The 115,000-nt window shown below is 74.4% G+C and carries 102 protein-coding genes and 1 pseudogene; 68 read left to right on the forward strand and 35 right to left on the reverse strand.

Going from position 1 to position 115,000, the window contains the following annotated elements; all coding sequences use genetic code 11:
- Positions 1 to 77 precede the first annotated feature (77 nt).
- From ACN267_RS01585 to ACN267_RS01630, 10 genes are all read left to right on the forward strand, one after another.
- Positions 78 to 1,385 carry an efflux RND transporter periplasmic adaptor subunit gene (locus ACN267_RS01585; protein WP_281895448.1) on the forward strand — a complete coding sequence of 436 codons (1,308 nt, stop codon included), beginning with the start codon at positions 78 to 80 and terminating at the stop codon, positions 1,383 to 1,385.
- Between the two features lie 97 nt (positions 1,386 to 1,482).
- Positions 1,483 to 2,208, forward strand: a complete 726-nt coding sequence (locus tag ACN267_RS01590; protein WP_421490367.1) for a response regulator transcription factor — start codon at positions 1,483 to 1,485, stop codon at positions 2,206 to 2,208.
- A 14-nt stretch (positions 2,209 to 2,222) separates the two neighbouring features.
- Positions 2,223 to 3,797 (forward strand): ATP-binding protein, encoded by a 1,575-nt coding sequence (locus tag ACN267_RS01595; protein ID WP_421487751.1) that lies wholly within the window; start codon positions 2,223 to 2,225, stop codon positions 3,795 to 3,797.
- Positions 3,798 to 3,843: 46 nt separating this feature from the next.
- On the forward strand, positions 3,844 to 5,070 hold the full coding sequence (locus tag ACN267_RS01600; RefSeq protein ID WP_421487752.1) for an efflux RND transporter periplasmic adaptor subunit: 1,227 nt from the start codon (positions 3,844 to 3,846) through the stop codon (positions 5,068 to 5,070).
- On the forward strand, positions 5,070 to 5,804 hold the full coding sequence (locus ACN267_RS01605; protein ID WP_239485523.1) for an ABC transporter ATP-binding protein: 735 nt from the start codon (positions 5,070 to 5,072) through the stop codon (positions 5,802 to 5,804). Before ACN267_RS01600 ends, ACN267_RS01605 begins: the two co-directional genes overlap by 1 nt.
- A complete protein-coding gene (locus tag ACN267_RS01610) occupies positions 5,801 to 6,994 on the forward strand; it encodes an ABC transporter permease (protein WP_421487753.1) in 1,194 nt (397 codons plus the stop codon). The genes ACN267_RS01605 and ACN267_RS01610 overlap by 4 nt, the downstream gene beginning before the upstream one ends.
- 21 nt (positions 6,995 to 7,015) lie before the next feature.
- Positions 7,016 to 7,582 carry a hypothetical protein gene (locus ACN267_RS01615; RefSeq protein WP_204959333.1) on the forward strand — a complete coding sequence of 189 codons (567 nt, stop codon included), beginning with the start codon at positions 7,016 to 7,018 and terminating at the stop codon, positions 7,580 to 7,582.
- Positions 7,583 to 7,791: 209 nt separating this feature from the next.
- Positions 7,792 to 8,001 (forward strand): hypothetical protein, encoded by a 210-nt coding sequence (locus ACN267_RS01620; protein ID WP_204959332.1) that lies wholly within the window; start codon positions 7,792 to 7,794, stop codon positions 7,999 to 8,001.
- Positions 8,002 to 8,107: 106 nt separating this feature from the next.
- Positions 8,108 to 9,367, forward strand: coding sequence for a M48 family metallopeptidase (locus tag ACN267_RS01625; RefSeq protein WP_204959331.1), 1,260 nt, complete (start codon positions 8,108 to 8,110; stop codon positions 9,365 to 9,367).
- Entirely contained in the window at positions 9,364 to 10,503 is a 1,140-nt protein-coding gene (locus ACN267_RS01630) for a glycosyltransferase family 4 protein (RefSeq protein WP_281895464.1), read from the forward strand. Before ACN267_RS01625 ends, ACN267_RS01630 begins: the two co-directional genes overlap by 4 nt.
- Before the next feature lie 24 nt (positions 10,504 to 10,527).
- Here ACN267_RS01630 and ACN267_RS01635 read toward each other — a convergent pair whose 3' ends face one another.
- The 5 genes from ACN267_RS01635 to ACN267_RS01655 all read right to left on the reverse strand — a co-directional run bounded on the left by ACN267_RS01635 (position 10,528) and on the right by ACN267_RS01655 (position 17,478).
- On the reverse strand, positions 10,528 to 12,288 hold the full coding sequence (locus tag ACN267_RS01635) for a putative bifunctional diguanylate cyclase/phosphodiesterase (protein WP_421487754.1): 1,761 nt from the start codon (positions 12,286 to 12,288) through the stop codon (positions 10,528 to 10,530).
- Positions 12,281 to 13,090, reverse strand: coding sequence for an SAM-dependent methyltransferase (locus ACN267_RS01640; RefSeq protein WP_204959328.1), 810 nt, complete (start codon positions 13,088 to 13,090; stop codon positions 12,281 to 12,283). Before ACN267_RS01640 ends, ACN267_RS01635 begins: the two co-directional genes overlap by 8 nt.
- A gap of 206 nt (positions 13,091 to 13,296) precedes the next feature.
- A complete protein-coding gene (locus ACN267_RS01645) occupies positions 13,297 to 13,965 on the reverse strand; it encodes a response regulator transcription factor (RefSeq protein WP_007072219.1) in 669 nt (222 codons plus the stop codon).
- 7 nt (positions 13,966 to 13,972) lie between these two features.
- Entirely contained in the window at positions 13,973 to 15,664 is a 1,692-nt protein-coding gene (locus ACN267_RS01650) for a GAF domain-containing sensor histidine kinase (RefSeq protein ID WP_421487755.1), read from the reverse strand.
- 14 nt (positions 15,665 to 15,678) lie between these two features.
- Positions 15,679 to 17,478, reverse strand: coding sequence for an AMP-dependent synthetase/ligase (locus tag ACN267_RS01655; RefSeq protein ID WP_204959326.1), 1,800 nt, complete (start codon positions 17,476 to 17,478; stop codon positions 15,679 to 15,681).
- Positions 17,479 to 17,646: 168 nt separating this feature from the next.
- Here ACN267_RS01655 and ACN267_RS01660 point away from each other — a divergent pair, with 168 nt between their 5' ends.
- The 6 genes from ACN267_RS01660 to ACN267_RS01685 all read left to right on the forward strand — a co-directional run bounded on the left by ACN267_RS01660 (position 17,647) and on the right by ACN267_RS01685 (position 23,067).
- Positions 17,647 to 18,099 (forward strand): SRPBCC family protein, encoded by a 453-nt coding sequence (locus ACN267_RS01660; RefSeq protein WP_204959325.1) that lies wholly within the window; start codon positions 17,647 to 17,649, stop codon positions 18,097 to 18,099.
- Positions 18,100 to 18,136: 37 nt separating this feature from the next.
- Positions 18,137 to 18,811: a hypothetical protein gene (locus ACN267_RS01665; RefSeq protein ID WP_421487756.1), complete on the forward strand. Its 675-nt coding sequence runs from the start codon at positions 18,137 to 18,139 to the stop codon at positions 18,809 to 18,811.
- A gap of 73 nt (positions 18,812 to 18,884) precedes the next feature.
- Entirely contained in the window at positions 18,885 to 19,832 is a 948-nt protein-coding gene (locus ACN267_RS01670; protein ID WP_204927818.1) for an ROK family glucokinase, read from the forward strand.
- A gap of 161 nt (positions 19,833 to 19,993) precedes the next feature.
- Positions 19,994 to 20,680 (forward strand): endonuclease/exonuclease/phosphatase family protein, encoded by a 687-nt coding sequence (locus tag ACN267_RS01675; protein WP_421490368.1) that lies wholly within the window; start codon positions 19,994 to 19,996, stop codon positions 20,678 to 20,680.
- Between the two features lie 156 nt (positions 20,681 to 20,836).
- Complete coding sequence (locus tag ACN267_RS01680) at positions 20,837 to 22,243, forward strand: flavin-containing monooxygenase (protein WP_421487757.1); 1,407 nt, start codon at positions 20,837 to 20,839, stop codon at positions 22,241 to 22,243.
- 29 nt (positions 22,244 to 22,272) lie between these two features.
- Positions 22,273 to 23,067 carry an alpha/beta hydrolase gene (locus ACN267_RS01685; protein WP_421490369.1) on the forward strand — a complete coding sequence of 265 codons (795 nt, stop codon included), beginning with the start codon at positions 22,273 to 22,275 and terminating at the stop codon, positions 23,065 to 23,067.
- A gap of 61 nt (positions 23,068 to 23,128) precedes the next feature.
- Here ACN267_RS01685 and ACN267_RS01690 read toward each other — a convergent pair whose 3' ends face one another.
- The 3 genes from ACN267_RS01690 to ACN267_RS01700 all read right to left on the reverse strand — a co-directional run bounded on the left by ACN267_RS01690 (position 23,129) and on the right by ACN267_RS01700 (position 29,706).
- Positions 23,129 to 24,547: an alpha,alpha-trehalose-phosphate synthase (UDP-forming) gene (locus ACN267_RS01690; protein ID WP_204959322.1), complete on the reverse strand. Its 1,419-nt coding sequence runs from the start codon at positions 24,545 to 24,547 to the stop codon at positions 23,129 to 23,131.
- Between the two features lie 189 nt (positions 24,548 to 24,736).
- Entirely contained in the window at positions 24,737 to 25,582 is an 846-nt protein-coding gene (locus ACN267_RS01695; protein WP_421487758.1) for a DUF308 domain-containing protein, read from the reverse strand.
- A 614-nt stretch (positions 25,583 to 26,196) separates the two neighbouring features.
- Positions 26,197 to 29,706: an ATP-binding protein gene (locus ACN267_RS01700; RefSeq protein ID WP_421490370.1), complete on the reverse strand. Its 3,510-nt coding sequence runs from the start codon at positions 29,704 to 29,706 to the stop codon at positions 26,197 to 26,199.
- 114 nt (positions 29,707 to 29,820) lie between these two features.
- Here ACN267_RS01700 and ACN267_RS01705 point away from each other — a divergent pair, with 114 nt between their 5' ends.
- Positions 29,821 to 30,081 carry a hypothetical protein gene (locus tag ACN267_RS01705; protein WP_204959320.1) on the forward strand — a complete coding sequence of 87 codons (261 nt, stop codon included), beginning with the start codon at positions 29,821 to 29,823 and terminating at the stop codon, positions 30,079 to 30,081.
- A gap of 95 nt (positions 30,082 to 30,176) precedes the next feature.
- Here the strand turns inward: ACN267_RS01705 and ACN267_RS01710 are convergent, their stop codons facing one another.
- Positions 30,177 to 30,869 carry a Crp/Fnr family transcriptional regulator gene (locus tag ACN267_RS01710; protein ID WP_204959319.1) on the reverse strand — a complete coding sequence of 231 codons (693 nt, stop codon included), beginning with the start codon at positions 30,867 to 30,869 and terminating at the stop codon, positions 30,177 to 30,179.
- A 286-nt stretch (positions 30,870 to 31,155) separates the two neighbouring features.
- Here ACN267_RS01710 and ACN267_RS01715 point away from each other — a divergent pair, with 286 nt between their 5' ends.
- From ACN267_RS01715 to ACN267_RS01735, 5 genes are all read left to right on the forward strand, one after another.
- Positions 31,156 to 31,659: a polyadenylate-specific 3'-exoribonuclease AS gene (locus ACN267_RS01715; protein WP_421487759.1), complete on the forward strand. Its 504-nt coding sequence runs from the start codon at positions 31,156 to 31,158 to the stop codon at positions 31,657 to 31,659.
- Between the two features lie 154 nt (positions 31,660 to 31,813).
- Entirely contained in the window at positions 31,814 to 32,317 is a 504-nt protein-coding gene (locus ACN267_RS01720; protein ID WP_145921026.1) for a pyridoxamine 5'-phosphate oxidase family protein, read from the forward strand.
- A 178-nt stretch (positions 32,318 to 32,495) separates the two neighbouring features.
- Positions 32,496 to 33,524, forward strand: a complete 1,029-nt coding sequence (locus ACN267_RS01725) for a 6-phosphofructokinase (RefSeq protein WP_067313555.1) — start codon at positions 32,496 to 32,498, stop codon at positions 33,522 to 33,524.
- A 78-nt stretch (positions 33,525 to 33,602) separates the two neighbouring features.
- Positions 33,603 to 34,421, forward strand: a complete 819-nt coding sequence (gene proC, locus ACN267_RS01730; protein ID WP_281895489.1) for a pyrroline-5-carboxylate reductase — start codon at positions 33,603 to 33,605, stop codon at positions 34,419 to 34,421.
- Positions 34,422 to 34,431: 10 nt separating this feature from the next.
- Positions 34,432 to 35,349 carry an aminoglycoside phosphotransferase family protein gene (locus tag ACN267_RS01735; RefSeq protein ID WP_204959316.1) on the forward strand — a complete coding sequence of 306 codons (918 nt, stop codon included), beginning with the start codon at positions 34,432 to 34,434 and terminating at the stop codon, positions 35,347 to 35,349.
- A 151-nt stretch (positions 35,350 to 35,500) separates the two neighbouring features.
- Here ACN267_RS01735 and ACN267_RS01740 read toward each other — a convergent pair whose 3' ends face one another.
- Positions 35,501 to 36,364, reverse strand: coding sequence for an exonuclease domain-containing protein (locus tag ACN267_RS01740; RefSeq protein ID WP_421487760.1), 864 nt, complete (start codon positions 36,362 to 36,364; stop codon positions 35,501 to 35,503).
- A 347-nt stretch (positions 36,365 to 36,711) separates the two neighbouring features.
- Between ACN267_RS01740 and ACN267_RS01745 the strand changes: the two genes are divergently transcribed.
- Positions 36,712 to 37,065: a DUF2203 domain-containing protein gene (locus tag ACN267_RS01745; protein ID WP_204959314.1), complete on the forward strand. Its 354-nt coding sequence runs from the start codon at positions 36,712 to 36,714 to the stop codon at positions 37,063 to 37,065.
- A 244-nt stretch (positions 37,066 to 37,309) separates the two neighbouring features.
- Here the strand turns inward: ACN267_RS01745 and ACN267_RS01750 are convergent, their stop codons facing one another.
- From ACN267_RS01750 to ACN267_RS01760, 3 genes are read right to left on the reverse strand one after another with little or no spacing between them, the layout of a single operon-like run.
- Positions 37,310 to 38,257, reverse strand: a complete 948-nt coding sequence (locus tag ACN267_RS01750; protein ID WP_421487761.1) for a threonine ammonia-lyase — start codon at positions 38,255 to 38,257, stop codon at positions 37,310 to 37,312.
- Positions 38,258 to 38,301: 44 nt separating this feature from the next.
- Entirely contained in the window at positions 38,302 to 39,009 is a 708-nt protein-coding gene (locus tag ACN267_RS01755) for a class F sortase (protein ID WP_421487762.1), read from the reverse strand.
- Entirely contained in the window at positions 39,006 to 39,869 is an 864-nt protein-coding gene (locus ACN267_RS01760) for a DUF4397 domain-containing protein (protein ID WP_421487763.1), read from the reverse strand. The genes ACN267_RS01755 and ACN267_RS01760 overlap by 4 nt, the downstream gene beginning before the upstream one ends.
- Before the next feature lie 147 nt (positions 39,870 to 40,016).
- Here ACN267_RS01760 and ACN267_RS01765 point away from each other — a divergent pair, with 147 nt between their 5' ends.
- From ACN267_RS01765 to ACN267_RS01775, 3 genes are all read left to right on the forward strand, one after another.
- Positions 40,017 to 40,511: a GNAT family N-acetyltransferase gene (locus ACN267_RS01765; protein WP_307821261.1), complete on the forward strand. Its 495-nt coding sequence runs from the start codon at positions 40,017 to 40,019 to the stop codon at positions 40,509 to 40,511.
- A 3-nt stretch (positions 40,512 to 40,514) separates the two neighbouring features.
- Positions 40,515 to 41,063 carry a GNAT family N-acetyltransferase gene (locus tag ACN267_RS01770; protein ID WP_204959311.1) on the forward strand — a complete coding sequence of 183 codons (549 nt, stop codon included), beginning with the start codon at positions 40,515 to 40,517 and terminating at the stop codon, positions 41,061 to 41,063.
- A gap of 148 nt (positions 41,064 to 41,211) precedes the next feature.
- Entirely contained in the window at positions 41,212 to 42,015 is an 804-nt protein-coding gene (locus ACN267_RS01775) for an SGNH/GDSL hydrolase family protein (RefSeq protein WP_204959310.1), read from the forward strand.
- Between the two features lie 1,080 nt (positions 42,016 to 43,095).
- Here ACN267_RS01775 and ACN267_RS01780 read toward each other — a convergent pair.
- On the reverse strand, positions 43,096 to 43,584 hold the full coding sequence (locus ACN267_RS01780) for a glutathione peroxidase (RefSeq protein ID WP_281895524.1): 489 nt from the start codon (positions 43,582 to 43,584) through the stop codon (positions 43,096 to 43,098).
- Positions 43,585 to 43,788: 204 nt separating this feature from the next.
- On the opposite strand from ACN267_RS01780, the gene ACN267_RS01785 reads away from it, so the two are divergent.
- From ACN267_RS01785 to ACN267_RS01800, 4 genes are all read left to right on the forward strand, one after another.
- Positions 43,789 to 45,411, forward strand: coding sequence for a glycosyl hydrolase family 18 protein (locus tag ACN267_RS01785; protein WP_421487764.1), 1,623 nt, complete (start codon positions 43,789 to 43,791; stop codon positions 45,409 to 45,411).
- A 206-nt stretch (positions 45,412 to 45,617) separates the two neighbouring features.
- Entirely contained in the window at positions 45,618 to 46,094 is a 477-nt protein-coding gene (locus ACN267_RS01790) for a hypothetical protein (protein WP_421487765.1), read from the forward strand.
- Between the two features lie 67 nt (positions 46,095 to 46,161).
- Positions 46,162 to 47,568 (forward strand): class II 3-deoxy-7-phosphoheptulonate synthase, encoded by a 1,407-nt coding sequence (locus tag ACN267_RS01795; protein ID WP_204959306.1) that lies wholly within the window; start codon positions 46,162 to 46,164, stop codon positions 47,566 to 47,568.
- A 22-nt stretch (positions 47,569 to 47,590) separates the two neighbouring features.
- Positions 47,591 to 48,610: a threonine aldolase family protein gene (locus ACN267_RS01800; RefSeq protein ID WP_204959636.1), complete on the forward strand. Its 1,020-nt coding sequence runs from the start codon at positions 47,591 to 47,593 to the stop codon at positions 48,608 to 48,610.
- A 183-nt stretch (positions 48,611 to 48,793) separates the two neighbouring features.
- On the opposite strand, the gene ACN267_RS01805 is transcribed toward ACN267_RS01800, so the two are convergent.
- Together ACN267_RS01805 and pknB are read right to left on the reverse strand one after the other, a co-directional pair.
- Positions 48,794 to 49,654 carry a deoxyribonuclease IV gene (locus ACN267_RS01805; protein WP_281895529.1) on the reverse strand — a complete coding sequence of 287 codons (861 nt, stop codon included), beginning with the start codon at positions 49,652 to 49,654 and terminating at the stop codon, positions 48,794 to 48,796.
- Complete coding sequence (gene pknB, locus ACN267_RS01810) at positions 49,651 to 51,636, reverse strand: Stk1 family PASTA domain-containing Ser/Thr kinase (protein ID WP_421487766.1); 1,986 nt, start codon at positions 51,634 to 51,636, stop codon at positions 49,651 to 49,653. Before pknB ends, ACN267_RS01805 begins: the two co-directional genes overlap by 4 nt.
- A gap of 144 nt (positions 51,637 to 51,780) precedes the next feature.
- Between pknB and ACN267_RS01815 the strand changes: the two genes are divergently transcribed.
- Entirely contained in the window at positions 51,781 to 52,170 is a 390-nt protein-coding gene (locus ACN267_RS01815; RefSeq protein ID WP_281895534.1) for an Rv2175c family DNA-binding protein, read from the forward strand.
- Between the two features lie 252 nt (positions 52,171 to 52,422).
- Here the strand turns inward: ACN267_RS01815 and ACN267_RS01820 are convergent, their stop codons facing one another.
- Together ACN267_RS01820 and ACN267_RS01825 are read right to left on the reverse strand one after the other, a co-directional pair.
- Positions 52,423 to 53,505: a polyprenyl synthetase family protein gene (locus ACN267_RS01820; RefSeq protein ID WP_204959302.1), complete on the reverse strand. Its 1,083-nt coding sequence runs from the start codon at positions 53,503 to 53,505 to the stop codon at positions 52,423 to 52,425.
- Between the two features lie 53 nt (positions 53,506 to 53,558).
- A complete protein-coding gene (locus tag ACN267_RS01825) occupies positions 53,559 to 53,954 on the reverse strand; it encodes a helix-turn-helix domain-containing protein (RefSeq protein WP_421487767.1) in 396 nt (131 codons plus the stop codon).
- Between the two features lie 237 nt (positions 53,955 to 54,191).
- On the opposite strand from ACN267_RS01825, the gene metF reads away from it, so the two are divergent.
- Together metF and ACN267_RS01835 are read left to right on the forward strand one after the other, a co-directional pair.
- Positions 54,192 to 55,109, forward strand: a complete 918-nt coding sequence (metF, locus tag ACN267_RS01830) for a methylenetetrahydrofolate reductase [NAD(P)H] (protein WP_088643011.1) — start codon at positions 54,192 to 54,194, stop codon at positions 55,107 to 55,109.
- Between the two features lie 44 nt (positions 55,110 to 55,153).
- On the forward strand, positions 55,154 to 55,843 hold the full coding sequence (locus tag ACN267_RS01835) for a CDP-alcohol phosphatidyltransferase family protein (protein WP_204959300.1): 690 nt from the start codon (positions 55,154 to 55,156) through the stop codon (positions 55,841 to 55,843).
- Positions 55,844 to 55,879: 36 nt separating this feature from the next.
- Here the strand turns inward: ACN267_RS01835 and ACN267_RS01840 are convergent, their stop codons facing one another.
- From ACN267_RS01840 to ACN267_RS01880, 9 genes are all read right to left on the reverse strand, one after another.
- Positions 55,880 to 57,367, reverse strand: coding sequence for a phytoene desaturase family protein (locus ACN267_RS01840; protein ID WP_421487768.1), 1,488 nt, complete (start codon positions 57,365 to 57,367; stop codon positions 55,880 to 55,882).
- A gap of 10 nt (positions 57,368 to 57,377) precedes the next feature.
- A complete protein-coding gene (locus ACN267_RS01845) occupies positions 57,378 to 58,490 on the reverse strand; it encodes a glycosyltransferase (protein ID WP_421490371.1) in 1,113 nt (370 codons plus the stop codon).
- A gap of 103 nt (positions 58,491 to 58,593) precedes the next feature.
- Positions 58,594 to 59,445 (reverse strand): carotenoid biosynthesis protein, encoded by an 852-nt coding sequence (locus ACN267_RS01850; protein ID WP_421487769.1) that lies wholly within the window; start codon positions 59,443 to 59,445, stop codon positions 58,594 to 58,596.
- Complete coding sequence (locus ACN267_RS01855) at positions 59,442 to 60,011, reverse strand: GNAT family N-acetyltransferase (protein ID WP_204959297.1); 570 nt, start codon at positions 60,009 to 60,011, stop codon at positions 59,442 to 59,444. Before ACN267_RS01855 ends, ACN267_RS01850 begins: the two co-directional genes overlap by 4 nt.
- A 10-nt stretch (positions 60,012 to 60,021) precedes the next feature.
- Positions 60,022 to 60,741 carry a monooxygenase gene (locus ACN267_RS01860; protein ID WP_421487770.1) on the reverse strand — a complete coding sequence of 240 codons (720 nt, stop codon included), beginning with the start codon at positions 60,739 to 60,741 and terminating at the stop codon, positions 60,022 to 60,024.
- Positions 60,738 to 61,226, reverse strand: a complete 489-nt coding sequence (locus ACN267_RS01865; protein WP_421487771.1) for a YbaK/EbsC family protein — start codon at positions 61,224 to 61,226, stop codon at positions 60,738 to 60,740. Before ACN267_RS01865 ends, ACN267_RS01860 begins: the two co-directional genes overlap by 4 nt.
- Before the next feature lie 58 nt (positions 61,227 to 61,284).
- Positions 61,285 to 62,109 (reverse strand): FAD:protein FMN transferase, encoded by an 825-nt coding sequence (locus ACN267_RS01870; RefSeq protein WP_204959294.1) that lies wholly within the window; start codon positions 62,107 to 62,109, stop codon positions 61,285 to 61,287.
- Entirely contained in the window at positions 62,106 to 62,606 is a 501-nt protein-coding gene (locus ACN267_RS01875; protein ID WP_281895557.1) for an FMN-binding protein, read from the reverse strand. The genes ACN267_RS01870 and ACN267_RS01875 overlap by 4 nt, the downstream gene beginning before the upstream one ends.
- Positions 62,607 to 62,625: 19 nt before the next feature.
- The gene (locus ACN267_RS01880; RefSeq protein WP_421487772.1) at positions 62,626 to 64,023 is read right to left on the reverse strand and encodes a ferric reductase-like transmembrane domain-containing protein; all 1,398 of its coding nucleotides are present in this window, start codon (positions 64,021 to 64,023) and stop codon (positions 62,626 to 62,628) included.
- Positions 64,024 to 64,525: 502 nt separating this feature from the next.
- Here ACN267_RS01880 and ACN267_RS01885 point away from each other — a divergent pair.
- From ACN267_RS01885 to ACN267_RS01925, 9 genes and pseudogenes are all read left to right on the forward strand, one after another.
- Positions 64,526 to 64,975, forward strand: coding sequence for an SAV_6107 family HEPN domain-containing protein (locus tag ACN267_RS01885; RefSeq protein WP_421487773.1), 450 nt, complete (start codon positions 64,526 to 64,528; stop codon positions 64,973 to 64,975).
- Positions 64,976 to 65,109: 134 nt separating this feature from the next.
- Positions 65,110 to 65,856 carry a hypothetical protein gene (locus tag ACN267_RS01890; protein ID WP_421487774.1) on the forward strand — a complete coding sequence of 249 codons (747 nt, stop codon included), beginning with the start codon at positions 65,110 to 65,112 and terminating at the stop codon, positions 65,854 to 65,856.
- A pseudogene (locus ACN267_RS01895) lies at positions 65,853 to 67,589 on the forward strand (DNA polymerase Y family protein). Before ACN267_RS01890 ends, ACN267_RS01895 begins: the two are co-directional and overlap by 4 nt.
- A gap of 192 nt (positions 67,590 to 67,781) precedes the next feature.
- Entirely contained in the window at positions 67,782 to 71,192 is a 3,411-nt protein-coding gene (locus ACN267_RS01900) for an error-prone DNA polymerase (protein ID WP_281895569.1), read from the forward strand.
- A 98-nt stretch (positions 71,193 to 71,290) separates the two neighbouring features.
- Positions 71,291 to 71,464, forward strand: a complete 174-nt coding sequence (locus tag ACN267_RS01905; protein WP_232378670.1) for a hypothetical protein — start codon at positions 71,291 to 71,293, stop codon at positions 71,462 to 71,464.
- A 40-nt stretch (positions 71,465 to 71,504) separates the two neighbouring features.
- Positions 71,505 to 72,275, forward strand: a complete 771-nt coding sequence (locus tag ACN267_RS01910; RefSeq protein WP_204959287.1) for a methyltransferase domain-containing protein — start codon at positions 71,505 to 71,507, stop codon at positions 72,273 to 72,275.
- Entirely contained in the window at positions 72,272 to 73,459 is a 1,188-nt protein-coding gene (locus ACN267_RS01915; RefSeq protein WP_281895573.1) for an alkaline phosphatase family protein, read from the forward strand. The genes ACN267_RS01910 and ACN267_RS01915 overlap by 4 nt, the downstream gene beginning before the upstream one ends.
- A 61-nt stretch (positions 73,460 to 73,520) precedes the next feature.
- Entirely contained in the window at positions 73,521 to 74,780 is a 1,260-nt protein-coding gene (locus ACN267_RS01920; protein WP_204959285.1) for a DNA polymerase IV, read from the forward strand.
- A 115-nt stretch (positions 74,781 to 74,895) separates the two neighbouring features.
- Entirely contained in the window at positions 74,896 to 75,291 is a 396-nt protein-coding gene (locus ACN267_RS01925) for a DUF3040 domain-containing protein (RefSeq protein ID WP_088643026.1), read from the forward strand.
- A 230-nt stretch (positions 75,292 to 75,521) separates the two neighbouring features.
- Here ACN267_RS01925 and ACN267_RS01930 read toward each other — a convergent pair whose 3' ends face one another.
- The 3 genes from ACN267_RS01930 to ACN267_RS01940 all read right to left on the reverse strand — a co-directional run bounded on the left by ACN267_RS01930 (position 75,522) and on the right by ACN267_RS01940 (position 80,433).
- Positions 75,522 to 77,990 (reverse strand): transglutaminase TgpA family protein, encoded by a 2,469-nt coding sequence (locus ACN267_RS01930; protein ID WP_421487775.1) that lies wholly within the window; start codon positions 77,988 to 77,990, stop codon positions 75,522 to 75,524.
- 84 nt (positions 77,991 to 78,074) lie between these two features.
- A complete protein-coding gene (locus ACN267_RS01935; RefSeq protein WP_204959283.1) occupies positions 78,075 to 79,373 on the reverse strand; it encodes a DUF58 domain-containing protein in 1,299 nt (432 codons plus the stop codon).
- Between the two features lies 1 nt (position 79,374).
- A complete protein-coding gene (locus ACN267_RS01940; protein ID WP_088643029.1) occupies positions 79,375 to 80,433 on the reverse strand; it encodes an AAA family ATPase in 1,059 nt (352 codons plus the stop codon).
- A 440-nt stretch (positions 80,434 to 80,873) separates the two neighbouring features.
- On the opposite strand from ACN267_RS01940, the gene leuS reads away from it, so the two are divergent.
- A complete protein-coding gene (leuS, locus tag ACN267_RS01945; RefSeq protein ID WP_421487776.1) occupies positions 80,874 to 83,738 on the forward strand; it encodes a leucine--tRNA ligase in 2,865 nt (954 codons plus the stop codon).
- Between the two features lie 93 nt (positions 83,739 to 83,831).
- Here leuS and ACN267_RS01950 read toward each other — a convergent pair whose 3' ends face one another.
- Positions 83,832 to 84,674: a hypothetical protein gene (locus ACN267_RS01950; RefSeq protein WP_421487777.1), complete on the reverse strand. Its 843-nt coding sequence runs from the start codon at positions 84,672 to 84,674 to the stop codon at positions 83,832 to 83,834.
- Complete coding sequence (locus ACN267_RS01955) at positions 84,671 to 85,582, reverse strand: ABC transporter ATP-binding protein (RefSeq protein ID WP_421487778.1); 912 nt, start codon at positions 85,580 to 85,582, stop codon at positions 84,671 to 84,673. Before ACN267_RS01955 ends, ACN267_RS01950 begins: the two co-directional genes overlap by 4 nt.
- Before the next feature lie 132 nt (positions 85,583 to 85,714).
- Between ACN267_RS01955 and ACN267_RS01960 the strand changes: the two genes are divergently transcribed.
- Together ACN267_RS01960 and ACN267_RS01965 are read left to right on the forward strand one after the other, a co-directional pair.
- Positions 85,715 to 86,935 (forward strand): sensor histidine kinase, encoded by a 1,221-nt coding sequence (locus ACN267_RS01960; RefSeq protein WP_421487779.1) that lies wholly within the window; start codon positions 85,715 to 85,717, stop codon positions 86,933 to 86,935.
- Positions 86,932 to 87,618, forward strand: a complete 687-nt coding sequence (locus ACN267_RS01965; protein ID WP_421487780.1) for a response regulator — start codon at positions 86,932 to 86,934, stop codon at positions 87,616 to 87,618. The genes ACN267_RS01960 and ACN267_RS01965 overlap by 4 nt, the downstream gene beginning before the upstream one ends.
- 71 nt (positions 87,619 to 87,689) lie before the next feature.
- Here the strand turns inward: ACN267_RS01965 and ACN267_RS01970 are convergent, their stop codons facing one another.
- The 3 genes from ACN267_RS01970 to ACN267_RS01980 are packed head-to-tail and all read right to left on the reverse strand — an operon-like array spanning position 87,690 to position 90,349.
- Positions 87,690 to 88,373 (reverse strand): TVP38/TMEM64 family protein, encoded by a 684-nt coding sequence (locus tag ACN267_RS01970; RefSeq protein WP_421487781.1) that lies wholly within the window; start codon positions 88,371 to 88,373, stop codon positions 87,690 to 87,692.
- Positions 88,374 to 88,389: 16 nt separating this feature from the next.
- Positions 88,390 to 89,112 (reverse strand): type 1 glutamine amidotransferase, encoded by a 723-nt coding sequence (locus ACN267_RS01975; protein WP_145920988.1) that lies wholly within the window; start codon positions 89,110 to 89,112, stop codon positions 88,390 to 88,392.
- A complete protein-coding gene (locus ACN267_RS01980) occupies positions 89,102 to 90,349 on the reverse strand; it encodes a MurT ligase domain-containing protein (protein WP_421490372.1) in 1,248 nt (415 codons plus the stop codon). Before ACN267_RS01980 ends, ACN267_RS01975 begins: the two co-directional genes overlap by 11 nt.
- A 354-nt stretch (positions 90,350 to 90,703) precedes the next feature.
- Here ACN267_RS01980 and mraZ point away from each other — a divergent pair, with 354 nt between their 5' ends.
- The 23 genes from mraZ to ACN267_RS02095 all read left to right on the forward strand — a co-directional run bounded on the left by mraZ (position 90,704) and on the right by ACN267_RS02095 (position 114,738).
- The gene (mraZ, locus tag ACN267_RS01985) at positions 90,704 to 91,135 is read left to right on the forward strand and encodes a division/cell wall cluster transcriptional repressor MraZ (RefSeq protein WP_088643033.1); all 432 of its coding nucleotides are present in this window, start codon (positions 90,704 to 90,706) and stop codon (positions 91,133 to 91,135) included.
- 208 nt (positions 91,136 to 91,343) lie between these two features.
- Positions 91,344 to 92,453, forward strand: a complete 1,110-nt coding sequence (gene rsmH / locus ACN267_RS01990) for a 16S rRNA (cytosine(1402)-N(4))-methyltransferase RsmH (protein WP_421487782.1) — start codon at positions 91,344 to 91,346, stop codon at positions 92,451 to 92,453.
- Positions 92,450 to 93,049 carry a hypothetical protein gene (locus ACN267_RS01995; RefSeq protein WP_204959278.1) on the forward strand — a complete coding sequence of 200 codons (600 nt, stop codon included), beginning with the start codon at positions 92,450 to 92,452 and terminating at the stop codon, positions 93,047 to 93,049. Before rsmH ends, ACN267_RS01995 begins: the two co-directional genes overlap by 4 nt.
- Positions 93,050 to 93,423: 374 nt before the next feature.
- Entirely contained in the window at positions 93,424 to 95,418 is a 1,995-nt protein-coding gene (locus ACN267_RS02000; protein WP_421490373.1) for a peptidoglycan D,D-transpeptidase FtsI family protein, read from the forward strand.
- 52 nt (positions 95,419 to 95,470) lie between these two features.
- A complete protein-coding gene (locus tag ACN267_RS02005; RefSeq protein WP_421487783.1) occupies positions 95,471 to 97,033 on the forward strand; it encodes a UDP-N-acetylmuramoyl-L-alanyl-D-glutamate--2,6-diaminopimelate ligase in 1,563 nt (520 codons plus the stop codon).
- On the forward strand, positions 97,030 to 98,442 hold the full coding sequence (locus tag ACN267_RS02010) for a UDP-N-acetylmuramoyl-tripeptide--D-alanyl-D-alanine ligase (RefSeq protein WP_421487784.1): 1,413 nt from the start codon (positions 97,030 to 97,032) through the stop codon (positions 98,440 to 98,442). Before ACN267_RS02005 ends, ACN267_RS02010 begins: the two co-directional genes overlap by 4 nt.
- Complete coding sequence (mraY, locus tag ACN267_RS02015; protein WP_204959274.1) at positions 98,439 to 99,575, forward strand: phospho-N-acetylmuramoyl-pentapeptide-transferase; 1,137 nt, start codon at positions 98,439 to 98,441, stop codon at positions 99,573 to 99,575. Before ACN267_RS02010 ends, mraY begins: the two co-directional genes overlap by 4 nt.
- A gap of 241 nt (positions 99,576 to 99,816) precedes the next feature.
- Positions 99,817 to 101,223 (forward strand): FtsW/RodA/SpoVE family cell cycle protein, encoded by a 1,407-nt coding sequence (locus tag ACN267_RS02020; RefSeq protein ID WP_204959632.1) that lies wholly within the window; start codon positions 99,817 to 99,819, stop codon positions 101,221 to 101,223.
- A complete protein-coding gene (gene murG, locus ACN267_RS02025) occupies positions 101,223 to 102,329 on the forward strand; it encodes an undecaprenyldiphospho-muramoylpentapeptide beta-N-acetylglucosaminyltransferase (RefSeq protein ID WP_204959273.1) in 1,107 nt (368 codons plus the stop codon). Before ACN267_RS02020 ends, murG begins: the two co-directional genes overlap by 1 nt.
- 31 nt (positions 102,330 to 102,360) lie before the next feature.
- Positions 102,361 to 103,833 carry a UDP-N-acetylmuramate--L-alanine ligase gene (gene murC / locus ACN267_RS02030; protein ID WP_204959272.1) on the forward strand — a complete coding sequence of 491 codons (1,473 nt, stop codon included), beginning with the start codon at positions 102,361 to 102,363 and terminating at the stop codon, positions 103,831 to 103,833.
- The gene (locus ACN267_RS02035; protein ID WP_204959271.1) at positions 103,830 to 104,654 is read left to right on the forward strand and encodes a cell division protein FtsQ/DivIB; all 825 of its coding nucleotides are present in this window, start codon (positions 103,830 to 103,832) and stop codon (positions 104,652 to 104,654) included. The genes murC and ACN267_RS02035 overlap by 4 nt, the downstream gene beginning before the upstream one ends.
- A gap of 240 nt (positions 104,655 to 104,894) precedes the next feature.
- The gene (gene ftsZ / locus ACN267_RS02040; protein ID WP_204959270.1) at positions 104,895 to 106,010 is read left to right on the forward strand and encodes a cell division protein FtsZ; all 1,116 of its coding nucleotides are present in this window, start codon (positions 104,895 to 104,897) and stop codon (positions 106,008 to 106,010) included.
- Between the two features lie 88 nt (positions 106,011 to 106,098).
- The gene (locus tag ACN267_RS02045) at positions 106,099 to 106,845 is read left to right on the forward strand and encodes a YggS family pyridoxal phosphate-dependent enzyme (RefSeq protein ID WP_204959269.1); all 747 of its coding nucleotides are present in this window, start codon (positions 106,099 to 106,101) and stop codon (positions 106,843 to 106,845) included.
- Between the two features lie 190 nt (positions 106,846 to 107,035).
- On the forward strand, positions 107,036 to 107,734 hold the full coding sequence (locus tag ACN267_RS02050) for a cell division protein SepF (RefSeq protein WP_204959268.1): 699 nt from the start codon (positions 107,036 to 107,038) through the stop codon (positions 107,732 to 107,734).
- 28 nt (positions 107,735 to 107,762) lie between these two features.
- A complete protein-coding gene (locus tag ACN267_RS02055) occupies positions 107,763 to 108,068 on the forward strand; it encodes a YggT family protein (RefSeq protein WP_088643046.1) in 306 nt (101 codons plus the stop codon).
- Positions 108,069 to 108,111: 43 nt separating this feature from the next.
- Complete coding sequence (locus ACN267_RS02060) at positions 108,112 to 108,912, forward strand: DivIVA domain-containing protein (protein ID WP_204959267.1); 801 nt, start codon at positions 108,112 to 108,114, stop codon at positions 108,910 to 108,912.
- 70 nt (positions 108,913 to 108,982) lie between these two features.
- Positions 108,983 to 109,807: a hypothetical protein gene (locus tag ACN267_RS02065; protein ID WP_204959266.1), complete on the forward strand. Its 825-nt coding sequence runs from the start codon at positions 108,983 to 108,985 to the stop codon at positions 109,805 to 109,807.
- 11 nt (positions 109,808 to 109,818) lie between these two features.
- Positions 109,819 to 110,124, forward strand: coding sequence for a DUF167 domain-containing protein (locus ACN267_RS02070; protein WP_204959265.1), 306 nt, complete (start codon positions 109,819 to 109,821; stop codon positions 110,122 to 110,124).
- Positions 110,125 to 110,146: 22 nt separating this feature from the next.
- A complete protein-coding gene (locus ACN267_RS02075) occupies positions 110,147 to 111,649 on the forward strand; it encodes a potassium/proton antiporter (protein WP_204959264.1) in 1,503 nt (500 codons plus the stop codon).
- A gap of 223 nt (positions 111,650 to 111,872) precedes the next feature.
- Positions 111,873 to 112,304 (forward strand): TraR/DksA family transcriptional regulator, encoded by a 432-nt coding sequence (locus tag ACN267_RS02080; RefSeq protein WP_204959263.1) that lies wholly within the window; start codon positions 111,873 to 111,875, stop codon positions 112,302 to 112,304.
- A 66-nt stretch (positions 112,305 to 112,370) separates the two neighbouring features.
- Positions 112,371 to 113,024, forward strand: coding sequence for a signal peptidase II (lspA, locus tag ACN267_RS02085; RefSeq protein WP_204959262.1), 654 nt, complete (start codon positions 112,371 to 112,373; stop codon positions 113,022 to 113,024).
- Positions 113,021 to 113,968 (forward strand): RluA family pseudouridine synthase, encoded by a 948-nt coding sequence (locus ACN267_RS02090; RefSeq protein WP_204959261.1) that lies wholly within the window; start codon positions 113,021 to 113,023, stop codon positions 113,966 to 113,968. The genes lspA and ACN267_RS02090 overlap by 4 nt, the downstream gene beginning before the upstream one ends.
- A 2-nt stretch (positions 113,969 to 113,970) precedes the next feature.
- On the forward strand, positions 113,971 to 114,738 hold the full coding sequence (locus ACN267_RS02095; protein ID WP_421487785.1) for a hypothetical protein: 768 nt from the start codon (positions 113,971 to 113,973) through the stop codon (positions 114,736 to 114,738).
- Positions 114,739 to 115,000 lie beyond the last annotated feature (262 nt).

The following is a 115,000-nucleotide window of genomic DNA, read 5'->3' on the forward strand; positions in this document are numbered from 1 at the left end:
CGCAGGAGTCCGGTTCCGAGCGAACTCTGAGGTGCGGTCGAGCCGACCGCGAGGCGGGCTGCGCAGACTGCCCGACCATGGGGATCGGTCTGAGACGACGCTGGCGTACCCGGCGGACCCGGTGGTGGGCGGCCGGTGCCGCCGGTCTGCTGCTGCTCGGCGCGGCCGGCGTACGCGTCTGGACGGCGGATACCCCGCACGCGCCGACCCGACCGGTGACGGTGGCCGTCGACCGGGGGCCGGTCGTCGTCGAGGTGGCCACCACGGGCACCGTCCAGCCGGCCACCACCCGCGGCCTCAGCTTCACCGTCGCCGGCACGGTGCAGACGGTCAGCGTGCGGCCGGGCAGCGTGGTCACGGTCGGCCAGCAGCTCGCCACGCTCGCCGAGGCCGACACGGCCGACGCGGCGGACACCGTCCAGGACGCCAGGACCGAGCTGGCCGAGGCGCGGGACGCGCTGACCACGGCATGGGACGCGGCCGACGACCCGGCACCGGACTGCGCCACCGGCACCGGGTCCGGCGCCGGGGCACGACCGGTGCTCTGGCACTCGCCGGAGCCCACCGGCACGACCGGGGCGACACCGACCACCGGCACGCCCACCACCGGCGGCAGCCCCACGTCCCGACCCACCGCGAGCTCGGCCTCGCCGAGCCGTACGCCAGGTGGCCCCGTGCCGACCGCCACCGGTGGACCGGGCGCGGCCCCGGCCCCGGCAGGCCCCGGGAGCGGTGGCGCGGACTGCGGCGCGGACGCCGGGGACGCTGCCCGGGGCACCGACCCGATCCTGGCCGCCCAACGCCGGGTCAACCGGGCCGAGGCCGCCCTCGCGCAGGCGCAGGAGGCCCTCGACGGTGCCACCATCAGTGCGCCGATGGCCGGCACCGTGCTCTCCGTGGCCGGGCCGGTGGGCAGCCGGGTGAACCGGGACAGCACCTTCATCACCCTGGCCGACACGTACGCCATGCAGGTGGTGGCGACGTTCCCGGAGGCCGACGCCGGGGCGCTCGCGGTCGGGCAGAGCGCCACACTGGCCCTGGCCGGCCGGCCCGAGCAGCCGTTCGAGGCGAGCGTGGTGCAGGTCGATCCGGTCGGCACCACCGACGGCACGATGGTCCGCTACGGCGTCGTGTTGTCCTTCACCACCGCCCCGGAGGACCTGCTGGTCGGGCAGAGCGCCGCCGTGACGGTGCAGACCGGTGCGGTGCAGGACGCGGTGCGCGTGCCGTCCACCGCCGTACACGAGGGGCCCGACCGTACCGGCAGGGTGCTGCCGGCGGACGGCGGTCCGGCCCGCACCGTCACCGTCGGGCTGCGCGGTGGCCGGTACACCGAGATCACCTCCGGGGTCGACGCCGGTGAACTGGTGCGGCGCTCCTGGTGACAGCCGGCGCACAGGTCCGGCACAGCAGGCGTGAAGGCTCGTCCGATACGCAGTTCGGGTGCACACCGACATCCTCCGGCCGCCCACGGCCGGCCCCATCCCGAGCGTCGAGGGCGAACCCGCCCGTGCCCGCCTGCTGGTGGTCGACGACGAGCCGAACATCTGCACCCTGCTGGCCGCCACCCTGCGGTTGGTCGCGTACGACGTGCGGGTGGCGGGATCCGGGAGGGCCGCGCTGGCCGGTGTGGAGGAGTTCTCCCCGGACCTGGTGATCCTCGACGTGATGCTGCCCGACCTGGACGGCTTCGAGGTGGCCCGGCGGCTGCGCGCCGCCGGCCGGCCGGTGCCGGTGCTCTTCCTGACCGCCCGGGACACCGTCGAGGACCGGGTCGCCGGGCTGGTGGCCGGTGCGGACGACTACGTGGCCAAGCCCTTCAGCCTGGAGGAGGTGGTGCTGCGGATCCGGGCGATCCTGCGGCGTACCCGGGCGGAGCTGCCGCCGGCCCCGGGCAGCCGGCTGCTGCGCTACGCCGACCTGGAGCTGGACGACGACGCCCACGAGGTACGCCGGGCCGGGCGGCCGGTCGACCTGTCGCCCACCGAGTTCCGGCTGCTGCGCTACCTGCTGATCAACGCCGGTCGGGTGGTGAGCAAGGCGCAGATCCTGGAGCAGGTCTGGAACTACGACTTCGGGGGCGACGGGCGGGTCGTCGAGTCGTACGTCTACTACCTGCGGCGCAAGGTCGACCGCGCTGATCCCCCGTTGATCCACACGGTGCGCGGCGTGGGCTACACCCTGCGGCTGCCGCGCGGCAACGAGTGAGGCGGCTGGCCCGGGTGCGCCCCTGGTCGCACTGGACGCTGCGGTCCCGACTGGTCCTGGTCGTCGGGGCGCTCGCCACGCTGGCCCTGCTCGGGGCGAACACCGCCGGCCTGCTGCTGCTGCGCAGCTACCTGGTGGACCGGGTCGACGAGCGACTCGCCGGACAGGTCCGCCCGTTCACCGGCGAGCCCCGCCCGGTCACCGGGTCACCGGGCAGCGGGTCGGCGGCCAGTGGGTCGGCGGGTGCGCCGGCCGGACGGCTCGCCCGGCTCGGGCCGGACCAACTCGTGCTGTTCTACCGCGCCGACGGCACCCGCGACGCCGCGCACAGCAGCACCCCCAGCGCGACGGCACCGGACCCGGGCACGCTGGCCGAGGTGACCGCCCGGGCCCGTACCGGCCGGCCGTACACCGTCGCGGGTGCTCACGGCGACGACGACTGGCGGCTGTTCGCGGTGCCGGCGGACGGCACCGGCGCGGTCGTGGTGGTCGGTGCCTCGCTGGCCGAGGTGAACCGGACCGCCGACCGGTTGCTGCTCATCGACGTCGCGGTCACCGGCGGGGTGCTGCTCGGCCTCGGGCTGCTGGCCGCTTCGGTGGTGCGGCTCGGGCTGCGCCCGTTGACCCGGATGGAGCGGGTCGTCGCCGGCATCACCGGCGGCGACCTGACCCACCGGGTGGACGACACCGACCCGCACACCGAGCCCGGTCGGCTCGGTGCCGCGGTCAACCTGATGCTGGACCGGATCGGCACCGAGATGAGCGCCCGCGCCGCCTCCGAACGCCGGCTGCGGCAGTTCGTCGCGGACGCGTCGCACGAGCTGCGGACGCCGCTGACCTCGATCCGCGGCTTCGCCGAGCTGTACCGGCGCGGGGGCGCCCCACCCGGTGCCGTGCTGGACGAGACGATGGGCCGGATCGAGAGCGAGGCGGCCCGGATGGGTGTGCTGGTGGAGGACCTGCTCCTGCTCGCCCGACTGGACCGGCAGCGCACCCCCGCGCGGCGTCCGGTGGATCTGCTGGGGATCGCCGCCGACACCATCCGCGACGCGCACGCCCGGACGCCGGGCCGGCCCGTGCGGCTGAGCACCCTCGTCGAGCACGATCCGACCTTCGAGACACCGACCGTGCTCGGCGACGAGCACCGGCTGCGCCAGGTCGCCGCGAACCTGGTCGACAACGCGGTACAGCACACCGGGCCGACGGTCCGGGTGACCGTCCGCGTCGGTCGGCTCGCCCTCCCGCCGGCCGGGCCGGTCGTCCGCTCGGGGCCGGTGCCCGCGTCGGACGCGGACGGATACGCCGTGCTGGAGGTGCACGACGACGGGCCGGGCATCCCCGCCGGGCACGCCGGTCGGGTCTTCGAGCGGCTGTACCGGGCCGACCCGAGCCGGGGCCGGGCCGGCGGGGGCGGCTCCGGCCTGGGACTGTCCATCGCCGCGTCGATCGTCCACGCGCACGGCGGCTGGATCGAGCTGGACACCGGTCCGGGTGCGGGGACGACCTTCCGGGTGCTGCTGCCCGCCGTACCGTCGCCGCCTACCTCGTCGCGCGACGACCCGGCGGCGTCGATTCCGAGCCAGCTCTGAGCTTGCGCCGAAGCTTCTCCCAGCCGTGCCGGCGAAGCTGACCGCCATGCGAGTGCGCCTGCCGGCCGTCCTGCGCCGACCTCCCGTCGCGGTCAACGCCGCCCTGGTGCTGCTGTTGGCCGGCGGCGGCTGCTGGGCGTGGCTGTCGGTGCGCGGCGACGCGGCGGCGGACGCCCGGCCCACCGGCACCCGGACCGTCAGTGTGTCCCGGGGCACGGTGACCGCCACCGTCACCGCCGACGGCTCGGTGCGCAGCGCCTCGACGGCCAGTGCCAGCTTCGCCACCGCCGGCACCGTCACCGCCGTCCGGGTGCGGGTGGGCGACCGGGTGAAGAAGGGCCAACTGCTGGCCACCGTCGACCCGGCCGCCGCGCAACGCGACCTCGACGTGGCGACGGCGGACCTGACCGCCGCGCGGGACGCCCTGGACCGCGCCGAGGACGCCGGTTCGGACACCTCGTCGGCGCAGACCTCGGTCACCCAGGCCGAGTTGGCGGTGTCCGAGGCCGAGGCCGCGGTGACCGGCACCCGGCTGACCGCGCCGATGGCCGGTACGGTCGTCGCGGTCAACGGCACCGTGGGCAGTTCCTCCGGCGGGTCGGCCACCGGCGGCGGCTCGACCGGGCAGCAGGGTGGCAGCGGTTCGACGGGTGCCAGCGGCTCCGGGTCCACCTCCGCCAGCGGGTTCGTCGAGCTGGCCGACCTGACGAAGCTCCAGGTCAGCGCCGGTTTCGCCGAGGCGGACGCGACCCGGCTCAAGGACGGTCAGGCGGCCACCGTCACGTGGAACGCGTTGCCGGGGGCCCAGGCCGGCGGGCAGGTCGTCGCGATCGACCCGCAGGCCACCACCACCAACAACGTGGTCACCTACGGCGTCACGGTCAGCGTCGACGAGCTGCCCGCCGAGGCCAGGCCGGGGCAGACCGTACGGGTCTCGGTGGTCACCGGCACCGCCGCGGACGTCCTGACGGTCAGCTCGGCGGCGATCAGCGGCACCGGCGACCGGCGCACCGCCACCGTGCTCACCGAGACGGGGCAGGAGAGCCGGCGGGTCACCGTGGGCCTCGCCGGCGACCAGGCGTACGAGGTCACCTCGGGGCTGACCGAGGGGGAGCGGGTGGTGCTGCCGCAGAGCACCGGCACGGGCAGCACCGGCGGCGGAATCCCCGGCGGAGGCGGTCTGCCCGGCGGGGGTGGCTTCCCGGGCGGTGGCCTGCCCGGCGGGGGCGCCGGCCCCGGCGGCGGCGTCCGGGGCGGGAACGGAACCCGCTGATGACCCCGGCACCCGCCCGCCGGCCGGTCCTGGACGTCCGGATGCTGACCAAGGTGTACGGCGAGGGTCCGGCCGCCGTGCACGCCCTGCGCGGTGTCTCGCTGACCGTCGCCGCCGGTGACTACGTGGCCATCATGGGCTCCTCCGGTTCGGGCAAGTCCACCCTGATGAACATCCTCGGCTGCCTCGACGTGCCCTCCGGCGGGCAGTACCTGCTGGACGGGGTGGACGTGGGCAGCCTCGCCGACCGTCAGCTCGCCCTGGTCCGCAACCGCCTGATCGGCTTCGTCTTCCAGGCGTTCAACCTGATCCCCCGGACCAGTGCGCTGGCCAACGTCGAGCTGCCGCTGGCGTACGCCGGGGTGCGGGCCGGCCGGCGGCGGCAGCGGGCGCTCGCCGCGCTGGACGCGGTGGGGCTGGCCGATCGCGCCGACCACCAGCCCAACCAGCTCTCCGGTGGTCAGCAGCAGCGGGTCGCGGTGGCCCGGGCGCTGGTCACCGAGCCGGCACTGGTGCTCGCCGACGAGCCGACCGGCAACCTCGACAGCACGTCCACCGAGGACATCCTGGCCGTCTTCGACCAGCTCAACGCGGCCGGGCGGACGATCGTGCTGATCACCCACGAGCCGGAGGTGGGTGCCCGGGCCGGGCGGCTGATCCGGCTGCTCGACGGTCAGGTCCGCTCGGACGTCCGCCAGGGCGGGCGGCACGCGGTGCCGGGGGCGGGCCGATGAGCTTCACCGAGACCGTCCGGTTCGCGCTGCGTGGCGTGGCCGCCAACAAGCTGCGCTCGGCGTTGACCATGCTCGGCATCCTGATCGGTGTCGCCGCGGTGATCCTGCTGGTCGCGGTCGGCAACGGCTCGGCCCAGGCGGTCAACGACCGGATCGAGGCGCTGGGCACCAACACGCTGACCGTCACCGGCACCAACCGGGGCGGCAGCGGCGGCGGGCTGACCCTGGAGGTCGCCGACGCGCTCGCCGACCCGGTGCTCGCGCCCGACGTACGGTCGGTCTCGCCGCTGGCCACCACGAGCACCACCCTGACCTTCGAGGGGGCCGACCACGAGGTGCCGCAGTTCGTGGGTACCCGGCCGAGCTGGTTCGCCGCGTCGAACTCGCCGCTGGCCGCCGGCACGGCGTTCAGCGCCGACGACGAGGCGCAGGGCCGCCGGGTGGTGGTCCTCGGTCGGACCGTGGCCGACGAGCTGTTCGCCGGGGTGGACCCGGTGGGCCGGCAGGTGACCGCGGGCGGCGCGCTGTTCACCGTGGTCGGGGTGTTGGCGGCGAAGTCCTCGACCGGCTTCCAGGACGCCAACGACACCGCGATCGCGCCACTGCGGGCGGTACGCGAGGTGCTCACCGGGTACGGGTCGCTGAGCTCGATCCTGGTGGAGGCGGGTGATCCGGACCGGGTGTCGGCGGTGCAGGGGCAGATCTCCACCGTGCTCGCCCAGCGCCTGCCGACGTCGGCCTCGGGCAGCACCCCGTACCGGATCCAGAACGCCGCGCAGCTGTTGCAGACCCAGTCCGAGACGGCCGACACGTTCACCGTGCTGCTGGGCGCGGTGGCCGCGATCAGCCTGCTGGTCGGCGGCATCGGCATCACCAACATCATGTTGGTGACGGTGACCGAACGGACCCGGGAGATCGGCATCCGCAAGGCGCTGGGCGCCCGTCGGCGTACGGTGCTGACCCAGTTCCTGGTGGAGGCGACCCTGCTGAGCCTGCTCGGTGGGGCGCTCGGGGTGGCGGCGGCCCTGATCGGTGCCCGGTTCACCATCGTCGGGGTCCACCCGGTGATCGTGCCCAGCTCGGTGGGGCTGGCCCTCGGGGTCTCGGTCGCGATCGGCCTGTTCTTCGGTGGTCTTCCGGCGGCCCGGGCGGCCCGGCTGCGCCCCATCGACGCCCTGCGCTACGAGTAGGCCGACATGCGAGGAACCGACATGGACAGCAGCGACACCGTCGTCTTCGACCGGGTCGACGACCAACCACCGGTCCCGGCGGATGCCACGGACCGGGAGCTGACCGCCGCGCTCGCCGCGGCGGCACCGCGCCGCTGGTGGGACCGGACCACCCTGGCGCTCGGTGTGCTGGTGCTGGTGTTGGCCGGCTTCCTGGGCGGGGTTCACGTGCAGCAGCGCTGGGGTGGTGCGGAGTCGGGCACCGCCGGGGCGGGGAGGGCCGGATTCCCGGGTGGTGTGCCCACCGCCTTTCCCGGCGTCGGCGGGCGTGGCCAGAGCGGCGTCGGGCCGGGCGGCGCAGGTCAGCCTGGTGGCGCGACCGCTGCGGCGACGACCACCGGCACGGTGAAGCTGGTCGAGGGTGGGACGCTCTACGTGGAGACCGCCGACGGCACCGTGATCACGGTGCGCACCACCGACGCCACCGCGGTCCGCACCGCCAGGGCCAGCACGTTGAGCGCGCTCAAGGCCGGACAGAGCGTCACCGTGCAGGGCGGCCCGGCGACCGACGGCACGGTCACCGCCACGACGGTCACCGCCGGGGGATGACCGCGTCGAGCCCCGCCGGGCCCGGTCGGCCACCCGGTGCGCCAGGGTGACGCTCTGCACGCTTCGACGCCGTTCTCCACCGGTTCGGCTCTGGTTGATCACCGGTTGTCCGGTTGTGTCGTACCCGATGGTTAGTGTCCGACCTGACCGACGGTGCTCGGGTGGTGACGAGGTCCTCCGCCCGACGCCGCACAGCGTCAGGAGGCACGATGCTCATCGACTGCGACGGTTGCCGGGTCCGGGGCGCGGGCTGCGCCGGCTGCCTGGTGACGGCCCTGCTCGACACCGACTCGCCGGCCGCCGGCCTGGGTGCCGCCGAGCACCGGGCGATCGAGGTGCTCACCCGCTCCGGCTTCGAGGTGGAGGTGCTGGCCCACGAGACCCGTCGGCCCCGGTCGACCCACCGCCGGGTCGCCTGACCGCCGCCGCGCCGGCGGGCCATAGGATGGGCGCTCACGGCGGGAGGAGCGGCGGCATGACACGGGTACGACGCCACGCCCGCGGACCCGACGCCGGGGCGTCCCGGTGACCCCGCGCGGCTGGGCGGTGCTCACCCTGGCGGCGCTGGTGCTGGCCCTGGTCGTCCTCGGTGCCCTGCTGGTGCCGTGGAGCCGGCCCCCGGCCCCCCGCGCCGACCAGCTCGCCGCCCTGCGTGACCTGCCCGCCGACCAGGTGGCCCGGGGGCGCGCGTTGCAGGCCGCCCTGCGCCCCGGCCGCTACACCGGGCTGGCCGTCGGCCTGCTGGTGGCCCTGCTGCTCGGGCTGACCCCGCTCGGCGCTCGGTTGGTCGAGCTGGCCGGTAGGCCGTTCGGTGACCACTGGATCGCCCGCGCGGTGCTCGGCGGGATCGCCGTGGTGCTCGTCGCCGACCTGCTCACCCTCCCGTTCGCCGCCTGGCGGCAGTCGGTGCTGACCCGGTACGGGCTCGCCACCCAGGGCTGGGGCGGCTGGACGGTCGACCTGCTCAAGTCGTACGCGCTCAGCGCGGTGCTCGCCGCGACCGTGCTGCTCGGCTTCTACACCGTCACCCGGCTCGCCCCGCGCTGGTGGTGGGCGTTCGGGGCGGCCGGCGCGGCCGGGCTGGTGGTGCTGCTGTCCTTCGTGCTGCCGGTGCTGGTGGAGCCGGTGTTCAACAGGTTCACCCCGATGGAGCAGGGGCCGCTGCGCACCGAGCTGACCGCACTGGCGGCGCGCGACGGCGTACCGGTGCGGGACGTGCTGGTCGCCGACGCCTCCCGCCGCACCCGGGCGGTCAACGCGTACGTCTCCGGCCTGGGGCCGACCCGGCGGGTGGTGGTCTACGACACCCTGCTGCGCGAGGCCACCCCGGCCGAGGTGACCAGCGTGGTGGCGCACGAGCTGGGCCACGCCAAGGACCGCGACGTCTGGACCGGCACGCTGACCGGTGCGCTCGGGGCCGCCGCCGCGGTCGTCGCGCTCTACCTGGTCGGCTCCTGGACGCCGCTGCTGCGCCGGGCCGGCGTCGACTCGATCGCCGAGCCCCGGGCGTTCGCGCTGCTGATCGCCCTGGTGACGGTCGTCGGGCTGGTCGCCGGCCCGGTGCAGGCGCTGGTGTCGCGCCGGGTCGAGGCACGGGCCGACGCGCACGCGCTGGCGCTCACCGGTGACCCGGCCACCTTCGAGGCGATGCAACGCCGGCTCGCCGGGGTCAACCTGGCCGATCCCGACCCGCCCCGGGCGGAGTACCTCTGGTTCGCCTCGCACCCGTCCACGGTGGAGCGGATGGCCGCCGCCCGCGCGTACGCCCGGGAGGCCGGCCGGTGACCCGGACCCTGCTGATCACCAACGACTTCCCGCCCCGCCCCGGCGGCATCCAGTCGTTCGTGCACCACCTGGCGGTCCGTCAGCCGCCCGGCTCGGTGGTGGTCTACGCCTCCAGTTGGCGCGACACCGCCGGGTTCGACGTCGCGCAGCCCTTCCCGGTGGTCCGGGACGCCACCCGGGTGCTGCTGCCCACGCCCCGGGTCGCCCGCCGGGCCGCCCGGCTGGCCCGGGAGCACGACTGCGACACCGTCTGGTTCGGTGCCGCCGCCCCGCTGGGTCTGCTCGCCGGGGGGTTGCGCCGCCGGGCCGGCATCCGCCGCGCGGTGGCGCTGACCCACGGCCACGAGGCCGGCTGGGCGACGCTGCCGGGGGCCCGCGCCGCGCTGCGCCGGATCGGCCGGGACACCGACGTGGTCACCTACCTCGGCGACTACACCCGGGTACGGCTGGAACGCGCCCTGCGCGGCGTCACCGAGCTGCACCGGCTCGCCCCGGGGGTCGACGTGGACACCTACCACCCGGGGGTGGACGGTGCGCCGGTGCGGGCCCGGCTCGGGCTGGCCGACCGGCCGGTGGTGGTCTGCGTCTCCCGGCTGGTCCCGCGCAAGGGCCAGGACATGCTGATCCGGGCCCTGCCGGCGATCCGCCGCCGGGTGCCCGACGCGGCGCTGCTGGTGGTCGGCGGCGGGCCGTACCGGGCGACGCTGGAGAAGCTGGCCCGGTCCACCGGCGTGGAACGTGACGTGGTGTTCACCGGCTCGGTGCCGTGGGAGGCGCTGCCCGCCCACTACGCGGCCGGTGACGTCTACGCGATGCCCTGCCGTACCCGCAACCGGGGGCTGGACGTCGAAGGGCTCGGCATCGTCTACCTGGAGGCGTCGGCGACCGGGCTGCCGGTGGTGGCCGGTGACTCCGGCGGCGCACCGGACGCGGTCCGTGAGGGCGAGACCGGGTACGTCGTCCCGGGGCGGGACGTCGCCGTGCTCGCCGACCGGGTGGCCACCCTGCTCGCCGACCGGGACCTGGCCCGCCAGCTCGGCGCGGCCGGTCGGGCCTGGGTGGAGAAGGAGTGGCGCTGGGAGACCCAGGCCCGCCGCCTGACGGACCTGCTCACCGGCACCACCGCCCCCGGCTGAACATCGGCCGGTCCGCGTGACAGGTCAGCGGATCTGTTCGAGGATGCGGGCGGCGGGGGCGGGCTTGCCGAAGTGCCAGCCCTGGCCGGCGTCGCAGCCGATGGCGCGCAGCAGGTCGGCCTGGTCGGCGGTCTCCACCCCCTCGGCGGTGACGGTCAGGTCCAGCGCGTGGGCCAGCGACACCAGCGAGGCCAGGATCTGCTCGTCGTTGCGGCTGGCCGGGTCGACCTGCGGGCTGCGCAGCCGGGTCACGAACTCGCCGGCCACCTTCAGCTCGGTCACCGGCAGGTCCCGCAGGTAGACCAGGTTGCTGTAGCCGGTGCCGAAGTCGTCGATGGCGATCCGGACACCCAGGTCGTTGAGCATCCGCAGGGCCCGGACCGGGTCCTCCCCGCCGGTGCTCATCATGGTGCTCTCGGTGATCTCCAACTGGAGCCGTTGCGGCGGCAGCCCGGTCTGCGCCAGCAGCCCGCGTACCTCCTGCACCAGGCCGGGGCGGTGGACCTGCCGGACGGCGAGGTTGACGCTGACGAACGGGGCGGGCCCGCCGCCGGCCGCCCAGCTCTCCGCCTCCCGGCACGCCTCGGCGAGCACCCAACCGCCGAGCCGGACGATCAGCCCGGTCTCCTCGGCCAGGCCGATGAAGCTGTCCGGGCCGAGCACCCCCAGCTCGGGATGCCGCCAGCGGACCAGCGCCTCCACCCCGACCACGGTGCCGTCCCGCAGCGACGTCAGCGGCTGGTAGTCGAGGAAGAACTCACCCCGGTCGAGGGCGGCGGGGATGGCCGCCGACAGGGCGTACCGGGCCAGCTCGGTGCGGTGCCGGGCCGGATCGAACAGCGCCCAGCGGGCGCCGCCGGCCGCCTTGGCCCAGTGCAGGGTGCTGTCGGCGGCGCGCATCAGCTCACCCGGGGTGGTGCCGGCCACCGGCCGCTCCACGATCCCCGCGCTGGCGGTGACGGTCAGCTCGTGCCCCTCGACCAGCGCCGGCTCGGCGACCGCGGCGAGCGCCGCCTCCGCCACCTTCACCACGTCGTCGGTGCCGTCGGTGCGCTCGACGAGGACGACGAACTCGTCACCGCCGAGGCGGGCCACCAGATGCTCGCCGACCGCCCGGCTCAGCCGCTGCGCCACCTGCACCAGCAGCGCGTCGCCGAGCTGGTGGCCGAGGGAGTCGTTGACCACCTTGAACCGGTCGAGGTCGAGGAAACACACCCCCACCCGGGCGGAACCCCGACCCGGGGCGGCGATGGCGGTGGCGAGCCGCTCGGTGAACAGGGTGCGGTTGGGCAGGTCGGTGAGCGGGTCGTGGGTGGCCTGGTGGCGGAATCGGGACTCGCTGTCGCGCAGCGCCCGTTCGGCCTGGGCGCGGGCCACCATCGCCGCCCGCCTGATGGACTCCTGCTCGTCGAGGGTCCGGTCACGCAGCGCGCGGGCGTACCCGGTGGTGATGGTGGCGAGCAACCGGGCCAGCCGGTCGGAGATGTCGTCGCCGACCAGCCCGAGGTCGCGCAGCAGGCGGAGCTGGACGACCTCGACGGTGCGCCCCAGGCCCTCCGCCGAGGCGATGTGCGCGGCCACCAGCTCCGCGCCCACCTGGTGGCCGACGCGCGGGTCGAACGGCTCGGCGCGCAGCGCGGCGGCCAGCCGGACGGTGAGCCGTTGCAGCAGCTCCTCCAGCTGGGCCTGGGTCATCGGCAGGTAGCTGGTGCCGGAGACCGCCTTGGCCCAGGCGCGGGCGAACGTGTCCGGGCAGGACGCCCGGGGGCTCGGCGGGTCACCCATCGAGACGCCCGACGCCACCGAGGAACACGGCCTGCTCGGCGTTCTCGGCGCTCTCCGGCGTCTCGGGCCGCCACTGCGGCACCCAGACCACCCCGGGATCGACGATCGTGAAGCCGTCGAAGAATGCGGTCAGCTCGGTTCGGCTGCGGATGCACAGCGGGTTGTCGGTCCGCCGGTAGACCCGTTCCGCCTCGGTCCGTTCGGCCCCGCCGCGGGTGTCGTCGCTGGCCTGGGAGAGGACCAGGTAGCTGCCCGGGGCCAGCGCGGCGCGCAAGGTCCGCAGGATGTCCTCGGGATGGTCGGAGTGCGGGATGAAGTGCAGCACCGCCACGATCAGCACGGCCACCGGCAGGGAGAAGTCGACCAGCCGGGTCACCTCGGGGTGCGCCAGGATCGCCTCCGGCCGGCGCAGGTCCTCCTGTACGACCGTGGCGGCGGGGTTGCCGGCCAGGATCTCCTTGCTGTGCGCGACGGCGATCGGGTCGACGTCGACGTAGACCACCCGGGCCCGGGGGTCGGCCCGCTGGGCGATCTCGTGCACGTTGCCGACGGTGGGGATGCCGGAGCCGATGTCGAGGAACTGGCGGACGCCGGAGTCGACCAGGTGCTGCACCACCCGGCGCAGGAAGGCCCGGTTGGCCTGGGCCATCAGCGGCGCGTCGGGCACCGCCTCCACCATCGCCCGGGCGGCGACCCGGTCGGCGGCGAAGTTGTGCGAGCCGCCGAGGTAGTAGTCGTACATGCGGGCGACACTGGGGCGTTCGATGTCGATGTCGTCGGGTGCCCAGTTCGGTCGCTGCATCCCCAACCCCTTTGTCGAGTACCACCGCGAACATGGTCGACCGTGCGGTTCACCCGGGTATTCTGCCCGTCCGCTGCCCGGGTGCAAAGACCGCGATCAGTGCGCGACCGCTTCCTCACCGGGCGCAGTCGAACCGGTGGTGGGTGCCGAGGGCAGGCCCGGGTCCACGGCGGACCCGGGCCTGCCCTCGGGCGGGGTGCCCCGCCTCAGAACTTGGGGGCGTCCGGTGCCTCAAGCAGGCCCAGCCGCAGGGCGGTCATCAGCGCCTGCGCCCGGTTGGCCGCGCCCAGCTTCTCGTAGAGCTTCGAGATGTGGGTCTTGGCCGTCGACTCGCTGACGAAGAGCTGCTTGGCGATGCCGGCCACGCTCATGCCGTCGGCGAGCAGCCGCAGCACCTGACCCTCGCGGGGGGAGAGCTGCGGGCCGGAGGGGGCCAGCCGGCGCTTCATCGCCTCGGCCAGGTCGGCCGCGGTGAACGCGCTGGGCGAGGAGGCGGCGTGCCGGGCGGCGGCGACCACCTCGTCGGCCGGCGCGGTCTTCGGCACGAACGCGCTCGCCCCCGCCTCCAACGCGCCGAAGAGCTGGTCGTCACCGGCGTACATGGTGAGCACCACGATGCCCATCGACGCGCTGGACTTGCGCAGCGCCCGGGTGGCCTCCAGGCCGCTGCCGTCGGGAAGCCGCAGATCCATGATCACGACGTCCGGTTGCAGCGCGCCGGCCTGGCGCACGCCCTCCGCCGCCGTGGCGGCCTCGCCGACGACCTCGAACTGACGGTCCCGCTCGAAGGCGTGCCGCAGCCCCTTGCGGATCAGATCGTGATCGTCGACAAGGAGGACCTTGGTACGGGTGGCCGGTGTAGGGCTTGTGGTCATCCTGGAATTACTCCACTTCTGCTGCTGCGCTGCCACGCACGTTATCGCGCCGGGGCGACGAACCCACCACCACCGCCACGGTCGTACCACTGGGTTGCCGGGGACTGATCTCCAACCGGCCCCGGATACGTTCCGCCCTCTCCGCCATGATCGCAAGGCCGTAGTGACCGTCGGTGCGCTGGTCACCGATGCCGTGACCGTCATCCGACACTTCAATTTGTGCGTATGGGGGGTCCACCTCGCAGGTGACCCAGAGATTCGACGCCCCGGCGTGCTTGCGGGCGTTGGTCACCGCCTCCTGGGCGATGCGCAGCAACTCGGCCTCGGTGGCGGCCGGCAGCCGGGCGGTCGACTCGTCGAGCGACAGGTGCACCCGCAGCCCGCCCGACGCGCCGACGGTACGGGCGTACTCGGCGATCGCCGCCGCCAGGCCGCCGTGCCGGTCCACCTCGCTGCGCAGCTCGAACAGGCTCAGCCGCAGCTCGGTGATCACCCGGGTCACCTCGCCGCGCAGGGTGCGCAGCGCCTCGGCGGTCTCCTTCGGGTCCTCGTCGACGTAGGCCAGCGCGTTGTCGATGCCGTAGCCGACCATCACCAGTTCCTGCGCCACCCCGTCGTGGATCTCCCGGGCCAGCCGTTGCCGCTCCTCGTTGGTGGCGAGCGACCGCACCTCGTCGAAGAGCAGCGCCGCCTCCAGGCGTAGCGCCGCCGGGCCGGTCAGCGCGGTCACCCGGGACACCACCGGTGGCGGGTAGGCGTGCGCCGCGTCCGCCTCCAGCACCACCAGGCCGACCGTGCGGACCCCGGCGACCAGCGGCACGATCAGCGCCGAGACGTCCCCGCCGGTGTGCGAGCGGGCCTGCGAGCGGGCCGAGGTCTGCGGCTGCTGGCTGGCCCAGGCGTCGGCGATCGCCGAGTCGGCGTCCAGCGTCGTCTCCCAGTCGACCCGGTCCACCCCGACCTGGGCGAGCACCACCAGCCGCCCGCCGCCGCTGGCCGACAGCACCGCCCCCCGGCTGACGGGGGCGACGGTCCGCAGCTCCTCCAGCAGGTGCTCGGAGATGCCGCCCGGGTCGAGGGTGGCCCCGGGCAGCTGCCTGGCGACCGTACGCAGCTGGGTCAGCAGCCGGGTCGCCTCGGCGTACGGCTGGGGCTTGCCCTCGGCCCGGACCCGCATCACCTGGTGCAGCGTGCCGGCGGCGTAGAGGCCGAGCCCGGCGAGGATCAGCCACTGCGCGCAGACCGCCAGGTAGCCGGGCTGGCCGAGCTGCCGCCCACCGTCGACCTCGGTGAAGGCACCCGCCACCAGCAGGGTGGCCGCGGTGACCCCGAGCAGCACCGCGCCCTCGCGGAACTGTCGGCGCAGCGCGGTCACGGTCACCGGCACCGCCAGGTAGGGCAGCACCGCCGAGGCGCCCAGCCCGCCGACCGACGAGCCGAGGTTGGCCTCGACGGCGACCTGGCTGGCGGCCAGCCCGATCACCACCGCCTCGGCGAGCCGGCTCAACGGGCCGAGCAGCCGGTGCTCGGGGGCGAGCAGGGCGGGCGCTCCGGCGACCGCCAGCAGGGCGATCCACCAGAGCTGGGCGGGTTCGCGGGTGGCGATCAGGGTCAGTGCGCCGACCAGCGCGAGCATCACCGCACGCGCGGCGGCGGCGACGGGACGCGTCTGGGGGCGGACGGCTGTGGAGGCGGACACGTGACGGATCGTAGTCAGCCTTGGTAGATCTCCGCGATCTCGGCCGCGTACGTCTTGTGGACGACCTGTCGCTTGACCTTGAGCGAGGGGGTCAGCTCACCGGTCGCCTCGGTGAAGTCGCGGGGCAGGATGCGGAACACCTTGATCGCCTCGGCCTTGGAGACGGCCAGGTTGGCGGTGTCCACCGCGCCCTGGATCTCGGCGCGCAGCGCGTCGTGCGTCACGAGCTGACCGACCGGGGTGTCCTCGGGCAGGCCGTGCGCGGCCAGCCACTTCGGCAGCGCCTCCTCGTCGACGGTGACCAGGGCGGCGATGAACGGCTGCCGGTCGCCGACCACCAGGCACTGACTGACCAGCGGATGGGCCCGGACCTGGTCCTCCAGCACGGCCGGGGCGACGTTCTTGCCGGCGGCCGTCACGATGATCTCCTTCTTGCGGCCGGTGATGCGCAGGAAACCGTCGTCGTCGAGGTGCCCCAGGTCGCCGGTGCGGAACCAGCCGTCGGCGAGCGCCTCGGCGGTGGCCGCCTCGTTCTTCCAGTACCCCTGGAAGACCAGGTCACCGGCGATCAGGATCTCGCCGTCGTCGGCGATCCTGATGGTCACGCCGGGCAGCGGCCGGCCGACCGTGCCGATCTTCGTGCCGGTGGGCAGGTTGGCCGCGGCGGCGGGGGAGGTCTCGGTGAGGCCGTACCCCTCGCAGATGGTCACTCCGATACCCCGGAAGAAGTGCCCGAGCCGGGCGCCGAGCGGGGCGCCGCCGGAGATCGCGTCCCGGCAGCGGCCCCCGAGGGCGGCCCGCAGCTTGCGGTAGACCAGCCGGTCGAAGACGGCGTGCTGGGCGCGCAGTGCGAACCCGGGACCGCCGGCGGTCTCCTGCGCCTCGCTCCAGGCGATGGCGACCTTCTCGGCCCGGTCGAAGATCGCGCCCTTGCCGTCGGCCTCGGCCTTCTGCCGGGCGCCGTTGTAGACCTTCTCGAAGACCCGGGGCACCGAGAGCACGAACGTCGGCCGGAACTCCTGGAGCTGGGCGACCAGGTCCCGGGTGTCGGCGCAGTGCGCCATGGCGACGCGGGCCTGCACCACCCCGATCTGGATGAGCCGGGCGAAGGCGTGCGCCAGCGGCAGGAACAGCAGGGTCGAGGCGCCCGGCCGGAACAGGTTCGGCAGCACCGGCACCGCGTTGGCGATGTCGGCGTACATGTTGCGGTGGGTCAGCACGCAGCCCTTGGGACGGCCGGTGGTGCCGCTGGTGTAGATGATCGTGGCGATGTCGGTGGCGTGGACGGAGGTGCGGCGGCGCTCGATCTCGTCCGGGTCGACCGACGCGCCGGCGGCGACGATCTCGTCGACCCCGCCCAACTCGATCTGCCAGATCTCGCGCAGCTCGGGCAGCCGGTCGCGGACCCCGGCGACCAGGGTGGCGTGGCTGTTGGTCTCCACCACCAGGGCGACCGCGCCGGAGTCGGCCAGGATCCAGGCGGCCTGTTCGGCGCTGGAGGTCTCGTAGATCGGCACGGTGACCGCGCCGGCGGCCCAGATGGCGTAGTCGAGCAGGGTCCACTCGTAACGGGTGCGGCTCATCAGGGCGACCCGGTCGCCGGGGGCCACGCCCGCGCCGGCCAGCCCCCGGGCCACCGCCACCACCTCGTCGCGGAACTGCCGGCAGGTGACGTCGACAGCGGCGCGGCCCTCGGCGGCGGGCCGGACGAACTGCACCGCGTCCGGCGCGGCCTCGGCGTTGTCCCAGACCGGGTCGGTCAGGTTTGCCGCGTCGCCGATGGTGACGATCGGCGGGACGGAGAACTCGCGCACCTGCACTCCCTCGTGCTCGCACTGGCCGGGCCGACCACGGGCCGGCATGGTCGAAACCTACCCGGCCGGGCGGGCGGTTGCGCCAGCCAGGTTGCCCGCCCACCGGCCCGACCCCTGCCCGGGGGGTGGAGCGGGGCATCCGTCGCCCGCGCCGGGTAGCCTCCCCCCATGGCGGACTCCTCCACCCAGTCGATCATCATCGGCGCGTCACCGGATCGCGTCGCGGCGGTCGTCTGCGACTTCGCGCGCTACCCCGAGTGGACCGAGGCGGTGCGGCGCACCGAGATCGTCGAGGAGTACGAGGACGGCTACGCCAGCCAGGTCCGGTTCACCATCGACGCCGGGGTGATGGCCGACGAGTACGTGCTGGCCTACGAGTACGCCGAGGACCTGTCCCGCATCGAGTGGCACCTGGTGACGCCCTCGACGATGCAGAAGTCCCAGCGTGGCTCGTACGACCTGGTCGGCAACCCGGACGGCACCTGCACGGTGACCTACACGCTGGAGGTCGAGTTGTCGGTGGGCATGCTCGGCATGTTTCGCCGAAAGGCGGAGAAAATGATCATGGATACGGCGTTGAAGCAGCTCAAGCGCCGGGTAGAAGCAACCGGTGCGGCGTAACGACGCGACGGCCGGCGACACGACGAGGGAGCCGACCATGGGCGCAACGGAACCGGGCTCGGCCCGGGAGGAAGCGGAACGGCTGGTCGCCACGCTGCTCGCGACGGCCCGGCTGGCGTCCGCCGGCGGTGGCCCGGGGGTGGGACCGTGGGGTCCGCTCGGTGGGATCGTCTCGGGTGTCCTCGGTCACAGTGCCGGCGTGTCCCGGCCGGCGGGCGGCAGCCACTGGGCTGAGGGTTTCGCCACCGGATCACCCGAGTGCTGCATCTGTCCGGTCTGCCGGGCCGTCGCCGCACTGCGCGATCCCAGTCCCGAATTCGCCGAGCGGCTCGCCACCGGCGCCGGGGATCTGGCGGCCGGCGTCGCCAGTCTGATGCGCGCGTTCGCCCCGCCCGCAACAGGGGAAGCAACCCCCGGGACGTCAGGTGACGCCACCGCGCCGACCAGCCCTTCCGATTCCGGTGCCGATCATGTGTGGCGCGAGGCCACCCGCACCGGGCATGATTCTGCGTCGGCGCCGGAGCGGGACGTCTGGTCCGCCGCCACCCGGGCGGAGGACACGGTCGAACCGGCCGTCGCCGCACCGCCCGTCGACGACGCCGGGCCGGCCGCGCCGGCCCAGCAGGTCCGGCCCGCGGCCGACGGTCCCGTGGTGCCCGCCTCGCGCGCGCCGGCCGGCGCGGACGGGGACGCACCAGGCGACGGGGCCTGACCACCGGACATCCCGGCAGCGTACGGCCGGTTTCGGCCGATGTCGGGCAGCACAGCAGAGGGGAGTGGCCGCGGTGACGCTGACCATCGGAGTCGACGTCGGTGGCACGAAGGTGGCCGGCGGTGTCGTGGACGACACCGGCAGGGTGCTCGTGCAGGCCCGGCGGGACACCCCCGCGGACGACGTCGGCAAGACCCGCGACGTCATCATCGAACTGGTCACCCAGCTCGCGACCGGCCACCAGGTCGACGCGGTGGGGATCGGCGCAGCGGGTTGGATCGACGCGTCCCGCTCCACCGTGCTGTTCGCCCCCAACCTGGCCTGGCGCGACGAACCGCTGCGCGACTACGTCAGCGCCGCCACCGGCCTTCCGGTGATCGTCGAGAACGACGGCAACGTGGCGGCCTGGGCCGAGTTCCGGCACGGCGCGGCCCGCGACGCCGACGACTCCATGGTCATGTTCACCATCGGCACCGGCGTCGGCGGCGGCATCGTCCTCGGCGGCGAGCTGGTGCGCGGCGCCCACGGCATCGCCGCCGAGCTGGGACACATGCTCACCGTCCCCGACGGCCACCAGTGCGGCTGCGGCCGGCTCGGCTGCATCGAGCAGTACGCCAGCGGCAGCGCCCTGGTCCGGTTCGCCCGCGCCGGCGCCCGGCAGGAACCGCAACGCGCCACCGCCCTGCTGGAGCTGGCCGGCGGCGAGGCCGAGGCGATCACCGGCCCGATGGTCACCACCGCCGCCCAGGCCGGCGACCCGATCTCGGCCGAGGCGTTCGCGCAGATCGGCCGCTGGCTCGGCACCAGCCTCGCCGACATGGCCCAGATCCTCGACCCGCAGGTGCTGGTGGTCGGCGGCGGCGTGGTCGACGCCGGTGACCTGCTGCTCGGCCCGACCCGGCGGTCCTTCGCCGACGCGTTGGCCCAGCGCAGCCGGCTCCCGGTGGCCGAGGTGCGTCCCGCCGAACTGGGCAACAGCGCCGGCGTCATCGGCGCCGCCGACCTGGCCCGCCGCCGATGAGCGCCGCGCCGACCGGGCCGCGCCCGGCTGCCCCCGCGCCCGCCGATGCCGCCGCAGGGGCCGCCGCTGCGCCGGCCGACGCCGCCGCAGGGACCGCCGCCGCGCCGCCGGCACCGGCCCCGACGGGAGCGGCCGGGTCCGGCCCGGCCGACGCCGGCCGGGTGCCGCTGCGGGTGGTGTCATACAACATCCACAGCCAGCGCGACGACACGGCGGCGCTGGCCAGCGTGGTCCGCGAGGCCGCCCCCGACGTGGTGATCGTGCAGGAGGCGCCGCGCCGGTTCCGGTGGCGGCAGAAGTCCGCCACGCTGGCCGACTCGTTCGGCCTGGTGGTGGCCGCCGGTGGGCTGCCCTCGCTGGGCAACCTGCTGCTGACCAGCCTGCGGGTCCGGGTGACCGGGACGCACTGCCAGCGGTTCCCGCTGACCCCGGGCCGGCACCTGCGCGGCGCGGCGTACGCCCGCTGCCAGGTCGGCGGGGCCCGGTTCCTGCTGGCCGGCTCGCACCTGTCCACCGACCCGGCCGAGCGGCCCGGCCAGGCGGCGCTGCTGCGGCAGGAGCTGTCCGCAAGCGACCTGCCGGTGGTCTTCGGGGCCGACCTCAACGAGGGGCCTGACGGCCCGGCCTGGGGCACCGTGGCGGCCGGCCTGACCGACGCCGCGATCGCCGCCGACGCGGCCGACCGGCACACCTACTCGTGCACCAACCCGCGCCGCCGCATCGACGCCCTCTTCGTCGACCCCCGGGTCGAGGTGGTCGGCTACGACGTGGTGGACACCCCGACCACCCGCCGGGCCAGCGACCACTTCCCGGTCCTGGTCGACCTGCTGCTGCCGGTCACCGACTGACCGGCAGCAGCGTCCCCGGGCCGGCCGCCACGGCCGGCCGGGGGTCGCTCCGCGACGCGCCGCGACACCTCCGCGAGCCGGGCTGGACAACGGGTCGGGGGCCCGGAAGGATGCCGGTCGAACCGGCGTACCTGGCCGCACATAAGGAGATTCCCGGTGTCCCCCTCCACCGAGCACGGCCGGCCCGAACCGGAGCCCACGACGCTCCCCGCGAACCGGGACGGCCGCCCGGTCTCCGACCGGGGCGACACGGTCTGCGTGATCGGGGCCGGGGCCAGCGGCCTGACCGCCGTCAAGAACCTTACCGAACACGGCTTCGGCGTCGACTGCTACGAACGCGAGACCGGCGTCGGTGGCGCCTGGAACTGGCGGCACGACCGCAGCCCGGTGTACGCCAGCACCCACCTGATCTCGTCGCGGCCGTTCACCCAGTTCCCCGACTTCCCGATGCCGGACTCCTGGCCGGACTACCCGCACCACAGTCAGCTGCTGTCCTACTTCGAGCGGTACGCCGACCACTTCGACCTGCGCCGGCACATCTGGTTCGGCACCGAGGTGGTACGGGTGGTGCCGGTCGACGGTGACCGGTGGGACGTCACCACCCGCAGCACCGGCGGGTACGGCCCGGAACGCACCTCCCGGTACGCCGCCGTGCTGGTCGCCAACGGGCACAACTGGTCGCCGAAGCTGCCCCGCTACGAGGGGCTGGAGGAGTTCCGGGGCGAGGTCATGCACGCCTCGTCCTACAAGGACCCCGCCCAGCTGCGCGGCAAGCGGGTGCTGGTGGTCGGGGCCGGCAACACCGGCTGCGACCTGGCGGTCGAGGCGGCCCAGCAGGCGTCGCGTTGCTGGCACTCCACCCGGCGCGGCTACTGGTACGCCCCGAAGTACGTCCTCGGCCGCCCCGCCGACCAGGTCAACGACGCACTGCTGGCGCTGCGGGTGCCGCTGCGGCTGCGGCAGTGGCTCTACCACTGGACGCTGCGGCTGACCGTCGGCGACCTGACCCGGTTCGGGCTGCCGAAGCCCGACCACCGGGTCTACGAGACGCACCCGATCGCCAACAGCCAACTCGTCTACTACGTCGGCCACGGCGAGATCACCCCCGTGCCGGAGCCGGCCCGGTTCCACTCCGGCGGGGTGACCCTCACCGACGGCCGGGAGATCGACCCGGAGCTGGTCGTCTTCGCCACCGGCTATCTGCCCCGCTTCGAGTTCCTCGACCCGGGTGTCCTCGGCGACGCCGACGGCTCGGGCCGTCCCCGGCTGTGGCTGCACGCGTTCCCGCCGGGCCACCCGACGCTGGCGGTGGCCGGGCTGTTGCAGCCCGACTCGGGGGTGTTCACCCTGGCGCACTGGCAGACCGTGCTGTTCGCCAGGTCGCTGCGGCTGCGCCGCGAGCAGCCGCAGCGGGCCGCCGCGTTCGCCTCCCGGGCGGCGGCCGGCGCGGGCGAGCGGTACGCGGGGAAGGTTAAGGACAGCAGCCGGCACTGGTTCGAGGTGGGCCACGTCGACTACCTGCGCGCGGTGCAGCGCGCCCTCGACGAGCTGGAGGGCAAGTGACCGGCACGACCGATCAGCGGGTCCGGATCATGCGGGGCCGGGAGTGGGCACACCCGGTCCGTCCGGCCCACCGCGAGGTGCTCGGCGTCGACCCGGAGCTGGAGGAGGGGCGACCGCCGCTGCTGTTCGTCCCCGGGTTCGGGCACGGGGCGTGGGCGTTCGCCGAACACTGGCTGGAGCACGCCGCGTCGCGCGGTTTCCCCGCGTACGCGATGAGTCTGCGCGGGCACGGCGGCAGCGAACCGGCGTCGGGGGCGACGCTGCGGGCGTACACCCATGACGTGGTCCAGGTGGCGGCGGGGCTGCCCCGCCAGGCGGTGCTGGTGGGGCACGGCGCGGGCGCCCTGGTGGTGTCGCACGCGTTGGCGCGGTACCCGGCCCGGGCGGCGGTGCTGGTCGCGCCGGTGCTCGGCGGTGCGGCCACGGCCGTCGCGGCGTTGCGGGCCAACCCGCTGGGCACCCTGCCCGCCCTGTTCGGTGGCGCGCTGCGGCTGCACCGCCGGCAACTGTTCAGCCGGGAACTGCCCGAGGCGGACGCCCGCCGGCACCTGGCCCGGCTGGGCCGGGCCGGCCGGCGGGCGCAGTGGCAGCTACTCGCCGGCCGGGCGGCGGAGCCGGCGGTCGGTCGCCCGCCGGTGCTGGTGCTGGGCAGCCCGGACGACCGGGTCGTCCCGCCGGCCGCGCTGACCCGGGCGGCCCGCCGGTACGGTGCGGCCCCGCTGCTCTTCCCCGGCATGGGACACGACCTGATGCTCGACACCCGCTGGCGGGAGCCGCTGGACGCGCTCCTGGACTGGCTGGTCAAGGACCCGGCCCGGAGCTGACCGCCGGGACCGCACCGGGCGGCGGCCCGCCGCCCGGGGTAGGTCCCGGCGGTCGGTGCGGTCAGCCGCTGCTGCTGAGCCGGGTGAGCAGCGAGCCGGTGTCGTCCAGGGCGCTGAGGTACGAGCGGGCCCAGGCCCGGATGTCGTGCCGGTGCAGGTGGTCGCGCATCGCCCGCATCCGGTCACCGGCGTCGGCGGGCCCGGCCCGCAGCGCCGACAGCAGCCCCTGCTTGAGCCCGTCCAGGTCGTGCGGGTTCACCAGGTATGCCCGGTCCAGCTCGGCCGCCGCACCGGCGAACTCGCTGAGCAGCAGCGCGCCGGTGTCGTCGACCCGGGCGGCCACGTACTCCTTGGCGACCAGGTTCATCCCGTCGCGCAGCGGGGTCACCGCCATGACGTCGGCGACCCGGTAGAGCGCCGCCAGTTCGGCCCGGTCGAAGGGCTGGCTGAGGTAGTGGATGGCCGGTTCGCCGACCCGGCCGAACTCGCCATTGATCCGGCCGACCTCGCGTTCGATCCGGTCCCGCAGGATCTGGTACTGGCCGACCCGCTCCCGGCTCGGCATGGCGACCTGCACCAGCACCGTGTCCCGGACCTTGACGTCACCGCTGGCGAGCAGCTCGCTGTAGGCCTTCAGCCGCTGCTCGATGCCCTTGGTGTAGTCCATCCGGTCGAGGCTGAGGATGACCCGCTCGGGATCGCCCAGGTCGTGCCGGAGCCGGCGGGCCCGCGCGGTGACGTCCGGCCGGGCGGCCAGCGCCGCCATCTCGGCGGTGTCGATCGAGACGGGGTACGCCCCGATCCGCACCACCCGGTCCTGCACGCCGATCCGCCTGTCGGTGGCCGGCAGGCCGAGGACCTTGGTGGCGAGCTGGGCGAAGTTGTGCGCCGCCTGGGCCCGCTGGAACCCGATCAGGTCGGCGCCGAGCATCCCGCGCAGCAGTTCCGCCCGGCGGGGGAGCTGCATGAACAGCTCCGGCGGCGGGAACGGCACGTGCAGGAAGAAGCCGATCCGCAGGTCGGGCCGCAGCTCGCGGAGCAGGCCGGGGACCAGTTGCAGGTGGTAGTCCTGCACCCAGACCACCGCGCCCGGGTCGGCCACCTCGGCGGTCGCCTCGGCGAACCGCTGGTTGACCCGCTGGTACGCCTCCCACCAGCGGCGGTGGTACTCGGGCTGCTCCACCGCGTCGTGGTAGAGCGGCCAGAGCGTCGCGTTGGCGAAACCCTCGTAGTGGTCACGCAGGTCGTCGGCGCTGAGCGGGACGGTCCGCATGTGCACACCGTCCACGTCGGGCAGCACGGGAGCGGGCCCGGTGCCGCCGGCCCAGCCGACCCAGGTGGCCGGGGTCTGCCGGAGCAGGGGATGTAGCGCGCTGACCAGCCCGCCGGGGCTGCGCCGCCACTCACAGGCGCCGTCGGGCGCCACGCTGTCGTCGATGGGGAGCCGGTTGGCCACCACCACCAGTGAACTCTGTCGCATCTCGGGCATTCCGATCGGCAGGGGACCGACCACGCGAGCAAGGAACAACCGGGCAGTCGGTGGGTGAAGTGACCTACAACGGTATTCCTACTGACCGTAAGTTACACCACTGTTACGCCAGGCGTCAGGGCTGCGGTGTCCCGGGATGCGGGCGGGTGGCGGGACGCCCCCGACGGGGTGCCGCAGGGGTCAGACGACCGCGCCGTCGTCGGGGTCGTGATCGTCGTCGTCGCCGGGGCGCAGCCGCCAGATCAACGTGACGAACCCGGCGAGGATGCCGGTGAAACCGAGCAGGGTGACCACCGAGGCGTCCACCGGCAGCAGCGACGGGTTGAGGAAGAGCACGAAACCGAGCACGATCCCCAGCACCCCGACCACCGCGTACTTCGAGATCCGGGGCAGCGGCGGAGGCGGCGGCGGGGTGTAGCCCTCCTCCGGGTCGTCCGGCAGGTCGGCCCCGAACGTGTCCAGGCCGTCCAGCAGCGACGGCTCGTCCTGCTGCCGGCCCCGGGGGGTCACCGAGATGCCGGAGATGTCGGCCGCGTACGGCAACCGGCGTACGTCGGTGGCGGTCGGACCCGTCGGCTCGTCCGCCCTGGTCGTCGGCCCGCCCGCGCGGGCGGCCGGATCGGCCCCGTCGTCGTCGATGTCCTCGGACGCCGGCCAGGGATGGCTGCCGGCGGCCGGCGCGGTGTGGAAGGCGGCGACGAGCCGCTCCCACTCGGCGTCGACGTCCGGCTCGGCGCGGGCCGGCTCCGGCGTCGCCTCGTCGGCGAGCTGGGTCAGGTAGTCGCGGGCGGTGGTCAGGTGCGAGCGGTCGACGTAGAGCCGGTCCACCGGCCGGGACGGCACGGTGGTGGTCCGGGTGATCGGGTTCAGGTCGGCGGAGGGCTGGAGGTAGGCGGCGATCCCGCCCGCGGCGAGCACGTCGAGCAGGTGCTCACCGACCCGCGGGTCGACGTCGCCCGCGACGGCGTACTCGCTCGCGTCGAGCCCGTTGTCCCGCCGTCCCCGGCGGGCGCCACCCGCTGACACCGGACATCCTCCTCCGCGCACCTGCCGGTGCGGTCGTGTCGGCGCCCCGTACGCCGTGCTCTGAATCGTGACACGTCGGCACCCGGTTCCGGGAGTGCGTTGTGGCGCGCCGCTCGTGGTTCGTCGGCCGCGCCGTCGGCGGGCGGGCCCGGCGACGGCCCTCCGGGCGGGCCACCCACCACCCCCGCGACCTGCCCGGACGGCCCCCGACCCGGGGCGTTCGGCGGCGGGCGGGGCGGGAATCCGGTGCCGTACCGGCTGGTAGTGCCGTTGACCGGTGGTCCGCCGCACCCGACGGGCGTGCCGGCTCCGGCGCGCGGCGTGCCGGAGCTGCCCGCCGACGGGCCGGTGCCCCCAGCCGGCGGCCGGCCCGGTCGCCGCCGCCCGCCGCGTAGCCGCCCCCCACCCGCAAGAAGTCACATTCGACGCGAAAGTGGAATACCTCTCCCGGGCCCCGCCCGGCGGGCTCGCTGCCCCCCGGCGGGCGACCCGTCGCGGCCGTGACCGCCCCGGGGCCGTCGCTCACGGGTGATCGACTCCTGTGGCCCGAACAGCGCCATCAGGTCTTCCGGACACCGCGTTGTCGGCCCAGGCGGGTCGATCACCGACCCCGGTCAGCCCAGGCCGGGTGCCGCCCGGGTGGCCAGCCGGAGCAGACCGGGCATGGCGTTGCGGTCGGCGAAGTCGCGTACCCGGTCGAGGGTGGCCGTGGCCTGGGCGGGCTCGGCCACGGTCAGCGCCGGCACCGACAGCGCGGTGGTCAGCACGTGGTCGGTGGTGTCGGGCATCCCGGCGTAGCGCTGCGCCGCCGCCGCGAACAACCGGGCGGCCCGCCGGGCGTCCCCGTCGCCGAGGGCCAGGGTGGCGTCGGCGGCCTGCCCGGCCGCCTCCACCCAGGGGGTCACCCGGGGCGACCGGGCGAGCATGTCGTGCACCAGCCGGGCGGCGTCCGGGCCGAGCACCGCGGCGACGTGACCCACCGCCGGCACCCACTCGGCGAACGGGATCATCCGGGTCCGGCTCCAGTCCTCGTCCAGTTCCACCAGCAGTCGCATCGCCTCGTCCCGGCGACCCCGGACCGCCCGGCAGAGCGCCGCGTGCGCCAGCGTCGACTGCAACACCCGGTGGAAACCGCTGCGCCGCGCGGCGACCAGCGCCTGGACCACCAGATCGTGATCCCTGCCCGCTTCCCCCGCGCCCGGTGCGGGGTCGGCCCGCAGCGCCCGCATCCAGCCGGAGACCGCCACGATGTGCAGGTCCCACTCGGCGGTCGGCAGCCGGGTCGACTCGGTGCCCAGCTCCAGCGCCGCCACCCAGTCACCGGCGTAGTACGCCCGCGCCCACTGGTCGGCGAAGCTGGTCGCCAGGCTGTGCCCGCCCCCCGGGTCGAGCGAACGCCCCTCGTCGACCAGCCGGGCCGAGCGGGCCAGGTCACCCTCCTCCTGCGCCGCCCAGGCGAGGTTGTGCACCGCCCGGCGTCGGCTGACCAGCCGGTCCACCCGGCACTGCTCGGCCACCTCGGCCAGTTCCGCGTACGCCTGCTCCTCGCCGGCCATGTAGCGGGCCACCGCCAGGGTGATCCGGGCGTTGGCCCGTACCTCGGGCAGCCGCAGCCGCTCGGCCAGCTCGGCCGCCGCGGAGGCCGCCACGCAGGCCGGATCGGTCTCGGCGTTGAGCATCCGGACCCGGGCCAGTTCCAGCAGCGCCTCGGCCTTCTCCTCGGACTCCGGCAACTCGGCGTAGATCGCGTTGGCCCGGTCCAGGCAGCGCAGCGTCTCGGACCGGTCGGCCCGGCTCCAGGCGGCGGTGGCGAGCAGGGTCCAGGCGCGGGCCGCGCCGGACCGGTCCCCGACGGCGGCCAACCGTTCGGTGAGCCCGGTCAACGCCTCGGTCCCCCCGTCGACCAGGAACGCGTCGCCGTCCCGGAAGAGGGCCAACTGGGCGGCGAACAGCTCCAGCCCCGGGTCGGGCGCCCCGCCGACCTGCAACGCCCGGCCGACGAGCGTGGCCGCGTTCTCCAGCGCGTGCAACTCGTACGCCCGGCGGGCCGCCCGGTGCAGCGCGGTGCGGGCCGCCACCGCGTACGGCATGGGGTCGAGCCCGACCGTCCGGGCGATCTCGTGGGCGGTCCAGCGGTGGTTGGCCAGCACCTCGGCCAGGTCCTGCTGGCCGGCCTGGGTGAGCTGGGCCAGCCAGTCGGCGGTGCGCTGGTGGCGCAGCACCCGTTCGGCCCGGGGCAGCCGCTGGTAGCACACGTCACGGACCAGGATGTGCCGGAAGCGGTACTCCGGCTGACCGGCCATGGTGGAGGTGGGCAGCTCGAAGACCATGTCCCGGCGCTGCAACCGGTCCAGCGCCCGCTCCACCCACTCGACGGTCCGGCCGAGGGCGGCGGCCACGGGCGCCGGCCAGAACTGGACCCCGACCACGGCGGCGGCCTGGAGCACCGCCCGGTCCGCCGGGTCGAGCAGGTCGAGCCGGTTGGCGATGACCGCCTGCACGGTACGCGGCATGTCGGTGGTGCCGGCCGGATCGAAGGCGGCGCTCGGCTCCAGCAGCCCGCCGTCCATCAGCATCCGGGCGTACTCCTGGGCGTAGAGCGGGTTGCCGTCGGCGAACTCGATCAGCGGTGCCCGCGACGCGGCCGGCAGGGTGGCCTGGCCGAGCAGCAGGGAATAAAGGGTGTCGATGTCCGTGTCGTGCATCGGCGGCACCGAGATGGACATCGCGCCGCTGATCGTGCCGGTCCAGGCCGGTTGCCGCTCCCGTAGCTCGGGCCGCGCGGTCGCCACCACCAGCAGCGGTACGCCCCGGGCCGCCGCGCCGAGCTGCTCGACGAAGGTGAGCATCGCCTGGTCGGCCCAGTGCATGTCCTCGAAGACCAGCACCGTCGGCCCGCGCCCGGCGAGGGTCAGCAGGAACCGTCGCCAGGCCGCCTCGGTCTCACCCGGGGTGAGCCGTTCCCCGGTCATCCCGAGCAGCGGCCCGAGCGCGCCGGCCAACCGCATGGCGTGCGGGTCGTCGAGCTGCCGCAGCCGGTCGCGGAGCCGGTCGCGCAGCGGTTCCGGGTCGTCGGTGTCCGGCGCGCCCAGCCAACCCTTGACGATGTCCGCCAGCGCGGCGTAGGTGACGTTCTCGCCGAACGGCGGGCACTGCCCCACCAGCCAGGTGACCCGCTGGCCGGGCAGGTTGGCGGCGTGCCGGGACAGCTCCCGCAGCAGCCGGCTCTTGCCCACCCCGGCCGGCCCGAAGACGGTCACCAACTGTGAGGTGCGTTCGGTGACCGTCCGGTGCAGGGCGCTGACCAGCAGGCCGCGTTCGTGTTCCCGGTCGACCATCGGGGTCAGCTCGGCGGCCTGCGGGTCGGTCCGGGGCCGGGCCCGTACGGCGAGCCAGATCCGGCTCACCGTGGACCGTCCCCGCAGGGTGACCGGCGGCCGGTCGACGTACTCCAGTTCGTGCCGGGTGGCCGACCAGGTGCTCTCGTCGACGACCACCCCGCCGGTGGGGGCCAGTGCCTGCAACCGGGAGGCGGTGTTCACCACGTCGCCGGTGACGAACGCCTGGCCGCCGTCGCGGGTCGCGGAGAGGTCGACGAGCGCCTCACCGGTGGCCACGCCGACCCGGAAACCCAGCGGCGGGTGCGGGCCGGCGGCCTGCCGGGCCAGGTTCCGTTGCAGCTCCAACCCGGCCCGTACGCAGCGCAGCGCGTCGTTGTCGGTGGCGACCGGGGCGCCGAACAGCGCCATCACCGCGTCGCCGATGTACTTCTCCACCACCCCGCCGTACTGGTGGACCAGCCTGCGGACGGTGGCGAAGTACGCCTGCTGGAGGCTGCGCGCCTGCTCCGGGTCGGCCCGTTCGGCGTACGTGGTGAAGTCGACGATGTCGATGAACAGCACGCTGACCTGGCGGCGGTCCTCCTGCACGGTGACCGCGTGGTCGCGCAGCGGCTGCCCGCAACTGGTGCAGAAGTTGGCCTCGGGACTGTTGCCGTGCCCGCAGGAGGCACAGGTGAGCGTCAGCGCCTGTCCGCAGCCGCCGCAGAAGCGGTCGTCCGGTGCCGCCGCCCGTGAGCAGTGTCCACACTTGAGGTCGATGACGAACTCCGTACGTGAGGAGATCCCATTATCCCGCCGCGGAGGGCCAGTCGGGTACCCGACGTGCGGGCGGACCCTGCGGCTGGTCGGCCGCCACTAGTGTTCCTCACGAGGAAAACTCACTGTCAGGAGAGTGCCGTGCAGGTGCGATTGTCCGCCTACTGGACCGATCCGGACGGCACCGTCCGGTCCCCCGGGGAGACGGTCGACGTCGACGCGGTCACTCTCGCCAGAATGGAGGAGCACGGCATGGTGGAGAACCCCGACAGCAAGACGACTTCGGACACGACCACGACCACGACGTCGAAGCCACAGAAGATCGGGCCCGGGCCGGGTACACCGCCGGACCAGATCGGACCGGGGCCGGGCGCCCCGCCGGCCGACGACAGCGGCAAGTGAACGACCGGCGCGGCCGGCGGACCTCGGTCCGCCGGCCGCGCCGCTGTGGCGTTCCCGGTCACCCCCGGGGCGTCACCGCCCGGGGAAACCCCTGCTCAGCGGTCGCTCATGCCGGCGCGTCGGCGCAGCGCCGCCACGTCGGTGACCACGATCCGACGACCTTCGGTACGCAGCCAGCCACGGCTGGCGAAGGAACCGATCGCCTGGTTGACGCTCTGCCGGGAACCGCCTGCCATCTCGGCCAGCTGGCTCTGGTTGAGCTCGATGGTGATCATCGGGGCCTGGCTCTCACCGGCCAGCCGGACCAGCGTCTTGGCCACCCGACCGGGCAGGTCGAGGAAGACGTGGTCGGCGTTCTGCTCGGTGAGCCGCCGGATCAGGGCACCCAGCGAGCGCATCACCGCATCCAGGATGCGCGGGTTGGAGTGCACCAGCTCCATGAAGGCCGGGCGGGACAGGGCGAGCGCCGCGCAGTCCTCGATCGCCTCGGCCGACGCGGAACGGGTGGAGGCGTCCAGCAGGGACACCTCGCCCAACACGTCGGGTGGTCGGATGACCGACAGCACCGCGCGTTCCCCGGTCGGCGCGGTGCGGAACACCGCCACCGCCCCCCGGCGGAGCACGATCAGCGACTCGCCGGGATCGTTCTCGACGAAAAGCAACTGACCTTTGCGATAGGTGCGCGGCACGGCCGCGGCGATCACCCGCTGGCGCACCTCCGGCTCCAGCCCGGCGAACATCTCCACCCCCGTGAGGGCGTCACCCGGCTCCGGCAGGCGCATTTCCACGGCCCCACCCCTCCCCGGTCACGGACCACAATTTTCGCTCACCGGGTGAACCCTGACGGCCCCGCAAGAGGTGAACTGACACCGCTTCGGCGTCCGGTAGCGGTACACATCAGATCATGACGGCCCAGTCGCTTGCTGTACACCCCTGTAAACCTTTCCGTGACCCTGCGCCAGCTGCGGCGGACCGCCGGACCGGGGGCCGGCGGGGTTCCGGGCGGGTGGGCGACGCCGCCGGTGCCCGCCCCGCCCGCCGACGGTCACCGGCGGTGGGCGAGGATGGACGGCGATGGTCTACCGCTACTTCTACGACTGCGAATTCATCGAGGACGGCCGGCTGGTCGACCTGGTGTCGATCGGTGTCGTCGACGAGTACGGCCGCGAGTTCTACGCGGTCTCCACCGAGTTCGACGACTCCCGCGCCGTGCCCTGGGTCCGCCGTAACGTGCTGGACAAGCTCCCCTCGCCGGCCGACCGGGCCTGGCGTTCCCGGGCGCGTATCCGCGACGACCTGCACGAGTTCCTGATGGAGCCGATCCGGGACCGGCCGGGCGAGCAACTGGAGCTGTGGGCCTGGTACGCCGCGTACGACCACGTGGTGCTGGCCCAGCTCTGGGGGGCGATGCCGGCGCTGCCCCGGGAGATCCCCCGGTTCACCAAGGAGTTGCGGCAGCTCTGGGACGACCTCGGCCGGCCACGGCTGCCCGAGGCGGCGGCCGAGCGGCACGACGCGCTGGTCGACGCCCGGCACAACCTGGCCCGCTGGCGGGCGATGACGGCCCGCCCGGGATGACCCCGGCCTCGGCGACCCGGCGCCGGTGTTTCCGGCCTCGGTGGCCCGGTGCCGGGGGCCGGCCGTCGGTGATGACAGCCGGTGACGATCGGCAGGTTTGACAGGTCCCGTCGGGGGCACCGGATTCGGGCGAGCCGATCCGAGGGAGTGCGCCATGGCCGACGACGCGACCACCATCACCGACGCCCGGCGGCGGGTGACCGAGTTGATCCGGGACGCCCGGATCTGCATGTTGACCACCATCGGGGTGGACGGCCGGATGCTCAGCCGGCCGATGGGCCTCCAGGCGGCCGAGTTCGACGGGGACCTGTGGTTCTTCGCCTACGCCGACTCGGCCAAGATGCGCCAGGTCCGGGTCAACCCGGAGGTCAACGTCGCCTTCTCCGACCAGCGTCACCACGCCTGGGTGTCGATCTCCGGCACCGCCCAGGAGGCGTACGACCGGGCGCGGGCCGAGCAGCTGTGGAACCCGGTGCTGAAGGCGTGGTTCCCGGACGGGTTGGACACCCCTGGGCTGACCCTGCTCAAGGTGCACGCCAGCTCGGCCGAGTACTGGGACTCCCCGGGTGGCACGGTGGTCAACCTGCTCGGTTTCGCCAAGGCGGCGGTGACCGGGACGCCGCCGAAGCTGGGGGAGAACCACGAGGTCAGCTACTGACCGGTAGTCGCCCGGGTGGGCGGGACCGGCCGGGGCGCGGTGTCGGCGTACACCCGAGCCGACTACAGTGCGCACTGACGGCCCGCCCCGGGCCGGCAACGACGCCGATGGTCTGAGCGGACACATATCCTGGGGCTTATCCGGGCTTCACCTGACGTTCCAGGAGGATGAGCAGATCATGCGTATCGGCGTGCTCACCGGCGGCGGCGACTGCCCAGGTCTCAACGCGGTCATTCGGGCGGTGGTCCGTAAGGGCGTCGCTACTTACGGTCACGAGTTCGTGGGTTTCCGGGACGGCTGGAAGGGTCCGCTGGAGGGCCTGTCCAAGCCGCTCGGCATTCCCGAGGTGCGGGGCATCCTCCCGCGCGGCGGCACCATCCTCGGTTCGTCCCGCACCAACCCGTTCAAGATCGAGAACGGCGTGGAGCGGATCAAGGAGAACCTCGCCGCGCAGGGCGTGGACGCGCTGGTCGCGATCGGCGGCGAGGACACCCTGGGCGTCGCCACCAAGCTGCACGAGCTGGGCGTCAACGTGGTCGGCGTGCCGAAGACGATCGACAACGACCTGGGTGCCACCGACTACACGTTCGGCTTCGACACCGCCGTCAACATCGCCATGGAGGCGATCGACCGGCTGCACACCACCGCGGAGAGCCACCACCGCACCCTCGTCGTCGAGGTGATGGGCCGGCACGCCGGCTGGATCGCCCTGCACGCCGGCCTCGCCGGCGGCGCCAACGTGATCCTGCTGCCCGAGCGCAAGTTCGACGTCGACCAGGTCGCCGGCTACGTCGAGAAGCGCTTCCAGCACCAGTACGCCCCGATCGTCGTGGTCGCCGAGGGTGCCCAGCCGCTGGACGGCCAGATGGTCCTGCACAACCAGGAGCTGGACGCCTTCGGGCACGTCCGGCTCGGCGGCATCGGCCAGTGGCTGGCCGAGCAGCTGGAGGCGAAGACCGGCAAGGAGGCCCGCACCGTCGTGCTCGGGCACATCCAGCGCGGTGGCACCCCGACCGCGTTCGACCGGGTGCTCGCCACCCGGCTCGGCCTGCAGGCCATCGACGCCGCCCACGAGGGCGACTGGGGCAAGATGGTCGCGATGCAGAGCACGGACATCGTCCGGGTGCCGCTGGCCGAGGCCACCCGCGAGCTGAAGACCGTCCCGATCGAGCGTTACGACGAGGCCGAGGTCTTCTTCGGCAGCTGACCGCAGCCCACCCCCTTCCCCTCCGCTACGCCGGAGGGGAAGGGGCACGGGACCGGACGAGCGGGACGGAAGGGTGACATGGGGGCGGCGAAGCACACCGTCGCGGTGATCGGGGCGGGAAAGATCGGCGAGCTGATGCTCTCCGGGCTGTTGCGGTCCGGCTGGCCGGCACAGCGACTGCTGGCGACCGCCCGCCGACCCGTCCGGGCCGAGGAACTGGCCACCCGGTACGGCGTACGGGTGGTCGACAACCTCACCGCCGTCGAGGAGGCGGCGGTGCTGGCGATCGCGGTGAAACCCCAGGATGCGGGCGTCCTGCTGGACGAGATCGGCCCCAAGGTGCCGGCCGACAAGCTGGTCGTCTCGCTCTGCGCCGGGCTGCCCACCAGCTTCTTCAGCCGTCGGCTGCCCGAGGGCACCCCCGTGGTGCGGGTGATGACCAACACCCCGGCCCTGGTCGACCAGGCGATGAGCGCCATCTCGGCCGGCGCGCACGCCACCGGCGAACACCTGGCCCTGGCCGAGGAGATGTTCGCCCCGCTCGGGGCGACCCTGCGGGTGCCCGAGTCGCAGCAGGACGCGGTCACCGCGCTCTCCGGCTCCGGCCCGGCCTACTTCTACCTGCTGGTCGAGGCCATGATCGACGCGGGCATCCTGCTCGGCCTGCCCCGGCAGGTGGCGCACGAGTTGATCGTGCAGACCGCGATCGGCTCGGCCGTGATGCTGCGCGACTCCGGCGAACACCCGGTCAAGCTCCGCGAGGCCGTCACCTCCCCGGCCGGCACCACCATCTCCGCCGTCCGCGAGCTGGAGAAGCACGGGGTACGCGCGGCGCTGCTGGCGGCGCTGGAGGCGGCCCGCGACCGCGCCCGCGAACTCGCCGCCCAGGCCGACTGACCCGGCAGGGATGTCCGACGCGGGGGTCGACGGCATTCCGGATCTCGGCCCGCCACCCGAACGCGTCGTCGTCGACGTGGCGCAGGTGCGCCGCCTCGTCGCCACCCAGTTCCCACACTGGGCCGACCTGCCGGTCGAGCCGGTCGCCAACGGCGGCTGGGACAACTGGACCTTCCACCTCGGCTCCACCATGTCGGTACGCCTGCCGAGCGCAGCCGAGTACGCCGAGGCGGTCGACAAGGAACACCGGTGGCTTCCCCTGCTCGCCCGCCACCTCCCGGTGCCCGTCCCCATCCCGCTGGCGAAGGGTGGGCCCGGCGAGGGCTACCCGTACGCGTGGTCGGTCTACCGGTGGCTCGACGGAGAAACCGCGCGGTTCGAGCGGATCGCCGACCCGGTGCGGTTCGCGCTCGACCTGGCCGGGTTCGTCGCGGCACTGCACGAGATCGACACCACTGGTGGCCCCCGACCCGGTCGACACAACTGGTACCGGGGTGGCCCACTGCACACCTACCACCGGCAGGCCCGCCGAGGAATCAGGGCTCTCGACGGCCGTCTCGACGCCGTCCGGGCCGACGAGATCTGGGAATGCGCCCTGGACGCGCGCTGGGACGGTACCGAGCGCTGGTTCCACGGTGATCTGGCGCAGGGGAACCTCCTGCTCGACGGGGGACACCTCGCCGGGGTCATCGACTTCGGCACCTGCGGCGTCGGTGATCCCTCCTGCGACCTGGCTGTCGCCTGGACGCTGCTGACCGCCGACGGTCGGCGGGTGTTCCGGGAGCGGCTGTCGGTCGACGACGCGACCTGGGCGCGCGGACGTGGCTGGGCGCTCTGGAAGACGCTTGTCACCTACGCCAACGCGCCGGACGGCAGCGATGCCGCGGTGAACTCACGGAGGATCCTCGGCGAGATCCTCGGCGAGTAGACCGACGGCGAACAGTCGGCGGGGTCCACGCCGCGTGGGCGAGGACGCGAACGACGCCGACGATGCCTTGGGCCGGGGAGGCGAGCGGGCTGGTCGGTTGTCGGGCGACCCGGTACGCGAACCGGGTCGTCCGACAACCGACCGAGGAGAATCAACCCTGGTCAGGGGCGGAGTTGTCGGCCTGTCGGCGTCGCCTGGTCTCCAGCGGCCATTCCAGGCCGACCGTCTCGGCGATGCCCCGCCGGTCGAAGTACTCCTGCAGCTTCCGCTTCTGTGCGGCGTACCAGGTGACCTGCGCCCGGTGGAGGTCGTCGGGGAGCATCCGGGCGATCCGCTCGTGCCGGGCCGCGATCGACAGCGCCATCCCGACGGCGGCGCGGGCGTCGCTCGTGGCGTCGTGGGCGGAGCTGAGCTGCACCTCGTAATACCGGCACAGGTCACCGAGCTGCCGGCCGACGAACCGGTACGGCTCGACCTCCTGGTGCAGGATCGAGGGGTCGACGATGACGGCGCGGTCCCAGTCCAGCGCCGGCAGGGCGTGCCGGGCCAGCTCGGCGTGCAACGTCGTGACGTCGAAGTGGGCGCAGAATGCGACGAGCGGCGTCCCGTCGGCGATCACCTTCCCGACGGCCGCGCCCAGCTCGGCCAGCGCCTCCCCGGCCGGCCGGCCGGCGCTGCGCACCATCTCGTCGGTGATCCCGTGGATCTCGGTGGTGCGGGGCGGGATCGGCACGCCCGGGTTGACGAGCCACCGTGCGGTCGTGCCGTCGGAGTACACCAGCGCGGCGGAGACAATCCGGGCGTCCAACGGCTCGTTGCCGGTGGTCTCGATGTCGAAGCCCACCACCGGCAGGTCGTGCCATCCACTGTGGTCCCCCGGCGGCGGTGCCGCCTCCCCCGGCGCACAGTCGTCATGGTACGTGGTCCAGCCGACGCCGAGCCTGAGCGCCTGTCCGGCCCCGGCCTCCACCCGGCCTCGACAGGTGCCACAGGTGCCCGGGTACTTGTTGATCACGATGGGTACTCCTGGTTAGTTCTCGCGGGATGCACTGGCGCGTGCGGCGACGGGACGGAGAGACGAGGGACCGCGCGCCTGAAGATCTTGATCCATCGGCCGCGTCGTCGGCACCCGCCGGCCGGACCACCGTCAGACCTATGTGGACAGTTGATGGTGACCCTTCATCCCCCGGGTCGACGTCGGCACCCGACCCCGCCGCCTGCACCACCGGCCGCCTGTGGCCCGCATCGGGCCCCTGCCCGACGGGTCACCCGGGAGCATCGTGGCCCGGCCCGGACGTTCCGGACCGGCCGAAGCCGGCGGACGGGTCGGTGCGGATCACGCGGGTGCCCCATACTGGCCCCGTGTTCACTCTCGCCCAGGCGCGGTACCTGGTCGCCACCCTGCATCCCCGCATCCACGAGCTGATCGCCATCCGGGCCGACCTGGCCGAGCTGCGGGCCGATCTGGCCGGCTCGGGGATGTCGGCGCTGGGCGGCCGGGCCGAGGTCAAGGCCCTGGAGGCCCGGCTGCACGGCGTGCTGGAGGAGCTGAACTCGCACGACATCCAGGTCAAGGGGATCGCCCCGGTGCTGCTCGACTTCCCCGGCGAGCACGAGGGCCGGGCGGTGCTCTGGTGCTGGCTGGAGGGCGACCCCGACGTGCGCTGGTACCACCGCGTCGAGTGCGGCTTCGCCGGCCGCCGCCCCCTCCGCTAACCCCACCCCACCCACCCACCCCCACCCCCACCCACCCACCCCCACCCCACCCCCACCCCCACCCCTGAGTCGATCATGGAGTTGTGGTGGGCGCAAAAGGGTGCATATGAATGCGAATTCGGCACCACAAGTTCAAGATCGTGTGACGGGTCGGGCGGGGGCCGTGCGACGGGTCCGGCGGGGGCCGCGCGACGGGTCGGGCGGGGGCCAGGCGACGGGTCGGGCGGGGGGTTGGGGCGGGGGGTCAGGGCAGGGTGGACAGGTGGGTGGGGGAGACGTTGCCGCCGCTGAGGACCAGGATCGTGCGGGTGCCCGGGGTGGCGGTCACCCGGCCGGTGCGCAGTGCGGCGAGGGTGACCGCGGCCGCCGGTTCGAGCAGCAGCCGGGTGGCGGCCATCAGGTCCCACCAGGCGGCCCGGATGTCCGCCTCGGTGACCTCCACCAGGTCGTCGACCAGGTCCCGGACGTGGGCCAGGGTGAGCCGGCCGGCGAACGGGGCGGCCAGTCCGTCGGCCATCGAGACCGGCCGGGTCGCCGGGGCATCGCCACCGGTTCGCAGCGCGTGGCCGACGACGTTGGCGGTGGCCGGCTCGACGCCGACGATCCGGGCGGTCGGGACGGCGGCCCGGACGGCGGCGGCCACCCCGCTGATCAGTCCGCCGCCGCCGACCGGGACCAGCACCAGGCCCGGCGGTGGACCGTCGGCGAGCAGTTCCCGCCCCAGGGTGGCCTGGCCGGCGATGACGTCCGGGTCGTCGAACGGCGGCAGCAGGTGGTAGCCGCGTTCGGCGGTGATCTGCTCGCAGGTGGCGAGCAGGTCGTCGGTGAGCACGACCTCCCCACCCCACCGGCGGACCGCTTCGATCTTGGTGGACACCGCGTGCGGGGGCATGCAGACGACGGTCGGCAGGCCGAACGTACGCCCGGCGAAGGCCACCGCCATGGCGTGGTTGCCGGCCGAGAAGGCGGTCAGCCCGGTGGGAGTCGCCTGTCGTTCGGTCAGGGCGAGCAGCGCGTTCAACGCGCCCCGGACCTTGAAGCTGCCGGTGTGCTGGAGGTTCTCCGCCTTCACCGCGACGTCGAGCGCGAACTCGTCGCCGAGTTGCGGGCAGGGCAGGAGCGGGGTCCGCACGATCCGCCCGGCGAGCCGGCGTTCGGCGGCCAGGACGTCGTCCACGCTGGTCAGTCGCACCGCAGGAGCCTAGCGGGGTGGGCGGGGCCGTGCCGGTGGGCGGGTCAGTCGGCGGCGGACCGGGGGAGGGGGTCGACCAGCGGGTCGGCGACGGCGAAGACCACCACGTTGTCCCGGTAGTGGCCGACCCGCCTGTCGAAGTCGCCCCCGCAGGTGATCAGCCGCAGCTCCGGGCCGGGCGTCGGGCCGTACACGGTGGCGGTGGGGAAGGCGTCCTTGGGCGTACGCAGCGTGCCGGTGACCCGGAACGTCACCAGGCGGTCGCCCCGCCACACCTCGACCCGGTCGCCGGGGCGCAACTCGCCGAGCCGGGCGAAGACGGCCGGGCCGCGCCGTGAGTCCAGGTGACCGGCGATCACCGCCGGCCCCGGGTCCCCGGGCGTCGGGCCGCCGCCGTACCAGCCGGCCCGGGTGAAGTCCGCCGGGGGGACCAGGGCACCGGCCCCGTCCAGCCCGAGGGCGGTGAGCGGGGAGTCGACGCCGATCCGCGCGACGCGTACCCGGGTGGGGGAGGCCGGGGTGGCGCGCGGGGTGCCGGCCCCGGTGGCGCAACCGGTCACGCACCCGGGCTGCCAGGCCCCGGCCGCCGCGACCGGCCGGGGTGCTCCGCCCGGCCCGCCGAGGCCGGTGGCGGCGGTCAGCACGACGCCGACGCCGGCGGCGAGGCAGCACGCCGCGCCGGCCGCGACCAGGACGGCGGCCGGCGCGGGCCGGGCCCGGTGCCGGCGGACCGCGAAGCCGGGCCGGGTCACCAGACCGGTCGCCGCCGACGCCGCACCAGCACCGTCGTGCCCACCACCACGGCCCCCGCGAGCACCCCGCCGGCCATCATCGGGTACGCCCCGAGCCCGCCCCCGGCCAGCCCGCCGGCCCCCGCCGGCACCCCGCCCGCAGGTGCGGTCCCGCCGTCCCGGGCGTCCTCGCGCAGTTCGACTGTCAACCCGCCCTGTTTGCCGTCGAGCACCAGCAGCGAGTAGACCCGTCCCCCGGTGAGGGTCACCTCGGCGTCGGTGCCCGGCCCGCCGCCGCCACCGAGGCGCAACCGCCAACGTCCCGGCTCGATCTGCCGGTAGTCGGTGGTGGTGGCGAACCGGACGGCGTCGGCGATGGCCGGCCCGTCGTCGGCGGCCACGTCGACCACCGGGGCGCGCACGGACGCCTGGACGACCCGCACCTTCGCCCGCCCGGCCGCCGGGGCGCTGAGGTCGTCGGCGAGCACCCGCAGGCCGAGGTCGGCGTACCGGCCCACCCCGGCCACCGTGTACGCCTCGCCCGCGCGCAGGGCCACCTCGGTGGTGAGCACCGGTGGTTCGCTGGCCGGGGCGCCGGCCTGCCGCATCGCCACCGCGTACCGGCCGACGGCCAGCGGCAGGTAACGGGAGACGACGCCGTAGCCGACGGCGGGGAAGACCTGCGGCGTCGCCGCGCCCGGGGCGGAGAGGTAGACGTCCACGGCCGGGGTGTCGGGGGAGAGGTGGGCGAGCCGGACGTAGCCGACGTCGCCGGCCGCCGCCCCGGCCGGCGTGCCGCCGACGGTGGCCAGTGCGGTGCCGAGCAGGAGGGTGCCGGCGGCGGCGAGCAGCCGGCGCGGCGCGGTACGGAGCTGGGGCATCTCGCCTCCGGGCGTGGTGTCGGTGCCGACCCTCAGCGTCCCGTGGACGGGACCCGATCGCAAGTTGGCCGGCCGTCGTGTCCTGTCGTTTCCGATCAGCCCGGTGCGGTCCGGGGACCCGTCCCCGCCATCCGGTACCGTCCGTTCGTGATCAACGTTCGACGGGCCGTGGTCGCCGACGCCGGTGAGATCGTTCGCCTGCGTGGGGTGATGCTGGCCGACATCGACCACATGACGCCCGCCCCGGGACCCTGGCAGCAGGCGGCCCGGGAGGTGCTGCACCGGCGGCTGGCCGAGCCGGTCGACCTGATGGCGGTCTTCGTCGTCGACGACCCGGACCGGCCCGGTGCCCTGGCGGCCTGCGCGACCGGCACCATCGAGCAGCGACTCGGCGGCCCCGGCAACCCCGACGGCCTGACCGGGTATGTGTTCAACGTGGTCACCGAGCCGGTGCACAGGCGGCGCGGCTACTCCCGGGCCTGCCTGGAGGCGCTGCTCGACTGGTACCGGCAGCGCGGGGTCGGCAAGGTCGACCTGCGGGCCTCCACCGACGGGGAGCCGCTCTACCGGTCGTTGGGCTTCGTCGCCACCCCCGGGCCCACACTGCGGCTGAGCCTGCCCGTCACGGACCGGAGGAACTGACCGATGTTCGCGCTGGCGCTGACCGGGGACGCCGAGCTGCGCCCGCTCGCACCGTGGCAGGCCGAGGAGTTCCTGGCCCACCTGGACCGGGCCCGGGAACACATCGCCCCGTGGGTGGGTGCGTCCTTCGTGGCCACCGACCTGGAGTCGGCCCGCCGGGTGCTGCGCCGGTCCGCCGACAAGTGGGCCGACGACGCCGGGGGCATCTGGGGGATCTGGCTCGACGGCACCCTGGTCGGCGGGGTGCTGTTCGTGTCGTTCAGCACCGCGACCGGGGTTGCCGAGGCGGGCTGCTGGCTGGAGCCGGCCGCCGAGGGGCGGGGCCTGGTCACCCGGGCGGCGACCCGGATCGTGGACTGGGCGATCCGGGAACGCGGCATCCGCCGGGTCGAGTGGCGGACCAGCGTCGGCAACGTCCGCAGCATCGCGGTGGCCCGGCGGCTCGGCATGCGGCACGAGGGCACCCTGCGGCAGGTCGCCCTGGGGCCGGCGGGTCCGGTGGACATGGAGATCTGGGCGGTGCTGGCCGACGAGTGGCACCCGGCCCGCTGACCACGGTGGGCCGGCGGCCAGGGCGTCGCGCAGCGTCGGGGCCGGCGAACCCCTAGCTACCCCTGTTGCCCATCGACAACCTTCCCTAAACGCATGATCGAGTGATATCTATCTCCCACCACCACTTCCCCACCCCCAGGAGTACGACGTGCGGAGATCCCGACTCGTGACCCTCGCCGTGAGTCTCGCGGCGTCCATCGGCGTGACCCTCGGAGCGGCGGTTCCCGTCCAGGCCGCCCCCACCGACCGGTACGTGGCCCTCGGCGACTCGTACGCCTCGGGTGTCGGCGCCGGCAGCTACACCTCCGAGAGCGGTTCCTGCCAGCGCAGCACCAACGCGTACCCGGCGCTGTACAACACCAACATCAAGCCGGCTTCGTACAAGTCGGTGGCCTGCTCCGGCGCGACCACCACCGACGTGGTCAACAGCCAGCTCTCCGCGCTCAGCTCCACCACCACCCTGGTCAGCGTCACCATCGGCGGCAACGACGTCGGCTTCACCTCGATCATGTCGACCTGCGTGCTCCAGGGGGAGACCCAGTGCATCGCGGCGGTGCAGGCCGCCGAGAACAAGGCCCGCGCGGAACTGCCCGCCAAACTCGCCACCGTCTACAACGGCATCAGGTCCCGCGCCCCGTCGGCCCGCGTGGTGGTCGTCGGCTACCCGGTCTTCTACCAGCTCGGCACGGTCTGCGTGGGGCTCAGCGCGAACTCCCGCACGAAGATCAACGAAGGTATCAACCTGATCGACGACATCACCCGTACCGCCGCCACCTCGGCCGGCTTCACGTTCGCCGACGTACGGTCCATCTTCGTCGGCCACCAGTTGTGCAGCTACGGCGAGAAGTGGCTGCACGCGTTGAACTTCGCCAACCTCGGTGTCTCCTACCACCCGACGGCGGCCGGCCAGTCCGGCGGCTACTACCCGGTCTTCCGGTCCGCCGCCGGCTGACCTGACCCGCGTTCCCCGGCTCTACCGTGACCGCGTCGCCCTGTCCGGGGGCGGCGCGGTCACGGCCGCTTCCCGGATCGCCGGCTGCCGGTCCGGTCCGCAGGCCCCGCTGTGCGCCGCCCGGGGTCTGGCCGACGGCGACCCGGCGCGGCCGGTCCCTGCGTGGGCCGGTCACCACGCGGGGGTGGGCCGGCTTTCCGGGCGCGGCCGGGCTTGCCTGGTGAGGGACGTCGAACGGGCCGACCCATGGATCTTCCGGGCCGGTGGATGCCAGCGGCCCGGCTGGACGCCGGCGTCGACCCTAGTCGTCGCGGACGCTTTAGAGCTGATGACGTTGACGACTCGCTGGTCGGTGCCCGTTTGTCGGTGCTCGCTTGTCGGCGCTCGGTTCTCGGTGCAGCCCTGAACCGTCGCTTCGGGCCGTTCGGGCCGTTCGGGCTGCTCGGGCCCTCCGGGTCGGGCGCGGTCGAGGCAGCCCCGGTCGCCCGCAGCGCGTGGGTAGTCGTCGGTACCGCACTGTCCGGCGGGATTCCCGGCCAGGGTGGGTTGTCGTGATCGGTAGGTGACCACGTGGTGTGTTGCCGACCCGGAGCCGAAAAAGGTGCTGCCCGGCGCGGGTCGCGGCCCGATCGCTGCTTCCGGTGCGAGGCGGTGCCGTGACCCCGCCCGCCCTCTCCGCAGGGGTGATCCGTTGATGTCGTCAGGTCGAAAGGGCGCGGAGGGACATAGCTGGTGGCGGGGCGGCCGTCTGCGGTGTGGGCGGTGCGCGGCCGGACCGACCGCCCCACCGGGTCGACGCGGCGTCGACGGCGTCCGGCGGCGTCCGGCGGGGAGGGGCGAGGCGGCCGACGGAAGTCCAGCCGGCCGGCCGACGGGATGATCCGCACCAGCCGACGGGGTGATCCGTTGATGTCGTCAGGTCGAAAGGGCGCGGAGGGGCATCGGTGGCGGCGGGTGGTACGCGTCACGGGCGGTGCTGGGTGGGCCGGGCCGCCGCCGGCCGGCGGCGGCCCAGCCGGCCCTCGGCCGAGGTGTCCCGGGTCGGACCGGTGGGCGGCGGGCCGCTGTGGGGGAGGGCTTTCAGCCGGGCAGGACCTTCTCGATGGCGGCCCGCAGCTCGGCCGAGTCCGGAGCGACAGTCGGCGCGAACCGGGCGGCGACCGTACCGTCCGGGGCGACCAGGAACTTCTCGAAGTTCCACCGGACGTCGCCGGTGTGCCCCTCGGCGTCGGGGGTGTCGACCAGCGCCGCGTAGAGCGGGTGGCGGGCCGGGCCGTTGACGTCGACCTTCTCGGTCAGCGGGAAGGTGACCCCGTAGTTGACCTGGCAGAACTCGCCGATCTCGGTGGCCGTGCCGGGTTCCTGCCCGGCGAACTGGTTGCACGGCACGCCGAGCACCACCAGGCCCCGGTCGGCGTACTCGGTGGCCAGCGCCTGGAGGCCGGCGTACTGCGGGGTGAGGCCGCAGCGGGAGGCCACGTTCACGACCAGCAGCGCCCGGCCCCGGTGGCCGGCCAGGTTGGCCGGGCCGCCGGCCAGGGCGTCGATCTCGATGTCGAAGACGGTCATCCCGCGAGGTTAGCGCCCGGCCCCGCCGCCCAGCCCTCCCGCCGGTTCGCCGCCGCCGCGCCCCCGCCACGCCAGGTCGCCCTGCCACCTGGCCGTGGTCGGTGCGATGAATCGACGGATACGCATCTTGACGAAGTGATGACGGTGTGAGTAGCGTCTCCCCATCGATTTGGAAAGTTTCCTAACTGTTTGAGGAGGCGCCTCATGAAGAGATCGCTCCGCCGCGCCCTCTGGGCCGGCGCCGTCGTGGCGCTGACCGTGGCGGCGGTACCGGTGACCTCGGCGTTCGGCGCCGGAAGCGTCACCGCGACATTCGCCTCGGCGCAGGACTGGGGGACCGGCCACGAAGGGCGGGTCACCGTCACCAACGGCTCCAGCGCCAGCGTCAGCACCTGGCGTATCGAGTTCGACCTGCCGTCCGGCACCACCATCAGCAGCTTCTGGGACGCCGACGTCACCAGCAGCGGCAACCACTACGTGGCGGTGAAGAAGAGCTGGGCCGGGCCGCTCGCCCCGGGGGCCAGCTTCAGCTGGGGCTACAACGGCACCGGGCCGTACAAGGCGCCGCTGAACTGCACGATCAACGGCGTGTCGTGCGGCGGGGGCACCCCGCCCACCACCACGAAGCCGCCGACGACCCCGCCACCCACCACCGCCCCGCCGACGACCCCGCCCCCGACGACCCCACCGCCCACCACCCCGCCGCCCAGCGGGGACAAGAAGGTCGTCGGCTACTTCGCCGAGTGGGGCGTCTACGGGCGCAACTACCACGTCAAGAACATCGCCACCAGCGGCTCCGCCGCCAAGCTCACCCACATCCTGTACGGCTTCGGCAACACCACCGGCGGCCGCTGCACGATCGGGGACAGCTACGCCGACTACGACAAGGCGTACACCGCGGCCGACAGCGTGGACGGCGTCGCCGACACCTGGGACCAGCCGCTGCGCGGCAGCTTCAACCAGCTGCGCAAGCTCAAGAAGATGTACCCGCACCTCAAGGTGATCTGGTCCTTCGGCGGCTGGACCTGGTCCGGTGGCTTCACCCAGGCCGCGCAGAACCCGGCCGCGTTCGCCGAGAGCTGCTACAACCTGGTCGAGGACCCGCGCTGGGCGGACGTCTTCGACGGGATCGACGTCGACTGGGAGTACCCCAACGCCTGCGGTCTGAGCTGTGACAGCAGCGGCCCGAACGCGTTCAAGAACGTGATCTCCGCACTGCGGTCCAAGTTCGGCTCGTCGGCCCTGGTCACCGCCGCGATCACCGCCGACGGCAGCAACGGTGGCAAGATCGACGCCACCGACTACGCCGGTGCGGTGGGCAACCTCAACTGGCTGATGCCGATGACGTACGACTACTTCGGCGCGTTCAACGCCCAGGGTCCCACCGCCCCGCACTCGCCGCTCACCTCGTACACCGGAATTCCGCAGCAGGGCTTCAACTCCGATGCGGCGATCCAGAAGCTCAAGTCCAAGGGCGTGCCGGCCAACAAGCTGCTGCTCGGCATCGGCTTCTACGGTCGCGGCTGGACCGGGGTGACGCAGGCCGCCCCGGGCGGCACCGCCACCGACGCGGCCCCCGGCACCTACGAGGCGGGCATCGAGGACTACAAGGTGCTGAAGAACACCTGCCCGGCCACCGGCACGATCGCCGGTACGGCGTACGCCAAGTGCGGCAGCAACTGGTGGAGCTACGACACGCCGGCCACCATCGGCGGCAAGATGACCTACGCGAAGAACCAGGGCCTCGGCGGCGCGTTCTTCTGGGAACTCTCCGGCGACACCGGCAACGGTGAGCTGATCGGCGCCATCAAGGGCGGCCTCGGCTGAGCCGAGCGTCCGACGCACCACCCGCGCGGGGAGGGACCGGCCACCGGTCCCTCCCCGCACGGCTGTGACGGGCCCCGACGAAACGCCGGCCGGGCGGCGCGGCGCGGCCGTGACGGGTTGCCACCTGACGGGTGCGGTGTGGCAGACTCGCCGCTCGGCATCCGGTCGACATCCGCACCGTCGACATCCGCACCCGGGGAGGACGCATGGATCGCAGGCTCCGCACCGCCGGCGTCGTACCGCTGGCCCTGCTGCCGTTCGCCCTGCTCGGCTGCGGCCAGAGCGGCGACGGCGAGGCCGACGGCGGGCCCACCAGGGTGCCCGCCGAGGAGGCGTCGGCCAAGGCCCGCGAGCGGGTCCAGGCGTACCTCGACGCGATGACCGCCAAGGACCCGGCCGCCGGCCGCAACCAGCTCTGCGCGACGATGCAGGCGGGGTTCGACGCCGCCGCGACCGGGCCGAACGGTGATTTCGCCGACCATTTCGAGGTGCCCGGGGCGACCGTCACCGACATCCGCACCGGTGCCCGGGGGCAGGAGGTCAGCACCACGGTGACCGTTTCGGTGGGATCGACGAAGGTCACCAGGCGGCTGCTGTTCACCGTCACCCGGGACGGCGCGGACTGGTGCATCGCGGGCGAGGAACCCGGCGGGCACAGTCCCGCGCCGTCGCCGACCCCCTGACTCCCAACTGCCGGAACCCCGCCCCTCGGGGCCGCGACGTCCGGACCGTCGCCGTACGCTTTCTGCCATGCGCCATGAGTGGCATCAGCTGAGCTACCCCGCCGTGAGCAGCCCCGGGCTGCAGACCAGCCGCCCCACCGTCGACTCGGCGGAGGACGCCGCCCTCGGTCTCGACAGGTGGCGTGACCTGCCCCGTGAGCAGATCCCGCCGTGGTCCGACCCGGCCCAGGTCGCCGAGGTGTGCAAGGTGCTCGACACCGTGCCGTCGGTGGTCGCCCCCTACGAGGTCGACCAGCTCCGCCGCAAGCTGGCCCTGGTCTGCGAGGGCAAGGCGTTCCTGCTCCAGGGCGGCGACTGCGCCGAGACCTTCGCCGACAACACCGAGAGCCACCTGCTGGCCAACGCCCGCACCCTGCTCCAGATGGCGATCGTGCTCACCTACGGCGCGTCGCTGCCGGTGGTGAAGGTGGCCCGGGTCGCCGGCCAGTACACCAAGCCCCGGTCGCTGCCGACCGACGCCCGGGGGCTGCCCGCGTACCGCGGCGACATGATCAACGCGCTGGAGGCCGACCCGGCCGCCCGGGTCGCCGACCCGCAGCGCATGATCCGGGCGTACGCGAACTCGGCCGCGGCGATGAACATGCTGCGCGCCTACCTGGCCGGCGGACTGGCCGACCTGCACGCGGTGCACGACTGGAACAAGGGCTTCGTCAAGAACTCCCCGGCGGGGGAGCGCTACGAGGCGATCGCCCGGGAGATCGACCGGGCCATCGCGTTCATCCGGGCCTGCGGGATGACCGAGGACGAGGCGCTGCGTACCGTCACCCTCTACTGCTCCCACGAGGCGCTGGCCCTGGAGTACGACCGGGCGCTGACCCGGGTCTCCGACCGTCGGGCATATGGGTTGTCCGGGCACTTCCTGTGGGTCGGCGAGCGGACCCGGCAGCTCGACGGCGCGCACATCGACTTCATCTCCCGCATCGCCAACCCGATCGGCGTGAAACTCGGCCCGACCACCAGCCCGGACGAGGCGATCGAGCTGTGCGAGAAGCTCAACCCGGACAACATCCCCGGCCGGCTGACCCTGATCAGCCGGATGGGCAACCACAAGGTCCGCGACGCGTTGCCGCCGATCGTGGCCAAGGTCACCGCCGCCGGGGCGAAGGTGGTGTGGCAGTGCGACCCGATGCACGGCAACACCCACGAGTCCTCCAACGGCTACAAGACCCGGCATTTCGACCGGATCGTCGACGAGGTCCTCGGCTACTTCGAGGTGCACCGGGGGCTGGACACCCACCCGGGCGGCATCCACGTCGAGCTGACCGGCGAGGACGTCACCGAGTGCCTCGGCGGGGCCCAGGGCATCGAGGACCTCGACCTGCCCGGCCGGTACGAGACGGCGTGTGACCCCCGGCTGAACACCCAGCAGTCGCTGGAGCTGGCCTTCCTGGTGGCGGAGATGCTCCGTGGCTGACCCGACGACGGGCGTCGGCCCGGTGGCCGACCTGCGTTCCGACACGGTGACCCGACCCACCGCCGGAATGCGGGAGGCGATGGCCGCCGCCGAGGTCGGCGACGACGTCTACGCCGAGGACCCGACGGTCAACGCGCTGGAGGCCGAGGTCGCCGCGCTCTTCGGGCACGAGGCGGCGCTCTTCGCCCCGACCGGGACGATGGCCAACCAGCTCGCCCTGCAACTGGTCGTCCCACCCGGTGACGAACTGCTCTGCGACGCCGACGCGCACGTGGTGACGTACGAGGTCGGCGCGGCGGCGGCGTACGGTGCGATCTCCACGCGGACCTGGCCGCCCCTCGGCGCGGGCCTGGACCCGGGCGTGGTGGAGGCGATGATCCGGCCGGACGGCTACTTCGCGGTGCCGACCCGGGCGATCGCCGTGGAGCAGACCCACAACCGGGGCGGTGGTGGGGTGATCCCGCTGGCGACCCTGCGGGAGCTACGCCGGGTCGCCGACACCGCCGGCCTCGCCCTGCACTGCGACGGGGCCCGGATCTGGCACGCGCACGTCGCCGACGGGGTGCCGCTGCACGAGTACGGCGCGCTGTTCGACACCCTGTCGGTCTGCCTGTCCAAGGGCCTCGGCGCACCCGTCGGCTCGCTGGTCGTGGGCAGTGCCGAGCGGATCGAGCGGGCCCGGTTCCTGCGTAAGCGGATGGGGGGCGGGATGCGGCAGGTCGGGGTGCTCGCCGCCGCCGGCCGGTACGCCCTGGCCCACCACCTCGACCGGCTCGTCGACGACCACGCCCGGGCCGCCCGGCTCGCCGAGGCGCTCGCCCCGTGCGGGGTGCTCGCCGGCCCGGTACGCACGAACATCGTGCCGTTGGACCTGACCGGGCACCGGCTCGACGCGCGGGCCCTGGCCACCGCCGCCCGCGCGGAGGGGGTGCTGCTGTCGGTGCTCGGCCCCCGGACCGCCCGTCTGGTCACCCACCTCGACGTCGACGACGCCGCCATCGACCACGCCGCCAAGATCCTCCCTGACCTGCTCGCTCCCTGACCCCCGCTACCGGTGCCGCCCCGCCCCGCCCTTCCATTCCCTTCCCGGCTTCCGGTGTTGATCAAGAGGTTTGCGTCAGCGTGGAGATCAAACTTGACGCAAACCTCTTGATCACCGCGCAAACCTCTTGATCACCGAGGGCGTGGAGCCGGCGGTGTCGGGCGGGGGGAGAGGACGGGGCTGTCAGGGGTGGAGGCGGTTCAGGGTGGCTATGTCGGTGGCGTGGCCCTCGTGTTTCTCGGTGGGGGTCTCCACGACGACGGGGATGCCGGCGGTCGCCGGGTGGGCCATCAACTCGGCGAAGGCCGGCTCACCGATGTTGCCCTTGCCGATGTTCTCGTGCCGGTCCCGGGTCGAGCCGCACAGGTCCTTGGAGTCGTTGGCGTGGATCAGCTTGAGCCGGTCCGCCCCGACCGTGGCGACCAGGGTGTCCAGGGTCGCCGTCATGCCGCCCGGCACGGCCAGGTCGTGCCCGGCCGCCCAGGCGTGGCAGGTGTCGAAGCAGACGCCCAGCCCCGGGTGCCTGTCGACCGCGTCCAGGTAGGGGCCGAGGTGCTCCACCCGGGAGGCCAGTGACCGGCCACCCCCGGCGCTCGGCTCCACCAGCAGCAGCGGACCGCCGCCGGCCGTGGTCTCGTCGAGTAGCGGCAGCAGCGACTCGCGTACCTGCCGTAGGGCGGTCTCGGCGTAGCCGGCGTCGACCGCGCTGCCGGCGTGGAACACCACGCCCCGGGCCCCGATCGCCCGCCCCCGACGCAGCGCGTGCGCCAGCGTCTGCGCCGACTTCTCCACCGTCGCGGCCGTGGGCGAACCGAGGTTCACCAGCAGCGACGCGTGGATGTAGACCGGTACGCCCCGGGCGGCGCAGCCCTCGGCGAACAGCGCGTCCTGGGCCGGGTCGCCGGGCGGCAGCGCCCAGCCCCGCGAGTTGGCGACGTAGACCTGCACCACCTGGGAGCCGGTCGCGTCCACGTACGGCAGGGCCGCCCTGGCCAGCCCACCCGAGGTGGGGGTGTGCGAGCCGACCGGCCGGTGGGCGCTCACAGGCAGCCCAGGGTGACCGGGGTGCCCGGGGGCACCTGCGAGTTCTCGCCCGGGTTCTGGAACCGGACGATGCCGTTGGGGTTGAACTGGACGTTCACCGTGAACCCCGCGCCCTCCAACTGCTGCTTGGCCTGCTGGCAGGGCAGGTCGACCACCCGGGGGACGGTCACCTGCGGCGGGCCCTTGCTGACGTCCAGCTTGACCTTGGTGCCCTTCTCCACGCCCGCGCCGTCCGCCGGGCTCTGCCCGAGCACCTCGTCGCGCGGCTTGTCGGATTCCTTGTACGTCTCGACCAGCTCCAGGCCGAGCCGGGACAGGGTGCTGCGGGCGTCGTTGAGGCTCTTGCCGACCAGGTCGGGCACCGTGATCGGGGCGCGGCCCCGGCTCAGGATGACCGTCACCTTGGTGCCCGGCCTCACCTCGGTGCCCACCTTCGGGTTGGTGTCCACCACCACCCCGGCCGGCAGGTTGTCGTCGTAGCGGGGCGTGCCCTTGGCGACCACCAGTTTCGCGCTGGTCAGGTCGGCCTCGGCCAGGTCGAACTCCTTGCCGACGACGTCCGGCAGCGGGAACCGCTCCGGGCCCAGGGAGAGCGTCAGCGTGATGGTGCCACCCTTGAGGATCTTGGCAGCCGAGCCCGGGTCCTGGGTGATCACCCCGTCGCGGGGGACCTTCTCGTCGTAGCGTGGCGCGGCGAAGGCGATCTGGAAGCCTGCCCGGTCCGCCTGCGCCTGTGCGTCGGCCCGGCTCAGGTTCACCAGCTGCGGCGCGACCGTGTACCGGCCCACCCCCACCCACCAGCCGCCCATCGCGGCGAGCAGGCCGACCACCACCACGGCCGCCGCGACCGACAACCGGCCGCGCGGGGTGCCCATCACCCGGGTACGCAGCTCCGCCAGCCGGGACCGCAGGTCGGTGTCCTCGGCGGCCCGCCGCCGGTGCGGGCGCTGCGGGGCGGCCGGCTCGGGCAGCCGGGCCCAGGTCGGCCGGGTCACCGGGCTGACCGCCGCGACCACCATCGTCGGCTCGGCCACCGCCGGCAGCTCCCCGGCCACCCGGCCCAGCACGGCGGTGTGCGCGTTCGGGTTGCCCAGGTCGTCCCGGGCCACCTGCACCTCGGCCAGCAGGGCACCCGCGTCGGCCGGGCGGGCGCCCGGATCCCGCCGGGTCGACCGCGCGACCAACTCGTCGAGCACCCGGGGCAGGCCGGGCACCAGGACCGACGGGGCCGGCACGTCCTTGTCGACGTGCTGCCAGGCCACGTCGACCGGACGGTCCCCGTCGTACGGCACCCGGCCGGTGAGCATCTCGAACAGCACGATGCCGGCCGAGTAGACGTCGGTACGGGGGTCGGCGCGTCCGTCGGTGACCAGCTCCGGCGCCACGTACGCCACGGTCGCCATCAGCTGGTTGCCGTCGCCCTCCTCGGCGCTGGCCTCCACCGCGCGGGCCAGGCCGAAGTCGGCGACCTTGACCACGCTGTCGACCAGGTTGGCGACCCCGCCGGTGGGTGCCTCGGCGACCAGCACGTTCTCCGGTTTGACGTCGCGGTGGACCAGCCCGGCCCGGTGCGCGGCGGCGATCGCGGCGAGCATCTGCTCCATGATCGCCAGCGCCTCGTCGGGGTTGAGCCGGCGGCGTTCGGCCAGCACCTCGCGCAGGGTGCGACCCCGGACGTACTCCATCACCAGGTAGGGCAGCCCCTGGTGGGTGCCCTGGTCGTAGACGGCGACCACGTTGGGGTGGGTCAGCCGGGCGATGGCCTTGGCCTCGTCGGTGAACCGGTCCGGGAAGCCCGCCAGCCGGGACCGCGCCTGCGCGGCCTGGGACGGGTGGATGATCTTCACCGCGACGGTACGCTCCAGGCGCTCGTCGGTGGCGGTGTACACGGTCGCCATGCCACCACGGGCCACGCGACCGCGAATGCGGTAGCGCCCGTCGAGCAGCGAGCCCAGCAACGTGTCGGCGACCTGTATGTCCATCGGCAGGGAGTCTATGTGTCCTGAGGGTGAAGGTTGAACAGGATGCTACAGCCGGGGCCGGCACCGGTCCGTCCCGCCGCGCTCACCCCCGGCCCGGCGGGGTGCCGCTGCACGGGTGGCCGGGCGACGTGGCAGGGTGGTCGGGTGACCGAACCCGTACCCGCCGACCAGGCCGCCGGCAGCGACCTCGCCGGTCCCAGCGACCCGGCCGCGTGGCTCACCCTCCCGGACGTCGCCGAGCGGCTCGACCTGTCGATCAGCAAGGTGCACCAGATGATCCGGGACCGCGAGCTGCTCGCCGTCCGCCGTGACGGTGTCCGCCGGATCCCCGCCGACCTGGTCGCCAACAAGACGGTGCTCAAGCACCTGCCCGGCGTGCTCACCCTGCTCGCCGATGCCGGCTACGACGACGAGGCCGCCCTGCGCTGGCTCTACGAGCCCGACGACACCCTCTCCGGCGGCACGGGCGCGGTGACCCTCGGCGGCGACCACGCCCGCGAGGTCAAACGCCGCGCCCAGGCCCTCGGCTTCTGACCCCACCCCCACTCCTGATCCCGCCGGCCTTCACCGCGCCGGCCGCCCGCCGAACCGCGTTGATCAAGAGGTTTCGGTCATCCCCGGGGACATCCGTGACGCAAACCTCTTGATCAACGCGACCCAGCGACGTGCCCAAGCGACGCGACCCAGCGACGTGCCCAAGCGACGCGACCCAGCGACGTGCCCAAGCGACGCGACCCAGCGACGTGCCCAAGCGACGTGCTCAAGCCGGGCCGGGAGCGGGGTGGGTCAGTCGGCGCGGCGGGTGGCGGCGATGGCGAGGTCCACCAGGGCCTGCCGGGCCTCGGTGTCGAGGTCGACGCCGGTCAGGGCGGCCAGCGCGGTGTCGGTCAGGGTGACGATGCGTTGCTCGGTGCGGGCCAGCGCGCCGGTGCCGGCGATCACCTCACGGAGCCGGGCCACCCCGTCCGCGTCCAACTGCGGATCGCCGAGCCGGCCGAGCAACAGCTCCCGACCGGCCTCGTCGGCGGCCTGGACCGCCGCCGCGACCAGGTAGGTGCGCTTGCCCTCGCGCAGGTCGTCGCCGGCCGGCTTGCCGGTCTGCGCCGGGTCGCCGAACACCCCGAGCACGTCGTCGCGGAGCTGGAACGCCTCGCCGAGCGGCAACCCGTACGCCGAGTAGGCGGTGCACACGTCGGCGGACGCGCCGGCGAGCGCGCCACCGAGCAGCAACGGCCGCTCGACGGTGTACTTGGCCGACTTGTACCGGGCCACCTTGCCCGCCCGGTCCAGCGAGACCTCCCCGGTGGCCTGGGTCAACACGTCGAGGTACTGCCCGACGGTGACCTCGCCGCGCATCTCGTCGAAGACCGGCCGGGCCCGCGCCACCGTGTGCGGGTCCAGCCCGGCGGAGTGCAGCAGCTCGTCGGACCAGACCAGGCACAGGTCACCGAGCAGGATCGCCGCCGCGTCGCCGAAGGCGTCCGGGTCGCCGCCCCACCCGTGGGCGCGGTGCCGGGTGGCGAACCGCCGGTGCACGGCGGGCTCGCCACGCCGGGTGTCGGAGCGGTCCATCAGGTCGTCGTGGATCAGGGCGCTGGCCTGGAAGAACTCCAGCGCCGCCAGGGCGGTCACCACCTGGTCGGCGTCCACCCCGCCGGCGCCCCGGAATCCCCAGTAGGCGAACGCCGGCCGCAGCCGCTTGCCGCCACCGAGCACGAACCCCTCGACGGTCTCGGCGATCGGCGTCAGGGCGTCGTCGATGCCGGCCATCCAGCTACGCCGGCCGGCCAGGAACTCGGTCAGCGCCTTGTCGACACGCTGCCGCAGGCCGGCACGGTCGACGGGGGAGACGGGAGCAGCGTGGGTCACGCCACGACGCTAGCCGGTCCCCGCCGCTGCCGCCTCACCAGCGTCTCGGCGCGTCACCCGGTCCGCCTCCCGCCCCGTACGACAGGCGGGCGCGGCACCGCGACGGCGGGGGCCGGCCGTTGCCCGCACCGGGCCCGACCGACGGCCGGCCCGGGACGGCCCGGCGTCCGGGGACCGGCCCGACGGGTGCGGTCCGGCCGGCGGACCCCCGACGGCGGTCCGGCGGCCGGCGGCCCGATCGGGGCGTCGAGCACGACGGCGAGCTGCCGCCGCCAGCGGTCGCCCGGGACGCGCACCGAGCGTTCCCAGCGGGACACCTCGTGCCGGGTCAGGGTGGCGGTGCCGGCGGCGGCGCAGAGTTCGTCGGCGAGCCGCCGCTGGCTCCAGCCCCGGGCCAGCCGGAGCTGCGTGATCAGCCGCCCGAGCGGGCGGGGGTCGGACGGGGTCATCGGGCCTCCGGCGGTTGTCGGCGCGGCCCGCCCGCCCCGCAGGGCGGCCGACGTGCCGCTGTCGTGTGCTGCCGACCCCCGCGCGTGACCCCGGGCGTCGGCCCCCACCGACGCCACCCGCGCCCCCTCGTTCTACCCCCGGGGTACGACGGGCGACCGCCACCGGGTTTCGGTGGGCGTCGATGCTCAGGTGGGAAGTGCGTGGGGGTGGGCGGCGACGCCCGCTAGAGTCGTCTCGTGGCGCTCGGTCTTCCCTCCGTCCTTCCCAATCCCCAGCCGGCGATCGGGGAGCTGATCCGCGACCGCCAGCCGACGTTCTCCTTCGAGTTCTTCCCGCCCAAGACGGCGCAGGGGGAGCGGCTGCTCTGGCAGGCGATCCGGGAGCTGGAGCCGCTGCGCCCGTCGTTCGTGTCGATCACCTACGGGGCCGGCGGTTCGACCCGGGACACCACGGTCGCGGTGACCGAGCGGATCGCCACCGAGACCACGCTGCTGCCGATGGCGCACCTGACCGCCGTCAACCATTCCGTCGCCGAGCTGCGCAACGTGATCGGGCGGCTGGCCGGCGTGGGGGTACGCAACGTGCTCGCCGTGCGGGGTGACCCGCCCGGCGACCCGGGCGGCGAGTGGGTCCGCCACCCGGAGGGCGTCGACTACGCCGAGGACCTGGTCCGGCTGGTCCGTGAGGCCGGCGACTTCAGCGTCGGGGTGGCCGCCTTCCCGTACAAGCATCCCCGCTCGGCCGACGTGGCCAGCGACACCGCGCACTTCGTGCGTAAGTGCCGGGCGGGCGCGGAGTTCGCCATCACCCAGATGTTCTTCGACGCCGACGACTACCTGCGGCTGCGCGACCGGGTGGCGGCGGCCGGCTGCGACACGCCGATCCTGGCCGGGGTGATGCCGGTGACCCAGATCGGCACCATCGAACGCTCGGTGCAGCTGTCCGGCGCGCCGTTCCCGCCCGCGTTGGCCGCGCGGTTCGAGCGGGTCGCCGACGACCCGGAGGCGGTCCGCCGGCTCGGCATCGAACAGGCCAGCGAGATGTGCGCCCGGCTGCTCGACGAGGGGGTGCCCGGCATCCACTTCATCACCCTCAACCGTTCTCCCGCGACCCGGGAGGTGTGGCGCAGCCTGCGGGCCGACGCCCGGGTGTGAACGCGCCGGCCCCGACACCTCGACCGCGCCGCGACGGTTGACCGATGGTGGGCACACAGCTGAAGTGGGACGAGTACGCGACCGCGTGGGCGCGGTTGCACGGCGGCTTCGACCCCCGGGTCGCCGCGCCGGTGGTCCGTGCCTGGCTGCGTTTCGCGTACCACGTCGGTTACGTGCTGGGTCGGCTGCGGGTGACCCCGACCGCGGTGACCGTCGGCGGGGTGCTGCTCTGCCTGTGCGTGCCGCTGTTCAGCGCCCGGTCGGCCCACGGGCCGATCGTCGGCGCGTTGTTCGTGCTGCTCGCCTCGGTCGCCGACAGCGTCGACGGGGCGGTCGCGGTGGCCACCGGCCGGACCACCCGGCTCGGCTACGTCTACGACTCGGTCGCCGACCGGCTCGGTGAGATCGCCTGGCTGGCCGCGTTCTGGCTGGTCGGAGCGCCCGGAGCGCTGGTGGTCGCGGCCGGCGCGCTGTCCTGGCTGCACGAGTACGTGCGGGCCCGCGCGGTCGCCGCCGGGATGCGGGAGATCGGCGCGGTCACCGTGGGGGAGCGGCCCACCCGGGTCTGTGTCGCCCTGGTGGGGTTGCTGCTGGCCGGGCTGACCGGGCTGATCGACCCCGATCTGGCCGCCGGCACGATCACCATGGCCGCCGCCGTCTGGGTGCTGCTGGCCGGCTTCGGCCTGGGCCAGCTGCTGTCCACCGTCCGCCGGGCCCTGCTCGACGCCGGCTGACCCGCCCGCCCCGACGGGTCGGGCAGGGGCGGGGGCCTACCAGGCGGGGCCGATCTCGTCGGCGACGATCTGCGCGGACAGGGTGACCATGGGCAGGCCGCCGCCGGGGTGGGTGGAGCCGCCGACCAGCCACAGCCCGTGCACCGGGCCCCGGTTGGCCGGGCGGAGCAGCCCCCCGGCCGTGCCGTAGATCGACCCGCCGGGCGCGGCCGTCGTGGCGTCCAGGTCGGCGGGGGTACGGATCTCACGGAACACCAGCCGGTCCCGCACGTCGACCCCGCGCGCGGCGAGCACGTCGAGGACCCGGTCGGCGTACGCGTCGGCGAGCCCCGGCCGACGCCAGTCCACGGCGTCCGGGGCGGTGCCGTGGCGGGCGGCGTTGACCAGCACGAACCATGCCTCGTGCCCGGCCGGGCGGGCGGTCGGGTCGTCGGCCACGGTGACGAAGACCGTCGGGTCGGTTGCCGGCCGGGCCCGCACCCCACGCCCGGGGTCGCCGAAGACGGCGTCGAACTCGGCGTCGTAGTCGGCGGGGAAGAAGACGTTGTGGTGGGCCAGCCCGGAGTCACCGCGGACCCCGAGCAGCAGCACGAAACCGGCGAGGCTGCGGTCGGTGAGCGCGGCCAGCCGGCCCGGGTGCGGCAGCAGGTCCCGGTAGACGGTGAGCGCGTCGGCGTTGGCGACGACCACGTCGGCGGGGACGGGCGCGTGCACCCCGGCCAGGCGTACCCCGTGCACCCGGCCGCCGGCGGCGTCGATCCGGGTGACGGTCTCCCCGGTGCGGATCGTCACGCCCAGGTCCAGGCAGCGGGAGAGCAGCGCGTCGGCCAGGGTGCCCAACCCGCCGCGCAGGTACCAGCCGCCGAAGGTCAGCTCGGCGTAGGGGACGGCGACCAGCGCGGCCGGGGCGCGGCGCGGGTCCGCGCCGGTGTAGGTGGCGTACCGGTCGAGCAGCATCCGCAGCCGGGGGTCGGACAGCTGGCTGCGGCCCAGCCCGCGCAGGGTGCGGCCGGGCCCGATCGCGGCCAGGTCACCCAGCCGCCAGGCCAGCGCGGCCAGGTCGCGTGGCGAGTCGACGGTACGCCGCAGGATGTCCCGGTGCGACGCGGTCCACACCCGGGCGGCCCGCCGCCACAGCCGCCGCCAGTCCGCGGCGGCCCGGTCGCCGAGGGCGGCACCGATGCGGGCGGCGAACTCGTCGGGGTCGGCGCACGAGTCGAGGGCCGGCCCGTCGCCGGGGAAGACGTGCCGCACGATCGGGTCCAGCGGGACCAGGTCGAGATACTCGTCGAGTTTCGCGCCGGTCGCCTCGAACAGCTCGTGGAAGACCTGCGGCAGGGTGAGCAGGCTCGGCCCGGTGTCGAAGTGGAAGCTGCCGGCCGGGGTGTCCTGGACGTGCCGGCCGAGCTTGCCGCCGACGGTGTCGGACCGTTCGAAGACGGTCACCTCGTGCCCGCTGACGGCGAGCCGGGCAGCGGTGGCCAGCCCGCCCACGCCGGCGCCGATGACCACGATCCGCGCCATGCCGTGCCTCCTAGCTGACCGGACGGCCACGCCAGGACAGGCGACGCCGCTTCCGCAGATGGTACGACCGCAGCGTCAGCCAGCCGAGCACCACGACCGAGCCGGGGTGGGCCAGCGCGTCGGGCCAGGCCCGGCCGCCGGTGGCGCGGGCGCTCACCATCCGCCCGGCGACTCCCGCCGCGTACCCGGTCAGGGCCAGCCCGGCGGCCGGCGGCGAACCCGCCACCAGCGCCGCCACCGCCAGCAGCGGCGGCGCGCTGTAGAGCAGCAGCAGCGCGGCGACCACGGCCGCGGCGGCCACCGGGTGGCCGAAGGTGGCCCAGAGCGACTTGGTGTAGCCGTCGCGCAGCTGCGGCCAGCTCTCGTACATCAGGCAGGTGGCCAGCCGGGAGCCGTCGGCCAGCGCGATCCGGCCGCCTGCGCGTTTCACCGCCCGGGCCAGCTCGATGTCCTCCAGCACCCGGTCGGCGACGGCGGCGTGCCCGCCGGCCCGCTCGTACCCGGCCCGGTCCACCAGCAGGAACTGCCCACCGGCGGCGGCCAGCGACGGCCGCGGCGAGCGTTCCATCGCGCGCAGCGGCAGGAAGGTCAGCCACAACCACTGCAACAGCGGCTGCACCAGCCGGTCACCCACCGTCCGCACCAGAATTTTCGGGTACGCCGACAGCAGCGTCGCCCGCGCCGCCCGTAGCTCGCCCACCGCCGCCGCGACCGCGTACGGGGTGAGCACCACGTCGGCGTCGACGAAGGCGTACACGGTGGCGGCCGGCCCGGCGTGCCCGGCGAGCTGGTGGCAGGCGTGCGGCTTGCCCAGCCAGCCCGGCGGCGGGGTGACCCCGGTGTGCAGGGTGACCCGGGGGTCGTCGCCGACCACCGCGCGGACCACCTCGGCGGTGCCGTCGGTCGAACCGTCGTCGAGCACCACGATCCGCAGGCCGGGCACCCCCTGCTGGGCGAGCAGCGCGCGCAGGCACGGGGTGACCCGGTCGGCCTCGTCGCGCAGCGGCAGCAGCACCGCCACCGTCTCGTCGACCCCGACCGGCCCGTCGACGGGCCGGCGCAGGAAGTACCGGGCGTTGACCCAGGTGTGCGCGGTCAGCGCGGTCACCGCGACGGCCAGCACGAGCGCGACGACGGTCACCGCCACGCCCCCGTCGACCCGGGCCGGGGTTGCCACAGGGTCGGCGTCGGCCCGCGTCGTGCCGGCGGGCCGGTCCGGGTGCCGGTCATGCCGGGGTGTCGACGCCGGTGCGTCGCGGTGCCGGCCGGTCGGCGGGCCGGCGGCGGGCGCGCAGCAGGGTCACCGCCAGCGGTACCGCCACCACCGCCATGCCCACCGCGCCCCAGATCGCCGAGGCGGGCAGTCGGAGGAAGACGGCGTGCGCCAGCACGCTGGAGAAGTACGTCCACAGGTAGAGGGCGAACATCGGGTCGTCGCGGGGGCCGGTGACCGCGACGGCCGGCCCGGCCAACGGGCGCAACGCGCTCATCAGCAGCACCGCGAACAGCAGCCAGCCCAGGTAGTTGCTGACCGGGATGCCGGGCAGTCCGGGCAGCGCCGGGGTGGCGTCGCGCCACACCCAGTAGCCCTCGGCCACCATCTGCGGGTCGAGGAAGAGGTCCCAGCCGGCCAGTCCGAGGGTGGCCAACGCCACCCGCCCGACGCGCCCCGCCCACCCGGCCGACGCGGCGTCGGGCCCCCGACCGGTGGGCGTGGTCAGCCGGACGGCGGCCAGCCAGGCGGGCCAGGCCATCCAGGTCCAGGCCAGCGGGATGATCAACGGCACCCCGGCCAGCTTCGGCCCCAACTCGCCCGAGTAGTCGTAGCTGCCGAACGGGAAGCCGGTGGCCACCCCCAGCGCCTCGATGGCGAACCCGCCGCCCGTGGCCACCGCGACCAGCGCCGCCGCCGTACGGGCACCCCGGGTGAGCAGCGCGTGCCCCACCGCGAGCAGGTAACCCAGCACGACCGTGGCGACGGTGAGCCGGGCCCGGGTGACCCCGGTGGTGAGCGGGTAGCAGATCTGGACCAGCACCAGCAGGGCCAGCAGCAGCCAGGGGACGTGCCGGCGGGTCACGACGAGGCCGGGCCGGACGTGTCGGGTCGGGGCAGCGGCAGGTCCCGGCCGAGCACCCCGAACGGTCGTTCGTCACCGGGGAACCGGAAGTGCCGCAGCACGTCGACGAAGCCGAACCGGCGGTACAGCCGCCAGGCCCGCGACGCCTGCTCGTCGGCCTCCGGGGTGGACAGCAGGGTGGTGCCGCCCTCGGCGAGGCTGAGCAGGGCGGTGAGCTGCCGGGCGCCCAGGCCGTGCCCCTGCGCGGGCGGTCGGACGTGCAGTTCGACCACCTCGAAACAGTGGGTCAGCCAGCGCCGCCGGGCGTCCGGGGGCAGCGCCCGGTAGACCTGGTCGTGCCACCACTGGCCACCCGCGCCGAGGTAGCCGTACCCGAAGCCGGCCAGGTGGCCCTCGCTGGTGAGGCTGGCGACGGCGCGGAACCCGGGCCGGCGGGCGTGGGTGGCGATGTAACCACGGCGGGCCTCCAGCAGGTCGCTGCGGTAGCCCATCGCCTCCCCGTACACCGCGACCACGTCGTCGAGCCGCCGGACGAGATCCTCCGGCGTCCACCGCACCAACCTCATGCGCGTCCTCTCACGGTTGCGGATCACCGTCGGCGACCCAGCCCAGCACCGACCGGTCACCGACCACTGCGCGCACCTCGAAGCGCGCGAACAACTCCTCCGCGTACCACCCTTCGGTGGGGGTGCGGGTGATCGCCGCCCGGTGCTCCGGGTGACGGTACGCGAAGGCCACGAGGTCCGTCGGGTCGCGCCACACGCTGACCGTGCCCTGCCAACCCAGCGGCGCCTCGCCGACACCGAACCGGGCGAGCAGCCCCGGCGCGGCGTGCAGCGCGGCGGCGACCGGCGGGACGGACTGCCAGAAGGTGAGCGCACGGCGGGGACGCAACCGGGCCCGGGTCAGCGCCAGCACCGGCCCGTCGACCCGGCCGCCCGCCGGCTCGCCGAACGGACGCCGGCCCGACCACTCGCCCCGGCTGGTCACCGGGCGCAGCTCCAGCCGGGCCGAGGCGCGGGCGATCCGGGCCCAGGAACGGCCCACCGGGGAGGCGTCGAAGTCGACGGCCGCGGCGGGGGAGTCCCACACCACCAGCGCGGCCCACCGGGTCAGGTCGGCGTCCCCCGGGCCGAAGCCGGTGCCGGTCCCGGTGCCGAGCAGTTTGCCGAACCGTACGCCGGGGGTGCGTCGCAGCTGCCACGGATGCCGGGCCATCCGGGCCAACGCCCGGCCCAGGGCGGCCCGGGGCACCCGCCACACGTGCAGGGTGACCAGCTCCGGGGTGGTGTTCACGCCACCTCGGCGGGGGTGCCGCCGGTGATCCGCAGCAGCTCCGGGTAGGTGGTGGGGAAGACCGCCTGCGGTACGCCACCGGCGGCCCACACCTGCTGGTGCCCGGCCAGGGCGGTGTCGACCAGGGTGCGCAGCGGCCCGGGGTGGCCGACCGGGGCGACCCCGCCGATCACCTGCCCGGTGTGCGTGCGGACGAAGTCGGGGGTGGCCCGGCGCAGGTGGGTCACCCCGAGCCAGGCGGCCAGGCCGGCGGTGTCGACCCGGTGTGCGCCGGAGGTGAGCACCAGCAGCGGCGTGCCGTCGGCCTCGAAGACCAGCGAGTTGGCGATCGCGCCGACGGCGACGCCGAGCGCGTCGGCCGCCGCGGCGGCGGTGTGCACCGCCTCGGGCAGCAGACGGACCCGGCTGGCCACGCCGGAGGCGTCCCGCGCGCCCGCGTCGTCGAGCGCCCGCTGCACCGCCTGCACGTTCGGGTGTGACTGCATGCGGCCATTGTCCCCGGTACGCCCCGACGCCCCGCAGCCGGCCGCCCACCGTGGCGGGTCAGCGGGCGGGCGGCGACCCGGGCCGGGTGCCGGGCCAGTGCCCGGTGGCCCGGATCCGGCCGTCGGCGGTCACCAGCAGCGCCTCGTGGTCGGCCAGGCCGGTCAGCCAGGTCAGCGCGTCGTCGGCATCCCGGGTCATCGCCGCGGTGGCGTACACGTCGGCCCAGAGCAGTTCCGGCCCGACCACGGTGACCGACCGCAGCGCGGTCGCCGGTCGGCCGGTACGCGGGTCCACGATGTGCGCGCCGCGCCTGGCGGTGCCCGAGGTGGCGACCGCGCCGTCGCGCCGGTCCAGCACGTCCAGCAGGTGGCCGGGGCGGTCCGGGTCCTCGATGCCGACCCGCCAGGCCGGCCGGTCCGCCCCGGTGCGCAGCAGCACGTCCCCACCGGCGTTGAGACAGAGGTCGTGCCCGGCCAGGTCGGCCAGCCATCCGGCCGCCCGCTGCACCGCCCAGCCCTTGACCAGTCCGGACGGGTCATAGCCGGCACCGCCGGTGGGCAGCGGCAGCCGCCTGGCGTCGAACCGGCCGCCGGTGCGCGTCCGGGCCAGCTCGCACAGCTCCGCCACCTCCCGCACCAGCGGGCTCGCGGTGGCCGGATCGGGTTCCCGCCCGGCCAGCTCTCCGATCTCGCTCTCCGGCCGGTAGGCGCTGAACGTCGCGTCGATCGAGCCCAGCCAGGTGAAGAACCGCTCCACCCGGGCGGCGACGGCGTCGTCGTGCACGTCCGGGCCGCGCAGGTGCACGCTCACCGGCAGCCCCATCACCTGCACCACCCAGGCCCGCCGGTCCAGCTCCGCCGTCCGGCCCGTCGGGGTGCTCATCTCAGGTGCGCCGCGTCGATGGCGGCCTGGAGGGATTCGCGGTAACCGTCGCTGGTGACGGTCGCCCCGGACACGGTGTCGATCCGGGCGCTCTGCGCGGTGAGCGCCGCCTGCCGCAGGACCGGCACCGCGTAGTCGTTGATCTGCTGGTCCCGGAAGTTGCCGTCGGGCACCTGGAGTGCCGTGACGTCGGTGATCCGCCCGCCCGCCACGGTGATCCGGACCTGCACCGGCCCCCACCGGGTCTGCGCCACCGACCCGTCGTAGCTTCCGCCGCTGTCGCCGCCGGTGCTTGCGCTGTCGCCGGTGCTGCCGGCACTGCCGCTGCCGCCGGTGGGCGGTTCGGTGGACGGGTCCCCGGAGCCGGGGGTGGTGCCGCCGCGGTCGACGGCGACGGCGCTGCTCCCCCCGCCGACGCCCATGGTGCTGGTCCGGTAGCTGAACAGCAGCACCAGGGCGGTCACCGTGGAGAGCAGCCAGATGGTGATCCGTCGCACGGTTCCCCCTTCCCGCCCGTCACCAGGCGAAGCGTTCGTGATGGACGTGCCGCTCGGGCACCCCGGCGGCCCGGGCCGCGGCCTGCACGGCGTCGACCCAGCCGTCCGGGCCGCACAGGTAGACGTCGTGGTCGGCGATGTCGGGGGAGAGCCGGCGCAGCGCCTCGGCGTCCGGCAGCCCGGCCGCGTAGCCGGGCAGCCAGGCGGGCTGCCGGCCGCGCGGACCGACCAGGTAGTGGACCGACACGCCGCGGTCGACCGCGAGCCGCTCCAGCTCCGCCCGGAAGGCCAGCTCCTGCGGGGTACGCACGCGGTAGAGCAGCACCGCCTGCCCGGGTGCGTACGGCAGCTCCCGGAGCAGGGCCAGCAGCGGGGTGACGCCGATCCCGCAGGCGAGCATGGTGATCCCGCCGCCACGCCAGTGTTCCCCGGTCAGCCGCCCGTACGGGCCCTCCAGCAGCACCCGGGTGCCCGGTCGCAGGGTGGCCACCCGGGAGCTGTCGTCGCCGAGGTCCTTGACGGTGATCCGCATCAGGTCGCCCGTCGGCGGGGCGGATAGCGAGTACGGGTGCGCCCGGGACCAACCGGGGCCGGCCAGGAAACGCCAGCCGAAGAACTGCCCGGCCCGGACCGGCAGCCGGTCCAGGTCCCGCCCGCGCAACCAGACCGAGGTGACGCCGGGCGCCTCGGGGACCACCGCGGCCACCTCGACCCGGTGCCGCAGCGAGCGGTACGCCGGCAGCCCGAGCCGGAACACCAGCACACTGCCCAGCGCCCCCAGGTACGCCGTCCACCAGTACGCCCGCGCGGCGGCCGAGGAGACGAAGTCCACGCCGGTCCACAACTGGTGCGGCAGCGCCAACCCGATCCCCAGGTACGCGTACAGGTGCAGCAGGTGCCAGGACTCGTAGCGCAGCCGACGGCGGGCCGCCCGGACGGAGCTGACCACCACCAGCACCAGCAGTGCCAGCGCGGCGGTGGCCAGCAGCATCCCCGGGTACCCGGTGACCAGCAACCAGAGCTGTGTCACGGGGTTCTCCCGGGCCGTGCCGGCGTACCCCAGGGTGGTCAGCAGCACGTGGGCCAGCAGCAGGTGGAACGAGGTGAAGCCGGCCAGCCGGTGCCAGCGGGCGATCCGGTCCTGGCCGAAGCGCCGTTCGACGAGCGGCACCCGGGCCATCAGCACCACCTGGACGAGCATCAGGTCGGCGCTGAGCAGGCCGGTGAGCCGGCCGGCGGAGGTGAGGCCGGTGGCCACCCCGGAGAGCAGTTCCTGCACTCCCCGGTCGGCGGTCCAGAGCGCGACGACGACCAGCAGGCTGAGCACCGCCGCGCTGCCGGCCAGGTCGGCCCACCAGCCGGGGGCGGTGGGCAACGGTCGGCGCGGGGTGTCCCGGCCCAGGACGGTGGTGCTCATCAACGGGTGGTTCCGGCGGGTCCTTCACTCATGCGTTCCACCCTGCGGCGGCGACCTCGGGTCAGGCTTTGCCGTCACTGTGCGCCGGCTGGGAATCGTCGCTGGCACGCCGTACGCCGGACGTTGCGTTTTCGTCGGGGGCAGGGTGTACTGTCAGGGCAGTTAGAACGAGTGTTCGATTCACTCGCACACCCGTTCCAACGCCCCCGGGGCGGTGTTTCGCGGCGTCGACCCGGGCAGGTGCGGTTTCGCGGACCGCACCGGGTTCCGGGCAGTCGCGAGCCCGGTCCCGTCAAGGCAGGTCGTCGCCCGCCGCCCTCGACCCCCGGGCGGCGGGCGACGAACCCGCCGGTTCGCCGGCCGGGTGTGGTGTGGGGAAGCATCCGCACCCGGCCGGCCCCCAGCGGTGCGTCTTCCTCCGCACCACCCGCCCCGGGCGTCGCGCCGGTGGAGCCTCTCCACCTGGCGTCCCGCCCGACCCGGTCACGCGGAGGAGACAGTCATGCCGACCAACCCGGCCCAGGCGCCGACGGTGCCCGCGCACGTGTTGCCGCACCGCACCCCGACCCAACTCCTCGCGGCGGCCCGCCACGGGCTGGCCGAGGCCGCCCAGACCCGTCCCGACGGGCTGCGCTACGCCGCCGCCCACCTGGCCGCGCTCCGCGCCGCCGCCGCCCTGCTCGCCGCCCGGGCCCGGCCGGCGCCCGCCCGCCGCCGCCGGATCACCAGCGTCTGGGTGCTGCTCGCCGGGGTCGCCCCCGAACTGGACGAGTGGTCCCGCTACTTCGCCGCCACCGCCGCCAAGCGGGCCGCCGCCGAGGCCGGCATACCCCGGGTGGTGAACGCCCGGGAGGCCGACGACCTGCTCCGGGCCGCCGAACAGTTCGTGACGGTGGTGGAGCAGGCGCTCGGAGTGACCCACCAGCCCGCCCTCGACGGTCTCGCCGCCTGACCCGGCCGTGCCCGGGTCCCCGCCGGGCACCTGATCCGGCCGGGCAGGGGCACCTCGACGCAGCGTCCCACCGCGTCCGGGGCGAGCACGCAGTGCACCTGATCCACGCAACGACACGACGGGGGGTTGGTCCGATGGCGGGCCGCATGGTGGTCGGTTCCGCCGCACTGACCGATCTGGTCCGCCCGGCGAGCGCCCCGGACCCGGCCGGCAGCCACCGGGTGCTCCCGGTGGCACCGGAGTTGACCGGCCTGCTGCCGCACCGGGGGCTGCGTCGGGGCAGCACGGTCGCCGTCACCGTCGGCCAACCCCGGCGCAGCGGCGGCACCTCCCTGGTGCTGGCGTTGCTCGCCGAGGCGTCCCGGGCCGGGTCGTGGTGCGCGGTGGTCGGGGTGCCCACGTTCGGGGCGGGCGCCGCCGCCGAGGTCGGCATCGCCCTGGACCGGCTGGCCCTCGTCCCGCACCCCGGTCCGGAGTGGCCGACCGTGGTCGCCGCCCTGATCGACGGGGTCGACGTGGTGGTGACCGCCGTACCGCACACCGTCTCCGCCCCGGTGGCCGACCGGCTGGCCGCCCGGGCCCGGCAACGCGGCTGCGTGCTCGTGCCGTACGGCCGGTGGACCGGCGCGGACGTCACGCTCCAGGTGGTCCGGGGGGTCTGGGAGGGGCTCGGGCCGGGACGGGGTCGGCTGCGCCGACGCGAGGTCACCGTGTCGGCACGCGGGCGCGGCGCGGCGGCCCGCCCGAAGGAGATCACGATGTGGCTGCCCGGCGACGGGCTCACCCGGGTCGTGCCCCGCGCCGCGCCGGCCGTCTCCGTCGGACCTGCCGTCCCCGTCGGGCCCCGGCCGGGCGGATTCACCGTGGTCGGGTCCGGGTGACCGGCGCGCCCATCCGTACCCTGCTGCTCTGGTGCCCGGACTGGCCGGTGCTCGCCGCCGAGATCGTCGACGGGGTGCCCGCCACCGGCCCGGTGGCCGTGCTGCACGCCAACCGGGTGGTGGCCTGCTCCGCACCGGCCCGCGCCGCCGGGGTACGCCGGGGCCTGCGCCGCCGGGAGGCGCAGGGGCGCTGCCCCGCGCTGACCGTCGTCGACCACGACCCCGGCCGGGACGCCCGCGCCTTCGAACCGGTCGTCGCCGCGGTGGAGGAGGTCGCCGCCGGGGTCGAGGTGGTCCGCCCCGGCGTCTGCGCGCTCGCCGCCCGGGGGCCCGCCCGCTACCTCGGCGGTGAGGAGGCCGCCGCCGAGCGGATCATCGAACAGGTCGCCGAGTCCTGCGCGGTGGAGAGCCAGGTCGGGATCGCCGACGGGGTCTTCGCCGCCGGTCTCGCCGCGCGTACCGGACAGGTGGTGCCGCCGGGCGGGACCCCGGGGTTCCTGGCCGGGCTGCCCGTCGAGGCGATCGGCCGGCCGGCCCTGGCCGACCTGCTGCGCCGGCTCGGCGTACGCACGCTCGGCGGGTTCGCGGCGCTGCCCGCCGGTGACGTGCTGGCCCGGTTCGGCTTCGACGGGGCCCTCGCCCACCGGCTCGCCGCCGGGCAGGACCACCGGCCGCTCGCCGTCCGGCAGCCCCCGGTCGACCTGACCGTCACCGCCCACCACGACGAGCCCCTCGACCGGGTCGACGCGGCGGCCTTCGCCGCCCGGATGCTCGCCGAACGGCTGCACGCCCGGTTGGCCGGGCACGGGCTGGCCTGCACCCGGCTCGGCATCGAGGCGGTCACCGCACACGGTCAGGAGCTGCACCGGGTGTGGCGACACGACGGGTTGCTCACCGCCGCCGCGATCGCCGACCGGGTGCGCTGGCAGCTCGACGGCTGGCTCTCCGGCAGCACCGGTCGGGCCGGTGCCCGACCGGCCCGGCCGACCGCCGGGATCGTCCGGCTGCGGCTGGTGCCCGACGGGCTGCTGGCCCGGGGTGGGCTGCAACCCGGCCTGTGGGGGGAGGCCGGCGAGGAACGCGACCGGGCGCACCGGGCGTTGAGCCGGGTGCAGGGCATCCTCGGCCCGGAGGCGGTGGTCACCGCCGTGCTGGGCGGCGGTCGGTCCCCGGCCGACCAGACCCGCCTGGTCCCGTGGGGGGACGAACGGCTCCCGGCCCGCCCCGGCCCGCCACCACTGCCGGGCGCACCGGCCAAGCCACCGCTGCCGGGCGCATCCGTCACGCCGCCGGTGGACGGGTCGTCGGGTGTCGTGCCGCCGCCGTCGGCCGGAGCGGGTCGGGGTGGTGCTGAGGTGACGGGTCGGGGCGGTGCCGCGCGGGCCGGGCGGCGGGGGAGTCCCGTGCCGCCGTGGCCGGGGCGACTGCCACCACCCGCGCCGGCCGTGGTGCTGCCCGTTCCGCTCACCGCGACCGTGCACGACGTCACCGGGGAGCCGGTGCTGGTCAGCGCCCGGTTGGCGGTCAGCGCCGCGCCCGCCCGGCTGGCCGTCGGCGGCGCCGCCCCGACGGAGATCGTCGGCTGGACCGGTCCGTGGCCGGTGGACGAGCGGTGGTGGGCCCCCGCCGAGGCCCGCCGTCGAGCCCGGTTCCAGGTCTGCCTGGCCGACGGTGCCGCCCTGCTGCTGGCCGTCGAGGCGGGCCGGTGGCTGGTGGAGGCGATCTATGACTGACCGGTGGTCCGCGCTGGTCCGGTCGGTGTGGCGTTCCGTCCGGGGCCATCCCGCGTCCCGACGATGTTTCCGGGTGAGCGGTATGCCTGGCGGTCATAAATATGACTCAGCGGCATACCGCTCACCGAGCGATCCATTCCCGTCCGCGACGCCCCTGCCGCACCACGCAGCCGGCCGCAGGAAGAGATCCGGATGAGCTTCCACAATCCGAAGCTGCCCTGGTCGGAACTGGAGCGGGTGCTGTCCGGACGGTCCACCACCGACGGCGGCGCGGGCCCCGGTGGGTCCCGGGGTGACGGGGGACGGGGCGGGCGGCGGCGCGGGGAACGGCACCTGCACGTGGTGGACCCGCTCGCCGACGCCGACGGCGGCGACTCGCCGGCCTGGACCCGGCACCGCGAGCGGTACGCACCGCCGGAGCTGACCCGCCCGGACGACCCGGTGCCCTACGCCGAACTGCACGCGCACACCAACTTCAGTTTCCTCGACGGGGCGAGCCACCCGGAGGAACTGGCCGAGGAGGCCGCCCGGCTGGGGTTGACCGCGCTCGCCGTGACCGACCACGACGGGTTCTACGGGGTGGTCCGGTTCGCCGAGGCGGCCCGTACGCTGCGCCTGCCCACGGTCTTCGGAGCGGAACTGTCGCTGGGGCTGCCCGGCCCGCAGCAGGGCGAGCCCGACCCGCTGGGCCGGCACCTGCTGGTGCTCGCCCACGGCCACGAGGGGTACGCCCGGCTCGCGTCGGTCATCTCCCGGGCCCAGCTACGCGGCGGCGAGAAGGGCCGGCCGGTCTACGGCGACCTGGAGGAGGTCGCCGCCGAGCTGCGCGACCACGTGCTGGTGCTGACCGGCTGCCGCAAGGGGCACGTGCCGGCGGCGCTGCTCACCGCGGGGGTGGACGCGGCGGCCCGGGAACTGGACCGGCTCACCGCGCTGTTCGGCGCGGAGACGGTGGCGGTGGAGCTGACCGACCACGGGCACCCGGTCGACGCCGACCGCAACGACGCCCTCGCCGAGCTGGCCGCCACCGCCGGGCTGCCCACCGTGGCCAGCAACAACGTGCACTACGCCAGCCCGGGGCGACGACGGTTGGCGACCACCCTGGCCGCCGTCCGGGCCCGGCGCAGCCTGGACGAGATCGACGGCTGGCTGCCCGCCGCCGCCACCGCCCACCTGCGCAGCGGCGCGGAGATGGCGGCCCGGTTCGCCGGGTACCCGGGTGCGGTGTCCCGGGCCGCCGAGTTCGGCGCGGAACTCGCCTTCGACCTGCACCTGGTCGCGCCCCGGCTGCCGGCGTACCCGGTGCCGGCGGGGCACACCGAGATGAGCTGGCTGCGCCACCTGACGCTGGCCGGGGCGCACGAGCGCTACGGCCCGCCCGGGGCGCACCCGGAGGCGTACGCGCAGCTGGAACACGAGCTGCGGATGATCGACGAGCTGGGCTTCCCCGGCTACTTCCTGGTGGTCTACGACATCGTGGCGTTCTGCCGCGCGCAGGACATCTACTGCCAGGGCCGGGGTTCGGCGGCCAACTCGGCGGTCTGCTACGCGCTGCGGATCACCAACGTGGACGCGGTCCGGCACCGGCTGCTGTTCGAACGGTTCCTCGCCCCGGAACGCGACGGGCCACCCGACATCGACGTGGACATCGAGTCCGACCGGCGGGAGGAGGTGATCCAGCACGTCTACGCCCGGTACGGCCGGGAGCACACCGCCCAGGTCGCCAACGTCATCTCCTACCGGCCCCGGTCGGCGGTGCGGGACGTGGCGAAGGCGTTCGGCTACTCACCCGGCCAGCAGGACGCCTGGAGCAAGCAGATCGACCGCTGGGGCTCGGTCGCGGCGGTCGACGTTGAGGGCATCCCCGAGCAGGTGGTGGCGTACGCCGACGAGTTGCAGACGTTCCCCCGGCACCTGGGCATCCACTCCGGGGGGATGGTGATCTGTGACCGGCCGGTGATCGAGGTGTGCCCGGTGGAGTGGGGGCGGATGCCCGGCCGCAGCGTGCTCCAGTGGGACAAGGACGACTGCGCGGCCGTCGGGCTGGTCAAGTTCGACCTGCTCGGCCTGGGCATGCTGTCGGCCCTGCACTACGGCTACGACCTGATCGGCCAGAGCCTCGACCTGGGTGACATGACGTTGGACGACCCCGAGGTCTACGACATGCTCTGCCGGGCCGACTCGGTGGGGGTGTTCCAGGTGGAGAGCCGCGCCCAGATGGCCACCCTGCCCCGGCTGAAACCCCGCGAGTTCTACGACCTGGTGGTGGAGGTGGCGCTGATCCGGCCCGGCCCGATCCAGGGCGGCTCGGTGCACCCGTACATCAGGCGCAAGAACGGCCAGGAGCCGGTGACGTACCCGCACCCGCTGATGCGCAACGCGCTGGAGAAGACCCTCGGCGTGCCGCTGTTCCAGGAGCAGCTGATGCAGCTCGCCATCGACCTGGCCGGCTTCGACGCCGCCGGGGCCGACCAGTTGCGCCGGGCGATGGGGGCGAAACGGTCGGTGCAGCGGATGGCGCAGCTCGCCGACCGGCTCTACGCCGGGATGGCCGGGCGGGGGATCACCGGGGAACTGGCCGACGACGTCTACCGCAAGCTCACCGCGTTCGCCAGCTACGGCTTCCCGGAGAGCCACGCGATGAGCTTCGCCTACCTGGTGTACGCCAGCTCCTGGCTCAAGCGGCACCATCCGGCGGCATTCCTGGCTGCCCTGCTCAACGCCCAACCGATGGGGTTCTACGCACCGCAGACCCTGGTCGACGACGCCCGCCGGCACGGCGTCGAGGTCCGCCGGCCGGACGTCAACGCCAGCGGGGCGGGGGCGGTGCTGGAGTCCACGCCGGAAACGCGCTGGGGGAGCGTGCCGGGGGAGCCGCCGCACGCCTGGGGGCTGGGCGGTCCGGCGGTCCGGCTCGGGCTGGGCGGGGTCCGTACCCTCGGCGACGACCTGGCGGGGCGGATCGTGGCGGAGCGGACGGCGCACGGGGCGTACCGGGACATGCCGGATCTGGCCCGGCGGGTCGGTCTGACCGCGGGGCAGCTGGAGGCGCTGGCCACCGCGGACGCCTTCGCCTGTTTCGGGCTGACCCGGCGGCAGGCGCTCTGGGCGGCCGGGGCGGCGGCCCAGGACCGGCCGGGCCGGCTGCCCGGCACGGTGACCGGCGCGGCGGCCCCCACCCTGCCCGGGATGGAGGCGGTGGACCGGCTCGTCGCCGACGTCTGGGCCACCGGGCTGTCCCCGGAGACCCACCCGGCCCGGTTCGTCCGGGACCGGCTCGACGCGCTGGGTGCGGTGCCGATCGCCCGGCTGGGGCGGGTGGAGCCGGGTCGGCGGGTGCGGGTCGGCGGCATCGTCACCCACCGGCAACGTCCGGCGACCGCCGGTGGGGTCACCTTCCTCAACCTGGAGGACGAGACCGGGATGCTGAATGTCACATGCTCCCCGGGGCTGTGGCAGCGCTACCGTCGAATCGCCCGTACCAGCAGCGCGCTCGTGGTCCGTGGTCGGTTGCAGCGGCACGAGGGGGTCACCAACCTCACCGCCGACCGGCTGGACCCGATCACGCCGCCGGTGGAACCCGCCTCCCGCGACTTCCGGTGAAGTGATCCACATTACGGTTTTCCCGGCCGGGAGACAGGAGAATTCCGGCACGCGCGGGCAGAGCGGCCCGCGCGCGGCAAGGGGGAAGGCCAGTGACGATGGACAGCACTTACACCGGTGGACTGGCGAACGCCCGGCGCACCCGGCTGGGTGCCGGTTGGACGCCCGCCCAGGACGCCGAGCCGCGGGAGTACCAGGTGACCGAGGGGCCGGTGGCGAACACCCGCCGGTCCCGCGCCGAGGAGGACCCGGCCGGCGGCGGGGAGATCTGAGCCGGCGACGGCACCGCCGACGGGGGGTCGGGTGGCGTGGGTGACTAGGCTCGACCGGGTGGAACAGAGCACCCGCAGCCGGTTCGCCGAGCCGCCGTTGACCCCCCGTACCGCCGTCATCTGGTCGGTGCTCGCCGCCGAGTTGCAGCGGCGGGCCGACGACACGTTGACCGTGCTCGACGTGGGCGGCGGCACCGGCGGGTTCGCCGTGCCGCTCGCCCAGGCCGGCCACCGGGTGACCGTGGTCGACGCCAGCCCCGACGCGCTCGCCGCGCTCACCCGACGGGCCGCCGAGGCCGGGGTCGCCGATCGGGTGCACGCCGTGCAGGGCGACGGCGACGCGCTGACCGGGCTGGTCGAACCGGCCACCGTCGACCTGGTGCTGTGCCACGCGGTGCTGGAGGTGGTCGACGACCCGACGCCGGTGGCGACCGCGCTGGCGACCGCGCTGCGTCCCGGCGGCGCGGCGAGCGTGCTGGTCGCCGGGCGGGCCGCCGCCGTGCTGGGGCGGGCCATGAACGGTCACCTCGACGTCGCCGCCGCGCTGGCCGCCGCGCCCGACGGGGCCGCCGGTCCCCGGGACACCCTGCGCCGCCGCTTCGACGCCGAGGAGGCCGCCGCCCTGCTGCGCGTCGCCGGCCTCACCGTCGAGGAGATCCACGGGGTACGCGTCCTCGCCGACCTGTTGCCCGCCACCGTCGCCGACGGTCAGCCGGGTGCCCTGGTCGAGCTGGAGAAGGTGCTGGCCGGGCGGCCGCCCTACCGGGACCTCGCCGCCCAACTGCACCTGTTCGCCCGCCGCCAGGCATGACCGGGGTGGCCCCGGCCGGCGCACCGGTGCCCCCGGCGGACCCGCTCGCGGTGCTGGCACCGCGCTACGGCGGGGGCAGCCTGGCCGACGTGCTGCCCAGCGCGTTGGCGGTGCTCGGCGTGCCGGGCGCGGTCGACCTGCTCGGGCTCGTCCCCGCCCTGGCCGGGGTACGTCGGGTCGCCGTGCTGCTCGTCGACGGTCTCGGCTGGTACCAACTGCCCACCGCCGCCCGGTACGCCCCGACCCTGACCGGGCTGGCCGCGACGGTGGGCCGCCCGTTGACCTCAGGCTTCCCGTCCACCACCCCGACCAGCCTGGTGACCCTGGGGGCGGGTGCGGCCCCCGGCGCGCACGGCGTGCTCGGCTTCACCGTCCGGGTGCCCGGCACCGACCGGGTGCTCAACCACATCGACTGGCCCGGCGACCCGGACCCGCTGCACTGGCAGCCGGTGCGTACCCAGTGGCAGCGGGCCCGCGCCGCCGGGGTCGCGGTGAGCGTGGTGAGCCGCCCCGAGTACGCCGGCAGCGGGCTTACCCTGGCCGCCAACCGGGGCGGCGACTACCGGGGCGCCGGCGGGGTGGACGCGCTGGCCCGGACGATGCTGGCGGCGCTGTCCGCCGGGGCCGGCCCCACCCTGGTCTCCGGCTACCACCCCGACCTGGACCGGCACGGTCACCTCAGCGGGGTCGACTCGGCCCCGTGGCGGATCGCCGCCGCCGAGGTCGACGCCCTGCTCGCCCGCCTCGTCGACGGGTTGCCGGCGGACGCCGCGCTGCTGGTCACCGCCGACCACGGCCAGCTCGACGTGCCGGCGGGGCACCGGTTCGACCTGGACACCGACGCACGGCTGCGGGCCGGCGTCCGGGTGGTCGCCGGGGAGCCCCGGGTGCGCTACCTGCACGTCGCCCCGGGGGCGGTGGACGACGTGGTGGCCGCCTGGTCGGCGGTGCTCGGGCCGGCCGCCCGGGTGTGCACCCGGGAGGAGATGGTGGCCGAGGGGTGGTTCGGCCCGGTCGCCGAGGAGCACCTGTCCCGGGTCGGTGACGTGGTGGTGACCTGCCGCGACACGTACGCGGTGCTGGCCACCCGGTCGGAGCCGCCGGCGGTGTCCCGGCTGGTGGCCTACCACGGGGCGGACACCGCGGCGGAGATGACCGTTCCGCTGCTGGTGGTCCGGGGCTGACGTGGCCGTCGCCCGTGGGGCGGGCGGGCCGGTTGTCGTACCTGGCGGTTAGCCTGCCGGGATGGGTCGGAGCCAGTCGTTGCCGCGCGGCGGTGACCCGCGTTTCGGGCCCGACGCCGACGACTCGGCCAGCCCGATCCTGCACGTCGACATGGACGCCTTCTTCGCCTCCGTCGAGGTGCGCCACCGGCCCGAGCTGCGCGGCCGGCCGGTGGTGGTCGGCGGGGTCGGGCCGCGCGGCGTGGTCAGCTCCGCCAGCTACGAGGCCCGGCGCTTCGGGGTGCGCAGCGCGATGCCCACCGCGCGGGCCCGCGCGCTCTGCCCCGGCGCGGTCTACCTACCCCCCGACTTCGCCCGCTACCGGGCGGCCTCCGACGCGGTGATGCGGATCTTCCGGGACGTCACCCCGTTGGTCGAGCCGCTCTCCCTCGACGAGGCGTTCCTCGACGTGGCGGGCGCCCGCCGGCTGTTCGGCCCGCCCGCCGCCATCGCCCGGCGCATCCGGGAGCGGGTGACGGCCGAGCAGGGGCTGACCTGTTCGGTCGGGGTGGGCCCGAGCAAGTTCGTGGCCAAGCTCGGCTCCACCCGGGCCAAGCCGGACGGTCTGCTGGTGGTGCCGGCCGGCCGGGTGCTGGAGTTCCTCCACCCGCTGCCCGTCGACGCGTTGTGGGGGGTGGGGGAGCGGTCGGCCGAGACGCTGCGCCGGCTCGGCCTGCGGACCATCGGCGATCTGGCCGAGGCGCCCGTCGGGATGCTGCGCAAGGCGCTCGGTGCGGCGTCCGCGACCCACCTGCACGAGCTGGCCCGGGGGCGGGACCCGCGTCCGGTCAGCCCGGAGCACGTGGAAAAGTCGATCGGGGCCGAGGTGACCTTCGACGTCGACGTGGTCGACCCGCAGCAGATCCGGCGGTCGCTGCTCGCGCTCAGCGAGAAGGTGGGCAGCCGGCTGCGCGGGGCCGGTCAGGTCGGCCGGACGATCTCGCTCAAGGTGCGACTGTCGGATTTCCGCACCGTCAACCGGTCCCGGACGCTCGGCGTGGCCACCGACGTGGCCCGGGAGATCTTCGACACGTCCTGGGGCCTCTGGACGGTTCTCGACCCGGGTGAGCCGGTCCGGCTGGTCGGCGTACGGGTGGAGGGTCTGGCCGGTGCGGCCGACACTCCGCGCCAACTCGCCCTCGGCGCGCCCGAGCGGGGCTGGCGGGAGGCGGAGACCGCCGCCGACGCCGCGGCTGCCCGTTTCGGGCGGTCCGTCATAGGTCCGGCCAGTCTGCTCGGCAGACGTGATCCCCGCCCCGGCGAAAATAGCAGTCGGCCATAGGTCGTCCCGCTTTCCGACGCGCGACCCCCCTCGTAGACTTGGCGGCAAGCAGCCGGTTGGCTGCCACGGTCTGTCGGCCCGACCGGGCCGACCAACGTGACCGGGGAGGAGTGCCGTGCCGCTCTCGGAGCACGAGCAGCGGCTGTTCGAGCAGATCGAGCGGTCGCTTGCCGAGGACCCCAAATTCGCCTCGGCCGTGCGCGCCAGCGACCCGCGTTTCCACACGCGGCGTCGCCTGCTCGTCGCTGCCGGCGTGGTGGTCGTCGGCCTGGCCCTGTTGGTCTACGGCGCGGTGATCAAGACGCCGCCACTGGCAGTGGCGGGGTTCGTCGTCATGCTGGCCGCGCTGGGCTATGCGGTGCAGTCGCACCGGCGGGGGCAGTCACCTGACCTGCACGTGGTGGGCGGCACGACGAGTCGTCGTCGTCCGCGTGGCCGCGGCGGCCGGCGGCCGTCGTTGCTGGACCGCATGGAGGACAGGTGGCGGCAGCGCCCGGAGGGACATCGTTGAACCCCGCCCACCCCTGAGGTGGACGGGCGACACCGACGACGGTAGGTGCCGGACACAGTCCGGCCACCTCCGTCGTATCACCACGCCCGGGAGTCGTATCACCACGCCCGGGACAGGGCGAGGTGCCCACGCATGTGGGGCGAGGTGGCGGTATCCGAAACGACTGATACCGCCACCTCGCCCCATGAGCGTCCCGCCGCGCCTGACCTCCCAGCCCCTCGGCCGGGAGGTCAGGCGCGGCGGGTGGCCAGCAGGCGGCGGGGGTTCCAGCGCAGCAGCAGGCGACGCAGCCGCCCGGAGGCCGCCACCAGCCGCGCCGAGCTGTCGCCGAGCGAGGTACGCCAGCGCAGCAGCACCGACGGCGGCAGCACGGCGGCGAGCAGCCGGGTACGCCGGTCGGCCCGCGCGGCGAGGGTGTCGCGTACCGTCCGCAGCGCCGGGTGCAGGGGCTCGCCGGTGAGCGGGTCCCGGGCGTACCTGGCGCGTTCCTCGGCCCGGCCGAGCAGCCGTACCGCGGTGGCGGGGCCGGCGTCCGCACCGACGGCCTCCCGGGCCAGCCGCTCGGCGGTCGCCCGGGGCGTCTCGGTCCGGTCGATCCGGACCCGGTAGTCGACCAGGGTGTCCAGCAGCTCGTCCCAGGCGGCGTGGGCGTCCGCGCGGGCCCGCTCGGCGTCCGCGCCGAGCACCGTCATCGGGATGCTCGCGCCCGCCCCGTCGTCGGGGGCCACGCCGGCCGCCACCGGGACTGCCCGATGGTGCCGTTGCCGGCGCAGCGCGCGCCGCCGCAGCGCCGGCAGCGCCAGCAGCACCGACAACACGAGCAGCGCACCCACCGTCCACCAGGGCCAGGTCGGGGCCTGCTCGACGGGGGCGCCGGTGGTCGGGTCGAACCCGGCGTCGGTGTCCTTGTCGGCGGCCTCGTCGCGCTGCGGACCGGTGGTGGCGCCCGGGTCCTCCGGCGCGGCGGGCGCGGCCGTGTCCGACGGCTCCGGGTCCGGGGCGTCGGAGTCCGGCGCCCACGCCGACCGGGTCGACCCCTGGACGCCGTACGCCGGGGTGGCGTCGAACGGCACCCAGCCGAACCGGTCGAAGTAGACCTCCGTCCAGGCGTGCAGGTTGCGGTTGGTCAGGACGGCGGTGTCCCCGTCGACGCTGCTGCCGTTGGTGAAGCCGAACGCCACCCGGGCCGGGATGCCCGCCTCCCGCACCAGCCAGGCCAGCGCCGCCGCGTACTGCTGGCAGTAGCCGACCTTGTTGGTGAGGAAGTCGACGATCTCCTGGCCGCTGGTGCCGCCCTTGGTGCTCAGCGAGTAGCTGAAGCCGTTCTCCCGGGAGAAGTAGTCGTAGAGCGACCGGACCCGGTCGTAGTCGTTGGACTTCCCCTCCACCAGCCGGTTGACCAGCAGGCTGACCTCGCGGACCTCAGGGGTGCGGGTCTGTTGCAGCCGGATCGGGTGCTCGGCCGGCAGCGGGCGGGCCCGGCGCAGCGCCGCCGGGCTGTACGTCGAGCGCACGTACTCGAAGGAGTACCGCTTGCCCCGGGAGTTGTCCCGGTTGGAGAAGACCACCCCGAGGTTCTGGTCGTACGACCAGTTGCCGTTGAGCCCGTCGAAGCTGACCGGGTCGGTGTAGACCGGCACGAAGGGCATGTTCAGCGACCGGTTCACCTCGACCGTCGCCCGGTAGGTCTGCTGCTCCACCCCCGCCTGGGCCCGGTCGGTCGGGTCGGGCAGGTCCCGGTTCACCGGCCTACCGTTGGGCGGGCGCACCCGGAAACCGTCCGGGCGCAGCTCGTCGGCGACACCGAAGCGCAGGTAGAACGGGTTCTCCTCGGTGGTGGTGACGGTGACCATGTCGGCCACCTCGGACTGGTTGAGCTGCCCGCTGAGGGCGGCGAACAGGTCGATCCGGCCGGGGCCGCCGCCCTGCCCGGGGCGTCCGTTGCCGGTGCCGGTGCCGGCGGTGTTGAACTGGTCCAGCAGCCCGCCGGTCATCCCCGGCACGGCCAGCGGCAGCACCACGGCCAGCACCACCCCGACCACCGCCAGCCGACGCCCGGCGGCGGCCAGCGGGGAGGACTCCCAGACGTCCACGTCGCGGCCCTCGCCGGTGAACCGGCGGCCGAACCGGCGGACCCGGTCGACGTTGTCGGTCACCAGCAGCCACAGGTAGCCGGCGGCGCCGACCACGAACGGCAGCGCGGGGACGCTGTCGACGTAGACCGCGACCGGCACCGAGTAGATGGCCAGCATGGGCAGCCCGGCCAGGGCCGGACGGCGCAGTCCGACGGCGAGCACGTCGACCACGATCGCCACCGCGCCCACCCCGAGCACGCTGATGAACAGCAGCGGGGTGGTGTCCGGCACCTTCACCCCGTAGGAGCGCATGTCCTGCAACGAGCCCTGCGCCAGCTCACCGAAGTGGGCCAGCGTCGCCGGGGTGGGCAGGAAGGCGATCAGCTCGCCGCCGCCCGGGAAGAGCCAGGTCAGGGCGAGCAGCAGACCGGCGAGCATGCCCAGCACCTGACCCCACAGCGGGGCCCGGACCAGCCGGGTGAGCGCCGCCGCGCCGGCCACCACGGCGACCGCGATGGTCGACTGGATCAGCCAGGTCCACTGTTGGAAGATCGACGACAGGGGGGCCGCGGCGAGCAGGGTCGCCGTGGCGGCCACGAAGCCGATGTTCCGGGACGCGATCACGACGTCACCCTCTCTGTCGGCGGGCGTCGGTGGCGGGGCCGTCGGCGGTGCGGCGGCCGGGGACGGTGCCGGTGCGCCGTCGGGTCACCGGACGGCACCGGCGACCGTCTCGGCGAGCGCCGCGCGCAGCGCGAAGCCCTGCGACCCGCGCCCGGCCTGCGGCCAGAGCGCCGGCAGCTGGCCGTCGTGGTCGACCCCGATGACCCGCCAGCCGCCCTGCAACAGCGACAGCGCGGCGGCGGCGTGGGCCTGTTCGGACTCGTACCGGGCCCGTTCGGGCAGGCTGAGCCAGGTGGAGCTGTGCAGCACGAAACCGACGCAGGTCGCCCCGTTGCCGCGCAACCCGCCGAGCAGTTCCGCCTCGCTGGTGGTCAGCGACCCGAACAACGCGATGATCAGGCCCCCGTCGGCGCGCTGGCGGACCCGCTGCACCAGCGTCGCCACGTCGCCGCGCTGGTCGAGCCGGACGTCGGCGAGGTGGTCGAGGAGCAGGCCGTCCCCGGTGGCCTCGCTGGCGTCGACGTCGACCCCGTCGCCGGTGACCAGGCGCAGCTTGTAGCCGGCCTGGCGCAGGTGCACGGCGATGCTGGCGGCGGCGGACACCGCCCACTCGAAACTGGCCGTCGGGCCGTCGCCCCGGTGCCCGTGCGCCCGGGTGTCCAGCACCACCGTGGCCCGGCTCTCCCAGGGCTGCTCCTCGCGGCGCACCATCAGCTCACCGGTACGGGCTGTCGACTTCCAGTGCACCCGGCGCAGGTCGTCGCCCCTGCGGTACTCCCGGGTGGCGGCGTCGTCCTCGCCGTGCACCGCCACCGACCGGGCCCGGCTGTCGCCACTGCCGGCGTACTCGCCCGGCAGCCGGACCGAGGGCAGCGGGGTGACCTGCGGGATCACGGTGAGCTGTTCGGTGCTGGGGAACGCCCGGCTCAGCTCACACAACCCGAACGGGTCGGTCATCCGGATCACCAGCGGACCCACCTCGTACCGGCCGCGCACGTCGGCACGCACCGTGTACGCGACCGAGCTGGCCTGGTGGGCGCCGAGCCGTTCCAGCACCACCCGGGGCCGGCTGCCCAGCGCGTACGGCAGCCGGTCCTCCAGCAGCAGGGTGCCGGTGGGCAGCCGGGACATGTTCTGCAACCGCAGCACCACCCGGGAGCTGGCCCCGACCGGCACCCGGTGCGGGTCCAGCGAGCGGTTGCAGGCCAGCTTGTACCGGGTCCGGCCGACGTAGAGCGCGGCGAGCAACGGCAGGACGGCGAGCAGCACCGCCACCCGGAGCAGGTCCCGTTCGCCGAGGATGCCGGCCGAGATCGCGGCGGCGATGGCCGCCGCGAGGAACGACCGGCCCCGGGTGGTCAGGCCACGCAGCCCGTCCCGCACGTCACGGCCTCCGCGGCTCGAACGGCGGGCGGCCGTTGCCGGCGGCGGGGCGGGGCGTGTCGTACCCGGTGGGGCGCTTGCGGTCCGGCGGCAGGGCCAGCCGGTGCACCAGCTCGGCGACGATCGCGTCGGTGGTGCGGCGGGCGAGCTGGGCGTCGGCCGTGGGGATGATCCGGTGGGCCAGGACCGGCACCGCGAGCGCCTGGAGGTCGTCGGGGAGCACGTAGTCGCGGCCCTCCAGGGCGGCCACCGCACGGGCGGTGCGCAGCAACTGGAGGGTGGCCCGGGGGGACGCGCCCAACCGCAGGTCGGGGGCTTCCCGGGTGGCGGTGACCAGGTCGACGGCGTACTGCTTGACGGCGTCGGCGACGTGCACGTTGCGCACGGTGGCGATCAGGCGGCGGACCGTGTCGGCGTCGGAGACCGGACGCAGCTCCTGGAGCGGGTCGGCGGCACCGTGCCCGTCCAGCATGGCCAGTTCGGCGTCCGGGCCGGGGTAGCCCATCGCGATCCGGGCGGTGAACCGGTCGCGCTGCGCCTCCGGCAGGGGGTACGTCCCCTCCATCTCGATCGGGTTCTGGGTGGCGATCACCATGAACGGGGTCTGGAGCTGGTAGGTGACGCCGTCGACGGTGACCTGGCGTTCCTCCATGCACTCCAGCAGCGCGGACTGCGTCTTGGGCGAGGCCCGGTTGATCTCGTCGCCGACCACCAGGTTGGCGAAGACCGCACCGGGGCGGAACTCGAAGTCGTGCGTCTCCTGGTTGTAGACGCTGACCCCGGTGACGTCGCTGGGCAGCAGGTCGGGGGTGAACTGGATGCGCCGCACGGAACAGTCGATGGACCGGGCGAGCGCCTTGGCCAGCTTGGTCTTGCCGACGCCCGGGACGTCCTCGATCAGCAGGTGCCCCTCGGCCAGCAGGACGGCCAGGGCGAGCCGGACGGTCGCTGTCTTGCCCTCGATGACCTGCTCGATGTTGGCCACGATGGCCTCGCTGGCGGCGCGGAACTCGTCGTGCGGCAGCACGCCGCCCACCTCGTCCCAGGTCTGTTGTGTCACGGGCCTTCTCCTCGTCGCGACGGCAGCTCGGTAAAGAGCACCTGGACCCGTCGTTCGGTTCGCAACGGGAAGCCTCGTCTGCCGCAGGAATCGCACTGGTCTCTCAGGCTAACCATGTTTACGGTGAACGCCGAACCCTGCCGGAAGTCGGCCGGTCACGCAGCGGATATTCGTCAGGTCGGGGGACCAGACGCGGCCGGGCGACCACGGAAGGTGACCGTCGTGCGGTGGATGTGCCGGGCGGTCGACCGACGCCACGGGGTAAACTGCAGTACATGGCCAGCGTCTTCCTGCTTCTTACCGGGCCGTGCTGATGCGCTGACGCGTGACAGCACGGCGGCCCCTCCTGTGCGGGGGGCTTTTTCGTGCCCGCGGCAGGGTCTCCCGGGCCCGATGCTTACCCGACCCGACATGACCGCGACGACCGCCAAGGAGAAGGCATGAGTGAGACAGCCGCACCGGCGGGCGACATCCCCCCGTACCGGTACACCGCGGCCATGGCCGACGAGATCGAGCGTCGGTGGCAGGACACCTGGGAGCGGGAGGGCACCTTCCACGCGCCGAACCCGACAGGTCCGCTGGCCGACCCGGGACACCCCCGGGCGGGCGCGGAGAAGCTGTACGTGCTGGACATGTTCCCGTACCCGTCCGGGGCGGGGCTGCACGTCGGGCACCCGCTGGGCTACATCGGCACCGACTGCTTCGCCCGCTACCAGCGGATGGCCGGGCGCAACGTGCTGCACGCGATGGGCTTCGACGCGTTCGGCCTGCCGGCCGAGCAGTACGCGGTGCAGACCGGCACCCACCCCCGCACGACCACGGTGGCCAACATCGAGCGGTACCGGGCGCAGCTGCGCCGGCTGGGGCTGGCCCACGACGACCGGCGCTCGGTGGCGACCATCGACACCGACTTCTACCGGTGGACGCAGTGGATCTTCCTACAGGTCTACAACTCCTGGTACGACCCGCAGGCGCGGCGGGCCCGTCCGATCGCCGAGCTGACCGCCGCTTTCGCCGCCGGTGACCGGCCCACCCCCGACGGCCGGGCCTGGGCCGAGCTGAGCCCGGCCGAGCAGCGGCGGATCGTCGACGACCACCGGCTGGCGTACGTCTCGCAGGCGCCGGTGAATTGGTGCCCGGGGCTGGGCACGGTGCTGGCCAACGAGGAGGTCACCCCGGACGGCCGTTCCGACCGGGGCAACTTCCCGGTGTTCAAGCGCAACCTGAAGCAGTGGATGATGCGGATCACCGCGTACGGTGACCGGCTGCTGGACGACCTGGACACGCTGGACTGGCCCGAGTCGATCAAGCTCCAGCAGCGCAACTGGATCGGCCGTTCGACAGGTGCGCACATCGACTTCCCGACCGGGACCACTGGTTCCGGTGTCGCGGGCGGAGCCCGCATCAGAGTCTTCACCACCCGGCCGGACACCATCTTCGGGGCCACCTACCTGGTGCTGGCCCCCGAACACGAGCTGGTCGACGCGCTGACCCCGGACGCCTGGCCGGACGGCACCCGGGACGCCTGGACCGGTGGGCACGCCGACCCCCGGGCGGCCGTCGAGGCGTACCGGAAGGCGGCGGCGGCCAAGACCGACGTGGAGCGGCAGGCCGACACCAAGGAGAAGACGGGCGTCTTCGTCGGCGCGTACGCCACCCACCCGGTCACCGGCGGGCAGATTCCGATCTTCATCGCCGACTACGTGCTGGCCGGCTACGGCACCGGCGCGATCATGGCGGTGCCCGCCCAGGACGAGCGGGACTGGGCCTTCGCCGAGGTGTTCGAGCTGCCGATCGTGCGGACCGTGCAGCCGGCCGACGGGTTCGACGGGCAGGCGTGGACCGGGGACGGGCCGGCGATCAACAGCGCCGCGCCCGAGCGCGGCCTGGACCTCGACGGGCTGGGCGTGGCCGACGCCAAGGCGGCGACCATCGCCTGGCTGGAGGCCAACGGCCACGGCGTCGGCGCGGTCACCTGGCGGCTGCGGGACTGGCTGTTCTCCCGGCAGCGCTACTGGGGCGAGCCGTTCCCGATCGTCTACGACGCCACCGGCACGGCCATCGCGCTGCCCGAGGAGATGCTGCCCGTCGAACTGCCCGAGGTGGACGACTTCTCGCCCAAGACGTTCGACCCGGACGACGCCGACAGCAACCCGGAAACCCCGCTGTCGCGGCGGCGCGACTGGGTCGAGGTGGAGCTGGACCTGGGCGACGGGCCCAAGCGCTACACCCGGGAAACCAACGTGATGCCGCAGTGGGCCGGCTCCTGCTGGTACGAGCTGCGCTACCTGGACCCGACCAACTCCGGGCGGTTCGTCGACCCGGAGAACGAGGCGTACTGGATGGGCCCGCGCGCCGAGGGCGACTGCGGGGGCACCGACCTGTACGTCGGCGGCGCCGAGCACGCCGTGCTGCACCTGCTGTACGCCCGGTTCTGGCACAAGGTGCTGTACGACCTGGGCCACGTGTCGTCGTTCGAGCCGTTCCGCAAGCTGTTCAACCAGGGCATGATCCAGGCGTACGCGTTCCGCGACTCCCGGGGCACGCCGGTGCCGGCCGAGGAGGTCGTCGAGGTCGACGGTCGCTGGTTCCACGGCGAGCACGAGGTGACCCGCGAGTACGGCAAGATGGGCAAGTCGCTGCGCAACGTGGTCACCCCCGATGACATGTGCGCGGCCTACGGCGCGGACACCTTCCGGGTGTACGAGATGTCGATGGGCCCGCTGGAGGTGTCCCGTCCGTGGGAAACCCGGGCGGTGGTCGGGTCGTACCGGTTCCTGCAACGGGTGTGGCGGGCCGTGGTCGACGAGCAGACCGGCGCGCTGCGGGTCACCGACGCGCCGGCCGACGAGGCCACCCGACGGCTGCTGCACCGGGTGATCGACGGGGTCAGGGTCGACATGGAGGGCATCCGGTTCAACACCGCGATCGCCAAGCTGATCGAGCTGACCAACGCGGTGACCCGGCTGGAGCGGACCCCGCGCGAGGTGGCCGAGCCGCTGGTGCTGATGCTGGCCCCGTTCGCCCCGCACGTGGCCGAGGAACTGTGGCGGATGCTGGGCCACGACACCTCGCTGGCGTACGCCGACTTCCCGGCCGCCGACCCGGCGCTGCTGGTCGCCGACACGGTCACCTACCCGGTGCAGGTCAACGGCAAGGTCCGGGGACGGGTGGAGGTGCCCGCCGACGCGGCGCAGGAGGACGTCCGGGCGGCGGCCCTGGAGGCGGTCGCGTCCGCGCTGGCCGGCAAGGAGCCGCGCAAGGTCATCGTGGTGCCGGGCCGGCTGGTTTCGGTCGTCGCCTGACCTGTCGGGAAGGGCACCTCGTCGACGCCTCATGCGGCGCGAGGTGCCCTTCCACCGGCCCGCCCGGCGTGCCGCTGCGGACCGTGGGGCGGGTCAGGGTTCGCGGCGGTGCACGACCAGCGCGGCGACCAGGGTGGCGACGACCGGCCAGGCGGCGAGGGCCAGCCAGGAACCCGGGACCGTGGCGAGATGCTCGTTGAACTGGATGTACGGGTTCGCGACGAGCCGTTCCCAGGCCGGTACCGGCAGGGCGTTGTGCAGCGCGGCCGTCCACCGGTTCTCCAGGTCGAAGGCCAGCGGCAACAGCAGCAGCAGCCCCGTGGTCGCGACGATCGCCGGGGCGGTGTGCCGCAGCAGCGCGCCGAAGCCCAGGCCGATGAGCGCGCAGACCGGCAGCAGCAGCGCCGAGGCGACCACCGCCCGCAACGCCTGCGGCTCGCCGAGCGACGCGCCGGCCCCCCGGTCGGCGAGGATCGCCTGCGACAACCCGAACGAGACACCTGCGGTCAGCACCCCGACGACCAGCATGACCGTGGCCAACACCAGCACCTTGGCGGCGGCCACGGCGGATCGGGCCGGTACGGCGGCGAACGTCGTACGGATCTGGCCGCTGGCGTACTCACCGGCGATCGCCACCGCGCCGACCGCCCCGGCGGCGAGGATGACGAACAGCCAACCCTCCTCGGGGAAGGCGTCGTGGATCGGGTCGAACGCGGCCTGCCGCTCCGCCGAGTAGCCCGGCCAGTTGTGGTGGTCGGCCAGCGCCGCCCGCACGCTGAACAGCACGGCCGACACCGCGATCAGCGCCAGCGACCCGTAGGTGGACCGCAGCGAGAACAGCTTGATCCACTCGGCGGCGAGCAGGTCACGGAAGCGGGCGGCGGGCTCGGCGGCCCGGCGGCCGGCGCCCCGGGTGGCCTCGGTCGGTGCGGTCACCGGTGTTCTCCCGCCCGGTAGTCGACGCGGTCGGCGGTGAGGTTCATGAACGCCTCCTCCAACGAGGTGGACCGGGTGATCAACTCGTGCACCGGGATGCCCCGGGTGAAGGCCAGGTCGCCGAGCGCCGTCGGGCTCAGGCCGGTCACCGTGAGCGCCCCGTCGGGGGCCGTCCCGACGTCCGCGCCCACCTCGCGCACCGCGACGGTCAGCGCCGTCGGGTCCGGCGTACGGACCACGACCTGCGTCTGGACGCTGCGGGCGGCGAACTCGGCCAGGCTCTCGTCGGCGATCAACTCGCCCCGGCCGATCACCACCAGGTGCTGGGCGGTCTGTTCCATCTCGCTCATCAGATGGCTGGAGACGAGGACGGTCCGGCCCTCGGCGGCGAGCCGCCGGAACAGTTCGCGCACCCACCGCACCCCCGCCGGGTCGAGCCCGTTGAACGGCTCGTCGAACAGCAGCGTCGGCGGATCGCCGAGCAGCGCGGCGGCGATACCGAGCCGCTGCTTCATACCGAGCGAGAAACCACCGATCCGGCGTCCGGCGACGCCGGTCAGGCCCACCTCGCCCAGCACCTCGTCGACCCGCGACCGGCCGATGGCGTTGCTGGCGGCGAGCGCCCGCAGGTGCGACCGGGCGCTCCGCCCGCCGTGCACGTCGCCCGCGTCCAGCAGCGCGCCGACGTGCCGCAACCCGCGCCGGCGTGCGGCGAACGGCTGCCCGTCGATCAGCGTGCTGCCGCTGGTCGGGCGGTGCAGGCCGAGCAGCAACCGCAGGGTGGTGGACTTGCCGGCGCCGTTGGGCCCGAGGAATCCGGTCACGTGTCCGGGGCGGACGGTGAGGGTCAGCCGGTCGACGGCCGTGGTCCGGCCGTACCGCTTGGTGAGGTCACGTATCTCGATCACGGGTTCGACGCTGCCGGACGGTGGCCGACCGGGCGTCGTACCGCCGGCCACTTCGGGCCCTGCGGGTTAGGCCCCGGGGCGTACGCCCGCCGGCGGATGACCACCCGACCGCCAGGTGGCTACGGTGTGCCCATGCGTGCCGTCGCCGCCCGTCCCCACCCGGTCGCCCACCGGGTGCGGACGGTCCTCGTCTGGGCCGGGGTGGGCCTGCTCCCGGCCGTGGTGCTGCTCGCGTCGACGGTCGGCACGGGTGGCCCGCTCCTGCCGGTGGTCACCCCCGACGGGAGCGTGCCGGGCATTCCGCTGCGCTATCTCGCGCCGGTACTGGTGGTGCTGTTGCCCGCCGCCCTGCTGGGACGTCGCCCGCTGCTCGCGCTGGGGCTGGCACTCGCCGGGGCCTGCACGGTGACCGTGGCGACGAACGCCTGGGAGGACGGCTACCTGTCCGCCGTCTGGTACCTGCAGTTCCTCGTCATCGATGTGATGGTGGGGCTGGTCGCGGCACGTTTCCCGGGCCGGATCGCGGTCCCCGCCGCCGCCGTGGTGCTGGTGCTGCAGGTCACGGCGGGTTTCGTCAACTCGGCCACCGCCCCGGTCGACCGGGCCACCAGTTCGGTCCTGCTGGTGGTCGCCGCCGTGGTGGCCGGCGGCGCGGCGCGGGCCCGCCGTCGGCACGCCGAGGAGCTGCGCACGCTCGCGGCCGCCGAGGCGGTCACCGCGGAGCGGCTGCGGATCGCCCGGGAACTGCACGACATGGTGGCGCACAGCATCGGTGTCATCGCCATCCAGGCGGGTGTCGGTGCCCGGGTCATCGACACCCAGCCAGGGGAGGCCCGCGCCGCGCTGGCCGCCATCGAGCGGACCAGCCGGGACACGCTGACCGGTCTCCGGCGTACCCTCGGCGCGCTGCGTCACCCGCAGCAGGCGGCGGCGCTGGACCCGCCGCCCGGTGTCGCGGACCTGGACCGGCTGGTCGACGTCGCCGCCGACGCGGGGGTCCGGGTGGCGGTACGCCGGGAGGGCCCGCCCCGACCCCTGCCGGAGGAGGTCGACCTCGCCGCCTACCGGATCGTGCAGGAGGCACTGACGAACGTGGTCCGGCACGCGGGCGTCGACCAGTGCCGGGTCACCCTCGGCTATCTGCCGGACGGGCTGCGCGTCGAGGTGGTCGACGCGGGCCGGGGCACTCCGGCTGACGGTGCGGGTGCGGGACACGGGATCGTCGGCATGCGGGAACGGGTGACGCTGCTCGGCGGCCGGTTCGCCGCCGGGCCGCGCCCGGAGGGCGGCTTCCGGGTCGCCGTCCGCCTGCCGGCCGACGGCGGACGGCTGCCCGCCGGGGCCGACGGGTGAGCATCCGGGTGCTGCTCGTCGACGACCAGCCGCTGGTCCGCGCGGGTCTGCGGGTGCTGATCGCCGACGCCCCCGACATCGAGGTGGTCGGTGAGGCCGGCACCGGCGCGGAGGCGGTCCGGCTGGCCCGGGACGTGCTGCCCGACGTGGTGCTGATGGACCTGCGGATGCCCGGGACCGACGGCATCGCCGCCACCCGGGCGATCACCGCCGCCGGCGGCCCGTCCCGGGTGCTGGTGCTGACCACGTTCGACGACGACGCGCACGTGCACGGCGCACTGCGTGCCGGGGCGAGCGGATTCCTGGTCAAGGACATGGCCCTGGACGACATCCTCGGCGCGGTCCGGGTGGTCGCCGCCGGTGACGCCCTCATCGCCCCGGCGGTGACCCGCCGGCTGATCGCCGAGTTCGCCCGCCGCCCCGACCGGGCCGCCCACCCACGCCCCCTGCCCGGGGTGACCGGGCGGGAACGCGAGGTGCTGACCCTGGTCGGTCGGGGACTGTCCAACCCGGAGATCGCCGCGCACCTGTTCATCAGCGCGGCCACCGCCAAGGCCCACGTGGCCCGGCTGTTCACCAAGCTCGGCGCACGGGACCGGGTGCACCTGGTCATCGCCGCCTACGAGGCCGGGCTGGTCCACCCCGCGCACCGGGACGACCGGGACGCGGACCGGGGTCGCTGACCCGCCGGGGCGACGGGACGCCGCCGGCCGGTCCGTCCGGCGTCAGCGCCGGTCCCCGACGCCGGTGGGGGTCAGTCCGGGTCGAGCCGGCGTCGGCGCTCCGCCCGCCACCACTGGTACGCCAGCACCGCGCTGGCGATCAGCCCGAGGCTCGCCGGGGCGGCGGCGTACCAGTTGATGGTGCCGGGGGAGCTGGCCGCCGCGCCGATGGCGGCGTAGCCGAAGGCGGTCGGGGCGGAGGCCAGCACGCTGCCGACCAGGAACGGCAGCACCCGCGCGCCGGTGGTGCCGTAGCCGTAGCTGACCAGCCCGAATCCGGCGATCGGCAGCATCCGTACGGTGACCACCCCGAGCACGCTCTGCCGGGCGAACCAGCCGTCGAGCCGGGCCAGCCGACCGCGTACCCGCTCGGCGACGAACTCCCGGCCCAGCACCCGGCCGACGGCGAAGCCGAGCGCGGCCGCCAGCAGTGCCGCGCCGAGCGCGTACGCCGCACCCTCCAGCGCGCCGAACACCGCTCCCGCCGCGAGCGTGACGAAGGTCCGGGGGACCAGCGCCACCAGCAGCAGCGCCCCGACCACCACGCCCAGCACCGGGGCGTACCCGCCGAGCGAGTCGGCCAGCCGGGGCAGCTCGGCGACGTCCGGGTGCGGCGTGACCAGCAGCAGCACCACGAACCCCGCGAGCATGACCAGCAGCAGGGCGAACCGACGTGCCGACGGCTGGCGCAGCAGCCGCCGGACGGCGGCGGTCACGGGCGGGCGGCGGGCGTCACGGGCGGGCGGCGGCGGCCACGGCGGCGCGGCGTTCGGTGCGCAGCCGCTCGGCCCAGGTGTCGTCCAGCGGCGGGAGCTGGTGCGCGCCGGTGGCCCAGCGCAGCAGCAGGTCGGCCAGGGCGGGGTTGCGGGCCAGCGCCGGCCCGTGCGAATAGGTGCCGAGCAGCTTGCCCCGCCACGCGCCCTCGGTGACGCCGTCGTTGCCGACCCCGGCACTGACCCGGGCCAGCGGCGACACGCCGGGGCCGAGGTGGGTCCGGCCGCCGTGGTTCTCGAACCCGGACAGCGGCGGCACGCCCAGCCGGGGGTCGATCTCGCCGGCCAGCTCGCCGACCGCCCGGGTCGGACCCCGGTCGGAGGAGAGGTCGAGCAGCTCCAGCCCGGCGCACCGGGTGCCCTTGGCGAAGAAGGAGGTGCCGAGGAGCTGGTAGCCGGCGCAGACGCCGAAGACCACCGAGCCCTGGGCGACGGCCCGGTGCAGGCCGCCGTCGGCGAGCAGCCGCTGCGCGCCGAGCGCCTGCGGGCCGTCCTCGCCGCCGCCGAGCAGGTAGATGTCGGCGGTGGCGGGCAGCCGCTGGTCGGAGCGGACCTCCAGCACCTCGACCGGCATCCCGCGCTGCTGCGCCCGGCGGGCCAGGATCAGCAGGTTGCCCCGGTCGCCGTAGGTGGAGAGCAGGTCGGGGTAGATCCAGACGATACGCAGGCTCTCAGTTGACACGGTCCAACTCCGCTCGGATGTCCTGGAAGGCGGTGTAGTTCGCGATGACCTCCAGCCGGCCCGGCGGGACCGCCCGGACCGCCTCGCCGAACGCCCGGACGTGCTGGAACGGCACCCCGTTGACGTCGAGCCGGACCGCCAGGTCGTACGCGCGGTCGCCGGTGATCAGCACCTGCCGGCCGCGCAGCGGGGCGAAGTCGACGTCGAACAGCCAGGAGGTGTCCAGCCCGTCGGGGTCACGGGCGTTGATGGACAGCAGGGTGGGCGCCTCGTCGGCCATGTCGAACGCCTCCAGCCAGCTGGCCGGGTTCTTGGCCAGCAGCAGCCGGATGTTGCGCCCGTCCCGGTCGACCTGGGCGTACCGGCCGGCGACCGAGGTGACCGTGTGCAGCCGGGAGACGGCGTCGACGGGGCGTACCCCGAACTCGGCGGCGACGGCCAGCGCGGTGGCGGCGTTGCCGAGGTTGACCTTGCCGGGGAGCTGGAGGGTCACCTTGTGCCAGGCCCCGGTGGGGTCGAGCACGCCGTCGTCCTCCACCGTCCACTGGGCGTCCGGGCGGCGCAGCGGGCAGCCGGTGCACCACCACTGCTCGCCGGAGCGCTGGATGGTGGAGCCGCACTCGGGGCAGACCCAGGAGTCGTCGTGCCAGCGCTGACCGGCGCTGAACCAGGTGACGTGCGGCGGGCGGACGCCCTGCGCCGGGTCGGCGGGCGGGGTGGCCGCCCAGACCACCATCGGGTCGTCGGCGTTGGCCACCACCCGCACGTCGGTGTGCCGGACCAGTGCCGCGCGCCAGAGCTGCGCCATCATGGCGACCTCCTTGGCCCGGTCGAGCTGGTCGCGGGAGAGGTTGAGCAGGGCCACCACGTGCGGCTCGGTGGCCTCCAGCACCTGCGCGAGGTAGTGCTCGTCGACCTCCAGCACCGCGTACGGGGTGCTGCCGGCCTTGGCCAGCGCCGAGGTGTGCCCGGTGGGCATGTTGGCGCCGAACGAGTTGGTCGCGACCCGGCCGAGCACGCCGACGGCGGCGGCGCAGAGCCGGGTGGTGGTGGTCTTGCCGTTGGTGCCGGACACCAGCGCGATGGCGCGTCCGGCCGAGAGGTGGGCCAGCAGGTCCGGGTCGATCTTCAGCCCGATCCATCCACCGATCACCGAGCCGTCGCCCCGGCCGGCGGCGCGGGACAGCGCCGCGGCGGTCCTCGACACGGAGCTGGCCACCTTCGCCCGCAGGGGCATCTTCGCGTCCGTCACGCGAGCGAGGTTACCGGACCCCCGCGCCCGCCAGATCGCCGCCGACGGCGAACCGTTCGGTCGGGGCGGGACGGGCGTCCGGTCGGCGGACGCTCCACCGGATGGAGTCGATCTATGTCGGGTAGCGGACGCGGCTGCGGCCCGGCGTGCCCCTCCACTCCGCTCCACCGGCTCTGACGTGCGGTTTTAGCCTCGGCGGCGACGCGCCGGGGCGGCGATTCTGGTTGCAGGTGGAGGGAAGTGGAGTAGAGTGGGGCGCGATGGTGAGGCCGGGAGGGCCCACCGGCCCAGGGGGTCAGCGGCGCCGCGAACGCCGCTCAGGGCAAGGGGGTTGGGCCGATGTTCCTCGGCACCCACACTCCGCGCCTGGACGAAAAGGGCCGTTTGATCCTTCCGGCCAAATTCCGGGACGAGCTGGCGGGGGGTGTCGTGATCACCAAAGGGCAGGATCGCTGCCTCTACGTCTTCCCCACGCCCGAGTTCCAACGGATCGCCGACCAGTTGCGCGCGCAGCCGATGACGAACAAGGCGGCCCGGGCCTACAGCCGGGTCTTCTTCGCCAGCGCGCACGACGAGGTCCCCGACAAGCAGGGCCGGGTCACCATCCCGTCCCACCTGCGGTCCTACGCCGCGCTCGACCGGGATCTGGTGGTGATCGGGGCGTCCACCCGGGTGGAGATCTGGGACCGGACGGCCTGGGAGAGCTACCTCGCCGACAGCGAAGACGACTTCGCCGACATCGAGGAGGGGGTGCTGCCCGGCGGTCTGTAGGGCGCGGCGACGCCCGACGTACTGCGAGATCTCCAGCCGCTTTCGAGTTCCTGGCGCCCCTTCCCCGGTGCCAGGGGCACGATCTCCACCCCGGGCGACGGCCCGGGGCCGGGGCGGGAGCGGATGGGGATCTGGCGGTACGACGGCACGGCGTCGTCCGACGAGCAGAGCGCGACACGACGAGACGTATTCCACAGTGGGGGTCGACATGGGGGAGCTTCGCGGCACGCACGTGCCGGTGCTGCTTGAGCGGTGTCTCGAGCTGCTGGCCCCCGCGCTGGACCGGGGCGGCCGTACGGTCCACGTCGATGCCACGCTGGGGTTGGCCGGTCACGCCGAGGCGGTGCTGCAACGGCATCCGCACACGGTGCTGATCGGCCTGGACCGGGACACCGAGGCCCTGGCGCACGCCCGGGTCCGGCTGGCCCGGTTCGCCGACCGGATCCACCTGGAGCACGCCGTCTACGACGAGCTGCCCGAGGTGGTGGCGCGGCTGGGCTATCCGGGCGTCGACTCGGTGCTGTTCGACCTGGGCGTCTCGTCGTTGCAACTCGACGCGCCCGACCGCGGGTTCGCCTACGCCCAGGACGCGCCGCTGGACATGCGGATGGACCAGACCCGGGGGGTGACCGCCGAGGAGGTGGTCAACAGCTACTCCCACCCGGACCTGGCCCGGGTGCTGCGGGTCTACGGCGAGGAGAAGTTCGCCGGCCGGATCGCCTCGGCGATCCTGCGGGAGCGGGAGCGGGGCCGGATCACCTCCTCGGCCCGGCTGGCGGAGCTGGTCAGGGAGAGCATTCCGGCACCAGCGCGACGAACCGGGGGACACCCGGCCAAGAGAACGTTTCAGGCTTTACGGATCGAGGTAAACAGGGAACTGGCGGTGCTGGAGACGGCGCTGCCGGCTGCCCTCGACAAGCTCCACGTGGGCGGTCGCCTGGTGGTCCTGTCCTACCACTCGCTGGAGGACCGGCTCACCAAGCAGGCGCTCGCCGACCGGGTCCGCAGTAAGGGCCCGGTCGACCTCCCGGTGGAACTCCCCGGGTCGGGTCCGACGTTCCGGCTGCTCAGCCGGGGTGCCGAACTGGCCGGGGAGGCCGAGGTCGCCGCGAACCCGCGGGCCGCGTCCGTGCGGCTGCGGGCGGCGGAGCGACTCGACCCGGCCACCGGGCAGCAGGGGCGGACCGACCGCGAACGGTCCGGCCGACGGGTCAGGGCGATGCACCAACCGGGCACGGGGTCGACGCGGGGTTCCACGGTGGACCTGGAGTCGACTCCGGGGGACGGCAGGACGGACGAACAGGGGGAGGGGACATGAACGTCAACAAGCGTGACGGCCGCGACGCGGTCGTCGGGCAGCGCGCACCGCGGTCGGGGGGCCGGACCACGGCGCAGCGCACGACCCGTACCACGACGCCGGCGGACCTCGCCGGTCGAGCGGGGGAGACGCGCCGGGGGGCGCGCGAGTTCCCCACCCAGGGCAGTGCCGCGTTGCGGCCGGCGGAGCAGCCGGCCACCCGTACCGCCACCGCCGCCGGGTCGCCCCGGCTGCGGGTGGCGCCGCCGCCGCCGGTCCGGGTGCCCCGGGCCCCGTTCGCGGCGCTGATCGTGGTGCTGGTCGTCGGCGGGGTGCTGGGCATCCTCGCGGTCAACACCAAGATCAACGAGAATGCGTTCAAGCTCCAGCAGCTCCAGCAGCAGCAGGCCCGCCTCGACGTCGACCAGCAGCAACTGGAGAAGGAGATCGAGGAGGCCAAGGAGCCGGGCAACCTGACCGCGGAGGCCCGCAAGCTGGGCCTGGTCGAGGCCGGCGAACCGGCGTACATCCGGCTGCCGGACGGTCGGCTGATCGGCGTCCCGCAGCCGGCCGACGGGCAGCCGGCGATCACCAGCCAGCAGGGCAACGGGGGGTAAGGCCCGTGCCACCGAGATCCGACGATCCGCGCCGGGACCCCACGGGCTCCCGGCGCGGATCGGTTCGTGGCGGGGCCGGCCGGGACGGCGGGCCCCGGACGCCGGAACCACGCACCCCGGAACCACGCACCCCCGAGCCGCGCGGCGGGGAACCCCCGGCCGCCGGACCCCGCGCCGGTGAGCCCCGGGGACAGGGCCGCGCCGGTGAGCCCCGCACCGGGCAGCCCCGGACCGGGGACGTCGGGGGGATCTCCGACGCACGGGCGTACACCCCCCGGGGCCGGACCATCCGGGAGAGCAGCGAGGACCGGGGCGGACAGCGGCGTACCCCCCGGGCCGGCCGCTCCGGCGACCCGTTCCGCCCCGCCCTGCAGGTGCTCGACGGTGGCCGGGCCGCCCCCGGTCGGGCCGCCGCCAACCGGGCCGGCCGGCGGGAGGCCGCCCCGACCGGGCGCACCGCCGTCATCCGGACCGTGCCGCCGAGGGCCGCCCCCGACGACGACGAGTTCGCCGAGCCGCCCACGCCCCGCCGCCGCCCCGGCCGCCGTACCGACACCCCCGGCCGGGGCGCCCCGCGCCGGACCGAGGCGCCCCGGCGTACCGACCGGCCGGCCGGGCGACGGCCGGTGCGCAAGCCGCGCCGCCCGCCGAAGCTCGCCGAGCCGCGTCGCCGGCTGCGGCTGGGCACCGTGCTGGTGCTGGCGATGTTCGCGGTGATCGGCATCCGGCTGGTCGTCCTCCAGGCCGTGGACACCCCGGCGTATGCCGGCGGCGGCGTCAGCGGCCGGCTCACCCGGGTCGACCTGCTGGCCCCGCGCGGGTCGATCGAGGACCGCACCGGCGCACCGCTGGCCCGCAGCGTCGAGGCACGGTACGTCTTCGCCGACCCCACCATGGTCAAGGACCGCACGGAGACCGCGAAGCTGCTCTCCCCGCTGCTCGGCCTCCCGGTCTCCGAACTGGCCGAGAAGATGAAACGCCAGGGCGGCCTCCAGTTCCGCTACCTGGCCCGGGGCGTCGACGTCGCCCGGGCCAAGCAGATCGAGGCCCTCGACCTGGCCGGCATCGGCACCCACCGAGACGAACGCCGCGAGGTGCCCGGCGGTGACCTGGCCGCCAACCTGGTCGGCTTCACCAGCCAGGACATGGACGGCCTGGAGGGCCTGGAGGCCCGCTACGACGACGTGCTGCGCGGGCAGGACGGCCGCCGGGTGTACGAGGCCGGCCTCGGTGACCTCAACGCGCCCATCCCCGGCGGCTACAGCCAGACCACCGAACCCAAGCCGGGCAGCTCGCTGGTGCTCACCATCGACCGGGACCTCCAGTTCCAGGTGCAGCAGATCCTCAGCCGGCAGATGGCGCAGACCCGGGGCGCGATCGGCGCGGCGGTGGTGCTCGACGTCAGAACCGGCGAGGTGCTGGCCCAGGCGAGCAACCCGACCTACAACGCGGCGTCGCCGGAGCAGAGCCGACCCACCGACCGGGAGGACGCCGCGACCAGCTTCGTGGTCGACCCCGGGTCGGTGCACAAGGCGATCACCTACGGCGCGGCCCTGCAGGAGGGCGTCATCACCCCGGACAGCGCCTGGCCGGTCGCCAACACCATCACCCGGGGCGACGTCACCTTCCGCGACACCCACCCCGCCGACGGCAAGAAGCTGAGCGTGGCCGGGATGCTCGCCTACTCGTCGAACGTCGGCACCATCGAGATCGGCGACCGGCTCGGCCCCGACCGGCTGATCGACTACCAGAAGCGGTTCGGGCTGGGGCAGCCCACCGGCGAGGGAATGCCCGGCGAGGCGTCCGGGCGGCTGCTCCCGGCCGACCGGTGGAGCGGCTCGTCGTACGGCTCGGTGCCGATCGGGCACAGCGTCGACGCCACCCCGCTGCAGATGGCCGCCGCGTACGCCACCATCGCCAACGACGGCACCTACGTCCAGCCCCACCTGATCAAGGAGGTGGTCGGGGCGGACGGCAGGCGTACCCCGGCCGCCGCCCCGGTCACCCGTTCGGTGCTCAGCCCGGGCAACGCCGCCGCGCTGCGTACCCTGCTGGAGGCGGTTACCACGGTCGACGGCGCGACCGGCCTGGCCGCCGCCGTGCCCGGCTACCGGATCGCCGGCAAGACCGGCACCGGGCTGCGCTACCTCGACGGCAAGCAGCAACCCGGCGAGGTCGGCTCGTTCATCGGGATGGCCCCCGCCGAGGCCCCCCGGTACGTGGTGGCGGTCTTCGTGTGGAACCCCGAGGGCGGTGGCGGCGCGGTCGTCGCCCCGGCGTTCCGCGAGATGATGGGCTTCACGCTGCGTCACTACCGGGTCCCGCCGTCGCGCGGGAAATCCCCCAACTTCGAGGTCTTTCCGCGCTGACCGGGAACGGCGGGACATCATCGGTGAGTGCCGACGAACCACCGGGGCGGCTGTGCGGCCGGAACCGGACGACCGGGTAGGGTCTGACGCCGTGCCCGGCAATCCACGCCCCCGTACCGTGCCCGGAGTCCGGCTCGGCGACCTCGCCGACCGGCTCGCCGTGACGCCCGCGGCCGACGCCGTCGCGCTGGTCGTGACCGGGGTGACCCACGCCAGCCAGGAGGTCCGCCCCGGCGACCTGTACGCCGCGTTGCCCGGCGCCCACCGGCACGGCGCCCAGTTCGCCGCCGCCGCCGCCACGGCCGGCGCGGTGGCCGTGCTGACCGACCCGGCCGGCGCGGCGACGGCCGGCGCGACCGGGCTGCCCGTCCTGGTGACGCCCGACCCCCGGGCGGTGCTCGGCGAGCTGGCCGCCGCCGTCTACGGCGACCCCACCGACGGACTCACCGTGATCGGGGTGACCGGCACCGCCGGCAAGACCTCGACGGCCTACCTGATCGAGTCCGGGTTGCGCGCCGCCGGCCACGTCACCGGCCTGATCGGCACCGTGGAGACCCGGCTGGGCGACCTGGTGACCGACAGCGTCCGGACCACCCCGGAGGCCACCGACCTGCATGCCCTGCTCGCCGCCGCGCGCGAGCGCGGGGTGACCGCGGTGGTCATGGAGGTGTCCAGCCACGCCCTGGCGATGGGCCGGGTCGGCGGGGTCCGGTTCACCGTCGGCGGCTACACCAACTTCGGCTCCGACCACCTCGACTTCCACGCCGACTCGGCCGACTACTTCGCGGCGAAGGCGAAGCTGTTCGACGGGCGCTGCCGGGTCGAGGTGCTCAACCACGACGACCCGGCGCTGCGCCCGCTGTACCGGCCGGCCACGGTCAGCTACTCGGCGGCCGGCGACCCGACCGCCACCTGGTGGGCCGACCGGGTCGGCGGCGAGGGTTTTGCCCAGCGGTTCACCGCGCACGGCCCGGACGACCTGGTCCTGCCCGCCGGGGTGGCGCTGCCCGGCCGGCACAACGTGGCCAACGCGCTGCTCGCGATCGCCTGCCTGGTCGCCGCCGGGGTCGACCCGACCACCGCCGCCGCCGGGGTGACCGCCTGCGGCGGGGTGCCCGGCCGGCTGGAACTGGTCAGCGGGGACGCCCCGGTGCGCGGCGTGGTCGACTACGCGCACAAGACCGACGCCGTGGTGGCCGCCCTGGCCGCGCTGCGGGACTCGGGCACCGGCCGGCTGATCTGCGTCATCGGCGCCGGTGGCGACCGGGACCGGGGCAAGCGCCCGGCGATGGGTGCCGCCGCCGCCCGGGGCGCCGACGTGGTGCTGGTGACCGACGACAACCCGCGCACCGAGGACCCGGCGACGATCCGGGCCGAGGTGCTGGCCGGGGCGTACGGGGCCGACGCCGCCGCCCGGATCGTCGAGGTGCCGGGCCGGCGGGAGGCGATCGCCGAGGCGGTCCGGCTGGCCGGGCCGGGTGACGTGGTGGCGCTGCTCGGCAAGGGACACGAACGCGGTCAGGAGATCGCCGGCGAGGTGCACCCGTTCGACGACCGGACCGAGCTGGCGGAAGCGCTGCGCGTCCGCTTCGGCGACCTGGCGGGTCAGCGGTGATCCCGCTGAGCCTGGCCGAGGTGGCCGCGGCGGTCGGCGGCCGGCTGCACGCCGCCGACCCCGACACCAGGGTCACCGGCCCGGTCGAGTTCGACTCCCGCCGGGTCGCCGCCGGTGCGCTGTTCGTCGCGTTCCCCGGCGAGCGGGTCGACGGGCACGACTACGCCGCCGGTGCCGTCGCCGAGGGCGCGGTGGCGGTGCTCGGCACCCGGGAACTGCCCGGGGTGCCGATGGTGCTGGTGGACGACGCGCTGGCCGCGCTGGGCCGGCTGGCCCGCGCCGTGGTGGACCGGCTGCCGGCGCTCACCGTGATCGGGCTGACCGGGTCGTCGGGCAAGACCACCACCAAGGACCTGATCGCGCAGCTCGCCGTCCGGCTCGGCCCGACGGTCGCCCCGCCCGGATCGTTCAACAACGAGCTGGGGCACCCGTACACGGCGTTGCAGGCCACCGGGCAGACCCGGTACCTGGTGATGGAGAAGGGCGCGCGGGGCGTCGGGCACGTCCGTTACCTCTGCGACGTGGTGCCGCCGCGGATCTCGGTGGTGCTCAACGTCGGGGTGGCGCACCTGGGCGAGTTCGGCTCGGTGGAGAACATCGCCCTGGCCAAGGGGGAGCTGGTGGAGGCGCTGCCGGCCGACGGGCTGGCGGTGCTCAACGCCGACGACCCGCTGGTCGCCGCGATGGCGTCGCGCACCGCCGCCCGGGTGGTGCGCTACGGCGAGTCGGCCGACGCCGATGTCCGCGCCGTGGACGTCACCCTGGACGGGCAGGGCCGGCCGGCTTACACGCTGGTCACCCCGGAGGGGACCGCCCCGGTGCGGCTCGGCCTGACCGGCCGGCACCAGGTCTCCAACTCGCTCGCCGCGGCGGCGGTCGCCCGGGAGCTGGGCATGCCGCTGGCCGAGCTGGCGGCGGCCCTGTGCGACCTGGGGCTGGTCTCCACCCGCCGGATGGACGTCTTCACCCGTCCCGACGGGGTGACCGTGATCGACGACTCGTACAACGCCAACCCGGCCTCGACGGCGGTGGCGCTGCGCGCGCTGGCCGGGATGCACCGGGGTGGGCGGACGTTCGCCGCGCTGGGCTACATGGCCGAGCTGGGCGCGTACGAGGACGAGGGGCACCGGGAGGTCGGCCGGCTCGCGGCCGAACTCGGTGTCGACCGGCTGCTCGTGGTGGGTGAGCCGGCCGCGCCGATCCACGAGGGCGCGACAGCGGTAAGTGACTGGGGAGGAGAGTCGGTGCTGCTCACCGATCAGGCGGCGGCAGTCGAGGTGCTGCGCAGCGAGCTACGACCGGGCGACGTCGTCCTGGTGAAGGGCTCCCGGTACCGGACCTGGGAGGTCGCCGACGCGTTGCGGGCCGACGTCCCGGGTGACGGTGCCGGCGCGGGGGGTGCCGCGTGAGGGCGGTCATCGTCGCCATCGGCGTGGCGTTCCTGGTGTCGTTGCTGGCGACCCCGCTGGCGATCAAGGTGTTCGCCCGGCTCAAGGCCGGCCAGCCGATCCGGTCGAACCTGGGGCTGGCCAGCAACGAGGGCAAGAAGGGCACGCCGACGATGGGCGGCGTGGTGTTCATCCTGGCCACGGTGATCGCGTACGTCGCCGGCCACCTCGCCCTGACCACCCTGCCGGACGCCCAGATCGCCCAGGTCGAGCCGACCATCACCGCCCTGGTGCTGCTGGGGCTGATGGTCTTCTCCGGCGCGGTCGGCTTCATCGACGACTTCCTCAAGGTGCGCAAGCGGCACAGCGGCGGGCTCAACAAGCGCGGAAAGCTGTTCGGGCAGATCCTGGTCGGCGCGGTCTTCGGGGTGGTCGCGCTGTACTTCCCGAGCAGCATGACCGACGCCAGCGGCGCGACGACCAACACCGAGACGGTGGGCAGCACCACGCTGAGCTTCATCCGGGACATCCCGGCGTTGGAGATCGGCAAGATCGCCTCGGTGGTCGTGATCATCATGGTGGTGATGGCGGCGACCAATGGGGTCAACCTCACCGACGGGCTGGACGGGCTGGCCACCGGTGCCTCGGTGATGGTGCTGGCGGCGTACGCGCTGATCGCTTTCTGGCAGTACCGGCACTGGTGCGCCGACCCGACGTACACCGCCAACCCGAACAACTACTGCTACGCCGTCCGGGACCCGCTGGAGATCGCGCTGATCGCCGGGGCGGCGGCCGGGGCCTGCGTGGGCTTCCTGTGGTGGAACACCTCGCCGGCCCGGATCTTCATGGGTGACACCGGCGCGCTGGGTCTCGGTGGGCTGATCGCCGGGATGGCGATGTCCACCCGTACGGTGCTGCTGCTGCCGATCCTCGGTGGGCTCTTCGTGATCATCACGATGTCCGTGGTGATCCAGATCATCTCGTTCCGGACCACCGGCAAGCGGGTGTTCCGGATGTCCCCGCTCCAGCACCACTTCGAGTTGGCCGGCTGGAGCGAGGTCAACATCGTGGTCAGGTTCTGGATCATCGCGGGGATCGGGGTGGCCATCGCGCTGGGCCTGTTCTACAGCGACTTCCTGGCCAGCATGGGCTGACCGGCCGGGCGTGCCGGACGGGGGTCCCTCCCACCGGAGGGCCCCCCGTTTCGTATTTCGACACGCCGACCGGGGGGAACGGCCGGAACGGGCCGCCCGCAGCGGCGATGATGGGCGGGTGGGGGAGGACCTAGGCACGAGCACCGGGACGACGACGCAGACCCAGCCGCGGCGGGCCGCGGGCACGGGGCGTACCGCCGACCCGCCCGGCGGGCTGTCCGGGCTGGGCCCGGCCGGCGGCCTGGCGGCGCTGCGCGGCCTGCTGGCCCGCCCGTTGACCTCCTACTACCTGCTGCTGTCCAGCGCCGGCCTGCTGCTGCTGATCGGCCTGACCATGGTCTTCTCGGCCACCAGCGTGCGCGACTACGCCGAGGCCGGCGACGCCGCCGCCTCGGTGACCAAGCAGGCCATCTTCGCGGTGATCGGCATCGTCGCGTTCTGGGCCTGCCAACGGCTGCCGGCCACCACCTTCCGCTCGCTGGGCCGGCCGCTGCTCGGCGGGGCCGTGGTGCTGCTGCTGGTGCTCAACCTGCTGGTGGCCCTGAACGCCCTGTTCGGCCTGGCGTCGCTCGGCCCGCTGCGGGCCAACCTGCTCTGGCTCTACCTCGGGCCGATCCAGGTGCAGCCCGCCGAGCTGGCCAAGCTGGCGCTGGTGCTGTGGGGCGCGCACGTGGTGGCCCGCAAGGGCGCCGCGCTCGGCTGGTGGAAGGAGTTGGCCACCCCGCTGTTCCCCGTCGTCGGCCTGCTCTTCGTGCTGGTCGGCTACAACGACCTGGGCAGCATGCTCTGCCTGCTGGCGATCGTGGTCGGGCTGCTCTGGGCGGCCGGGGTGCGGCTGCGGGTCTTCGCCGCGCTCTCCGCCGTCGGCCTGGTCGGCGTCGGCCTGCTCGTCGCGGTGGCCTCCCTCGGGGCCGGCTCCGGGGCACGCGGGCAGGAGAACTACCGGCTGGCCCGGCTCACCTCGTTCCTCGACACGCCCGACCCGGCCAAGTGTGTCGAGGACGCCTGCTGGCAGATGGTCCAGGCCCGCAACGCCATCGAGCACGGCGGCTGGTTCGGCGTCGGGCTGGGCAAGGGCAGCCTCAAGTTCGGTTGGCTGCCGGCCGCCCACAACGACTTCATCTTCGCCGTCATCGCCGAGGAACTGGGCGTGGTCGGCTGCACCGTCATCCTGGTGCTCTTCGCCGTGCTGGCCTACACCGGGCTGCGGATCGCCCGCCGGGTCGCCGACCCGTTCCGCCGGCTCGCCGCCACCGCCGTCACCGCCTGGCTGGTCGGCCAGGCGGTGATCAACGTCGGTGGGGTGACCAAGCTGCTGCCGCTGACCGGGGTGCCGCTGCCGTTCATCTCCGACGGCGGCAGCGCCCTGGTCGTCACCCTGGCCGCGGTGGGCATGCTCGCCTCCTTCGCCCGCGCCGAACCCGACGCGGCCCGAGCCCTGCACGCCCGTCCGCCCGCCCGATGGGTCCGACTAGTCTGGGCCCCGTTGCCGCCGCTTCCCGGTGCGCGGAGCCGACCGGCGTCGCCACCGGCTGCCCCGGGGTCCGTACCCCGGGCGCGCGGGCGGCGACCCGACGATCAGGCCGTACCGCGCGGCGTCCGGCAGGACCGGACCCGGGGCGGGCCGGCGAGCGAGAGGAGACGCTGATGGGTCCGCTGCGTTCGGTGGTGCTCTGTGGAGGGGGCACCGGTGGGCACATCTACCCGCTGCTCGCCTTCGCCGACTGCCTGCGCCGACACGACCCGGGCGTCCGGATCACCTGCCTCGGCACCCCCAAGGGCCTGGAGAACGAGCTGATCCCGCCGGCCGGCTACGACCTGCGGCAGATCCCCGCCTACCAGCTGCCCCGCTCGGTCAACATGGGGCTGGTCCGCACCCCGGACCGGATGTGGAAGGCGGCCCGCGCCGCCGGCAAGGTGATCGACGAGGTCGCCGCCGACGTGGTCGTCGGCTTCGGCGGGTACGTCTCCGTCCCCGGCTACCTGGCCGCGTGGCGGCGGGAGATGCCGATCGTCATCCACGAGGTGAACGTCCCCCCGGGGGTGGCCAACCGGCTCGGCATGAAGTTCACCAAGAACATCGCCGTCGGTTTCCCGCACCAGCCGGCCCAGGCCGAGGCGCTGCGCGACGCCCGGGTGGTCGGGGTGCCGCTGCGTCGGGGCATCGCCGGGCTGGACCGCAACGCGATGCGGGCCGCCGCCCGCGCCCACTTCGGACTCCGTCCCGACCTGCCGGTGCTCTTCGTCGCCGGTGGCTCGCAGGGTGCCCGGTCGATCAACCTGGCGGTCTCCGGCGCGGCCAAGGAACTGGCCCGCAACGGCGTGCAGGTGCTGCACGTGATGGGTGCCCGCAACGAGCCGGTGCCGGTCCCCACCGACCTGCCGGTGCCGTACGTGGCGCTGCCCTACCTGTCCGAGATGGAGCTGGGCTACGCCGCCGCCGACCTGATGCTGGCCCGGGGCGGGGCGATGACCTGCGCCGAGGTGGCCGCCATCGGGCTGCCCACCATCTACGTGCCGTACCCGCACTCCAACCAGGAGCAGAAGCGCAACGCGCTGCCCGTGGTGGAGGCCGGCGGCGGGCTGCTCGTCGACGACGCCGAGCTGACCCCGGCCTGGCTGGAGCGCACCGTGCTGCCCCTGCTGCGCGACCCGCAGCGGCTGTACGCGATGGGTGCCGCCGCCGCCGCGTACGGGCGACGCGACGGCGACGTGGCCCTGCTCAACTTCGTCTACGAGGCGGTGGCCCGGTGAGCCGGTCCAGCGCGACGGGAAGGTACCTGGCATGAACACCGCGCAGTTCACCCCGGCCGGCACGCTCACCGCTGAGGACCTGGGCCGGATCCACCTGATCGGGGTGGGCGGGGTCGGCATGAGCGGCCTGGCCCGGCTCTTCCTCACCCGGGGCCTGCCGGTCTCCGGCAGCGAACTGCGCGAGTGGCCGTCACTGGCCGGGATGCGGGCACTGGGCGGCACCATCCACATGAGCCACGAGGCGGCCAACCTCGACGGGGTGGACACCGTCGTCTACTCCTCCGCCATTCCGCAGGACCACCTGGAGATGGTCGAGGCACGACGGCGCGGGCTGCGGGTGCTGCACCGCTCCGAGGCGCTGGCCGCGGCGATGACCGGCCGGCGGACCGTCGCGGTGGCCGGCACCCACGGCAAGACCACCACCACCTCGATGGTGACCATGGTGCTCCAGCAGGCCGGGGTCGACCCGTCCTTCGTCATCGGCGGGGAGATCTCCGAGGTCGGCTCCGGGGCGCACCACGGCACCGGCGAGCACTTCGTGGTCGAGGCGGACGAGAGCGACAGGTCGTTCCTGATCTACCGCCCGTACGTGTCGATCATCACCAACATCGAGGCCGACCACCTGAACACCTACGGCGACCTGGCGACCCTGGAGGCGGCCTTCGCCGAGTTCGCCAGGCTCACCGACCCGGCCGGGTACGTCATCACCTGTGCCGACGACCCGGGCGGACGGCGACTGGCCGAGACGCTGCGCGCCGAGGGCCGGCGGGTCTGGACGTACGGCGAGGCGGCCGACGCCGACCTGCGGCTGTCCGGGATGGCCTCGTCCGCCCAGGGGGTGCGGTACCTGGCCGCGCTCGACGGCCGGTCGCTGGGCGAGATCCGGCTGCCGGTGCCGGGGCGACACATGGGGCTCAACAGCGCCGCGGCGGTGCTCGCCGCCCACCTGCTCGGCCTGCCGGTGGCCGCGGCGGAGGCGGCGCTGGCCGCGTTCCCCGGGGTACGCCGCCGCTTCGAGCGCAAGGGCGTCGCGGACGGGGTGCTGGTCTACGACGAGTACGCCTACCACCCGACCTCGATGACGCTGGCTCTGCAGACGCTGCGCGAGGTGGCCGGCGACGGCCGGCTGATCGTGGTCTTCCAGCCGTACCGGCTCTACCGCACCCGCGACCTCCAGGCGGAGATCGCCGCCGCCCTGGGCATCGCCGACGAACTGGTGCTGCTGGAGGTCTTCGGCCCCGGTGAGCTGCGCCAGCCGGGCGAGGGGTCGGCGGCGTTGCTGGCGGCGGTGGCGCTGGACCCGGCGCACAAGGTCTTCGTGGACTCGTTCGACGACGCGCCGGTGGAGGTGGCCCGCCGGGCCCGCCCCGGCGACGTGGTGGTGACCATGGGTGCTCCGCCGATCTCGCTGCTGGGTGACCAGCTGCTCGACGCGCTGACCGCACGGGCGACCGGGCCGGCGACGGTGTCGGGCCGGGACGGCACGGCCTCCACCGCCGGATGAGTCCGGGCCCGGCCCGGGGCCGGACCGGCCGTGCCACGGGCGCGGACGGCGGCCCCCGACGTGGCCCGGCGCGGCGCTGGCAGCTGGTGCGGGCCGGCAGCGACGCCGTCCCGCCGTCCACCAGGCGGTTCATGGCGCGGGCCCGGCAGCGGCGGATGCGGGCCGCGCTGCCCTGGGCGGTGCTGGCCGGGGTGTTGGTCCTGGCCGCCCTGGCGGCCTGGACGGTGCTCGGCTCCGGCCTGTTCGGGGTGCGCGAGGTCCGGGTGGAGGGGGCCCGGCTGGTCACCCCGGTCGAGGTGCGCGACGCGGCGGCGGTGCCGGACGGGGTGCCGCTGGCCCGGGTGGACCTGGCGGCGACGGCCCGGCGGATCGGCGGGTTGCCCCCGGTGGAGCGGGCCACGGTCCGCCGCGACTGGCCGGACACCCTGGTGGTGACGGTGGTGGAGCGCACCGGGGTGGCGGCGGTGCCGCGTGACGACCGGTTCGTGGTGCTCGACGCCAGCGGGGTGGTGTTCCGCGAGCTGCCCCGCGCCCCGCAGGGGCTGCCGCTGGTGCGGTTGGCCACGCCGGGGCCGGACGACCCGGGCACCCGCGCGGCGTTGCAGGTGCTGGCCGTGCTCACCCCGCAGTTGCGGGCCGTGCTGGTCGAGGTGGGCGTCGAGGGGCTGGCCCGGATCGGGTTGAGGCTGCGCGACGGGCGGACGGTGGTGTGGGGCGACGCGACCCGGGGCGAGGACAAGGCGCGGGTGGCCACGGCGCTGCTCGGTCGGAAGGCCGACACGATCGACGTGAGCGCGCCTGACGTGGTCACCTTCCGGTGAGGTCCGCAGCGAACGTGAGTCGTTACGCTCCCGGCGGCGACACGCCGGTGAGGTCCTTGGCTCTCGGCGTGGGGGCGCTTACGTTGCCCCGAAGAGGATCAGTGGTTGACATAACTGTAAGCCTCTAGTAGAGGGTTAGGGTTCACCGCTGATCCTCGCTGGTGACAGCTCGTCGACCACCGGTCGGGGCCACGCCGTACCGGGGCGCTGCGAGCCAATCTCGAAGGGAAAGGACCGGAGATGACACCTCCGCACAACTACCTGGCGGTCATCAAGGTCGTCGGCATCGGCGGCGGCGGCGTCAACGCCGTCAACCGCATGATCGAGGTTGGGCTCAAGGGCGTCGAGTTCATCGCGATCAACACCGACGCGCAGGCGTTGTTGATGAGTGACGCCGACGTCAAGCTCGACGTCGGCCGGGAGCTGACCCGGGGGCTCGGCGCGGGCGCCAACCCCGACGTCGGCAAGAACGCCGCCGAGGACCACCGCGACGAGATCGAGGAGGTGCTCAAGGGCGCCGACATGGTCTTCGTCACCTGCGGCGAGGGCGGTGGCACGGGCACCGGCGGCGCGCCGGTGGTGGCCAACATCGCCCGTAAACTCGGCGCGCTGACCATCGGCGTGGTGACCCGGCCGTTCTCCTTCGAGGGCAAGCGCCGCCAGGTGCAGGCCGAGGCGGGGATAGACGAACTGCGCAACCAGTGCGACACGCTGATCGTCATCCCGAACGACAGGTTGCTCGCGCTGGGCGACCGGGGGATCAGCATGATGGACGCCTTCCGCACCGCCGACCAGGTGCTGCTCTCCGGTGTCCAGGGCATCACCGACCTGATCACCACGCCCGGCCTGATCAACCTGGACTTCGCCGACGTCAAGAGCGTGATGAGCGGGGCGGGCAGCGCGCTGATGGGCATCGGCAGCGCCCGGGGCGAGAACCGGGCGGTCGAGGCGGCCGAGGCGGCCATCTCCAGCCCGCTGCTGGAGCAGAGCATGGACGGCGCGCGGGGCGTGCTGCTGTCCATCGCCGGCGGCTCCGACCTGGGCCTGTTCGAGATCAACGACGCCGCGCAGCTGGTCACCGACGCGGCCCACCCGGACGCCAACATCATCTTCGGTGCGGTCATCGACGACGCGCTCGGCGACGAGGTGCGGGTCACCGTGATCGCCGCCGGCTTCGACGGCGGCACGCCCGCGTACAAGGCCTCCGAGTCGCCGCGCAAGAGCAACCAGAACCAGCCCACCCCGCAGGCTCCGGCGGTCACCACGCCGGCCGCCATGCCGCCGCCGCAGCAGTCGCCGCGCCGGGTGCTCTTCGACGACGTCGACGTGCCCGACTTCCTCAAGAACGGTTCCTGAGCCCGCCGATGACGGACAACCACGCCACCCCGTCGGGCGGGTCCCCGGCTGGTCGCGTCACCGCGTCGCCGACCGGGCGGCCCGGCCGATGACGGCGGCACCCGATCCGGTGGGTGCGGACCGCCGCGCCGCGCTGGCGGCCGGGCTGGCCGCGGTACGGGCCCGGATCGCCGACGCCTGCGCGGCCGCCGGCCGGGACCCGGCCGGGGTGACGATGATCGCGGTGACCAAGACGTACCCGGCCGGCGACGCGGTCGCGCTGGCCGGGCTCGGGGTCACCGACCTGGGGGAGAACCGGGACCAGGAGGCCGCGCCGAAGGCGGCGGAGGTGGCGGCGGCCGGCGCGGACGTCCGCTGGCACTTCATCGGCCAGTTGCAGCGCAACAAGGCCCGCTCGGTGGTGCGCTACGCCGACGTGGTGCACTCCGTGGACAGTGTCCGGCTGGCCCGCGCGCTGGCCACCGCGGCCGAGTCCGCACGGGACCGTCCGTTGCAGACGTTGGTGCAGGTCAGCCTGGACGGTGACCCGGCGCGTGGCGGTGCCCTGCCGGAGGCGGCCGACCCCGAGCGGGGGCTGCGCCCGGTGGCCGAGGCGCTGGCCGGCGCGGAGGCGTTGCGGCTGGCGGGGCTGATGGCGGTGGCGCCGCTGGGCTGGGAACCGGAGCGGGCGTTCGCCCGGCTGGCCGAGGTGGCGGCGGCCTTCCGGGTCGGGTATCCGACGGCCACCGTGCTCTCCGCCGGGATGAGCGGCGACCTGGAAGCGGCCATCGGGTACGGCGCGACACATGTCCGCGTCGGCAGCGCGTTGCTCGGAATGCGTTCCACGCTGCGGTAGCCTGACCGCGGTAGAAGCAAATTACATCAGTGTTGTTCAGGGGTGGCGCCCCCGGTCGGGGGCCACGACGGGCGAGCCGCGAATCGCCAGTCGGGGATTGCCGCTCTGATCCGGTGGGCATGGATTCCACTCGCGATCATGGCGACACGGCACGGGGGTGCGTGCCGCACGGCGGACGGAAGGGCGCGGGATGGGTGCACTGCGCAAGGCGGGGGTCTGGCTCGGTCTCGTCGAGGAGGACGACGAGCGGGGCTACGACGAGGGCTACGACAAGCCCGGCTACCGCGAGTCGCGGTACCGGTCGAGCCGGTACGCCGAGGAGTTCGCCGACGACGACGAGGACGACGCGGAGGAGCCGCCGGCACCGCGTCCGCGCCTCGGTGACCGGGGTCGGCTGACGGACCGGTCGAGCCGGCTCGCCGAGGCCGACCGGGCCGACGACGAGCGTCCGGAGCGCCCCGAGCGTCCGGAGCGGGCCAGCGTCCGGTCGATCACCCGGTCGGGTGGCACGGACACCTCGGGCGCGCTGAGCTACCACACCCGGGACAATCTGGCGCTGGCGCCGCAGGCGTCGCCCCGGGAGCGGCCGGTGGTGGCCGAGGAGGAGCAGCGCTACCAGATCACCACCCTGCACCCGACCACCTACCGCGAGGCGCGGACCATCGGCGAGCACTTCCGCGACGGCGTCCCGGTGATCATCAACCTCACCGAGATGGACGAGGCCGACGCCCGCCGGCTGGTGGACTTCGCCGCCGGGCTGGCGTTCGGGCTGCGCGGTACGATCGAGCGCGTGACCAACCGGGTGTTCCTGCTCTCACCGGCCAACGTCCAGGTCACCGCGGAGGACAAAGCCAAGATCGCTGAGGGCGGCTTTTTCTCCCTGAGCTAAGTCCACCCGACCGAGGGACGTCGCTGCCGTGTTGTCGATCATGTTCCAGCTGCTCTACCTGATCTTGTACGTCTTTCTTATCGTGCTGTTGGCCCGATTCGTTCTCGGTGCCGTCCTCCAGTACGGTCGTCGGTGGCAACCGGGGCGTGGCGCGTCCGCCGGACTTGAGTCCGTGTGGAGCGTCACTGATCCGCCTCTCAAGGCGTTGAGGCGGGTGATCCCCCCACTGCGAATTGGTACCGTGAGCATCGACCTGGCCTCCCTTGTGCTCCTGGTTATCCTGTTCGTGCTGATGAGGTTTGTGTTAGATCCGCTGATCAGGAACTTCTCCTGACCAGCGCGCGCTTTCGCGGCCGCAACTGACCCGAGGAGTTTCGATGCCGCTGACACCGGCCGACGTGCACAACGTCGCCTTCAAAAAGCCGCCGATCGGCAAGCGGGGGTACGACGAGGAGGAGGTCGACGCCTTCCTGGACGAGGTCGAGCGTGAGCTTGCCCGTCTGATCGAGGAGAACAACGAGCTGCGCGCCCAGGTGGAGCGCGGCGGTCGTGGTGGGGCCCCTGCCGGCCCCGGTGGCGATGCCCGGCTGGCGGCGGAGCTCAACGACGTCAAGGCCCAGCTCGACCGGGTGCAGCGCGACAAGGCCGCCGCCGAGCAGGCCGCCCGCGCCATGCAGGCCGAGCTGGAGCAGGTCCGCAGCACCGGTGGCCCGGCCGTCGGCGGCGACGGCGAGCAGCAGGCGCTGCGGGTGCTGATGATGGCCCAGCGCACCGCCGACGACCACGTCTCCGACGCCCGTCGGGAGGCCGACCAGCTGCTCTCCGAGGCGCGTTCCAAGGCCGAGGAGGTCACCCGCGAGGCGCGGGCCAAGGCCGACGCGCTGGAGCGCGACGCCCGTCAGCGGCACCAGGAGGCCATGGGCGGCCTGGACGCCAAGCGGACCGCGTTGCAGAAGCACATCGAGGAGCTCAAGCAGTTCGAGCGTGAGTACCGCACCCGGCTCAAGGCGTACCTGGAGAGCCAGCTGCGGGACCTCGACGGTCGGGGCCAGGGCCTCGAAGCCGAGATGACCCGCGCCGAGGGCACCCGTGCCGTCGGTGGCAACGGCCTCGCCGCGGCCGGCCTCGCCGGCTCGTACGGCGGCGGTCGCTCCGGCGCCCTCGAAGCAGGTCGCTGATCCACGGTCGGCGGCCGTCCCCCGACGGTCGCCGACCCAGCCACGACCCACGACGCGGCGGGGGTGAGCCGTGCTAGTCGCCAGTCTGCTGCTCATCCTCGTCGCGGTCGTCCTGCTGGCGTTCGGTCTCGTCGACGGCTCCAGCACGCTGTTGACCAGTTCCATCGCGGCCAGTCTGTTGGCCGCCGTCGCGTTGGTGGCCGGTGCCCGCCAGGCAGCCGTCACCCGGGCGAGGGCGGCGGACCGGGCGCAGGCGCGGGGTCGGGGCGCGACGGAGTCCCACCCGACCACCCCGCCGGCCGCGTCCGTGCCGTCGGACGAACCGACGACGTACCCTGCGACGACGTTCGGCACCGGTGACGCCGGGTGGCGGCAACCACCCGGCACACCGGTGACCGGCGATCCCGTCGACGTTTCCACCCGCCCCGACGCCGGTGCCTGGGAGCCCGACGCGGAGGCCCCCTGGGAGCCCGTCGTCGTGTCCTCCGTGCCGGGCCGCACGGGCCCCGACCCGGTGGCCGGGCCCGGCGCGGACCCGGCCACCGACCCTCACCTGCCCGACCCGGACGACCCGCGTCGGGACCCGGCGGACGACCCGGCCTGGGCGGCCGGGGACGATCTCGCGCCGCCCTGGGAGCACTCGGACGACGCCGCGTCGCCGTGGGACCCGCCGGCCCAACGGGTCCCGCCCGCCGATGCCGCCCGGGTGGCCCAGCTCGACGCCGAGGTGCGGGTGGTCGACGGGCATCCCCGCTACCACCTGCTCTCCTGCGCCCACCTGATCGAACGGGACCACGAGCCGCTGCCGGTGCACGAGGCGGTCTCCCTCGGCTTCACCCCGTGCGGCCTGTGCAACCCGGACACCGCCCTGCTCGCCGACACCTACCCCCGCTGAGGTCGGCGTCGATGCCCACTGACGACACGGTGACCGTCGCGGTGCGGGTCAAGCCCGGCGCGTCCCGGCCCCGGGTCGGCGGCTGCTTCACCGGCCCGCACGGGCCCGCCCTGGTGATCGCCGTGACCGCGCCGGCCGTGGACGGCCGGGCCACCGAGGCGGCCCGTCGGGCGTTGGCCGGGGCGCTCGGGGTCCGCCCGGCGGCGGTGGCGCTGCGTACCGGCGCAGCCAGCCGGGACAAACTCTTCCTGGTGGACGGGGTGACGCCGGAGGTCACCGCGCTGCTGCGGCGGCTGCGCGACGGATCGGCCGGGTGACGGTGCCCCGGGTGGGGCGCCCGTGACGCCGGGACTGGATCTGGCTCTGCTCCTGGGGGCGGCCGTACTGCTGGTGGCGATCGGCGCGGTGCGGTTCTCCACCCGGCTGGGCGTGCCGAGCCTGCTGGTCTATCTCGCGCTCGGGGTGGCGATCGGCGAGGCCGGGCTGGGCATCCGGTTCGACGACGCCGAGCTGACCCGGGTGCTGGGGTTCTGCGCCCTTATCGTGATCATCGCCGAGGGCGGGCTCACCGCCCGGTGGAGCACCCTGCGCCCGGTGCTCGGGCTGGCCGGCGCGTTGTCCACCGTCGGGGTGCTGGTCAGCATCGTCGTCGTCGGGCTGGTGGTGCACCTGCTGCTCGGGCTGGACTGGCGGTTGGCGCTGCTCTACGGCGCGGTGCTCTCCTCCACCGACGCGGCGGCGGTGTTCGCCACGCTGCGCCGGTTGCGGCTGCCGCCCCGGCTGGTGGCCGCCCTGGAGGCCGAATCGGGCATGAACGACGCCCCGGTGGTGATCCTGGTGGTGCTGCTGTCGCGCACCGGGCCGGTGGAGCACCCGTGGTGGTTCGAGGTCTTCCTGGTCGGCTACGAGCTGGGGGTGGGTGCGGCGGTGGGGTTGGCCACCGGGCTGGCCGGCCGGTTCGCGCTGCGCCGGGCGGCGCTGCCGTCGTCCGGGTTGTACCCGATCGCCGCGGTCGGGTTCACCGTGCTGGCGTACGCGGCCGGCGCGGTGCTGCACGCCTCCGGGTTCCTCGCCGTCTACGTGGCCGGGGTGCTGCTCGGCAACGCCCGGCTGCCGCACCGGCAGGCCATCCTGGGGTTCGCCGACGGGCTGGCCTGGCTGGCCCAGATCGGGTTGTTCGTGCTGCTCGGGCTGTTGGCCACGCCGGAGCGGTTGCACACCGCGCTGGTGCCGGCGGTGGTCACCGGGCTGGCCCTGCTGCTGGTGGCCCGGCCACTGTCGGTGCTGGTGTCGGCGTTGCCGTTCCGGGTGGGCCTGCGCGAGCAGCTCTTCCTGTCCTGGGCGGGGCTGCGTGGCGCGGTGCCGATCGTGCTGGCCACCATCCCGTTGTCGGCCCGGGTGCCCGGGGCGGACCGGCTGTTCGACGCGGTCTTCGTCCTGGTGGTGATCTTCACGGTGCTCCAGGCGGGCACGCTCGCGCCGGCCGCCCGCCGGTTGCGGGTGACCGCCCCGGCCGAGCCGGCCGAGATCCGGGTGGAGACCGCCCCGCTGGAGCGGATGCGGGCGGATCTGCTCCAGCTGGAGGTGCCGGCGGGGTCCCGGCTGGCCGGGGTGCACGTGGACGAGCTGCGGTTGCCGGTGGGCGCGTCGGTGACCCTGGTGCTGCGCGACGGGGTGGGGTTCGTGCCGGGCGCGGACACCCGGCTCAAGACCGGGGACAGCATGTTGATCGTGGCGACCGCCGGGGTGCGGGACGAGGCGGAGCGGCGGCTGCGGGCGATCAGTCGGCGGGGTCGCCTGGCGAGGTGGTTCGGCGAGTACGGCGAGGATCGGGAGGGCTGATCTGCTAGTCTTCGTTTTGCCCCAATTAGCGGTTATTAGGGGCTGAATAGCGGTACGACAGTGCGGCACGTTGTCGGACGCCTGTACGTTCCGTATTCTTGCCAACCTCCGGAGTGCGCGGCCACCGTTGCCGTGCGCCCGTTTTGTTACCCGGGGACGCCACATCGGCGGACCCTGTCCGGGCACCGCCGAGCGCCGCGTCCCGCGGCTGAGGGAGCTGACGATGGCGAAGCCAGCCGACACCAGGACCGCCGGTCGCAAACCCGCGGCGAAGGCCACCGCGCAGGCCACCCGCAGCGCGGCGGAGACCGAGAAGATCCGGGCGGCCCTGGCAGCCCGACGGGACGAGCTGCGTGCCGAGTACGATCAGACGCTGAGCGAGATCACCGAGCTGCAGCGCGACCGGCTGACCGACTCGGCCGGGGACGACCAGGCCGACACCGGCACCAAGACGTTCGAGCGCGAGCAGGAGATCTCCCTCGCCAACAGCATCCGGGAACGGATCACCCAGGTCGAGCGTGCCCTGGAGCGGCTCGACGAGGGCGGCTACGGATGGTGCGAGCGGTGCGGGAACCCGATCCCGGTCGAGCGGCTCGCCGCCTTCCCGTCGGCGACCCTCTGCGTGACCTGCAAGCAGCTGGAGGAACGGCGCTGACGTCCGCTCCCCGGTGACCTCGCGAGACGGCGGACCTGCGTCGTCGGGACAGTCGATGGGGAGTCGATGACCACAGCACCGACCGCCGGATCCGGCACCACCGAGCCGGCCGGCCGTACGCCCCGCCGCAGGGCGGTCGTGCTCCTCGTGGGCATCGCGCTGCTCGCGCTGCTGACGGATCTGCTCACCAAGCATCTCGCCCTGCAACTGCTCGACGACCGCCCGCCGGTGCGCCTGCTCGGCGGGGCGGTCTACCTCACCCTGACCCGCAACAGCGGCGCGGCGTGGAGCATCGGCGCCGACCACACCTGGGTGTTCCCGCTGATCACCATCGGGGTGGTCGGCTGGATCGCCTGGATGGCGCTGCGGTTGCGCTCGCTGCCCTGGGCGGTCTCGCTGGGGCTGGTGCTGGGCGGCGCGCTGGGCAACCTCACCGACCGGATCTTCCGCGCGCCCGGCCACTTCGTCGGGCACGTGGTGGACATGGTCAGCCTCTTCGACCCGTACGGCCAGGTGTGGCCGGTGTTCAACCTGGCCGACAGCTGCCTGGTCTCCGGGGTGCTGCTGGCCGTGCTGCTGGAGCTGACCGGCCGGCAGCGCGACGGGCGGCGGGTCGGGGCCAAGGGCGACACCGCCACCCCGGCGACGACCGGACCACCCACCGGTCCGGTGTCCGCCGAGACCGCACCGACCGACGCCGAACCCCGGGAGCGGGCATGACCTCCACCTCCACCGCCACCGGTGGCGACCACCGCTCGCTGCCCGTCCCGGACGGCCTCGACGGCATGCGGCTCGACCAGGCGGTGTCCCGGCTGTTCGGGCTCTCCCGCACCGCTGCCGCCGCGCTGGTCGACGCCGGGGACGCCCTGGTCGACGGCGCGGCCCGGCAGAACTCGCACAAGGTACGCGCCGGCTCCTGGCTGGAGGTGACGCTGCCCGCCCCGGTCGCGCCACCGACCGTGGTGCCGCAGGCGGTCCCCGGGCTGACCGTGGTCTACGCCGACGACGACATCGTCGTGGTGGACAAGCCGGTGGGGGTGGCCGCCCACCCCAGCCCCGGCTGGACCGGCCCGACCGTCATCGGCGGCCTGGCCGCGATCGGCCACCGGATCTCCACCAGCGGGGCGGCCGAGCGGCAGGGTGTGGTGCACCGCCTCGACGTGGGCACCACCGGGATCATGGCGGTGGCCAAGAGCGAGCAGGCGTACACCGCGCTCAAGCGGGCGTTCAAGTACCGCGAGGTGGAGAAGCGCTACCACGCGGTGGTCCAGGGGCACCCCGATCCGTCGCGCGGCACCATCGACGCCCCGATCGACAGGCACCCGCACCACGACTACCGCTGGGCGGTGGTCTCCGACGGCAAGCCGAGCATCACCCACTACGACACCATCGAGGCGTTCCCGGCGGCCAGCCTGCTCGACGTCCGGCTGGAGACGGGGCGTACCCACCAGATCCGGGTGCACTTCTCGACCCTGCGGCACCCCTGCGTCGGCGACCTCACCTACGGGGCCGACCCGACCCTGTCGGCCCGGCTCGAACTGCGCCGGCAGTGGCTGCACGCCAGGTCGTTGACCTTCGCCCACCCACGCACCGGCGACGACGTGACCTTCGTCAGCGAGTACCCGGACGACCTGGCCCGCGCGCTGACGATCCTGCGCGACTGACCGTGCGGCACGATCCGCCGGACGACCCCGGGCCGACCGACGCCCCGGCGGCCGGCGCGCCCCGGCCGGCCCGGTGGCTGGTCACCACGGCGGTGTTCGCCGTCGGCGCGGTGCTGCTCGCCGCCGGCTGGTCGGCCCGCCGGCCGGCACCCGTCGGTGACCGTACGGTCGGGCAGGTGACCCGGGTCGGGGTGCTGCCCGGGGACTCGCTGCCCGGCTACGCCACCGCCAGCCGGGCCGAACTCGCCGCGCTCACCGCCGGGGCGTACGCCCTGGTGAGTTTCGACGGGTACGTCGCGCCGGACCGGCTGCCGGCGCTGCTGGCCGGCGTCGAGGTGGCGGCGGTGGTGGTCCGGGTGCCGCTGCCCGACCGGCAGACCGAGGTGGTCCGGCTGCCGGCGCAGCGGCTGCCGCAGGACGTCACCGCCGGGATGGCCGGTCTCGCCGACCGCAAGGACCGGGAGGCCGCCGACCGGCGCAGCCGGGCCGCCGCCGCCGACGACCCGACGACCCGCCGAGAGTACGAGACCGGGGCGCAGGTCGCCGCGCGGGAGGCGGCCGGCTACCGGTCGGCGTGCGCCTGCGTCTACGCGGCGGTGGTCCGGGCCGAGCCGGCCGCCCTGCGTGCCACGGCCGGGCGGGACGGGGTCCGTACGGTCGACCCGGCCCCGGAGGTGACCCGGCTGGACCGGACGGTCTTCCTGCCGCCGCTGCCGGAGCAGCGGGACGTGGCCCGGCCCCCCGCCGACACCGACCAACCACCCGCCTGACCCCGCTCCCGCCCGCCGGCCGCCCGGCCCGGACGTCCGGCGGTGGGCGATTCGTCGGAAGGAGCACCCCGTGTGATCGTGCCGGTACCCGCACCGACCGGGGTGGGACCGGGCCGGCTGGTGCCGACCCCCGCTCCCACCTCCCCGGACTCCCGTCGCGGTGCGTCGCCCGTCCGGTCGCGGTAAGTATTGTCCCCGGCAGATGTGTGCAGACCGGTGTGGTCCGAATAGGGTTTCGTTCGTAGCCTGTCAGGCGGAGATC

This window comes from Micromonospora sp. WMMD734 (genome assembly GCF_049178975.1).
Lineage (GTDB): Bacteria > Actinomycetota > Actinomycetes > Mycobacteriales > Micromonosporaceae > Micromonospora > Micromonospora wenchangensis.

What these genes read in the sequence shown, in the direction of transcription:
- ACN267_RS01880 (WP_421487772.1), bottom strand. Translation starts at nt 64,023, where the DNA reads ATGAGCACCACCGTCCTGGGCCGGGACACCCCGCGCCGACCGTTGCCC.
- ACN267_RS02045 (WP_204959269.1), top strand. Translation starts at nt 106,099, where the DNA reads ATGACGGCGGCACCCGATCCGGTGGGTGCGGACCGCCGCGCCGCGCTG.
- ACN267_RS01785 (WP_421487764.1), top strand. Translation starts at nt 43,789, where the DNA reads ATGAAGAGATCGCTCCGCCGCGCCCTCTGGGCCGGCGCCGTCGTGGCG.
- ACN267_RS01640 (WP_204959328.1), bottom strand. Translation starts at nt 13,090, where the DNA reads ATGCAGCGACCGAACTGGGCACCCGACGACATCGACATCGAACGCCCC.
- ACN267_RS01725 (WP_067313555.1), top strand. Translation starts at nt 32,496, where the DNA reads ATGCGTATCGGCGTGCTCACCGGCGGCGGCGACTGCCCAGGTCTCAAC.
- ACN267_RS01605 (WP_239485523.1), top strand. Translation starts at nt 5,070, where the DNA reads ATGACCCCGGCACCCGCCCGCCGGCCGGTCCTGGACGTCCGGATGCTG.
- ACN267_RS01760 (WP_421487763.1), bottom strand. Translation starts at nt 39,869, where the DNA reads ATGCCCCAGCTCCGTACCGCGCCGCGCCGGCTGCTCGCCGCCGCCGGC.
- ACN267_RS01715 (WP_421487759.1), top strand. Translation starts at nt 31,156, where the DNA reads ATGGTCTACCGCTACTTCTACGACTGCGAATTCATCGAGGACGGCCGG.
- ACN267_RS02050 (WP_204959268.1), top strand. Translation starts at nt 107,036, where the DNA reads ATGGGTGCACTGCGCAAGGCGGGGGTCTGGCTCGGTCTCGTCGAGGAG.
- ACN267_RS01915 (WP_281895573.1), top strand. Translation starts at nt 72,272, where the DNA reads ATGACCGGGGTGGCCCCGGCCGGCGCACCGGTGCCCCCGGCGGACCCG.
- ACN267_RS01795 (WP_204959306.1), top strand. Translation starts at nt 46,162, where the DNA reads ATGCGCCATGAGTGGCATCAGCTGAGCTACCCCGCCGTGAGCAGCCCC.
- ACN267_RS01685 (WP_421490369.1), top strand. Translation starts at nt 22,273, where the DNA reads ATGCGGGGCCGGGAGTGGGCACACCCGGTCCGTCCGGCCCACCGCGAG.
- rsmH (WP_421487782.1), top strand. Translation starts at nt 91,344, where the DNA reads ATGGGGGAGCTTCGCGGCACGCACGTGCCGGTGCTGCTTGAGCGGTGT.
- ACN267_RS01905 (WP_232378670.1), top strand. Translation starts at nt 71,291, where the DNA reads ATGGACAGCACTTACACCGGTGGACTGGCGAACGCCCGGCGCACCCGG.
- ACN267_RS02090 (WP_204959261.1), top strand. Translation starts at nt 113,021, where the DNA reads ATGACCTCCACCTCCACCGCCACCGGTGGCGACCACCGCTCGCTGCCC.
- ACN267_RS01890 (WP_421487774.1), top strand. Translation starts at nt 65,110, where the DNA reads ATGGCGGGCCGCATGGTGGTCGGTTCCGCCGCACTGACCGATCTGGTC.
- ACN267_RS02035 (WP_204959271.1), top strand. Translation starts at nt 103,830, where the DNA reads ATGAGTCCGGGCCCGGCCCGGGGCCGGACCGGCCGTGCCACGGGCGCG.
- ftsZ (WP_204959270.1), top strand. Translation starts at nt 104,895, where the DNA reads ATGACACCTCCGCACAACTACCTGGCGGTCATCAAGGTCGTCGGCATC.
- ACN267_RS01835 (WP_204959300.1), top strand. Translation starts at nt 55,154, where the DNA reads ATGGTGGGCACACAGCTGAAGTGGGACGAGTACGCGACCGCGTGGGCG.
- ACN267_RS02060 (WP_204959267.1), top strand. Translation starts at nt 108,112, where the DNA reads ATGCCGCTGACACCGGCCGACGTGCACAACGTCGCCTTCAAAAAGCCG.
- ACN267_RS01610 (WP_421487753.1), top strand. Translation starts at nt 5,801, where the DNA reads ATGAGCTTCACCGAGACCGTCCGGTTCGCGCTGCGTGGCGTGGCCGCC.
- ACN267_RS01980 (WP_421490372.1), bottom strand. Translation starts at nt 90,349, where the DNA reads ATGCCCCTGCGGGCGAAGGTGGCCAGCTCCGTGTCGAGGACCGCCGCG.
- ACN267_RS01825 (WP_421487767.1), bottom strand. Translation starts at nt 53,954, where the DNA reads ATGACCCCGTCCGACCCCCGCCCGCTCGGGCGGCTGATCACGCAGCTC.
- pknB (WP_421487766.1), bottom strand. Translation starts at nt 51,636, where the DNA reads ATGGACATACAGGTCGCCGACACGTTGCTGGGCTCGCTGCTCGACGGG.
- murG (WP_204959273.1), top strand. Translation starts at nt 101,223, where the DNA reads ATGGGTCCGCTGCGTTCGGTGGTGCTCTGTGGAGGGGGCACCGGTGGG.
- ACN267_RS01920 (WP_204959285.1), top strand. Translation starts at nt 73,521, where the DNA reads ATGGGTCGGAGCCAGTCGTTGCCGCGCGGCGGTGACCCGCGTTTCGGG.
- leuS (WP_421487776.1), top strand. Translation starts at nt 80,874, where the DNA reads ATGAGTGAGACAGCCGCACCGGCGGGCGACATCCCCCCGTACCGGTAC.
- ACN267_RS02080 (WP_204959263.1), top strand. Translation starts at nt 111,873, where the DNA reads ATGGCGAAGCCAGCCGACACCAGGACCGCCGGTCGCAAACCCGCGGCG.
- murC (WP_204959272.1), top strand. Translation starts at nt 102,361, where the DNA reads ATGAACACCGCGCAGTTCACCCCGGCCGGCACGCTCACCGCTGAGGAC.
- ACN267_RS01665 (WP_421487756.1), top strand. Translation starts at nt 18,137, where the DNA reads ATGGGCGCAACGGAACCGGGCTCGGCCCGGGAGGAAGCGGAACGGCTG.
- lspA (WP_204959262.1), top strand. Translation starts at nt 112,371, where the DNA reads ATGACCACAGCACCGACCGCCGGATCCGGCACCACCGAGCCGGCCGGC.
- ACN267_RS01885 (WP_421487773.1), top strand. Translation starts at nt 64,526, where the DNA reads ATGCCGACCAACCCGGCCCAGGCGCCGACGGTGCCCGCGCACGTGTTG.
- ACN267_RS01645 (WP_007072219.1), bottom strand. Translation starts at nt 13,965, where the DNA reads ATGACCACAAGCCCTACACCGGCCACCCGTACCAAGGTCCTCCTTGTC.
- ACN267_RS01660 (WP_204959325.1), top strand. Translation starts at nt 17,647, where the DNA reads ATGGCGGACTCCTCCACCCAGTCGATCATCATCGGCGCGTCACCGGAT.
- ACN267_RS01855 (WP_204959297.1), bottom strand. Translation starts at nt 60,011, where the DNA reads ATGAGGTTGGTGCGGTGGACGCCGGAGGATCTCGTCCGGCGGCTCGAC.
- ACN267_RS01620 (WP_204959332.1), top strand. Translation starts at nt 7,792, where the DNA reads ATGCTCATCGACTGCGACGGTTGCCGGGTCCGGGGCGCGGGCTGCGCC.
- mraZ (WP_088643033.1), top strand. Translation starts at nt 90,704, where the DNA reads ATGTTCCTCGGCACCCACACTCCGCGCCTGGACGAAAAGGGCCGTTTG.
- ACN267_RS01780 (WP_281895524.1), bottom strand. Translation starts at nt 43,584, where the DNA reads ATGACCGTCTTCGACATCGAGATCGACGCCCTGGCCGGCGGCCCGGCC.
- ACN267_RS01720 (WP_145921026.1), top strand. Translation starts at nt 31,814, where the DNA reads ATGGCCGACGACGCGACCACCATCACCGACGCCCGGCGGCGGGTGACC.
- ACN267_RS01690 (WP_204959322.1), bottom strand. Translation starts at nt 24,547, where the DNA reads ATGCGACAGAGTTCACTGGTGGTGGTGGCCAACCGGCTCCCCATCGAC.
- ACN267_RS01900 (WP_281895569.1), top strand. Translation starts at nt 67,782, where the DNA reads ATGAGCTTCCACAATCCGAAGCTGCCCTGGTCGGAACTGGAGCGGGTG.
- ACN267_RS01615 (WP_204959333.1), top strand. Translation starts at nt 7,016, where the DNA reads ATGGACAGCAGCGACACCGTCGTCTTCGACCGGGTCGACGACCAACCA.
- ACN267_RS01840 (WP_421487768.1), bottom strand. Translation starts at nt 57,367, where the DNA reads ATGGCGCGGATCGTGGTCATCGGCGCCGGCGTGGGCGGGCTGGCCACC.
- ACN267_RS01865 (WP_421487771.1), bottom strand. Translation starts at nt 61,226, where the DNA reads ATGCAGTCACACCCGAACGTGCAGGCGGTGCAGCGGGCGCTCGACGAC.
- ACN267_RS01635 (WP_421487754.1), bottom strand. Translation starts at nt 12,288, where the DNA reads ATGGGTGACCCGCCGAGCCCCCGGGCGTCCTGCCCGGACACGTTCGCC.
- ACN267_RS01960 (WP_421487779.1), top strand. Translation starts at nt 85,715, where the DNA reads ATGCGTGCCGTCGCCGCCCGTCCCCACCCGGTCGCCCACCGGGTGCGG.
- ACN267_RS01585 (WP_281895448.1), top strand. Translation starts at nt 78, where the DNA reads ATGGGGATCGGTCTGAGACGACGCTGGCGTACCCGGCGGACCCGGTGG.
- proC (WP_281895489.1), top strand. Translation starts at nt 33,603, where the DNA reads ATGGGGGCGGCGAAGCACACCGTCGCGGTGATCGGGGCGGGAAAGATC.
- ACN267_RS01790 (WP_421487765.1), top strand. Translation starts at nt 45,618, where the DNA reads ATGGATCGCAGGCTCCGCACCGCCGGCGTCGTACCGCTGGCCCTGCTG.
- ACN267_RS01995 (WP_204959278.1), top strand. Translation starts at nt 92,450, where the DNA reads ATGAACGTCAACAAGCGTGACGGCCGCGACGCGGTCGTCGGGCAGCGC.
- ACN267_RS01600 (WP_421487752.1), top strand. Translation starts at nt 3,844, where the DNA reads ATGCGAGTGCGCCTGCCGGCCGTCCTGCGCCGACCTCCCGTCGCGGTC.
- ACN267_RS02070 (WP_204959265.1), top strand. Translation starts at nt 109,819, where the DNA reads ATGCCCACTGACGACACGGTGACCGTCGCGGTGCGGGTCAAGCCCGGC.
- ACN267_RS01870 (WP_204959294.1), bottom strand. Translation starts at nt 62,109, where the DNA reads ATGAGCACCCCGACGGGCCGGACGGCGGAGCTGGACCGGCGGGCCTGG.
- ACN267_RS01770 (WP_204959311.1), top strand. Translation starts at nt 40,515, where the DNA reads ATGTTCGCGCTGGCGCTGACCGGGGACGCCGAGCTGCGCCCGCTCGCA.
- ACN267_RS01735 (WP_204959316.1), top strand. Translation starts at nt 34,432, where the DNA reads ATGTCCGACGCGGGGGTCGACGGCATTCCGGATCTCGGCCCGCCACCC.